The 115,343-nt window shown below is 54.2% G+C and carries 104 protein-coding genes and 1 pseudogene (2 of these 105 only partly in view); 76 read left to right on the plus strand and 29 right to left on the minus strand.

Annotated elements, in window-relative coordinates; translation table 11 throughout:
- Positions 1 to 89: the start of a zinc/cadmium/mercury/lead-transporting ATPase gene (locus K6958_RS01270; protein ID WP_249892995.1), read on the minus strand. It extends 2,155 nt beyond the left edge of the window; the window shows 89 of its 2,244 coding nt (coding positions 1–89); the start codon lies at positions 87 to 89; its stop codon lies off the left edge, out of view.
- A gap of 84 nt (positions 90 to 173) precedes the next feature.
- A complete protein-coding gene (locus K6958_RS01275) occupies positions 174 to 803 on the minus strand; it encodes a lysoplasmalogenase (RefSeq protein ID WP_249892996.1) in 630 nt (209 codons plus the stop codon).
- 188 nt (positions 804 to 991) lie between these two features.
- Here K6958_RS01275 and K6958_RS01280 point away from each other — a divergent pair, with 188 nt between their 5' ends.
- The gene (locus K6958_RS01280) at positions 992 to 1,351 is read left to right on the plus strand and encodes a DUF2500 domain-containing protein (RefSeq protein ID WP_249892997.1); all 360 of its coding nucleotides are present in this window, start codon (positions 992 to 994) and stop codon (positions 1,349 to 1,351) included.
- Positions 1,352 to 1,355: 4 nt separating this feature from the next.
- Here K6958_RS01280 and K6958_RS01285 read toward each other — a convergent pair whose 3' ends face one another.
- Positions 1,356 to 1,625, minus strand: coding sequence for a DUF1145 family protein (locus K6958_RS01285; protein ID WP_249892998.1), 270 nt, complete (start codon positions 1,623 to 1,625; stop codon positions 1,356 to 1,358).
- The gene (rsmD, locus tag K6958_RS01290) at positions 1,615 to 2,217 is read right to left on the minus strand and encodes a 16S rRNA (guanine(966)-N(2))-methyltransferase (protein ID WP_249892999.1); all 603 of its coding nucleotides are present in this window, start codon (positions 2,215 to 2,217) and stop codon (positions 1,615 to 1,617) included. Before rsmD ends, K6958_RS01285 begins: the two co-directional genes overlap by 11 nt.
- Before the next feature lie 186 nt (positions 2,218 to 2,403).
- Here rsmD and ftsY point away from each other — a divergent pair, with 186 nt between their 5' ends.
- The 4 genes from ftsY (at position 2,404) to rpoH (ending at position 6,808) form a co-directional block, all read left to right on the plus strand.
- Complete coding sequence (ftsY, locus tag K6958_RS01295; RefSeq protein ID WP_249893000.1) at positions 2,404 to 4,041, plus strand: signal recognition particle-docking protein FtsY; 1,638 nt, start codon at positions 2,404 to 2,406, stop codon at positions 4,039 to 4,041.
- 5 nt (positions 4,042 to 4,046) lie between these two features.
- Positions 4,047 to 4,712, plus strand: coding sequence for a cell division ATP-binding protein FtsE (gene ftsE, locus K6958_RS01300; RefSeq protein WP_249893001.1), 666 nt, complete (start codon positions 4,047 to 4,049; stop codon positions 4,710 to 4,712).
- Positions 4,705 to 5,688: a permease-like cell division protein FtsX gene (gene ftsX, locus K6958_RS01305; RefSeq protein ID WP_249893002.1), complete on the plus strand. Its 984-nt coding sequence runs from the start codon at positions 4,705 to 4,707 to the stop codon at positions 5,686 to 5,688. Before ftsE ends, ftsX begins: the two co-directional genes overlap by 8 nt.
- Positions 5,689 to 5,950: 262 nt before the next feature.
- A complete protein-coding gene (rpoH, locus tag K6958_RS01310) occupies positions 5,951 to 6,808 on the plus strand; it encodes an RNA polymerase sigma factor RpoH (protein WP_249893003.1) in 858 nt (285 codons plus the stop codon).
- Between the two features lie 94 nt (positions 6,809 to 6,902).
- On the opposite strand, the gene panM is transcribed toward rpoH, so the two are convergent.
- Positions 6,903 to 7,298, minus strand: coding sequence for an aspartate 1-decarboxylase autocleavage activator PanM (gene panM / locus K6958_RS01315; protein ID WP_249893004.1), 396 nt, complete (start codon positions 7,296 to 7,298; stop codon positions 6,903 to 6,905).
- 402 nt (positions 7,299 to 7,700) lie between these two features.
- Between panM and K6958_RS01320 the strand changes: the two genes are divergently transcribed.
- From K6958_RS01320 to ugpQ, 10 genes are all read left to right on the plus strand, one after another.
- Complete coding sequence (locus K6958_RS01320; protein WP_249893005.1) at positions 7,701 to 8,816, plus strand: branched-chain amino acid ABC transporter substrate-binding protein; 1,116 nt, start codon at positions 7,701 to 7,703, stop codon at positions 8,814 to 8,816.
- A 127-nt stretch (positions 8,817 to 8,943) separates the two neighbouring features.
- Positions 8,944 to 9,870, plus strand: coding sequence for a high-affinity branched-chain amino acid ABC transporter permease LivH (gene livH / locus K6958_RS01325; RefSeq protein WP_249893006.1), 927 nt, complete (start codon positions 8,944 to 8,946; stop codon positions 9,868 to 9,870).
- Positions 9,867 to 11,141, plus strand: coding sequence for a high-affinity branched-chain amino acid ABC transporter permease LivM (locus K6958_RS01330; protein ID WP_249893007.1), 1,275 nt, complete (start codon positions 9,867 to 9,869; stop codon positions 11,139 to 11,141). The genes livH and K6958_RS01330 overlap by 4 nt, the downstream gene beginning before the upstream one ends.
- Positions 11,138 to 11,905, plus strand: a complete 768-nt coding sequence (gene livG, locus K6958_RS01335; protein WP_249893008.1) for a high-affinity branched-chain amino acid ABC transporter ATP-binding protein LivG — start codon at positions 11,138 to 11,140, stop codon at positions 11,903 to 11,905. The genes K6958_RS01330 and livG overlap by 4 nt, the downstream gene beginning before the upstream one ends.
- Before the next feature lies 1 nt (position 11,906).
- Entirely contained in the window at positions 11,907 to 12,620 is a 714-nt protein-coding gene (livF, locus tag K6958_RS01340) for a high-affinity branched-chain amino acid ABC transporter ATP-binding protein LivF (protein ID WP_249893009.1), read from the plus strand.
- A 378-nt stretch (positions 12,621 to 12,998) separates the two neighbouring features.
- Positions 12,999 to 14,318 carry a sn-glycerol-3-phosphate ABC transporter substrate-binding protein UgpB gene (ugpB, locus tag K6958_RS01345; protein ID WP_249893010.1) on the plus strand — a complete coding sequence of 440 codons (1,320 nt, stop codon included), beginning with the start codon at positions 12,999 to 13,001 and terminating at the stop codon, positions 14,316 to 14,318.
- Between the two features lie 84 nt (positions 14,319 to 14,402).
- On the plus strand, positions 14,403 to 15,290 hold the full coding sequence (gene ugpA / locus K6958_RS01350) for a sn-glycerol-3-phosphate ABC transporter permease UgpA (protein WP_249893011.1): 888 nt from the start codon (positions 14,403 to 14,405) through the stop codon (positions 15,288 to 15,290).
- A complete protein-coding gene (gene ugpE / locus K6958_RS01355; RefSeq protein ID WP_249893012.1) occupies positions 15,287 to 16,132 on the plus strand; it encodes a sn-glycerol-3-phosphate ABC transporter permease UgpE in 846 nt (281 codons plus the stop codon). Before ugpA ends, ugpE begins: the two co-directional genes overlap by 4 nt.
- Before the next feature lie 3 nt (positions 16,133 to 16,135).
- The gene (locus K6958_RS01360) at positions 16,136 to 17,209 is read left to right on the plus strand and encodes a sn-glycerol-3-phosphate import ATP-binding protein UgpC (RefSeq protein ID WP_249893013.1); all 1,074 of its coding nucleotides are present in this window, start codon (positions 16,136 to 16,138) and stop codon (positions 17,207 to 17,209) included.
- Positions 17,206 to 17,943, plus strand: a complete 738-nt coding sequence (ugpQ, locus tag K6958_RS01365; RefSeq protein WP_249893014.1) for a glycerophosphodiester phosphodiesterase — start codon at positions 17,206 to 17,208, stop codon at positions 17,941 to 17,943. Before K6958_RS01360 ends, ugpQ begins: the two co-directional genes overlap by 4 nt.
- A 3-nt stretch (positions 17,944 to 17,946) precedes the next feature.
- On the opposite strand, the gene K6958_RS01370 is transcribed toward ugpQ, so the two are convergent.
- On the minus strand, positions 17,947 to 18,252 hold the full coding sequence (locus K6958_RS01370; protein ID WP_249893015.1) for a DUF2756 domain-containing protein: 306 nt from the start codon (positions 18,250 to 18,252) through the stop codon (positions 17,947 to 17,949).
- 203 nt (positions 18,253 to 18,455) lie between these two features.
- Here K6958_RS01370 and ggt point away from each other — a divergent pair, with 203 nt between their 5' ends.
- The 7 genes from ggt to gntU all read left to right on the plus strand — a co-directional run bounded on the left by ggt (position 18,456) and on the right by gntU (position 25,892).
- Positions 18,456 to 20,204, plus strand: coding sequence for a gamma-glutamyltransferase (gene ggt / locus K6958_RS01375; protein ID WP_249893016.1), 1,749 nt, complete (start codon positions 18,456 to 18,458; stop codon positions 20,202 to 20,204).
- A gap of 518 nt (positions 20,205 to 20,722) precedes the next feature.
- Positions 20,723 to 21,259 (plus strand): type IV secretion protein Rhs, encoded by a 537-nt coding sequence (locus K6958_RS01380; protein ID WP_249893017.1) that lies wholly within the window; start codon positions 20,723 to 20,725, stop codon positions 21,257 to 21,259.
- A gap of 1 nt (position 21,260) precedes the next feature.
- Positions 21,261 to 21,740, plus strand: coding sequence for a putative T6SS immunity periplasmic lipoprotein (locus tag K6958_RS01385; protein ID WP_249893018.1), 480 nt, complete (start codon positions 21,261 to 21,263; stop codon positions 21,738 to 21,740).
- Between the two features lie 276 nt (positions 21,741 to 22,016).
- Positions 22,017 to 22,712 (plus strand): pirin family protein, encoded by a 696-nt coding sequence (locus K6958_RS01390; RefSeq protein ID WP_249893019.1) that lies wholly within the window; start codon positions 22,017 to 22,019, stop codon positions 22,710 to 22,712.
- 158 nt (positions 22,713 to 22,870) lie between these two features.
- The gene (gntR, locus tag K6958_RS01395; RefSeq protein ID WP_249893020.1) at positions 22,871 to 23,866 is read left to right on the plus strand and encodes a gluconate operon transcriptional repressor GntR; all 996 of its coding nucleotides are present in this window, start codon (positions 22,871 to 22,873) and stop codon (positions 23,864 to 23,866) included.
- A gap of 139 nt (positions 23,867 to 24,005) precedes the next feature.
- Positions 24,006 to 24,542, plus strand: a complete 537-nt coding sequence (gntK, locus tag K6958_RS01400; protein ID WP_249893021.1) for a gluconokinase — start codon at positions 24,006 to 24,008, stop codon at positions 24,540 to 24,542.
- A 9-nt stretch (positions 24,543 to 24,551) separates the two neighbouring features.
- A complete protein-coding gene (gntU, locus tag K6958_RS01405) occupies positions 24,552 to 25,892 on the plus strand; it encodes a gluconate transporter (protein WP_249893022.1) in 1,341 nt (446 codons plus the stop codon).
- Between the two features lie 57 nt (positions 25,893 to 25,949).
- Here the strand turns inward: gntU and K6958_RS01410 are convergent, their stop codons facing one another.
- Positions 25,950 to 26,543 carry a YhgN family NAAT transporter gene (locus K6958_RS01410; protein ID WP_249893023.1) on the minus strand — a complete coding sequence of 198 codons (594 nt, stop codon included), beginning with the start codon at positions 26,541 to 26,543 and terminating at the stop codon, positions 25,950 to 25,952.
- A gap of 241 nt (positions 26,544 to 26,784) precedes the next feature.
- Between K6958_RS01410 and asd the strand changes: the two genes are divergently transcribed.
- From asd to K6958_RS01555, 29 genes and pseudogenes are all read left to right on the plus strand, one after another.
- The gene (gene asd, locus K6958_RS01415) at positions 26,785 to 27,891 is read left to right on the plus strand and encodes an aspartate-semialdehyde dehydrogenase (protein WP_249893024.1); all 1,107 of its coding nucleotides are present in this window, start codon (positions 26,785 to 26,787) and stop codon (positions 27,889 to 27,891) included.
- Positions 27,892 to 28,288: 397 nt separating this feature from the next.
- Entirely contained in the window at positions 28,289 to 28,444 is a 156-nt protein-coding gene (locus K6958_RS01420) for a hypothetical protein (protein WP_249893025.1), read from the plus strand.
- A 136-nt stretch (positions 28,445 to 28,580) separates the two neighbouring features.
- Positions 28,581 to 28,766, plus strand: a complete 186-nt coding sequence (locus tag K6958_RS01425; RefSeq protein WP_249893026.1) for a hypothetical protein — start codon at positions 28,581 to 28,583, stop codon at positions 28,764 to 28,766.
- Positions 28,767 to 28,809: 43 nt separating this feature from the next.
- Positions 28,810 to 30,915, plus strand: coding sequence for a prolyl oligopeptidase family serine peptidase (locus tag K6958_RS01430; protein ID WP_249894757.1), 2,106 nt, complete (start codon positions 28,810 to 28,812; stop codon positions 30,913 to 30,915).
- 493 nt (positions 30,916 to 31,408) lie between these two features.
- Positions 31,409 to 33,601 (plus strand): 1,4-alpha-glucan branching enzyme, encoded by a 2,193-nt coding sequence (gene glgB, locus K6958_RS01435; protein ID WP_249893027.1) that lies wholly within the window; start codon positions 31,409 to 31,411, stop codon positions 33,599 to 33,601.
- On the plus strand, positions 33,598 to 35,583 hold the full coding sequence (glgX, locus tag K6958_RS01440) for a glycogen debranching protein GlgX (protein WP_249893028.1): 1,986 nt from the start codon (positions 33,598 to 33,600) through the stop codon (positions 35,581 to 35,583). The genes glgB and glgX overlap by 4 nt, the downstream gene beginning before the upstream one ends.
- 10 nt (positions 35,584 to 35,593) lie before the next feature.
- Positions 35,594 to 36,886 (plus strand): glucose-1-phosphate adenylyltransferase, encoded by a 1,293-nt coding sequence (gene glgC / locus K6958_RS01445; protein ID WP_249893029.1) that lies wholly within the window; start codon positions 35,594 to 35,596, stop codon positions 36,884 to 36,886.
- A 67-nt stretch (positions 36,887 to 36,953) separates the two neighbouring features.
- Positions 36,954 to 38,387: a glycogen synthase GlgA gene (gene glgA / locus K6958_RS01450; RefSeq protein ID WP_249893030.1), complete on the plus strand. Its 1,434-nt coding sequence runs from the start codon at positions 36,954 to 36,956 to the stop codon at positions 38,385 to 38,387.
- A 20-nt stretch (positions 38,388 to 38,407) separates the two neighbouring features.
- Positions 38,408 to 40,855, plus strand: a complete 2,448-nt coding sequence (gene glgP, locus K6958_RS01455; RefSeq protein WP_249893031.1) for a glycogen phosphorylase — start codon at positions 38,408 to 38,410, stop codon at positions 40,853 to 40,855.
- 445 nt (positions 40,856 to 41,300) lie between these two features.
- Positions 41,301 to 41,915 (plus strand): winged helix-turn-helix domain-containing protein, encoded by a 615-nt coding sequence (locus K6958_RS01460; protein ID WP_249893032.1) that lies wholly within the window; start codon positions 41,301 to 41,303, stop codon positions 41,913 to 41,915.
- Between the two features lie 144 nt (positions 41,916 to 42,059).
- Entirely contained in the window at positions 42,060 to 42,299 is a 240-nt protein-coding gene (locus K6958_RS01465; protein ID WP_249893033.1) for a Flp family type IVb pilin, read from the plus strand.
- A gap of 169 nt (positions 42,300 to 42,468) precedes the next feature.
- Positions 42,469 to 42,783 (plus strand): prepilin peptidase, encoded by a 315-nt coding sequence (locus tag K6958_RS01470; RefSeq protein WP_249893034.1) that lies wholly within the window; start codon positions 42,469 to 42,471, stop codon positions 42,781 to 42,783.
- A gap of 59 nt (positions 42,784 to 42,842) precedes the next feature.
- Positions 42,843 to 43,673 carry a DUF11 domain-containing protein gene (locus K6958_RS01475; RefSeq protein WP_249893035.1) on the plus strand — a complete coding sequence of 277 codons (831 nt, stop codon included), beginning with the start codon at positions 42,843 to 42,845 and terminating at the stop codon, positions 43,671 to 43,673.
- The gene (locus K6958_RS01480; protein WP_249893036.1) at positions 43,670 to 45,049 is read left to right on the plus strand and encodes a type II and III secretion system protein family protein; all 1,380 of its coding nucleotides are present in this window, start codon (positions 43,670 to 43,672) and stop codon (positions 45,047 to 45,049) included. Before K6958_RS01475 ends, K6958_RS01480 begins: the two co-directional genes overlap by 4 nt.
- Before the next feature lie 86 nt (positions 45,050 to 45,135).
- Complete coding sequence (locus K6958_RS01485) at positions 45,136 to 45,573, plus strand: hypothetical protein (RefSeq protein ID WP_249893037.1); 438 nt, start codon at positions 45,136 to 45,138, stop codon at positions 45,571 to 45,573.
- A 12-nt stretch (positions 45,574 to 45,585) separates the two neighbouring features.
- Positions 45,586 to 46,692: a CpaE/TadZ family protein gene (locus K6958_RS01490; protein WP_249893038.1), complete on the plus strand. Its 1,107-nt coding sequence runs from the start codon at positions 45,586 to 45,588 to the stop codon at positions 46,690 to 46,692.
- Positions 46,693 to 47,388 (plus strand): annotated as a pseudogene (locus tag K6958_RS01495) (TadA family conjugal transfer-associated ATPase); the annotation flags it as partial.
- A 54-nt stretch (positions 47,389 to 47,442) separates the two neighbouring features.
- Positions 47,443 to 48,140 (plus strand): IS1-like element IS1A family transposase gene (locus tag K6958_RS01500; protein WP_103215986.1). Its coding sequence is split into 2 segments (ribosomal slippage): positions 47,443 to 47,692 and positions 47,692 to 48,140, totalling 699 coding nucleotides; the frame shifts between segments, so codons are not numbered across the junction.
- 24 nt (positions 48,141 to 48,164) lie between these two features.
- Positions 48,165 to 48,395 (plus strand): type II secretion system F family protein, encoded by a 231-nt coding sequence (locus K6958_RS01505; RefSeq protein ID WP_249893040.1) that lies wholly within the window; start codon positions 48,165 to 48,167, stop codon positions 48,393 to 48,395.
- 58 nt (positions 48,396 to 48,453) lie between these two features.
- Positions 48,454 to 49,119, plus strand: coding sequence for a tetratricopeptide repeat protein (locus K6958_RS01510; RefSeq protein ID WP_249893041.1), 666 nt, complete (start codon positions 48,454 to 48,456; stop codon positions 49,117 to 49,119).
- Complete coding sequence (locus K6958_RS01515; protein ID WP_249893042.1) at positions 49,119 to 49,625, plus strand: TadE/TadG family type IV pilus assembly protein; 507 nt, start codon at positions 49,119 to 49,121, stop codon at positions 49,623 to 49,625. Before K6958_RS01510 ends, K6958_RS01515 begins: the two co-directional genes overlap by 1 nt.
- 13 nt (positions 49,626 to 49,638) lie before the next feature.
- On the plus strand, positions 49,639 to 50,175 hold the full coding sequence (gene tadF / locus K6958_RS01520) for a tight adherence pilus pseudopilin TadF (protein WP_249893043.1): 537 nt from the start codon (positions 49,639 to 49,641) through the stop codon (positions 50,173 to 50,175).
- Between the two features lie 37 nt (positions 50,176 to 50,212).
- Positions 50,213 to 51,502 carry a TadE/TadG family type IV pilus assembly protein gene (locus K6958_RS01525; protein WP_249893044.1) on the plus strand — a complete coding sequence of 430 codons (1,290 nt, stop codon included), beginning with the start codon at positions 50,213 to 50,215 and terminating at the stop codon, positions 51,500 to 51,502.
- 212 nt (positions 51,503 to 51,714) lie between these two features.
- Positions 51,715 to 52,257, plus strand: a complete 543-nt coding sequence (locus K6958_RS01530; protein ID WP_249893045.1) for a hypothetical protein — start codon at positions 51,715 to 51,717, stop codon at positions 52,255 to 52,257.
- Between the two features lie 48 nt (positions 52,258 to 52,305).
- Positions 52,306 to 52,821: a hypothetical protein gene (locus K6958_RS01535; protein WP_249893046.1), complete on the plus strand. Its 516-nt coding sequence runs from the start codon at positions 52,306 to 52,308 to the stop codon at positions 52,819 to 52,821.
- Positions 52,822 to 52,833: 12 nt separating this feature from the next.
- Positions 52,834 to 55,371: a TcfC E-set like domain-containing protein gene (locus K6958_RS01540; RefSeq protein ID WP_249893047.1), complete on the plus strand. Its 2,538-nt coding sequence runs from the start codon at positions 52,834 to 52,836 to the stop codon at positions 55,369 to 55,371.
- Entirely contained in the window at positions 55,358 to 56,071 is a 714-nt protein-coding gene (locus K6958_RS01545) for a hypothetical protein (RefSeq protein WP_249893048.1), read from the plus strand. The genes K6958_RS01540 and K6958_RS01545 overlap by 14 nt, the downstream gene beginning before the upstream one ends.
- A 9-nt stretch (positions 56,072 to 56,080) precedes the next feature.
- The gene (locus K6958_RS01550) at positions 56,081 to 56,965 is read left to right on the plus strand and encodes a hypothetical protein (RefSeq protein WP_249893049.1); all 885 of its coding nucleotides are present in this window, start codon (positions 56,081 to 56,083) and stop codon (positions 56,963 to 56,965) included.
- Between the two features lie 12 nt (positions 56,966 to 56,977).
- A complete protein-coding gene (locus tag K6958_RS01555; protein WP_249893050.1) occupies positions 56,978 to 57,484 on the plus strand; it encodes a hypothetical protein in 507 nt (168 codons plus the stop codon).
- Between the two features lie 82 nt (positions 57,485 to 57,566).
- Here K6958_RS01555 and glpD read toward each other — a convergent pair whose 3' ends face one another.
- A complete protein-coding gene (gene glpD, locus K6958_RS01560; RefSeq protein WP_249893051.1) occupies positions 57,567 to 59,075 on the minus strand; it encodes a glycerol-3-phosphate dehydrogenase in 1,509 nt (502 codons plus the stop codon).
- A gap of 279 nt (positions 59,076 to 59,354) precedes the next feature.
- Here glpD and glpE point away from each other — a divergent pair, with 279 nt between their 5' ends.
- From glpE to K6958_RS01575, 3 genes are all read left to right on the plus strand, one after another.
- Complete coding sequence (glpE, locus tag K6958_RS01565) at positions 59,355 to 59,684, plus strand: thiosulfate sulfurtransferase GlpE (protein ID WP_249893052.1); 330 nt, start codon at positions 59,355 to 59,357, stop codon at positions 59,682 to 59,684.
- A gap of 37 nt (positions 59,685 to 59,721) precedes the next feature.
- Complete coding sequence (gene glpG, locus K6958_RS01570) at positions 59,722 to 60,546, plus strand: rhomboid family intramembrane serine protease GlpG (RefSeq protein WP_249894758.1); 825 nt, start codon at positions 59,722 to 59,724, stop codon at positions 60,544 to 60,546.
- A gap of 77 nt (positions 60,547 to 60,623) precedes the next feature.
- Entirely contained in the window at positions 60,624 to 61,382 is a 759-nt protein-coding gene (locus tag K6958_RS01575) for a DeoR/GlpR family transcriptional regulator (protein WP_249893053.1), read from the plus strand.
- A gap of 29 nt (positions 61,383 to 61,411) precedes the next feature.
- Here K6958_RS01575 and malT read toward each other — a convergent pair whose 3' ends face one another.
- Positions 61,412 to 64,129, minus strand: coding sequence for an HTH-type transcriptional regulator MalT (gene malT, locus K6958_RS01580; protein WP_249893054.1), 2,718 nt, complete (start codon positions 64,127 to 64,129; stop codon positions 61,412 to 61,414).
- 371 nt (positions 64,130 to 64,500) lie between these two features.
- Here malT and malP point away from each other — a divergent pair, with 371 nt between their 5' ends.
- Together malP and malQ are read left to right on the plus strand one after the other, a co-directional pair.
- Complete coding sequence (gene malP, locus K6958_RS01585) at positions 64,501 to 66,906, plus strand: maltodextrin phosphorylase (protein WP_249893055.1); 2,406 nt, start codon at positions 64,501 to 64,503, stop codon at positions 66,904 to 66,906.
- Positions 66,907 to 66,956: 50 nt separating this feature from the next.
- Positions 66,957 to 69,035, plus strand: a complete 2,079-nt coding sequence (gene malQ, locus K6958_RS01590) for a 4-alpha-glucanotransferase (protein WP_249893056.1) — start codon at positions 66,957 to 66,959, stop codon at positions 69,033 to 69,035.
- 121 nt (positions 69,036 to 69,156) lie between these two features.
- Here malQ and K6958_RS01595 read toward each other — a convergent pair whose 3' ends face one another.
- The 4 genes from K6958_RS01595 to gntX all read right to left on the minus strand — a co-directional run bounded on the left by K6958_RS01595 (position 69,157) and on the right by gntX (position 72,431).
- Complete coding sequence (locus tag K6958_RS01595; protein ID WP_249893057.1) at positions 69,157 to 69,624, minus strand: DUF943 family protein; 468 nt, start codon at positions 69,622 to 69,624, stop codon at positions 69,157 to 69,159.
- Positions 69,621 to 70,469: a DUF3289 family protein gene (locus tag K6958_RS01600; RefSeq protein ID WP_249893058.1), complete on the minus strand. Its 849-nt coding sequence runs from the start codon at positions 70,467 to 70,469 to the stop codon at positions 69,621 to 69,623. Before K6958_RS01600 ends, K6958_RS01595 begins: the two co-directional genes overlap by 4 nt.
- A gap of 644 nt (positions 70,470 to 71,113) precedes the next feature.
- The gene (gene nfuA / locus K6958_RS01605) at positions 71,114 to 71,689 is read right to left on the minus strand and encodes a Fe-S biogenesis protein NfuA (RefSeq protein ID WP_249893059.1); all 576 of its coding nucleotides are present in this window, start codon (positions 71,687 to 71,689) and stop codon (positions 71,114 to 71,116) included.
- Positions 71,690 to 71,747: 58 nt separating this feature from the next.
- Positions 71,748 to 72,431: a DNA utilization protein GntX gene (gene gntX, locus K6958_RS01610; RefSeq protein ID WP_249893060.1), complete on the minus strand. Its 684-nt coding sequence runs from the start codon at positions 72,429 to 72,431 to the stop codon at positions 71,748 to 71,750.
- A gap of 39 nt (positions 72,432 to 72,470) precedes the next feature.
- Between gntX and bioH the strand changes: the two genes are divergently transcribed.
- Together bioH and K6958_RS01620 are read left to right on the plus strand one after the other, a co-directional pair.
- A complete protein-coding gene (gene bioH, locus K6958_RS01615; RefSeq protein ID WP_249893061.1) occupies positions 72,471 to 73,244 on the plus strand; it encodes a pimeloyl-ACP methyl ester esterase BioH in 774 nt (257 codons plus the stop codon).
- Between the two features lie 174 nt (positions 73,245 to 73,418).
- On the plus strand, positions 73,419 to 73,688 hold the full coding sequence (locus K6958_RS01620) for a YdgH/BhsA/McbA family protein (protein ID WP_249893062.1): 270 nt from the start codon (positions 73,419 to 73,421) through the stop codon (positions 73,686 to 73,688).
- Between the two features lie 30 nt (positions 73,689 to 73,718).
- Here the strand turns inward: K6958_RS01620 and K6958_RS01625 are convergent, their stop codons facing one another.
- The 4 genes from K6958_RS01625 to K6958_RS01640 all read right to left on the minus strand — a co-directional run bounded on the left by K6958_RS01625 (position 73,719) and on the right by K6958_RS01640 (position 80,549).
- Positions 73,719 to 75,407: an alpha-amylase family glycosyl hydrolase gene (locus K6958_RS01625; RefSeq protein ID WP_249893063.1), complete on the minus strand. Its 1,689-nt coding sequence runs from the start codon at positions 75,405 to 75,407 to the stop codon at positions 73,719 to 73,721.
- Positions 75,408 to 75,548: 141 nt separating this feature from the next.
- On the minus strand, positions 75,549 to 77,861 hold the full coding sequence (gene feoB, locus K6958_RS01630) for a Fe(2+) transporter permease subunit FeoB (RefSeq protein WP_249893064.1): 2,313 nt from the start codon (positions 77,859 to 77,861) through the stop codon (positions 75,549 to 75,551).
- Positions 77,858 to 78,091 (minus strand): ferrous iron transporter A, encoded by a 234-nt coding sequence (gene feoA / locus K6958_RS01635; RefSeq protein WP_249893065.1) that lies wholly within the window; start codon positions 78,089 to 78,091, stop codon positions 77,858 to 77,860. The genes feoB and feoA overlap by 4 nt, the downstream gene beginning before the upstream one ends.
- 133 nt (positions 78,092 to 78,224) lie before the next feature.
- A complete protein-coding gene (locus K6958_RS01640; protein WP_249893066.1) occupies positions 78,225 to 80,549 on the minus strand; it encodes a Tex family protein in 2,325 nt (774 codons plus the stop codon).
- Between the two features lie 201 nt (positions 80,550 to 80,750).
- On the opposite strand from K6958_RS01640, the gene greB reads away from it, so the two are divergent.
- Positions 80,751 to 81,251 carry a transcription elongation factor GreB gene (gene greB, locus K6958_RS01645; protein WP_249893067.1) on the plus strand — a complete coding sequence of 167 codons (501 nt, stop codon included), beginning with the start codon at positions 80,751 to 80,753 and terminating at the stop codon, positions 81,249 to 81,251.
- 138 nt (positions 81,252 to 81,389) lie between these two features.
- Here the strand turns inward: greB and yjbE are convergent, their stop codons facing one another.
- Positions 81,390 to 81,629, minus strand: a complete 240-nt coding sequence (yjbE, locus tag K6958_RS01650; protein WP_249893068.1) for an exopolysaccharide production protein YjbE — start codon at positions 81,627 to 81,629, stop codon at positions 81,390 to 81,392.
- A gap of 539 nt (positions 81,630 to 82,168) precedes the next feature.
- Between yjbE and ompR the strand changes: the two genes are divergently transcribed.
- Together ompR and envZ are read left to right on the plus strand one after the other, a co-directional pair.
- The gene (gene ompR / locus K6958_RS01655) at positions 82,169 to 82,888 is read left to right on the plus strand and encodes an osmolarity response regulator transcription factor OmpR (RefSeq protein WP_038629697.1); all 720 of its coding nucleotides are present in this window, start codon (positions 82,169 to 82,171) and stop codon (positions 82,886 to 82,888) included.
- Entirely contained in the window at positions 82,885 to 84,261 is a 1,377-nt protein-coding gene (envZ, locus tag K6958_RS01660) for a two-component system sensor histidine kinase EnvZ (RefSeq protein ID WP_249893069.1), read from the plus strand. The genes ompR and envZ overlap by 4 nt, the downstream gene beginning before the upstream one ends.
- A 68-nt stretch (positions 84,262 to 84,329) precedes the next feature.
- Here the strand turns inward: envZ and pckA are convergent, their stop codons facing one another.
- The 5 genes from pckA to K6958_RS01685 form a co-directional block, all read right to left on the minus strand.
- Positions 84,330 to 85,949 (minus strand): phosphoenolpyruvate carboxykinase (ATP), encoded by a 1,620-nt coding sequence (gene pckA / locus K6958_RS01665; protein ID WP_249893070.1) that lies wholly within the window; start codon positions 85,947 to 85,949, stop codon positions 84,330 to 84,332.
- Between the two features lie 503 nt (positions 85,950 to 86,452).
- Positions 86,453 to 87,331 carry an Hsp33 family molecular chaperone HslO gene (gene hslO, locus K6958_RS01670; protein ID WP_249893071.1) on the minus strand — a complete coding sequence of 293 codons (879 nt, stop codon included), beginning with the start codon at positions 87,329 to 87,331 and terminating at the stop codon, positions 86,453 to 86,455.
- Positions 87,332 to 87,357: 26 nt separating this feature from the next.
- Positions 87,358 to 87,759, minus strand: coding sequence for a ribosome-associated heat shock protein Hsp15 (gene hslR, locus K6958_RS01675; protein ID WP_249893072.1), 402 nt, complete (start codon positions 87,757 to 87,759; stop codon positions 87,358 to 87,360).
- Positions 87,760 to 87,784: 25 nt separating this feature from the next.
- Positions 87,785 to 88,456 (minus strand): GMP/IMP nucleotidase, encoded by a 672-nt coding sequence (yrfG, locus tag K6958_RS01680; protein ID WP_249893073.1) that lies wholly within the window; start codon positions 88,454 to 88,456, stop codon positions 87,785 to 87,787.
- Between the two features lie 49 nt (positions 88,457 to 88,505).
- Complete coding sequence (locus tag K6958_RS01685; RefSeq protein WP_249893074.1) at positions 88,506 to 90,644, minus strand: intracellular growth attenuator family protein; 2,139 nt, start codon at positions 90,642 to 90,644, stop codon at positions 88,506 to 88,508.
- A 407-nt stretch (positions 90,645 to 91,051) separates the two neighbouring features.
- Between K6958_RS01685 and nudE the strand changes: the two genes are divergently transcribed.
- Positions 91,052 to 91,618: an ADP compounds hydrolase NudE gene (gene nudE, locus K6958_RS01690; protein ID WP_249893075.1), complete on the plus strand. Its 567-nt coding sequence runs from the start codon at positions 91,052 to 91,054 to the stop codon at positions 91,616 to 91,618.
- 75 nt (positions 91,619 to 91,693) lie between these two features.
- On the opposite strand, the gene mrcA is transcribed toward nudE, so the two are convergent.
- On the minus strand, positions 91,694 to 94,243 hold the full coding sequence (mrcA, locus tag K6958_RS01695; RefSeq protein WP_249893076.1) for a peptidoglycan glycosyltransferase/peptidoglycan DD-transpeptidase MrcA: 2,550 nt from the start codon (positions 94,241 to 94,243) through the stop codon (positions 91,694 to 91,696).
- Between the two features lie 121 nt (positions 94,244 to 94,364).
- Between mrcA and pilM the strand changes: the two genes are divergently transcribed.
- The 12 genes from pilM (at position 94,365) to trpS (ending at position 104,244) form a co-directional block, all read left to right on the plus strand.
- Positions 94,365 to 95,192: a pilus assembly protein PilM gene (gene pilM / locus K6958_RS01700; protein WP_249893077.1), complete on the plus strand. Its 828-nt coding sequence runs from the start codon at positions 94,365 to 94,367 to the stop codon at positions 95,190 to 95,192.
- Positions 95,189 to 95,734: a PilN domain-containing protein gene (locus tag K6958_RS01705; RefSeq protein WP_249893078.1), complete on the plus strand. Its 546-nt coding sequence runs from the start codon at positions 95,189 to 95,191 to the stop codon at positions 95,732 to 95,734. The genes pilM and K6958_RS01705 overlap by 4 nt, the downstream gene beginning before the upstream one ends.
- Positions 95,724 to 96,233 carry a HofO family protein gene (locus K6958_RS01710; RefSeq protein ID WP_249893079.1) on the plus strand — a complete coding sequence of 170 codons (510 nt, stop codon included), beginning with the start codon at positions 95,724 to 95,726 and terminating at the stop codon, positions 96,231 to 96,233. The genes K6958_RS01705 and K6958_RS01710 overlap by 11 nt, the downstream gene beginning before the upstream one ends.
- On the plus strand, positions 96,214 to 96,594 hold the full coding sequence (locus K6958_RS01715; protein WP_249893080.1) for a HofP DNA utilization family protein: 381 nt from the start codon (positions 96,214 to 96,216) through the stop codon (positions 96,592 to 96,594). Before K6958_RS01710 ends, K6958_RS01715 begins: the two co-directional genes overlap by 20 nt.
- Positions 96,539 to 97,762 carry a DNA uptake porin HofQ gene (gene hofQ, locus K6958_RS01720; RefSeq protein ID WP_249893081.1) on the plus strand — a complete coding sequence of 408 codons (1,224 nt, stop codon included), beginning with the start codon at positions 96,539 to 96,541 and terminating at the stop codon, positions 97,760 to 97,762. The genes K6958_RS01715 and hofQ overlap by 56 nt, the downstream gene beginning before the upstream one ends.
- Positions 97,763 to 98,121: 359 nt before the next feature.
- Entirely contained in the window at positions 98,122 to 98,643 is a 522-nt protein-coding gene (gene aroK / locus K6958_RS01725) for a shikimate kinase AroK (RefSeq protein ID WP_085068555.1), read from the plus strand.
- Positions 98,644 to 98,684: 41 nt separating this feature from the next.
- Positions 98,685 to 99,773, plus strand: a complete 1,089-nt coding sequence (gene aroB, locus K6958_RS01730) for a 3-dehydroquinate synthase (RefSeq protein ID WP_249893082.1) — start codon at positions 98,685 to 98,687, stop codon at positions 99,771 to 99,773.
- Positions 99,774 to 99,831: 58 nt separating this feature from the next.
- Positions 99,832 to 100,821 (plus strand): SPOR domain-containing protein, encoded by a 990-nt coding sequence (locus K6958_RS01735; RefSeq protein ID WP_249893083.1) that lies wholly within the window; start codon positions 99,832 to 99,834, stop codon positions 100,819 to 100,821.
- A 173-nt stretch (positions 100,822 to 100,994) separates the two neighbouring features.
- A complete protein-coding gene (gene dam / locus K6958_RS01740; protein WP_249893084.1) occupies positions 100,995 to 101,807 on the plus strand; it encodes an adenine-specific DNA-methyltransferase in 813 nt (270 codons plus the stop codon).
- A gap of 66 nt (positions 101,808 to 101,873) precedes the next feature.
- Positions 101,874 to 102,560: a ribulose-phosphate 3-epimerase gene (gene rpe / locus K6958_RS01745; protein ID WP_249893085.1), complete on the plus strand. Its 687-nt coding sequence runs from the start codon at positions 101,874 to 101,876 to the stop codon at positions 102,558 to 102,560.
- Complete coding sequence (locus K6958_RS01750; protein ID WP_249894759.1) at positions 102,544 to 103,221, plus strand: phosphoglycolate phosphatase; 678 nt, start codon at positions 102,544 to 102,546, stop codon at positions 103,219 to 103,221. Before rpe ends, K6958_RS01750 begins: the two co-directional genes overlap by 17 nt.
- Before the next feature lie 18 nt (positions 103,222 to 103,239).
- Positions 103,240 to 104,244, plus strand: a complete 1,005-nt coding sequence (trpS, locus tag K6958_RS01755; RefSeq protein WP_249893086.1) for a tryptophan--tRNA ligase — start codon at positions 103,240 to 103,242, stop codon at positions 104,242 to 104,244.
- Between the two features lie 65 nt (positions 104,245 to 104,309).
- Here the strand turns inward: trpS and K6958_RS01760 are convergent, their stop codons facing one another.
- From K6958_RS01760 to nirB, 4 genes are all read right to left on the minus strand, one after another.
- Entirely contained in the window at positions 104,310 to 107,039 is a 2,730-nt protein-coding gene (locus K6958_RS01760; RefSeq protein ID WP_249893087.1) for an autotransporter outer membrane beta-barrel domain-containing protein, read from the minus strand.
- Positions 107,040 to 107,576: 537 nt separating this feature from the next.
- Positions 107,577 to 108,947: a siroheme synthase CysG gene (gene cysG, locus K6958_RS01765; RefSeq protein ID WP_249893088.1), complete on the minus strand. Its 1,371-nt coding sequence runs from the start codon at positions 108,945 to 108,947 to the stop codon at positions 107,577 to 107,579.
- 117 nt (positions 108,948 to 109,064) lie between these two features.
- A complete protein-coding gene (nirD, locus tag K6958_RS01770; RefSeq protein WP_249893089.1) occupies positions 109,065 to 109,394 on the minus strand; it encodes a nitrite reductase small subunit NirD in 330 nt (109 codons plus the stop codon).
- A complete protein-coding gene (gene nirB, locus K6958_RS01775) occupies positions 109,391 to 111,934 on the minus strand; it encodes a nitrite reductase large subunit NirB (protein WP_249893090.1) in 2,544 nt (847 codons plus the stop codon). Before nirB ends, nirD begins: the two co-directional genes overlap by 4 nt.
- Positions 111,935 to 112,161: 227 nt before the next feature.
- Here nirB and K6958_RS01780 point away from each other — a divergent pair, with 227 nt between their 5' ends.
- A complete protein-coding gene (locus tag K6958_RS01780) occupies positions 112,162 to 113,448 on the plus strand; it encodes a cytosine deaminase (RefSeq protein ID WP_249893091.1) in 1,287 nt (428 codons plus the stop codon).
- Positions 113,449 to 113,664: 216 nt separating this feature from the next.
- Here the strand turns inward: K6958_RS01780 and tsgA are convergent, their stop codons facing one another.
- Entirely contained in the window at positions 113,665 to 114,846 is a 1,182-nt protein-coding gene (tsgA, locus tag K6958_RS01785) for an MFS transporter TsgA (RefSeq protein WP_249893092.1), read from the minus strand.
- A 274-nt stretch (positions 114,847 to 115,120) separates the two neighbouring features.
- Between tsgA and ppiA the strand changes: the two genes are divergently transcribed.
- A protein-coding gene (gene ppiA, locus K6958_RS01790) for a peptidylprolyl isomerase A (RefSeq protein WP_249893093.1) crosses the window boundary here: on the plus strand, positions 115,121 to 115,343 show its beginning. 350 nt of this gene lie beyond the right edge of the window; only the first 223 of its 573 coding nucleotides appear in the window; the start codon lies at positions 115,121 to 115,123; its stop codon lies off the right edge, out of view.

Here is a 115,343-nt window from a genome sequence, read left to right on the forward strand (position 1 = left end):
CCCGCCTGCAACGGGGCTTTCCCCTGAACGCCGTTAAGGCGGAGCGCGGCCCGGGAAGGGCCGGAACCGCAGGGTAAAGGTTTGCTCATTGCGCCTCCTGAACTTTGCAGCAACTGAAGTTAGCTGCATCCTACATTCTGGAGCTAACTCCAGAGTCAAGAGGCAATATTTCGTCAGAACAACCAGAGCGAGCGGGCAATCATAAAGTGACCAGCAAAGTAGCAGGCGGCGACAATGGCGTTATCCGCCGTGAAGCGCTGGCGATAATGGCTGATAAACCAGACCAGATTAGCCAACGTCAGTAGCGTGGCGCCCGCCATCAGAGAGAAGCTGTAATCGGTGGGGCGGAAATAATAGAGCTCCGCCGCCAGCCAGTTCATCACCAGCGTCATGCCGATAAAAGTACAAACCGGCCAACGTAAATCCTCCAGCCGCGACCAGATGATCGCAATCCAGACGATGCCAACGATCAGCAACGTCAGCGGAATCGGCCAGAAGAAACTCATCGTCATATGGCTGGCGAAATTGATGGTATAGAGCAGATGCGCCAGGAAGAACGCGCCCAGCGCATACATCATGCGTTGACGCGGCAGCAACGTTAACGCATCGCCCGCCATAGTAGCCAGCAGGCCAAGCAGGATCAGATAGTCAGTAGGGTTACGCGTAGGAGCCTGCCAGGCCCAGGCCAGCAGCAGCAGCAGGGTGACAGGTTTAAATAACCAGCGTTGCCATTGCGGCCCGCGATAGGAAGCATCGACATACAGCCAGCCGGAAAAAAGTACCGCAAGAAACGACCAAATCATTACGTTGTCCTTTTTTAAATGGGGTGACAGTAACAACCACCGTTAATACGTAGCGCTGAGGGTCTGGCCACCGTTTTATGTGCAACATCCTGCATTGAGTTTAGGTTAGCGGCGCGCAATGTGACAATCGGCGCGCTCTGGTTGTATCCTTCCTGGGCGACAGCCTGCTGAAAGGGAGCCAAAAAAAGATGAGCAAACCGCCGTTAATTTTTATTATCGTGCTGGCGATTATTGCCGTGCTGGCCTCGCGTCAGTTCATTAAGCAACGACGCGAAAATGCGGCAAACGCAGCTGCGCCGGTGCGCCTGCTGTCGGCAGAGGTTAAAAGTAAACGTGAGTTTCCGGCGCCGAACCGACATTCACGGCAACGTGAAGTGATTGCCGGGGAAGAGATGCGCTATGAGGCGTGGTTTCATCCTTTAAACGGCGGCGGTGATATGAAACTGACGCTAAGCGAGCACGCTTATCAACAGCTGGACAAAGGCGCAAAAGGCGAGCTTAAAGTGCAGGGCACCCGCTTTATCGCTTTTACGCCAGAGAAGCCCTGAGACGTTATTGCTTAGGGTAATGCTTTTTCTGCCAGGCAAGCAGTTCAAACACGCCGAAAAAGAATATTTTAACTTGTGTAATGCGGCTTAGTTTGACGCCATCTTTCGGCTGCGTGGCTTTCAGCAATACCAGCTGCAGACCATGCATCAGCACCATAAAAATCAGCGCAACGTTAACAAAATATGTCAGCGGTTTAGGGAAAGGATGCACAATATTCAGCAGCAAAAACGCCCATACGAACACCATTAATAGACGACCAAGATTAAGCCACATCTTCCTGCTCCTGTAAGACGCCTGCGCGGCGATATAAGCGGTAGGCGACCTGTCCCGCGATTTTTTCCCGGTGCAGCTGCCAGTTAATCGGTACCGGCGGCGCGCCGTTTTCCACTTCGCTTTCCACGTAAATCAACGCATCGTCAGCCAGCCAGCGGTTGTTTTCCAACAGCTGCAGCGTCTGCTCTAGTAGTCCCTTGCGAAAGGGTGGATCGATAAACACGATGTGATAAGGCTCGCCCTGCTGCGCCAGCCAGCTTAGCGTGTTGGTATTAATAACCTGGGCATTAGCGGCTTTCAGCGTGTGCAGATTCTGCGTCAGCTGCTGGGCTACCGGCTTTTCCAGCTCCAGCAGCGTCGCCGAACCGGCATAGCGCGACAACGCCTCCAGCCCCAGCGCGCCGCTGCCGGCAAAGCAGTCCAGACAGCGCGCCTGCTGAATAGCGGGCGCCAGCCAGTTAAACAGCGTTTCGCGTACCCGATCGGTGGTCGGGCGTAATCCGGCGCTGTCCGGAACCGGCAGTTTTCGTCCGCGCCACTGACCGCCAATGATGCGGATTTGTCCGGCGCCGCCGCGGGGTTTTTTATTCATAATGCTCACAACTCGTCATAATTTGTTGCGTAGTTTAACGGGCGAAAGCGGTTGAGGAAACGTTAAAAGGGTGCTGGTGTTGCGCTCGCTGGAAAGTGTTAGACTAATGAATTCTTTATCAGGTTATTTTTTCAGCCCGGCGCAACAGACGACCGGATGAAAGCCATCGAGGAGTGTAGTCACACAATGGCAAAAGAGAAAAAGCGTGGCTTTTTTTCCTGGCTGGGTTTTGGTCGTGAAGAAACGCCTGCGCAGCCAGAAGAACAAAAAGAGACGTTAACGGAGCACCCGGAAAACGCTGCCGAAAACGCAGAGTCCACGACAGACAAGCCGGACGCCGGGAAGCTGGCTGATGAGATCGTCACGACAACCGAAACCGTGGCGCGCGCAGCGCAGCCGGAAACGGTAAAAACCGAGGCGGCAACGCCGTCAGACGCGAGCCAGCCGCAAGAAGAGATGCAGCCGGTTAGCGCCGTTGCGTCGGTAGAGGAAGAGATCCTGCCGGAAGAAGCGCAGCCGGTTGACGCCGTAGCGCCGGTAGAAGAAGAGCTCCTGCCGGAAGATGCGCAGCCGGTTGACGCCGCAGCGCCGGTAGAAGAAGAGATCCTGCCGGAAGAAGCGCAGCCGGTTGGCGCCGCAGCGCCGATAGAAGAAGAAATCCTGCCGGAAGAGCCGCAGGCTGAGGCGGTTGAAGAGATTCTGGCGCAAGAAACGGCGCCTGCCGAAGAGAAAGATGCAGTCGTCGCAGCGGAAGTCGCGGCAGCGGTTGAGCTGGCTCCGACGGAAGAAGAGCGCGACGAAGCGCCGCTTTCCGATGAAGAATTGGCTGCGCTGGCGCTGGCTGAGGCGCCGGAAGAAGAGGCGGAGATCGTCGCCGCGCCCGTTGAGCAGGAGCGCCCAACCAAAGAGGGCTTTTTTGCGCGTCTAAAGCGCAGCCTGGTCAAAACCCGTCAGAACCTCGGCTCCGGGTTTATCAGCCTGTTCCGTGGCAAGAAAATCGATGACGAACTGTTTGAAGAGCTGGAAGAGCAGCTGCTGATTGCTGATGTCGGCGTGGATACCACGCAGCGCATTATCAACAGCCTGACGCAGCAGGCGAACCGCAAACAGCTGCGTGACGCCGAAGCGCTCTACGGTCTGTTAAAAACGGAAATGGCCGAGATTCTGCATAAGGTCGAAGCGCCGCTGGATATGGCGGGCAAAACGCCGTTTGTGATTTTGATGGTCGGCGTCAACGGCGTAGGTAAAACCACCACCATCGGCAAGCTGGCGCGTCAGTACCAGGCTGAAGGCAAATCGGTGATGCTGGCGGCGGGCGATACCTTCCGTGCGGCGGCCGTCGAGCAACTGCAGGTATGGGGCGAGCGCAACCATATTCCCGTAGTGGCGCAGCATACCGGCGCGGATTCCGCCTCGGTGATTTTCGATGCGATTCAGGCCGCCAAAGCACGCGGCGTGGACGTTTTGATCGCCGATACCGCAGGGCGCCTGCAAAATAAAGCGCACCTGATGGAAGAGCTGAAAAAAATCACGCGCGTGATGAAAAAGCTGGATGAAAACGCCCCGCATGAGGTGATGCTGACGATTGATGCCAGCACCGGCCAGAATGCGGTCAGTCAGACTAAGCTGTTCCATGAAGCGGTGGGCCTGACCGGGATTACGTTGACTAAACTGGATGGTACGGCAAAAGGTGGCGTTATCTTCTCGGTAGCGGACCAGTTTAGCATCCCGATTCGTTTTATCGGTGTCGGAGAAGGCATCGATGATTTGCGGCCGTTTAAGGCCGAAGATTTTATTGAGGCACTGTTTGCCCGAGAGGATTAACCAGGATGATTCGCTTTGAAGAGGTCAGTAAGGCTTATCTCGGCGGTCGGCAAGCGCTGCAAGGGGTAGATTTTCATCTGCATCCGGGCGAAATGGCGTTTCTGACCGGTCATTCCGGCGCAGGGAAAAGCACCCTGTTGAAGCTGATTTGCGGCATTGAACGTCCCAGCGCGGGCCATATCTGGTTCAGCGGACACGATATTAGCCGTCTGAAAAATAGCGAGGTGCCTTTTCTGCGCCGTCAGATCGGTATGATCTTTCAGGATCACCATTTGCTGATGGATCGCACGGTCTATGACAATGTGGCTATCCCGCTGATCATTGCCGGCGCCAGCGGCGAAGATATTCGCCGTCGCGTTTCGGCGGCACTGGATAAGGTCGGCCTTCTCGACAAAGCGAAAAACTTTCCTATCCAACTTTCGGGCGGCGAACAGCAGCGCGTGGGCATAGCACGCGCGGTGGTCAACAAGCCTGCGGTGCTGCTGGCCGATGAACCGACCGGTAACCTCGATGATGCGCTGTCGAATGATATTTTACGTCTGTTTGAAGAGTTCAACCGCGTTGGCGTCACGGTGCTGATGGCGACGCACGATATGGGGCTGATCGGCCGTCGCAACTATCGGGTGATGACGCTCAGCAATGGCCGACTGCATGGAGGCGATCGTGGCTAATAAACGCAACAGGCGCGTGCCGGCGCCGAAAACCAAACAGCCGTCGAAAAGCAAAGCGCTGAAGGGCGGCTGGCAGGAACAGTGGCGTTACGCCTGGCGCGGCACCCTGTCGGATATGTGGCGTCAGCCGCTGGCTACGCTGTTAACGGTGATGGTTATCGCTATCTCGCTAACGCTGCCCAGCGTCTGCTATATGGTATGGAAAAACGTTAGCCAGGCGGCGGAACAGTGGTACCCGGCGCCGCAGCTCACGCTTTATCTGTCGAAAACGCTGGATGACAGCGCGGCGGAGAATGTGGTGGCGACGCTGAAGAAAGAGCCGGGCGTGGCCAAAGTGAATTACCTGTCGCGTGAAGAGGCGCTGGGTGAATTCCGTAACTGGTCAGGCTTTGGCGGCGCGCTGGATATGCTGGAGCAGAATCCGCTGCCGGCAGTGGTAATCATCACGCCGGAAATGAATTTCCAGAATGAGAAAACCCTGCAAACGCTGCGCGACCGCGTGCAGCATGTTGAAGGCGTAGACGATGTGCGCATGGATGATAGCTGGTTTGCACGGCTGGCTGCGCTGACCGGGCTGGTAGGCCAGGTCGCAACCATGATCGGCATCCTGATGGTAGTTGCGGTGTTCCTGGTGATTGGCAACAGTGTACGCCTTAGCATCTTCGCCCGTCGCGATACGATTAACGTGCAGAAACTGATCGGCGCAACTGACGGCTTTATTCTGCGGCCTTTTCTGTATGGCGGCGCGCTGCTGGGATTTGGCGGAGCGTTGTTGTCATTAGTTTTGTCTGAAATTTTGGTTTTCCGGCTGGAATCGGTAGTAGCGCAGGTGGCGGCGGTATTTGGCACTACATTCCGCCTGAGCGGACTATCCTGGGATGAAAGCCTGCTGCTGCTGCTGCTGTCGGCGATGATTGGCTGGATAGCCGCCTGGCTGGCGACGGTACAACATTTACGTCGTTTTACGCCACAATAGCGATTTTTTGGTATACTCTTCCTCTGCTGCATGACACTTGTGCGGCAGAGGAAATCCGCCCGGATTTCTCCCTGCCTGTCACAATCATATCGTCCGTATCTTGTGTATAAAATATTCACGATATAAATTGAACTTGTGGATAACTTCATTATCTAATGAAGCAGCACAGATTGCTTTGGGGTTTCGTTGCCGATTCCTGTACCCTGGTGAATCGCGCAAAAGGAAATCGTGCGGCAATGTTAATAATTATGTGAGGGTTTGAATGACCAAAGAAATGCACACTTTAGCTATTGCTCCTCTTGGTAACCTGGAATCTTATATTCGGGCCGCCAATACCTGGCCGATGCTAACGGCAGAAGAGGAAAAAGCGCTGGCTGAACGGCTGCATTACCAGGGCGATCTGGATGCGGCTAAAACGCTGATCCTGTCTCACCTCCGCTTTGTTGTTCATATCGCTCGTAACTATGCGGGCTATGGCCTGCCGCAGGCGGATCTGATTCAGGAAGGGAACATCGGCCTGATGAAAGCGGTTCGTCGCTTTAACCCGGAAGTAGGGGTTCGCCTGGTTTCATTTGCCGTTCACTGGATTAAAGCGGAAATCCATGAATACGTGCTGCGTAACTGGCGTATCGTGAAGGTTGCGACCACTAAAGCGCAGCGCAAACTGTTCTTTAATCTGCGTAAAACCAAGCAGCGTCTGGGCTGGTTTAATCAGGATGAAGTAGAAATGGTGGCGCGTGAGCTGGGCGTGAGCAGCAAAGACGTACGTGAAATGGAATCGCGTATGGCTGCGCAGGATATGACTTTCGATCTGACCTCTGAAGATGAATCAGGCGAAGGCAAAAGCATGGCGCCAGTGCTTTATCTGCAGGATAAAACCTCTGACTTTGCCGACGGCATCGAAGAAGACAACTGGGAAAACCATGCGGCAGATAAACTGAGCGATGCGCTGCAGGGGCTGGATGAGCGCAGCCAGCATATCATTCGTGCCCGTTGGCTGGATGATGACAATAAAACCACGCTGCAGGAGCTGGCCGATAAATACGGTGTTTCAGCGGAGCGCGTGCGTCAGCTTGAGAAAAACGCAATGAAAAAATTGCGGATGGCCATTGAAGCCTGATGCTTCATTAGGGTCAGGGGCGGCTTAACAGGCCGCCCTTTTTTATGGGCCTTTATTGATAATATTAAGCTGTTTTCAGCAGTAAATGCGCTGATTATTCGACGTTATAGACCCAGCCGTCAGCCTGGGTGCGAAAGCCGCAGGATTGCATAAACGCGGCAATCACCTGCTGATCGGCCTCGCCGTCATCGGCCATCCACCAGTGCGTCACCGACGAATTTTGCGCGATAACCTCTTCCAGTAAATATTGACCGACGCCACGACGGCGGGTCACCTCCCTGACTTCCAGCTTTGACAGTTCACCCTGCGTGCCGCGTATATTCAGCTCCACCGCCGCCAGCAGGCGCTCATTAAAACGTGCAGCGTACAGCCGATGATTTTCGTTCAGCTTTTTTTCTAGCGCATCACAGTCAACGCCAGGCCAGATTTTGCCGAGATCGATACGATCCTGCGCACCCAACTGTAGCAGTCGGATAATAGTAAGTTTCATGAAATAACCAGCCCCGGGGTAAAAGGCATATTGTAGCGAAAATGTTCAAAAAATGACGTGTAACTTTTTCTGTACGAAAACGAAGCAATCTGTTTTTTGCTGCGCCGTTATTCCGGGTAAACACTTAAGTCAGGCCATAGTGCCAGCATAACGCGCTGGCTAAATGGCTAAAATGCCATCATAACTGCCAGATGATTGTCCTGTAGCAAAGGCGTAATTTTGATTATCTCAGTTGATTTACAGAATAAAATTCCTGTTTAATGGACTGAAAATAAAGCCTTATTTATAAAAATGGCGGGCTTATATTCCTAACTCGTTAACATTAAACAAGTTTTGTTCTATGACCTGCTCAAAATAATCACAACGCACATCACAACAGACACAACAGATGGGGAAGTCAGGATGAAGATAAGTAAAGGTCGCGTAATGCTGGCAGGGTGTATGGCGCTGGCAATGAGCCAGGCTGCGCTGGCGGAGGATATCAAAGTCGCCATTGTGGGGGCGATGTCAGGACCGGTGGCGCAATATGGTGATATGCAATTTACCGGCGCCACACAGGCGATTGCTGACCTTAACGCCAAAGGCGGCGTGAACGGCAATAAGCTGGTGGCGGTGAAATATGATGACGCCTGCGACCCCAAGCAGGCGGTCGCGGTGGCTAACAAAGTGATTAACGAAGGCATTCGTTACGTTATCGGCCACCTTTGTTCTTCTTCCACCCAGCCTGCCTCTGATATTTATGAAGATGAAGGCGTGTTGATGATTACCCCGGCCGCCACCGCCGCCGATCTGACTTCCCGCGGCTATCAACTGATTATGCGCACCACCGGTCTGGATTCCGATCAGGGTCCGACCGCCGCGAAATATATCCTCGACACCATCAAACCCCAACGCATCGCGATCGTGCATGACAAGCAGCAGTACGGCGAAGGTCTGGCGCGCTCGGTGCAGGAAAGCCTGAAAAAAGCCAACGCGCCGATCGCGATGTTCGAAGGTATTACCGCAGGCGATAAAGACTTCTCTACGCTGATTGCGCGTCTGAAAAAAGAGAACATCGATTTCGTCTACTTTGGCGGCTACTACCCGGAAATGGGCCAGATTGTGCGGCAGGCTCGTGCTGCCGGTCTGAAAACTCAGTTTATGGGCCCGGAAGGGGTAGGCAACGCATCGCTCTCTAATATTGCCGGCGCGGCGTCTGAAGGCATGCTGGTGACCCTGCCGAAACGCTATGACCAGGTAGAGGCAAACCAACCGATCGTTAACGCCATCAAAGCGAAAAAGCTGGATGCCACGGGTCCGTTCGTCTGGACTACCTATGCGGCGCTGCAGTCGCTGGCGGCTGGCATCGAGCGTAGCAAAAGCGAAGAGCCGGCGGATATCGCTAAAAACCTGAAAGAAGGCCAGCCGGTACCCACGGTAATGGGCAACCTGAACTGGGATCAAAAAGGCGATCTGAAAGGGTTTGAATTTGGCGTGTTCAAATGGCACGCCGATGGCACCTCAACCGCAGTGAAGTAAAGCGCGCATTTAGATAGTGGCCGTTCGGGGTCAGGCGCGCCTGGCCCCTGTTCTATCCTGCACTTCGTGAAGACGGACGTTTTTTTGCTGCTGGCGGTGCCTGCGCAGCTTTGTTGGGGTTTATCTTATGTCCGAGCAGTTTCTCTATTTTGTTCAGCAGTTGCTTAATGGCGTGACCTTAGGCAGCACCTACGCGCTGATCGCCATCGGCTACACCATGGTGTACGGCATCATCGGCATGATCAACTTCGCGCATGGCGAAGTGTATATGATTGGCAGCTATGTCTCCTTTATCGTGATTGCCGCCCTGATGATGGTCGGTATTGATGTCGGCTGGGTGTTAATCGGCGCCGGTTTCCTGGCGGCGATTGTGATTGCCAGCGCTTATGGCTGGAGCATTGAACGCGTCGCCTATAAGCCGGTGCGCTCTTCCAAACGCCTGATTGCGCTGATCTCTGCCATCGGCATGTCTATTTTCCTGCAAAACTACGTCAGCCTGACCCAGGGATCACGCGATCTCGCCTTGCCGGGCCTGGTCAGCGGCCAGCTGACGCTGGGCGAAAGCAACGGGTTCGCCGCCACCATCAGCACCATGCAGGTGGTGATCTGGCTGGTGACCTTCCTCGCCATGTTGGCGCTGACGCTGTTTATCCGCTATTCCCGCATGGGGCGCGCCTGCCGCGCCTGCGCCGAGGATTTAAAAATGGCCAGCCTGCTGGGCATCAATACTGACCGGGTCATCTCCCTGACTTTCGTGATCGGCGCGGCGATGGCGGCGGTGGCGGGCGTGCTGCTGGGTCAGTTTTACGGTGTCATTAACCCCTATATCGGTTTTATGGCGGGCATGAAAGCCTTTACCGCCGCGGTCCTGGGTGGCATCGGCAGTATTCCCGGCGCGATGCTGGGCGGCCTGGTGTTAGGCATCGCCGAAGCGCTAACCTCCGCCTATCTCAGTACGGAATATAAAGATGTGGTCTCTTTTGCGCTGCTGATTGTGGTACTGCTGGTTATGCCGACGGGTATCCTCGGTCGTCCGGAGGTAGAAAAAGTATGAAGCCCGCTCACTTTTTTAATGCCGTTATTTCGGCATTAATGCTGTTAATCCTTGCTGCCTTCTTTATGGGCATGCGCCTTAATCTCGACGGCACGCGGCTGGTGGTGAATAACGCCGGCAGCGTGCGCTGGAACTGGATCGCCATCGGCTGCGCCGTGGTGTTTGTCTTCCAACTGCTGCGCCCGCTGGTGGGGCGCAGCCTGAAGCGCGGCGGTCGTGGCGGCTTTGTGCTGCCGAGCTTTGACGGCAGCACGCCGAAGCAGAAGCTGCTGGCGCTGCTGTTTATCGTGGCGGCGGTGATCTGGCCATTTATCGTCTCGCGCGGGACAGTGGATATTGCCACGCTGACGCTGATTTACGTGATGCTAGGGCTGGGGCTGAACGTGGTGGTGGGGCTTTCCGGCCTGCTGGTGCTGGGCTATGGCGGTTTTTACGCCATCGGCGCCTACACTTTCGCGCTGCTTAACCACTACTACGGGCTGGGATTCTGGCAGTGCCTGCCGCTGGCGGGGCTGGTTTCCGCGCTGTTTGGCCTGCTGCTGGGCTTTCCAGTGCTGCGCCTGCGCGGCGACTATCTGGCGATCGTCACGCTCGGCTTTGGCGAAATCGTGCGTATTCTGTTGCTAAACAACACCGCCATTACCGGCGGTCCGAACGGCATCAGCCAGATCCCGAAACCAACCTTTTTCGGCCTGGAGTTTAACCGCAGCGCGCGCGATGGCGGCTGGGATACCTTCCACCATTTCTTTAACCTGAAATACGATCCCAGCGACCGTATTATTTTTCTTTATCTGGTGGCGCTGCTGCTGGTGGTGTTAACGCTGTTTGTGATCAATCGCCTGCTGCGCATGCCGCTGGGTCGCGCCTGGGAAGCGCTGCGTGAAGATGAGATCGCCTGCCGTTCGCTGGGCCTTAGCCCCACGCGCATCAAGCTGACCGCCTTCACGATCAGCGCCGCGTTTGCTGGTTTCGCCGGCAGTCTGTTTGCCGCACGTCAGGGCTTTATCAGCCCGGAATCCTTTACCTTTGCCGAATCGGCTTTTGTGCTGGCGATTGTGGTGCTGGGCGGCATGGGTTCGCAGTTTGCGGTGATTTTGGCGGCGATTCTGCTGGTGGTCTCGCGCGAGCTGATGCGCGATTTGAATGAATACAGCATGCTGGTGCTGGGTGCGCTGATGGTGCTGATGATGATCTGGCGTCCGCAGGGATTATTGCCGATGCAGCGTCCGCATCTGAAGCTGAAGGGCGAGCAACAAGGAGAGCAGGCATGAGTCAGCCTTTATTAACGGTGGAAGGCCTGATGATGCGCTTTGGCGGCCTGCTGGCGGTAAATAACGTGGCGCTGGAGCTTTATCCGCAAGAGATCGTGTCGTTGATTGGTCCGAACGGTGCGGGAAAAACCACGGTGTTTAACTGCCTGACCGGTTTTTATAAGCCGACCGGCGGATCGATTCGTTTAGGCGATCGTCAATTGGCCGGACTGCCGGGCCAACAGATCGCGCGCATGGGTATTGTGCGCACCTTCCAGCATGTCCGCCTGTTCCGTGAGATGACGGTGATTGAAAACCTGCTGGTGGCGCAGCATCAGCATCTGAAAAGCGGGCTCTTTGCCGGCCTGCTGAAAACGCCCGCTTTCCGACGCAGTGAAAGCGAGGCGCTGGATCAGGCCGCTAACTGGCTGCGGCGCGTCGGACTGTTAGAGATGGCTAACCGGCAGGCGGGTAATCTGGCCTATGGTCAGCAACGGCGGCTGGAAATCGCCCGCTGCATGGTGACGCGCCCGGAAATTCTGATGCTGGATGAGCCGGCGGCGGGCCTGAATCCGAAAGAAACGCATGAACTGGATGAGCTGATTGCCGAACTGCGCGGCGAGCATAAGGTTACGGTGCTGCTGATTGAGCATGATATGAAGTTGGTGATGGGCATTTCCGATCGCATCTATGTCGTTAACCAGGGAACGCCGCTGGCAAACGGCACGCCGGAAGAGGTACGTAACAACCCGGACGTGATCCGTGCATATTTAGGTGAGGCATAAAATGGCGAATCCGATGTTAACGCTTAACAAGGTTAGCGCGCATTACGGCAAGATTCAGGCGCTGCATCAGGTAAGCCTGGAGATAAATCAGGGCGAAATCGTCACGCTGATCGGTGCCAACGGCGCGGGAAAAACCACGCTGTTGGGTACCCTGTGCGGCGAGCCGCGCGCCTCTGAAGGCACCATCTCCTTTGATGGTAAAAATATTACCGACTGGCAAACGGCGCGCATTATGCGCGAAGCGATTGCTATCGTGCCGGAAGGGCGCCGGGTCTTTTCGCGGATGACGGTGGAAGAGAACCTGGCGATGGGCGGTTTTTTCGCCAGCCGTCAGGAGTATCAGCAGCGAATTGCTCAGGTCTATGAGCTGTTTCCGCGCCTGCATGAACGGCGTATTCAACGCGCAGGCACCATGTCGGGCGGCGAGCAGCAAATGCTGGCGATTGGGCGCGCGCTAATGAGCCAGCCGCGGTTGCTGCTGCTGGATGAGCCTTCGCTGGGGCTGGCGCCGATTATCATTCAACAGATTTTCGATACCATTGAGCAATTGCGCCAGGAGGGGATGACCATCTTCCTGGTAGAGCAAAACGCTAATCAGGCATTAAAGCTGGCTGACCGCGGCTACGTGCTGGAAAACGGTCACGTCGTGTTGGAGGACAGCGGCGATGCGCTGCTGGCTAACGAGGCTGTGCGCAGCGCTTACCTTGGCGCCTGATATCACACGGCAGGCGACACCCAAAGCCCGAAGATGCTTTAAGCAGGCGACACCGAAGCTCAGGGCAGGCGGGGTTCCGGCCAGAAGTAAAGCGTCCCGCGCCATGGAAGGCGCGGGCCGAGCCTGTCATGGATGACGGCAGTTGCTTTACGGAAGGCCGGAACCTCGCTTGCGTCTCCGCTCGTCCGGCAAAACCTTTACTCCTGGCATCCTCAACGCGTTCATCGTTCAGCGCCCGTTTCCGCCCGCCCAGTGCAACCTCGCTGTCATCTTTCCGTCACCTGCTGGTTATCTCACCGTCATTTTTCCGTGTCATGTTACGTTGCGAACAAAAAAAGTGTGTTTTTACGCATACCTACAATGTCACAGGAAAATGCTATGTCCTCCTTTACGTTTCGTCATACCGCTCTCAGCATGGTGCTGGGGTTGGCACTGAGCGGCAACGCCCTGGCCGCGACGGAAATTCCGTTCTGGCACTCCATGGAAGGCGAATTAGGCAAAGAAGTTGACTCACTGGCTCAACGTTTTAACCAGGCACATCCCGATTATAAAATCGTACCGGTTTATAAAGGCAACTATGAGCAGAGCCTGGCCGCCGGTATCGCCGCGGTACGTACCGGCAAAGCGCCAGCGATTTTGCAGGTTTACGAAGTCGGCACCGCTACTATGATGGCTTCTAAAGCGATCAAGCCGGTGTATGAAGTGTTTAACGATGCGGGCATCACCTTCGATGAATCGCAGTTTGTTCCCACGGTCTCGGGTTACTATACCGACGCGAAAAGCGGTCATCTGCTGTCGCAGCCGTTTAACAGCTCTACGCCGGTACTCTATTACAACAAAGACGCCTTTAAAAAAGCGGGATTAGATCCGGAGCAGCCGCCGAAAACCTGGCAGCAGCTGGCAAAAGATACCGCCGCGCTGCGTCAGGCGGGCATGAAATGCGGCTACGCCAGCGGCTGGCAGGGCTGGATCCAAATTGAAAACTTCAGCGCATGGCACGGGCTGCCGGTGGCTACCGAAAATAACGGTTTTGGCGGCACCAGCGCTGAGCTGATTTTCAATAAGCCGGAACAGGTGCGCCATATCGCCATGCTGCAAGAGATGAACAAAAAAGGTGACTTCACCTATTTTGGCCGTAAGGATGAATCTACCGAGAAGTTCTATAACGGCGACTGCGCCATCACCACCGCTTCATCCGGCTCGTTGGCGGATATACGTCAACATGCCAAATTCAATTATGGCGTCGGCATGATGCCGTATGACGAAAGCGTGCCTTCCGCGCCGCAAAACGCCATTATCGGCGGGGCCAGCCTGTGGGTGATGCAGGGCAAAGACAACGCCACTTACAAAGGCGTCGCGGAATTCTTACAGTATCTCGCTCAGCCGGAAAACGCCGCCGAATGGCATCAGAAAACCGGTTATCTGCCGATCACCAAGGCCGCTTACGAACTGACGCGTCAGCAGGGCTTCTATGAGAAGAACCCGGGCGCAGATATCGCTACGCGCCAGATGCTGAACAAGCCTCCGTTGGCTTTCACCAAAGGTTTACGCCTCGGCAATATGCCGCAGATCCGCACCATTGTTGATGAAGAACTGGAAGGCGTCTGGAGCGGCAGCAAAACCCCGCAGGCCGCGCTTGATTCCGCCGTCCAGCGCGGCAACCTGCTGCTGCGTCGCTTCGAACAACAGGTGAAGTAAGCAGACGCCGGGCCGCTGCGGCGGCCCGGCTAGCGCTGCGCTATGTTACGCACCGCCCGTGCCGATCTGTTATGGAATTACTGCATGTCGAGTTCTCGTCCCGTTTTCCAGTCACGCTGGCTGCCCTGGGTACTGGTTTTCCCTCAGTTGCTCATCACGCTGATCTTCTTTATCTGGCCTGCCGGCGAGGCGCTTTGGTACTCAGTACAAAGCGTCGATCCCTTTGGTTTTTCCAGCACCTTTGTCGGGCTGGAGAACTTCAGCCGCCTGCTGGATGACGCTTATTACCTTGAATCTTTCTGGACCACGCTGCTTTTCAGCGCGTTGGTCACCGGCTTTGGGCTGATGATTTCGCTGCTGTTCGCCGCGCTGGCCGATTATGTGCTGCGCCTGAAGCGCTTTTATCAGACGCTGCTGTTGTTGCCCTACGCGGTTGCGCCCGCAATCGCCGCGGTGCTGTGGATGTTTTTATTTAATCCCGGCATCGGGCTAATAACGCACTTCTTGCAGAGCCTCGGCTACAACTGGAACCACGCCCAGAATAGCGGTCAGGCGATGTTTCTGGTGGTGCTGGCCTCGGTATGGCAGCAGATCAGCTACAACTTTCTGTTTTTCTTCGCTGCGCTGCAGTCAATTCCGCGTTCTCTGGTAGAGGCGGCCGCTATTGACGGCGCCGGGCCGGTGCGCCGTTTCTTTCATCTTTCCCTGCCGCTGATCGCGCCGGTGAGTTTCTTTCTGCTGGTGGTGAATCTGGTTTACGCCTTTTTCGATACCTTCCCGGTGATTGACGCCGCCACCCAGGGCGGCCCGGTGCAGGCCACCACTACCCTGATTTATAAGATTTACCGTGAAGGCTTTGCTGGTCTCGATCTCTCTTCATCGGCGGCGCAGTCGGTGGTGCTGATGTTGCTGGTGATTGTCTTAACCATTATTCAGTTCCGCTACGTCGAGCGTAAGGTGCGTTATCAATGATTGAGAACCGTCGCGGGCTGGATATTTTCAGCCACGTTATGCTGATTTTAGGCATTCTCACCATTCTGTTCCCGCTCTGGGTAGCCTTCGTGGCCGCTACGCTGGATAACCAGCAGATTTTTCAGGTGCCGATGACGCTGGTGCCCGGTACACAGCTATGGCACAACCTGCGCGAGATCTGGCTGCACGGCGTCAGCAGCAACAGCGCGCCGATGAGCCTGTTGCTGTTGAACAGTACGCTAATGGCGCTGGGCATCACCCTTGGCAAAATCACCGTTTCGATGCTTTCCGCCTTTGCGCTGGTCTGGTTTCGCTTTCCGCTGCGCAACCTGGTGTTCTGGATGATTTTTATCACTCTGATGCTGCCGGTTGAGGTGCGTATTTTCCCCACGGTGGAGGTAGTGGCTAACCTGCAACTGCTCGACAGCTACAGCGGCCTGACGCTGCCGCTGATGGCCTCCGCTACCGCTACTTTCCTGTTTCGACAGTTTTTTATGTCGCTGCCCGATGAACTGCTGGAGGCGGCGCGTATTGATGGCGCCGGCCCGATGCGCTTTTTCCGCGATATCGTGTTACCGCTGTCGCGCACTAACCTGGCGGCGCTGTTCGTCATCACCTTTATCTACGGCTGGAACCAGTATCTGTGGCCGATTCTGATTACCAGCGAAACAAAAATGGGCACGGCGGTGGCGGGCATTCGCAGCATGATCTCCTCCGGCGAAGGCACCACCCAATGGAATCTGGTGATGGCAGCGATGCTGCTGACGCTGATCCCGCCGGTGCTGGTGGTGATGGTAATGCAGCGGGCGTTTGTCCGTGGTTTGGTTGAGAGCGAGAAATAAACTATGGCAGCAGTAACCCTTCAGGCCGTCACCAAATCCTATGACGGCAGGCAGCAAATTATTCAGCCGCTGGATGTGGTCATTGGCGACGGCGAATTTATGGTGATGGTAGGGCCGTCCGGCTGCGGCAAATCAACGCTATTGCGTATGGTTGCCGGACTGGAGCGCGTCACCAGCGGTGATATTTATATTGATACGCAGCGGGTCACCGAACTGGAGCCGAAAGATCGCGGCATCGCGATGGTTTTCCAGAACTATGCGCTCTATCCGCATATGACGGTGGAAGAGAACATGGCGTACGGCCTGAAAATCCGCGGCATGGGGCGCGAACTGATCCGCCAGCGCGTGCTGGAAGCGGCTCGCAGTCTGGAGCTGGATGCGCTGTTGAAAAGGCGTCCGCGCGAACTCTCCGGCGGGCAGCGTCAGCGTGTGGCGATGGGGCGCGCCATTGTGCGTGAGCCGGCGGTTTTTCTGTTTGATGAACCGCTCTCTAACCTGGATGCGCGACTGCGCGTGCAGATGCGCCTGGAGCTACAGTTGCTGCATCGCCGCCTGCGTACCACCAGCCTCTATGTTACCCACGATCAGGTGGAAGCGATGACGTTGGCGGAACGGGTGATGGTGATGAATAAAGGCGTCGTCGAGCAGGTCGGCACGCCGGTTGAAGTATATGAGCGCCCGGCGACGCGCTTCGTCGCCAGCTTTATCGGCTCGCCGGCGATGAATCTGCTGGAAGGCAGCTTCAGCCACGACGGCAATGCCTTTGTGCTGGGCGAAAATCTGGCGCTGCCGCTGACCGTTGCCAAAATGCAGTGGGCGAACCAGGCGGCAACACTGGGCATTCGCCCGGAACATATAGCGCTTAGCAGCCGGGAAGCGGGCGGTATTCCGTTGGTGGTCGACACGCTGGAAATCCTCGGCGCGGATAATCTGGCGCACGGGAAATGGGGCGATCAACGCCTTGTGGTACGCTTACCGCATCTTGAGCGTCCCACGCCGGGCAGCACGCTTTGGCTGCATCTGCCCGCTGAGGCGCTACACTTTTTCTCGGCTAAACATGGAGCGCGTCTGGAATGAATAAACAGTGGCCTTATCCACACATCGTCGCCCACCGGGGCGGCGGCAAGCTGGCGCCGGAAAACACGCTGGCGGCAATTGATACCGGCGCGCGTTATGGCCATACCATGATTGAATTCGATGCCAAGCTGTCGCGCGATGAGCATATTTTCCTGCTGCACGACGATACGCTCGATCGTACCAGCAACGGCTGGGGTATTGCAGGTGAGCTGCCCTGGCATCAGCTGGCTCAGCTGGATGCCGGCGGCTGGTTTGGTAACGCCTTTAGCAACGAGCGGCTGCCGCTGCTGGAAGCCGTTGCGGCGCGCTGTCGTCAGCATCATTTGATGGCAAATATCGAAATTAAGCCGACCACTGGCTATGAAGCGCAAACAGGAAAAGCGATAGCGCTGGCGGCGCGTGAGCTATGGCAGGACCAAACCGCGCCGCTGCTCTCATCATTTTCCGTGGTCGCGCTGGAGGCGGCGATGCAGGCTGCGCCGGAACTGCCGCGCGGCCTGCTGCTGGATGAATGGCATGAAGAGTGGCAAACAATGACACAGGCGCTGGATTGCGTCTCAATTCATTTGAATCATCGTCTGCTGGATGCGGAGCGCACCGCCGCGATCAAACGGGCAGGGCTGAAAATCCTGGTGTATACCGTTAATCAGCCTGAACGTGCGCGCGCACTGCTGGCATGGGGCGTGGATGCGATCTGTACCGATCGCATCGATATTATCGGCCCCGATTTTTAAGGATTATTGGGTATTGTTCTGATACACCGGCGGCGGCGTATTGCTGCCGGGCTGCGACTGTAAAACGCGCTGCTGCGTGCTGTTGCGCTGTTCCTGCATGCGACGCTGCATTTGCTGTGTCTGCTGCTGTTGATCCATGCGCAGTTTGTTTTGCTGTTGCATCTGACGCGTTTGCATCTGGCTTTGCAGACGCTGCTGGCTGGGATTATAACCCGGCTGGTTAGGATTATTGTTATTATTATTATTCAACATATTCGCCATGCCGCTCAGCGGCAGCAGAGCGACAAAAACCATCAGTAGTTTTTTCACTTTATTTTCTCCTTCATTGGCAACGCGACGGAGACGACGCCGGAGCGGCATCGCTATGTGTTGCCACCCTTAAGTTTAACTCACCTTCAGCAATCGGCCCGCCGCCTGACGTTAATTTGCGTTAGGGCTCGCTTTTTGTGCTTATTTTGTGCAAGTTTAGGAAAAGTAAACACAATGTAAACAACAAGAAGACGGGTGATGATATGCAAAAGAAAGTGAAGGGATGGCGGTTTACCGCTGCGTTACTGACGCTGCTTTGGGGTGGGTCGGCGCTGGCGCTGGTACAAAACGCCCCGCCGGTTTCCTATGGTATTGAGGCGGATACCTTCCATCCGGTGCGGGCGACGCAGGGGATGGTGGCGTCAGTAGATGCGACCGCCACGCAGATTGGGGTGGATATTTTGCGTCAGGGCGGGAATGCGGTGGATGCCGCCGTGGCAGTGGGCTTTGCGCTGGCGGTAACCCATCCGCAGGCGGGCAATCTGGGCGGCGGGGGCTTTATGCTGCTGCGCACCGCGTCCGGCCGCGCTACGGCTATCGATTTCCGTGAAATCGCGCCTGCCCGCGCTAGCCGGGATATGTTTTTGGATAAGCAGGGCAATGCGGACAGTAAACTCTCTCTGACCTCACCGCTGGCTTCCGGCACGCCGGGTACGGTAGCGGGCTTTGCGCTGGCGGCGAAGAAGTACGGTACGCTGCCGCTGAGCCAGCTGGTGCAGCCTGCTGTTGAGCTGGCGCGTAAGGGCATTATCGTGAACGACGCGCTGGCCGACGACCTGAATAGCTATGGCAAAGAGGTCCTGCTCGCTCATGACAACAGCAAAGCGATTTTCTTTAAGCCGGACGGGACGCCTTATCAAAAGGGCGAGCGCCTGGTGCAGAAGAATCTGGCGCACAGCCTGTCGTTGATCGCCAGGCAGGGTGCTGATGCCTTTTATAAAGGGGAAATAGCCGATCAGATCGCAGCGGAAATGGCGCAGCACGGTGGCCTGATTAGCAAAGCGGATTTAGCCAATTATCGCGCTGTTGAACGCCAGCCGATTAGCGGCAGCTATCGCGGATATGAAATCTATTCTATGCCACCGCCCTCTTCCGGCGGCATTCATATTGTGCAGATCCTGAATATCCTGGAAAACTTCGATCTGGCGAAAATGGGCTTTGGCAGCGCCGACGCGATGCAAGTTATCGCCGAGGCGGAGAAATATGCTTACGCCGACCGTTCGGAATATCTTGGCGATCCCGATTTTGTGAGGGTGCCGTGGCAGGCATTGACCAGCAAAGCGTATGCGAAATCGCTGGCGCAGCAGATTGATATCGCCAAAGCGCGCCCTTCGGAACAGATCAAACCGGGCAAACTGGAACCCTATGAGAGCAACCAGACCACGCACTTTTCGGTAGTGGATAAGCAGGGCAATGCGGTCGCGGTGACCTATACGCTGAATACCAACTTTGGCAGCGGTATTGTGGCGGGCAACAGCGGTATTCTGTTGAATAATGAGATGGATGATTTTTCCGCACGCCCCGGTACGCCAAACGTTTATGGTCTGGTCGGTGGAGAAGCTAATGCCGTTCAGCCGGGCAAACGCCCGCTTTCATCCATGTCGCCGACTATTGTGGCGAAGGATGGCAAAACCTGGTTGGTCACCGGCAGCCCGGGCGGCAGCCGGATTATCACCACCGTGCTGCAAATGGTGGTTAACAGTATCGATTTTGGCATGAACGTAGCCGAAGCGACCAACGCGCCGCGTTTCCATCATCAGTGGCTACCGGACCAGCTGCGCGTTGAGAAGGGTTTCAGTCCGGATACGCTCAAGCTGCTAAGCGCGAAAGGACAGAACGTCAAACTGTTACCGGCGATGGGCAGCACGCAAAGCATTATGATCGGGCCTGACGGTACGCTGTATGGCGCGTCCGATCCGCGTACGGTCGATGATTTAACGGCAGGGTATTAATGGTTAGCCGTGTCGAAAGCTGAATTTCGGCACGGCGTAACGTACAACAATATTGCTCATATTATCCCTCCGTTATCTGGCTGTTTTATCTATTACATTCACGTGGTTGCGTTAAAGAATAAATAAAATTAGTCGACTTTTTAGTGGAACCTTTGATTGTAAAAAAATGAGGCAGGCGTCGAATAACAGAAAATATATATTGATCTTGTGTGTTAAAATCGTTATTGGTTTTTCTGGATGCATGAAATAAATTTTAAAAGTCAAATTTCAGATTAATTAAGGCAACGAGTAATAGTTTATGCCAATTAACCGCAGTTCGATATTTTTTGTGTTATAATCTATTGAAATTAAATGAATAAAATAAAATTCACCTGAGTATTTATTTGCTATTAACTAATCGGGGCGCTAAAGGATGCTATTAACACTTTAAGAAAATAACATTCCCATTAGATTGAATTATTTAAATCATAATCATTCACCTTATATATTTCATTAACTGCAAAGTATGGAAACCGCTAATGAAAAAAGGAAAGCAAGGAAGCTTACGCCTGATGACACCGGGCGAAATAAATATGGCTAAAACAATATTTGGTAATGCGATTATTTACTCTCGAGTTTGGATCCACTATGACAGCTACTTTCCTTTTGGCCTGCAGAGCCAAAATGTAGCGATGGCGCCCAACGGGGAGATATACATGCGTGACTATTTCTATGCGCATGACTTCTCAGCGATTTCCAACATTGATAAACAGCATGCGTTTATCCATGAACTGACCCATGTCTGGCAATATCAGAAAGGGATGTGGGTCAGAACCCGCGGGCTTTTTAGCTGGGCAGCTAATTATGATTATGATTTTTCAGGGAATAAGTATCTTCATGATTACACTATGGAACAGCAGGCGCAGATAGTAGCTGACTATTTTTTACTCTATCGGTATGGCTATAGCGTATGGAATGACGAGAAAGGTAAACTCGTTTCTTTTATTGGCACTAAACAAGACGGGATAAAAGCAGATTATGAACGTGTGTTAACTCATTTCCTCAGGCAACGATAAAATGTATAAATTACTTCTAATAGCATGTGCTTTTCTGATTAGCGGTTGCCCAGGGCCAAGGGATTATTTTCCACGGATCTGGCCCGCTCAGATAAGTATCAAAGATGGTAAACCATGCGTGACTGTGCAGCCGGAGGGTGACGAGAAAGTTCGCTCTGTAATGATTTATGAAATGACAGAAATGAATAACCAAAGGCGTTTTGAATCAGAGCCTTATGCTGTCCGAGACGATGAATGTCTGGATATGAATGCTTATCCGTTTCGACTGAATACCGCTTACGTTATCTCTGTGACGCTCATATCAGAGAAAAAACGTCAGCGGGCATATTATAAATCGGCGAGAGGTTTTGTTACCCGCTTCCGTCTGTCTGAGGGCGCACACGGATTGCAGGTCGAAGAAGTGGAACCGGAGCCGCCGAACTGGGGCCTGCCAGCGAGATCGTCAGATGAGTTCGAACTCATCTCACCAGAGCAGCAATAAAAAAGCTTTACAAATACGAATGATAATTATTACTATTGCCATGCACTCCAGCGAGGCCGGCATCGGACTCCCTGTGAAGGCACGACATTGCTCACATTGCTTCCAGTATTTTTTAGCCAGCCAAGCGCTGGCTTTTTTTTGCTCTAAATTTACCAAAGAGTTTGGGTTTGCTCGCATCCCACATTCATTTTTTTTGAACAGAGGCGTGAAGTTTTTCAGCTATCATTCAATCCGCTCCGGCCCCAGACTAGAAAAAAACGTTGAGGAGCATTGAACATGATTTACTTACGCAAAGCTGAAGAACGCGGTCATGCTAACCATGGTTGGCTGGACAGCTGGCACACCTTTTCATTCGCTAACTATTACGATGCCAACTTTATGGGCTTCTCGGCGCTGCGGGTGATTAACGAAGATGTGATCGCGGGCGGGCAGGGGTTCGGTACCCATCCTCATAAAGATATGGAAATTCTGACCTACGTGCTTTCCGGCACCGTAGAGCATCAGGACAGCATGGGTAATAAAGAGCAGATCCCGGCAGGCGAATTCCAGATTATGAGCGCTGGCACTGGCGTGCGTCATTCTGAATACAACGCCAGCAGCAGCGAGCCGCTGCATCTGTATCAGATCTGGATTATCCCGGAAAAAACCGGCATTGAGCCGCGTTACGATCAGCGCCGCTTTGTTGATGTACAGGGTCGACAGCTTATTCTGTCGCCGGATGCTCGTGAGGGGTCGCTGAAGGTTTATCAGGATATGACGCTGTCGCGCTGGGTACTGAAAGCGGGCGAGAGTGACAGCATTGCGCTCGATCCGTCACGTCGCATCTGGATTCAGGTGGTTAAAGGCGAGGTGCAGGTTAATGACCAGACCATTGCTGCCAGCGATGCGTTGGCCATCTGGGAAGAAAGCGCGCTGGCGTTAAAAGCCAGCAGCGATGCAGAGATCCTGCTGTTCGATCTGCCGCCGGTTTAAGCGTGTTTCAGGCCGCCATCGCATCCCGCCGGCGGCCTTTTTTTATCTACGATTGATCAATGCGTCTGCTGCCTTTATCCGGGCGCGTTTTCCCTGCTCGTTACTGCTGCGGTTTTTTTGTAAACTCACTGTCATCTCCCTCTGGCCTGCGAATGATAATGAAGAAAAAAAGACCCGTGCTTCAGGATGTTGCCGATCGCGTCGGCGTGACCAAAATGACCGTCAGCCGCTACCTCCGTAATCCGCAGCAGGTCTCCGCCGCGCTGGGCGCGCAAATCGCCGTGGTGCTGGATGAACTGGGCTACATTCCTAACCGTGCTCCCGATATGCTGTCTAACGCCACCAGCCGCGCCATCGGCGTGCTGCTGCCTTCATTAACCAACCAGGTTTTCGCCGATGTGCTGCGCGGCATTGAAAGCGTAACCGATGCCGCAGGCTATCAGACACTGGTCGGCCATTTTGGCTATAACCCGGAAAAGGAACAGCTACAGCTGCGTTCGCTGCTGGGCTGGAATATCGACGGGCTGATCCTTACCGAACGCACCCACACGGCCGCCAGCCTGCGGATGATTGAAACCGCCGGCATTCCGGTGATTGAAATGATGGACAGCGTTTCGCCCTGCCTGGATATGGCGGTGGGCTTTGATAACGTTGAGGCGGCACGGCAAATGACGCAGGCGATTCTGGCGAAAGGGCATCGTCACACCGTTTATCTGGGCGCCAGGCTTGATGAACGCACATTGCAAAAACAGCGGGGCTACGAACTGGCGATGCGTGAAGCGGGGCTGGAGCCACACAGCGTGATGATGGAAGAAGCCTCTTCTTTCAGTGCCGGCGCAATGTTGCTGTGTGAGGCGCGGCGGCGCCATCCGCAGACCGACAGCCTGTTCTGCACCAATGACGATTTGGCGATAGGTGCTATGTTTGAATGTCAGCGCCAGGGATTGCGCGTGCCGCAGCAAATGGCGATTGCAGGCTTTCACGGGCACGATATTGCGCATGTGGTGACGCCGCGCCTGGCCACGGTGCTGACGCCGCGCGATCGTATGGGACGTGAAGCCGCCGCGCTGCTGCTGGCGCGCATCGGTGGCGAAAGCCGTAAGCATCAGCCCGTGGATGTGGGATTTGAGATTCAGGAAGGGGAGAGCATCTGAATCTGGCGTTTTTTTGAACCCGCTCACAATTCCAGGCTTTTCCTGCCAGACAGGTTGCGCTGATGAACGCACGTACTGAGAATGGGTGTGGCAATGTTATCGGTAACATTTGCCTCTTCATCTGCCGGAGCTAACAACAATGCAAAATCAGTCGCCGTCACATCACGTATTCATTTTGATGGGCGTATCAGGCAGCGGTAAATCTGCCGTTGCCTATGAAGTCTCGCACCAGCTGAAAACCGCGTTTCTCGATGGCGATTTTCTGCATCCACGCGCCAATATTGAAAAAATGGCCGAAGGTCATCCGCTGAATGATGACGACCGTCGCCCCTGGCTGCAGGCGGTGAACGATGCCGCCTTCGCCATGCAGCGTACCCAGGCCGTTTCGATCATCGTCTGCTCCGCCCTGAAAAAAAGCTATCGCGATATTCTGCGTCAGGGCAGTAACAACCTCTCCTTTATCTATCTGAAAGGTGAGTTCGCTACGATTGAAAGCCGCCTGAAGGCGCGTAAAGGCCATTTCTTTAAGCCGCAAATGCTGGTCTCTCAGTTCGATACGCTGGAAGAACCGGGCGCCGAGGAAAGCGATGTGCTGGTGGTGGATATTAATCACACCCTGCCGGATGTCGTTGCCGCCACCATCGCGACCATTGAGGGTGCGATCAAAAAGGATTAGTTGTTTCTGATGAGTACCGCAACCCTGGTTTTAACCGCGGCAGGTTCGGTTGTTCTGCTGCTTTTCCTGGTGATGAAGGCGCGTATGCACGCTTTTGTCGCTCTGATATTAGTCTCGTTTGGCGCCGGCCTGTTTTCCGGGATGCCGCTGGATAAAATTGCCGAAACCATGCAGAAAGGCATGGGCGGCACGCTCGGCTTTCTTGCCGTGGTGGTAGCGTTGGGCGCCATGTTCGGCAAGATCCTGCATGAAACGGGCGCGGTCGATCAAATCGCGATTCGCATGCTGAAATCGTTCGGTGAAAGTCGGGCGCATTATGCAATGGGCATCGCGGGATTGATCTGTGCGCTGCCGCTGTTTTTTGAAGTGGCGGTGGTGCTGCTGATCAGCATCGCTTTCGCCGTGGCCAGGCGCACCGGCGATAACCTGGTCAAGCTGGTGATCCCGTTGTTTGCCGGCGTGGCGGCAGCGGCGGCGTTTTTGCTGCCCGGTCCGGCGCCGATGCTGTTGGCCTCGCAGATGCACGTTGATTTTGGCTGGATGATCCTGCTGGGACTGTGCGCAGCGTTGCCGGGAATGCTGATTGCGGGTCCGCTGTTCGGCAACTTTATCAGCCGTCACGTTAGCTTTAACGTGCCGGAAGAGGTGGCGCAGCCGGAAGTGGATGCTAACAAGCTGCCCTCTTTTGGCTTTAGCATGGCACTGATTCTGTTCCCACTGGTGCTGGTGGGGTTGAAAACCATCGGCGCGCGCTTTACCCCGGAGGGATCGCGCCTGTATGAATGGCTGGAATTTATTGGCCATCCTTTTACCGCCATTCTACTGGCGCTACTGCTGGCGATTTATGGCCTGGCCTGGCGTCAGGGAATGGATAAAGAGAAGGTCATGCAGGTTTGCGGCAGTGCGCTGCAGCCGGCGGGCATTATCCTGTTGGTGATTGGCGCGGGCGGCGTGTTTAAGCAGGTGCTGGTAGACTCCGGCGTCGGCCCGGCGCTGGGCAATGCATTAACCGGCGCCGGGCTGCCGATTGCGCTGGCCTGCTTTATTCTCTCGGCGGCGGTGCGTATCATTCAGGGATCGGCGACGGTGGCCTGTTTGACAGCGGTAGGGCTGGTCATGCCGGTGATTGAGCCGCTGCACTACAACGGCGCGCAGATGGCGGCGCTGTCGCTGTGCATCGCTGGCGGATCGATCGTAGTCAGCCATGTGAACGATGCGGGCTTCTGGCTGTTTGGCCGTTTTACCGGCGCAACCGAAGCGCAAACGCTAAAAACCTGGACGCTGATGGAAACCATTTTGGGCACCACGGGCGCCATCATCGGCATGATCGCCTTCGAACTGCTCTCCTGATGATAACGGGCGGATACCGGTATTCGCCCGTTTCTGCCGCCTTATATCCCCGATACGCTAAATCTTCAGATAGGCGCGGATGCCATCCAGGAACATCTGCGTCGCCAGCATAATCAGAATCAACCCCATCAGACGTTCCAGCGCGTTGACGCCTTTGTCGCCCAGCAGCCGCAGGAACAGGCCGGAAAGCAGCAAAATCACCACCGTAACGCCCCAGGCGCACAGCAGCGCGCCGACCAGATAGCCCATCTGATGCGGATACTGATGTGAAAGCAGCATCAGCGTAGCCAGCAGGGAAGGTCCGGCCACCAGCGGGATCGCCAGCGGCACCAGAAATGGCTCCTCACCGACCGGCAGGCCGGTACTGCTGCTTTCCGGCGATGGGAAAATCATTTTAATGGCGATCAGGAACAAAATAATGCCACCGGAGATCGATACCGTTTCGGTGCGCAGGTTAAGAAACGCCAGAATTTTTTCGCCAGCAAACAAAAAAAGCAGCATCAGCGCCAGCGCAATCAGCATTTCGCGGATCAGCACGATGCGTCGCCGTTTCGGCTCCAGATGCTTTAAAACCGACATAAAAATCGGCAAATTGCCGAGTGGGTCCATAATCAACAACAATAATATGGTCGCAGAGATCATTTCAGTCATTTATTTTGCTCTTTGCTTTTGTGTCAGCAATACCATTATTAGTAATGCTGTTGAAAAGATTAACGCAATCGAATTAATTCACTTGCCAGCAGAGCTGCATTTTGTAGAGTTGAGGGTTACAGGTAAACCCATTTTCTCTGGCGGGCTTCGCTTTCTGGCGAACCGATATTTTCACTCTTCAGACAGTCAGGCGCTACCCTGGTGGACAGTTCTCGCACCGGTAGCCTGTAGCAGGTGTTCAATGAAAAACGTAGGTCTTATTGGTTGGCGCGGTATGGTCGGCTCAGTGCTGATGCAGCGCATGAGCGAAGAGCGTGATTTTGACGTGATTCGCCCAGTTTTTTTCTCTACCTCGCAGCATGGCCAGGCCGCGCCGTCGGTCGGCGGTCACGGCGGTACGCTGCAGGATGCGTATGATATCGAGGCGCTGCGCGCGCTGGATATTATTATCACCTGCCAGGGCGGCGACTATACCAGTGAGATCTATCCGAAGCTGCGTGCCAGCGGCTGGCAGGGTTACTGGATCGATGCGGCCTCAACGCTGCGTATGCAGGATGACGCGATTATCATCCTCGACCCGGTTAACCATCAGGTGATTCGCGAAGGGCTGGATAAAGGCATTAAAACGTTTGTAGGCGGCAACTGCACCGTGAGTCTGATGTTGATGTCTCTGGGCGGCCTGTTTGCGCAAAACCTGGTGGAATGGGCTTCCGTAGCCACCTACCAGGCGGCTTCCGGCGGTGGCGCGCGTCATATGCGTGAGCTGCTGACCCAGATGGGGATGCTGCACGATCATGTGGCGCCAGAGCTGCAAAATCCGGCGTCGGCGATTCTGGATATTGAACGCAAAGTGACCGAATTTACCCGTTCCGGCACGCTGCCAGTGGATAATTTCGGCGTGCCGCTGGCGGGCAGCCTGATTCCATGGATTGATAAGCAGCTGGAAAACGGCCAGAGCCGCGAAGAGTGGAAAGGCCAGGCGGAAACCAACAAGATTCTTGGGACGCAACAGATTATCCCGGTGGACGGCCTGTGTGTACGCGTTGGCGCGCTGCGTTGCCACAGCCAGGCTTTTACGCTGAAGCTGAAAAAAGATGTGCCGCTGGCAGAAATCGAACAGCTGCTGGGGTCACATAATGAGTGGGTCAAAGTGGTACCCAACGATCGCGAGCTGACGATGCGCGAGCTGACGCCTGCGGCGGTAACCGGTACGCTGACCACGCCGGTAGGACGTCTGCGCAAGCTAAATATGGGGCCGGAATATCTTTCCGCCTTTACAGTTGGCGACCAGTTGCTGTGGGGCGCGGCTGAACCGCTGCGTCGTATGCTACGTTTACTGGTTGATTAATTGACCTCTGCCCCATTCGGTCTACGGATGGGGCAAGGCGCCCGTCTATAGTTCAGTAGTACTATAATCATCGAACGACTACCTCAACAGTCTCTCTTCGTTGGCAAAGTAATTTACATATTATATTCTCTGAAAACATTCCATTGCCATATTATATTAAGGCAAATAATAATTCTAAGTTATTATAATAAGTTGGCGCTGGTGTGGGTCAGTGAATATAAATTTAAAATAAGGTTAATGACGTATTAACCGAAATATATTTTTCCTTTATCAAAATAATGGAGCATATTGTAAAAACTCCATAAGGGGTGTTTAACTAAAAAGGAAACTTTAATGCGTGAAATTAAAACGTATGAAATGATAAGTGTGGCCGGTGGGGTTGGCTCCGGAAATAACAATGGAAACAATAGCGGAAATGGCAACGGCAATAGCGGTGGCGGCGGTGGTTCCTGCAATGGAGGCAGCGGGGGCAACGGAGGTAGAGGTGGCAATGGAGGAAATGGCGGAAATGGCGGTAGTTGCGGGGGCGGTAATGGTCATCGCTAAGCGTTAATTACATTAATAAAGGCAACGGTTGACCTATCCAAAAGATAAATTAGCCGTTGCGAAAATCTAAATTAAAACTATGGGAGAAGAAATGCGTCAACTAATCCGTTCAGAAGAATTGCTTATTGCCGGGAGTGGCCAATGTGATGGCGGCCGGGGGGGAGATGGTGGAACAGGAGGCAATGGAGGAAGAGGCGGTGATGGCGGAAGTTGCGGTAGTGGCAATGGAGGAAATGGCGGAAATGGCGGGCCCGGCGGTAAAGGAGGAAAAGGTGGTAAAGGCGGACCAGGAGGCCACGATGGACGCGACGGGCGTGATGGATAAGTAGCCCAATGCCGAAAAAAGAAAAGGAAGGCTGTTAATTACAAGTGATGAAAAAAATAAATTTGATAATCCAGTTAATTACCCTGGTAAATGTCTCATTATGTTATGCCAAAGATGATATTTTATTTGGCTCGCAATATACGTTGGATCGCTACCGCTGGATGGAAGTAGATCAGCGTCGGAATAATCAATGGCTTGAGCTGAAAACGAAGCAATCGCAAAAAATGATAGACGCTTTTCCATGGCGGAAAAAGTTACAAAAGCAACTGGGTGCGCTTAGTAATCCTGAAGGTTCTCTTTCAGATATCTTTTATGCAGGTGAAAATAGGTTTTATCTAAGATCGACCCCTGCATTTCCTTATTCGCGTCTTTTTATAAAGCGAAAAGGCTACAACGAGAAACTATTAGTTGATCCCCCTGTTGGTAAAGGCATTCACTTTTTTTCACCCTCATATGATGGTCGCTATATTGCTTATGGTTTATCAGATAATGGGTCAGAATTTGCTTCAATAAAAATTATTGATACCAGAAGTGGCAAAGATCTTACGGATATCATTCCACAAGTTCGCTATCCTCATATAATCTGGCAGAGCGATAATCATTCATTTTTTTACCGGCGGATGCCATCCGTAAAACTGAACGCCCTCCCTTCCGATCGCCTTGCTGGAGAAAAAATGTTTCTTCACCAGGTAGGAAGCAATACTAGCCTGGATACACCCGTTTTTGACAGTTTTATGGTGGCTAAAAAGGGGGCTAGTAAATATGATAATGTCGCTATACATGCTTCTCCTGATTCAGACTGGCTTCTTTCCTCTGTCTCTGCAGCAACCAGTGGGTATAGTAGTGCAATATTTAAAGTGCGTGCTGATGCATTAAGTGGACCCAAAACGCCTTGGGTTAAAGTTATTGATAGCAAAGATAATGTTTCCCATTTTGTCTTTTCTGGGAAATGGTTATATTTGGCAAGGTATAATAATTATTCTGGTTATCTTGTTACTCGGCTTAATCTTGATAAGCCCAGTCACCCGGAAGAAAAAAACATCGAATGGTCAAATGGTGAATTAACGGGATTTATAACCAGCTGCGAGGCGCTTTATATTACATATCATGATTCAGGAATAAGACGATTTGTACGTATCCCGTTCAGCAACATCTATCATGTGCAAAATATTACTCTGCCGTTTAACGGGGAGATCACAGCGTTATTTTCCAGTTTTGACCAAAAGGAGATACTCTTCACTCTACAGGGATGGACGATACCGCCAGCAATTTTTCGCTACGATCCTGATATTAATAAGATTGAAAATACGAAACTGATCGCTCCGCAATCCTATGATTATGCTGATTATGAAGCGGAAGAAAAATGGGTTATATCAAAAAATAAAGTGCGCGTGCCTCTCACCATCATTCACCGGCGAGGCATGAAGTTAGATGGAACCGCGCCCACCTGGCTAACTGCCTATGGGGCTTATGGGGTGAGCACGTTTCCTGATTTTGATCCATCACGGCTTATCTGGCTTAGAGGAGGCGGCATTATCGCCATTGCCCATGTGCGTGGCGGAGGAGAGTTAGGTCCCCTTTGGCATGAAGCAGGGCGCGCGTCGAGTAAAGAAAATTCAATTACAGATTTTATTAACTGTGCAGAGTATCTGATAGCTCAGGGTTACACTAACCCATCACGGCTGGCTATTAGCGGTGGAAGTGCGGGCGGAATTGTTATTGGAATGGCTTTAGCGCAGCGTCCCGGTTTGTTTGCCGCAGTAGCCATTGATGCAGGCATCCTCAATACTACCCGGCTTGATCAGATCCCAATCGGCGCAATGAATTTTAAAGAGTTTGGCTCCCCTTCCACTGAACAAGGGATGCGTAATCTCCAAAAAATTGATGCCTATCATAATTTGAAAGACGGTATCCGTTATCCGGCAGCCCTGTTAACGGTGGGTTTAAATGACGCCCGCGTTTCTCCCTGGCAGACGGCTAAGTTTGCAGCCCGTCTGGAAGAGATTGCCGCGAGAGAGAAAAATTCCAATCCAGTGCTTGTTTTCGCTGAACGAGACGCTGGCCACAGCCCGGCAACTTATGACCAGGCTGATAAAAAATTTTTGGATATACTAACTTTTTTTATCTGGAGAACCGGACTCGCTAAGGAATAAAATTTACCGTTCCTGCGTCCCACACTCTTGCTAACCTCCTTCAGGAGGGCGCGCTAGTCAGGCAGAACCGTACTCTCACGCCATGCTCGGCGCGGACAGCAGCAGCGGCGCATTGCGTTATCAGTCTCTTTAAGCTCGGAATGGGCTTTCTTCTCAGTCATGAAGGACATACCTGAAATTCCCCCCGTTTCTTCCTTTCCCAATCTTTTCATCAGGCTGGCGTAAAATTAACCGCCAGGTGATCCGTATCCTCTTTTTAAGCTTTGTGCTAATTATTTTATGCAAAGTTCGCAGGCTTATGGTTGGCCTTGTCTATGCTTAGCAAGACTGTTTTTGTTTTTCTGCTTTGAATATTAAAAGTTGATGCGCGCGGCAACGCTTTTTCCATGGAAAGGTGCGGCTCTGTCGGCGTGCGCATGGCTCATTGAAGAGTAGTCAGGCTAACGTCCTTATACGTCACGTTTCGGCTACCATACATCACAGGAAGAAAGTCATGTCAGAGCTCCCGGATCGCCAGGCGATCAATGCGATTATTGAAGGTCACTACGCTGACCCGTTTTCACTGTTGGGAATGCATCAGACCAGTAACGGACTTGAGGTGCGGGCGCTACTGCCTGATGCCTCTGAAGTCTGGGTGATCGAAACCAGCACCGGGCGTAAATGCGCTCAGCTGAAGTGTCTCGATTCACGCGGCTTTTTTAACGGGGTCATTCCACGTCGTAAAAATCCGTTCCGCTATCAGCTTGCCGTGACCTGGCATGGCGAGCAGAACCTGATTGACGATGCCTATCGTTTCGGCCCGCTGCTACAGGAGCTGGATAGCTGGCTGCTGGCCGAAGGCACCCACCTGCGCCCATATGAAACGCTGGGCGCGCATGCTGATGTGATTGACGGCATCAGCGGTACCCGCTTCTCCGTTTGGGCGCCTAACGCGCGCCGCGTCTCGGTGGTGGGCGATTTTAACTATTGGGATGGACGTCGCCATCCGATGCGCTTTCGTCGTGAAATCGGTGTCTGGGAACTGTTTGTGCCCGCGGCACGTACCGGACAGCTCTACAAATACGAAATAATTGATAATAAAGGGCAACTGCGTCTGAAATCAGACCCGTTTGCCTTTGAATCACAAATGCGGCCTGACAGCGCGTCGGTGATCTGCGGGCTGCCGGAAAAGGTCGCCATGCGTGAAAACCGCAAGGCGGCGAACGCGTTTGACGCGCCGATTTCTATCTATGAGGTTCATCTCGGCTCATGGCGTCGGCATACCGACAATAACTTCTGGCTGAGCTACAAAGAGCTGGAAGAGCAGCTGATCCCCTATGTGAAAGAGATGGGCTTTACCCATATCGAACTGATGCCGATTAACGAGCATCCGTTTGATGGCAGCTGGGGTTATCAGCCGGTGGGAATGTATGCGCCGACCCGGCGTTTCGGCACGCGCGATGAGTTCCGCCATTTTGTCGCCGCCGCGCACGCCGCCGGGCTGAACGTGATCCTGGACTGGGTGCCCGGCCATTTCCCTTCCGATGATTTCGGCCTCGCACAGTTTGACGGTACCGCGTTGTATGAGCATGAAGACCCGCGCGAAGGGTTTCATCAGGACTGGAACACGCTGATCTATAACTACGGTCGCCGTGAAGTCAGTAACTATCTGGCCGGTAACGCGCTTTACTGGGTAGAGCGCTTTGGCATTGATAGCCTGCGCGTGGATGCGGTGGCTTCGATGATCTACCGTGACTACAGCCGTCCGCAGGGCGAATGGGTACCGAACCACTTTGGCGGACGTGAAAATCTGGAAGCCATTGATTTCATCCGTTACACCAACCGTATGCTGGGCAATACTGCTCCCGGCGCGGTCACTATTGCTGAAGAATCAACCGATTTTCATGGCGTATCGCGGCCGCCGGAAACCGGCGGACTGGGTTTCTGGTATAAGTGGAACCTCGGCTGGATGCACGACACGCTGGATTACATGAAGCTCGATCCGATCTATCGCAGTCACCATCACCATCTGATGACCTTCGGCATGCTGTACAACTACACCGAAAACTTCGTGCTGCCGCTTTCGCACGATGAAGTGGTGCACGGTAAGCGTTCGATCCTCGATCGTATGCCGGGCGACGCCTGGCAGAAATTCGCCAATCTGCGCGCCTACTACGGCTGGATGTGGGCCTTCCCCGGTAAAAAACTGCTGTTTATGGGCGGCGAGTTCGCGCAGGGCCGCGAGTGGAATCATGATAGCAGCCTCGACTGGCACCTGTTGGAAGGCGAGGACAACTGGCACAACGGCGTACAGCGCCTGGTGCGCGACCTTAACCTGACTTACCGGCACCATGCGCCGATGCACCAGTGTGATTTCGACGGCAGCGGCTTTGAATGGCTGGTAGTGGATGACTACGAGAATTCGGTCTTTATCTTTGCGCGCCGCGATCGTGACGGTAATGAAATTATTGTCGCCAGCAACTTTACGCCGGTTCCACGCTACAACTATCGCTTCGGCATCAATCAGCCGGGCGGCTGGCGCGAAATCATCAATACCGACTCCGTGCATTACCACGGTAGCAATACCGGCAACGGTGACGTGGTGTGGAGCGATCCGTTACCCAGCCATAACCGTGAACATTCGCTGATGCTGACCTTGCCGCCGCTGGCCACGATTTGGTTGATTCGGGAGCGGGAGGCGGAATGAGTCATTTGCGTACGGGTAATCCTGCTCCTCCTGGCGCAACCTGGGATGGTAACGGGGTTAACTTCACGCTGTTTTCTCAACATGCCCAGCGCGTGGAGCTCTGCCTGTTCGATGAGAAAGGGCAGGAAGTACGCTATGACCTGCCGTCTCGCACCGACAACATCTGGTACGGCTACGTACCGGATCTTAAACCGGGCCAGCGCTACGGCTATCGGGTGCATGGTCCCTGGGCGCCGGAACAGGGGCATCGCTTTAATCCGGCTAAGCTGTTAGTCGATCCCTGCGCGCGCGCCGTCGAAGGCGAGGTGGCGGATAGCTCGCTGTTTAACGGCGGCGAATGGCAGCGCGATGAGCAGGATAATGCGGCGACTGCGCCGAAAAGCGTGGTGGTTGCGGAAAACTTTAACTGGGGCGATGACGCCGCGCCGCGCGTACCCTGGGGCAATACGGTGATCTATGAAGCGCACGTGCGTGGATTAACCCGGCGGCATCCGGAAATTCCGGAAACGCAGCGCGGTACTTACGCTGCGCTGGGGCATCCTGTTATTGTCAATTATCTCAAACAGCTGGGCGTGACTACGCTGGAACTGCAGCCGGTGGCGCAGTTTGCCGATGAACCGCGTCTGCAACAGCTGGGGCTGCGTAACTATTGGGGCTATAACCCTTATGCGCTCTGGTCGGTTGAACCGCGCTACGCTTCCGGCGAGGGCGGTCGCAGCGCGCTGCAGGAGTTCCAGCAGGCGGTAAAAGCGCTGCACGCGGCGGGTATCGAAGTGGTGCTGGATATGGTGCTTAACCATACCGCCGAGCTGGAAGAGATCGGTCCGACGCTGTCGATGCGCGGCATTGATAACGCCAGCTACTATTGGTTAACCGATGACGGGCATTATCACAACTGGACCGGCTGCGGTAACACGCTCAATCTTAGCCATCCTCAGGTGATGAATTGGGCGCTTGACTGTTTGCGTTACTGGGTGACGGTGTGCCATGTCGATGGTTTTCGTTTCGATTTGGCCGTGGTGCTGGGAAGAACGCCCGATTTTCGTGCCGATGCGCCTTTCCTTGCGGCGCTTAAAGCCTGCCCGATTCTTTCGCAAGTCAAGCTGATTGCCGAACCGTGGGATATCGGACCGCACGGCTATCAGGTGGGCCGCTTTCCGTCGCCGTTTGCGGACTGGAACGATCGCTTCCGTGACGATATGCGCCGCTACTGGCTGCTGGGCGAATTAACCAACGGCGACTTTGCACGCCGCTTCGCCGCTTCCAGCGACACCTTCCAGCATGACGACCGGCTGCCTTCCGCTACGGTGAATCTGATCGCCGCACACGACGGCTTTACCCTGCGCGATTTGCTGAGCTTCACGCGTAAACGCAATGAGGCCAACGGCGAAGATAACCGCGACGGGCACAACGGTAACTTTAGCCACAATCACGGCAGCGAAGGATTAACGGTCTCGCTTAACGTGCTGGAGCGCCGCCGCCGCAGCGCGCACGCGTTACTGACTTCACTACTGCTGGCGCAGGGCACGCCGATGCTGCTGGCCGGCGATGAACACGGACATACGCAGCACGGCAACAACAATGCGTATTGTCAGGATAACGAACTGACCTGGTTTGACTGGGAAAACCAGGATGAAGGGCTGTACGCCTTTACCGCCGCGCTGATCCATCTGCGTCAGCAGATCCCCGCGCTGACACAGGATCGCTGGTGGACGGAAGGTGACGGGAACGTTCAGTGGCTGAATAGCCAGGGCGAGCCGCTGAATGCGCAACAGTGGGAGCAGGGGGAGCATAAACTGCAAATCCTGCTTTCAGGACGCTGGTTGATCACGATTAATGCCACGCAAGACGTGAGCGAAATATCTCTACCAGACGGAGAATGGCGCGCGGTTCCTCCTTTTGCCGGGGAAGATAATCCTGTCCCGTCGACTGTCTGGCATGGGCCTGCGCACGGCGCGTGTGTGTTCCAAAAGCAAGTATAAGGAGTCAGACATGGTCAAGTTAGAACGTACCGAACACCTGATGCTGGCGAGACAACTGCCAACGCAAACTGTGGCCCTCATTCTTGCAGGCGGACGCGGCACGCGCCTAAGAGATCTGACCGCGACGCGCGCTAAACCTGCGGTGCATTTTGGCGGCAAATTTCGCATTATCGATTTTGCTCTGTCGAACTGTATTAACTCCGGCATTCGGCGCATCGGGGTGATCACGCAGTATCAGTCCCACTCGCTGGTGCAGCATATCCAACGCGGCTGGTCATTCTTCAATGAAGAGATGAATGAGTTTGTCGATCTGCTGCCGGCGCAGCAGCGCTTCAGCACTGAGCACTGGTATCGCGGCACCGCCGATGCGGTAACCCAGAATCTGGATATTATTCGTCGCTACGATGCGCAATATATCGTCATCCTGGCGGGCGACCATATCTATAAAATGGATTACTCGCGCATGCTGCTGGATCATGTCGATAACGATGCGCGCTGCACCATTGCCTGTTTGCCGGTGCCGCTGCATGAGGCGACGGCGTTCGGCGTGATGGCGGTCAATGATAAAAACCGCGTGGTGGATTTTGTAGAAAAACCGGCGCAGCCGCCCTCCATGCCGGGCGATGACACCAAAGCGCTGGCCAGCATGGGCATCTACGTGTTTAACGCTGATTACCTGTATCAGTTGCTGGAAGAAGACCTGGAGATCCCGGGATCCAGCCACGATTTTGGTAAAGATCTGCTGCCGAAAATCGTTGCCAGCGGCGAAGCACTGGCGCACTCCTTTAACATTTCCTGCGTGCAAAGCGATGACGACGCGGTGCCCTACTGGCGCGATGTCGGCACGCTGGAAGCATACTGGCGCGCCAACCTCGACCTGGCCTCGGTCACGCCGGAGCTGGATATGTATGATCATGAATGGCCAATTCACACCTACATGGAACCTCTGCCACCGGCTAAATTTGTGCAGGATCGCTCCGGCAGTCATGGTATGACCATGAACTCGCTGGTTTCCGGCGGCTGCATCATCTCCGGTTCGGTGGTGGTGCAGTCCGTGTTGTTCTCACGCGTACGCGTGAACTCGTTTTGCAATATTGATTCTGCAGTGCTGCTGCCTGACGTAGTGGTTGGACGCTCTTGTCGTCTGCGCCGCTGCGTTATCGACCGCGCCTGCGTTATTCCAGAAGGCATGGTAATCGGCGAAAACCCTGACGAAGACAGCCGCCGTTTTTACCGTTCCGAAGAGGGTATCGTGCTGGTAACGCGCGAAATGCTGGCCAGGCTGGCCGACACTTCCGCCTGACCGACAAAACAGTAACACACGCAATCTGCGCGAGGATCGCGCCAGATTTCCGTTAAAGGAGCCGAGAATGCAGGTTTTACATGTCTGTTCAGAACTTTTCCCGCTGTTAAAAACCGGCGGGTTAGCTGATGTGGTGGGGGCATTACCGGCAGCACAGATTGCAGATGGAACGGACACGCGCGTTTTACTCCCGGCGTTTCCGGATCTGCGTAAAGGAATAACCGACACGGAAGTCGTCGCTGAGCTGCAAACTTTCGCAGGCCCGGTCAGGCTGCACTTTGGACATTTTAATGGGGTTGGCATTTATCTGATTGAAGCTGAGGAACTGTACGATCGGCCCGGCAGCCCTTATCACGATGAAAACCAGTTCGCTTATCCAGACAACTATCTGCGCTTTGCGCTGCTCGGCTGGATGGGATGTGAAATGGCCTGTGGACTGGATACCAACTGGCGTCCGGATATTGTGCATGCCCATGACTGGCACGCCGGTTTAACCTGCGCCTATCTGGCGGCGCGCGGACGGCCGGCAAAATCGGTATTTACCGTGCATAACCTGGCGTATCAGGGGCTGTTTTACGCGCATCATATGGATGAAATTCAGCTGCCGCCGTCGTTTTTCGATATGCATGGCCTGGAGTTCTACGGGCAAATCTCTTATCTCAAGGCGGGGCTGTTCTTTGCCGATCATATTACGGCAGTTAGCCCGACCTATGCGCGTGAGATCACCCTGCCGGAATATGGTAACGGCATGGAGGCGCTACTGGCGGAGCGGATGCGCGAAGGGCGGCTGAGCGGCATCCTGAACGGCGTCGATCCGCTGATCTGGGATCCGGCGCATGACCTGCTGCTTAACGCACGTTACAACCGCGATACGCTGGATGCCAAGGCGGAAAACAAACGTCAGTTGCAGATTGCGATGGGCCTGAAGGTAGATGACAGCGTGCCGGTGTTTGCGGTGGTAAGTCGTCTGACTAAACAGAAAGGGCTGGATCTGGTGCTGGAGGCGTTGCCGAGCCTGCTGGAGCAGGGCGGTCAGCTGGTGTTGCTGGGCGCGGGCGATGCGGTATTGCAGCAGGGCTTCCTGGCGGCGGCGGCGGAAAATCCCGGCAGCGTCGGGGTACAGATTGGTTATCACGAAGCTTTCTCTCACCGCATCATGGGCGGAGCGGATGTGATTATGGTGCCGAGCCGCTTTGAGCCTTGCGGCCTGACGCAGCTTTACGGCCTGAAGTACGGCACGCTGCCGTTGGTTCGGCGTACCGGCGGGCTGGCGGATACGGTCAATGATAGCTCGCTGGAGAACCTGGCGGACGGTATCGCCAGCGGCTTCAGCTTTGAAGACAGCAACGCCTGGTCGCTGCTGCGCGCCATCCGGCGTTCGTTTGTGTTGTGGTCTCGTCCTTCTTTGTGGCGCTACGTTCAGCGTCAGGCGATGGCGATGGACTTTAGCTGGCAGGTGGCTGCACAGGCCTACCGGGATCTTTATCAACGGTTGTTGTAACCTGATTTGGGATACTTGCTATGAACGCACCTTTTACCTATGCCTCACCTACGCTAACGGTCGAAGCGTTAAAGCACTCTATTGCCTATAAGCTGATGTTCACGCTGGGTAAAGATCCATCCGCCGCCAACAAGCACGAATGGTTGAACGCCTCGCTGCTGGCGGTCCGCGATCGTATGGTGGAGCGCTGGTTGCGCTCCAGTCGCGCTCAGCTTTCGCAGGATGTACGTCAGGTTTATTACCTGTCGATGGAATTCCTGATGGGCCGTACCCTCTCCAATGCGCTGCTGGCGATGGGGATCTATGAAGATCTCAGCACCGCGCTGGAGGAGATGGGGCTGGATCTGGAAGAGCTGATCGAAGAAGAGAACGATCCGGGGCTGGGTAACGGGGGCTTAGGGCGTCTGGCCGCCTGTTTCCTTGATTCGCTGGCGACGCTGGGTTTGCCGGGACACGGCTATGGCATCCGTTACGATTACGGCATGTTTAAGCAGAACATCGTGGACGGACGTCAGGCTGAGTCGCCAGATTACTGGCTGGAGTATGGCAATCCGTGGGAATTTCAGCGTTATAACACCCGTTATAAAGTGCGTTTTGGCGGTCGTTTACAGCATGAAGGCGCGAAGGTGCGCTGGCTGGAAACCGAAGAAGTGCTGGCTATGGCCTATGACCAAATTATTCCCGGCTTTGATACCGACGCCACTAACACGCTACGGCTGTGGAGCGCGCAGGCCAGTAATGAAATCAACCTGGGGAAATTTAACCAGGGCGACTACTTTGCTGCGGTAGAAGATAAAAACCATTCAGAAAACGTATCGCGCGTGCTCTATCCGGATGACTCTACCTATTCCGGTCGCGAGCTGCGTCTGCGTCAGGAATATTTCCTCGTGTCGGCGACGGTGCAAGACATTCTTAACCGTCACTGGGAGATGCACCAAACTTTCGATAATCTCGCGGATAAGATCGCCATCCACCTGAACGATACCCATCCGGTGCTGGCGATCCCGGAGCTGATGCGCTTGCTGATTGACGAGCATAAGTTCAACTGGGACGACGCGTTTGAAGTAGTGTGTCAGGTTTTCTCTTATACCAACCACACTTTAATGAGCGAGGCGCTGGAAACCTGGTCGGTGGATATGATCGGCAAGATCCTGCCGCGCCATCTACAGATCATCTTTGAAATTAACGATTACTTCCTGCGTACTATCCAGGATCACTATCCGGACGAGTGGGAGCTGCTGTCGCGTATTTCGATCATTGATGAGAACAACGGGCGTCAGGTGCGTATGGCCTGGCTGGCGGTGGTGGTCAGTCACAAGGTGAATGGCGTATCAGAGCTGCACTCTAATCTGATGGTGCAGTCGCTGTTTGCCGACTTTGCCCGTCTGTTCCCGGGGCGCTTCTGTAACAAAACCAACGGCATCACCCCACGCCGCTGGCTGGCGCTGGCTAACCCGGCGCTTTCTGAGGTATTGGACGAGAGCATTGGACGCCACTGGCGCACCGATCTTAGCCAGCTGGAAGAGATCAAGCCGCAAATCGATTTCCCCGCCTTTATTGAAAAGATCGCCGATGCCAAGCTGCAGAATAAAAAGCGTTTGGCGGCCTGGGTGGCGAAAAACATGGATATCGTGCTCGATCCTAACGCGCTGTTCGATGTACAGATTAAGCGCATCCATGAATATAAGCGCCAGCTGATGAATGTGCTGCATGTGATTACGCGCTATAACCGCATCAAGGCCGATCCGAACGCGAACTGGGTGCCGCGTGTGAATATCTTCGCCGGTAAAGCGGCCTCCGCCTACTATATGGCGAAGCATATAATTCATCTGATTAACGATGTCGCGCAGGTAATAAATAACGATCCACAGGTGAAAAATAAGCTGAAGGTGGTCTTTATTCCCAACTACAGCGTGAGCCTGGCGCAGATCATTATTCCGGCCGCTGACCTCTCCGAGCAAATTTCGCTGGCCGGTACCGAAGCGTCGGGCACCAGCAATATGAAATTTGCCGTTAACGGCGCGTTAACTATCGGCACGCTGGACGGCGCCAATGTTGAAATGCTCGAACATGTGGGCAAAGAGAACATCTTTATCTTCGGCAACACCGCCGATCAGGTGGAGAAGCTGCGGCGCGCAGGGTATAACCCGCGCCAGTATTATGAAGAGGATGAAGAGCTGCGCCAGGCGTTAACCCAAATCGCTACCGGCGTGTTCAGCCCGCAAGAGCCGGGGCGCTATCACAATATCTACGATTCTCTGATTGGCCTGGGCGACCATTACCAGCTGCTGGCTGACTATCGTAGCTATGTGGATACGCAGGATAAAGTAGATGAACTGTATCGCCAGCCGGAAGAGTGGCAGCGGCGCGCGGCGCTGAATATTGCCAATATGGGCTATTTCTCTTCAGACCGTACCATTCAGGAATATGCTGACGAGATTTGGCACATTTCACCTATCCGACTGTAGCGTAACCTTAGGCCGCCTGGCGTTTTAGCGTCGGGCTGGCTTTTCCCCTTGCTAAAATCTTATCCGTTAGCGTTATCCCCACCGCATTCCCTACGTTCCGCGTCCTTCCCTTAAACAGCACCGTGATTGCCCAGGTTAATTTATTTTAGATTAGTTGAAAAGGTATTTAGCTTGCTGGCCTGAAAAGAAATAGTGATATCCAATAGGGCTTTTTAAGAGATAATCAGATCCAGAGCAACGTGCATTGACTATCTGCAACACCATTTATTTCTGTTAATTAATTAAAATGAGGATTAGTGTGATTTATTTACCAATGAGGGTTGAAGGTTGTACTGGACGGGAAATTATATAATCATATACAACGTGATGACAGCGGTGTCCTGATAGAGAGACATAACGTAATATTATAGCGTTAATAATAAAAGATTGCTGGAGCTTGAGACAAATGGATGGGTTCTGTAATAACGTCATGGACAGTGACGAACTCAGTTTTATTCTAAATGACGACATACAATTTTTGCCAGGGAAAAGATGTATTATCAATCCTTCAGGTACGGTTATTAGCCTTTCAGAGAATAGCTATCGCTTCTTATTACTGCTCCTGAATGGCGAGACGGATAAGCAGAAGATCATTAATCAGGTATGGTATGAACAACGTGGCTCAGTAAGCGACAGCAGCTATTATGGGCAAATTTACATGTTGCGCAAAGCTTTTGACCTGGTGGGTTTATCCGGTTCGCTAATCAAAACCATCCCACGCAAGGGCGTAAAATATATGGGTAAGGTGGTAAAAGTAAAAGTCGATCCTGACCTGAACATTGAAATGGGCAATGCGCAATCGGTAGAGGGAGATCATGACCTACCGCTACTGCCACTTAAGATACATAATGAATTAAAGTTGGATAGTGTCACGGCGCAAAAAAAGGATAACAGCATCACACAGAATGAATGGTTTCACAGCAGGCGCTGGAAACTGCTTATCACTATTTTAGCGGTACTGGCGGTATGCTGGCTTACAACTTTAGTTGTAGCCATTATTTACCTGTTTTTTTTAAAGTAACGATACCTGTTTCTGTTTGATAGTTTTTGAGAAATAACAGGGAGTCGTTGAGGACTTCAGCCAGATCTGACGCTTTAATTGCTGCGTCTCCCGCCGGCAGGCTGGTGAAAGACAATACCCTCTAAATTTTGTTATGGAAAACAGATGAACAATTTAATTATTAAATGCTACGTAATGACCCGTCTTCGTATAGCTGAGTTTGGTAAGGATCGACGTGGGGTGACCGCCATTGAATACGCGCTAATTGCCGTGGCGATGGCAACGCTGCTGGCCGTGGTGCTGGGTAACCAGAACTCCGGTTTCCTCGGGGCGCTGAAAGAGACGTTTAATAAAATTTCCCAGGCGATTAGCAGCGTCACCAGCAGCAAGACAACAGCCTCATAATTTTTCACAGTTAATCTCACTGCGAGAATATTTAACGGTATTCTCGCAGTTTTTATCTTTTCTGTCATCGGCTATAAGAGATACAAACATGCTTTGGCTGTTCGATGTTAATTTTATAATCATAACGCTTGTGCTGTTATATATATCCTGGCAGGACATCCTGTTAAGAGTGATCGCCCATCGCAGTCTGTTTTGCCTGTTTCTCTCCCTGCTTTCGTTATTATTTTCGGCTCACTGGCAGCTTAATTTTTTTGCAGCTGCAACCCTCTTTATTACCGGCTTCCTTCTTTTCGCGATTAACACTATTGGCGGCGGCGATGTCAAGCTGATGGCGCTGCTGGCTCTTTTTACACCTGAAAAGATGTTTACTGATTTTTTATTGCTTACCGCCTTTATTGGCGGTGCAATAGTGATATTTAGTCTGTTTTTTTTCGACGCCAGATCCGTGAACATGGAGTGCCCTACGGGGTGGCTATTTCTTTAGCCTTTATTTTTCTTCTTCCTTGTTATCATGATGCCTGATAATTTGATTAGGATGATTGAATGAATCACAAAATGCTTTTTTTCCTGTCATTGTTCGTTATTGCTGTCGGAATTACCGGCATCGTTATGCAAAAAAAAGAGCCCGTTACGGATGATAACGTGCCGGCCGTTTATCACGGAGGAACAAAAAAAGTGATAGCAATAGCCGAAACGCTAAGAGAGATTAAACCACACCAAATTTTAAATTCCGGAGATTATCAAATAAGAACCCTTGAAATTGATGAAGCAAGTCAGGATATTCGCGATATATCTTTATTAGGCACAAATAATCTTAACGGATATCTGGTTCTTAACCATTTGCCCGCCAACAGTGCGATCCTGCCGGATAGGGTGGAAGCGCCGGGCAGTCAAACATTTGTCTTACACAGTTTAAAAGAAAATGAGATGCCTTACAGCTATCGGGTCAGGGCGCAAGATGAAAGCCTGCTAACCAGCTTAGCCGTTGGCGATGAAGTCACGCTTTATATCCGCCTGATTGAAAATGAAAAAGGGCAGATTATTAACACGGGATCCCTGTCGGAAACGAGCGCCGCGCCGAATAGCGCTAACTTAAACTATGCTATTAGCCGTATTTGCGGTCCCTTAAGCATTATTGAGATCAAAAAAGATAAATATCAGGGTGAAAAGAGCGGTTATGAGCATGATGAAACGGTCGGCAGCATTGTTTTGCGCGCCAGCCGGGAGCAGCTTGCTGACCTACGCGTTGCGGAAAAGGCTGGAGAGATACTCTTATTCCCTACGGATAGCGAGAAAGAAGGCGATAAAAAACTCAGCATGAATGAGGTTCTAAAACAGTTCCGCGCTGTAAAACAATTAAGAGGTGACCAGTGAATTACTCTGCACACCTGCCCCGCTTTCTTTCAGGGAAACACACCGCTGTACGGTTATTGCTGGCGGCTGTCGGGCTATTGCTGGCCTTTTACTGCCGGGCGCAGGAGATCTACATGGAGCCGGGCGAAACCCACGTCGTCAAGATACAGGATGAGATCGGCACGGTATTTATTTCCTCAGCCAAGGTGGCGGATTACGAACTTATCGGTGAGCACAGCGTCATGGTGTACGCCAAAGCTGCGGGGCGCGCCGATCTGCTGGCGTTTGATAACAGCGGCAATCAACTGGTTAAGGTCACGCTGGTTATCGATCCGCTACTGAGCGCAGTGCATAAACAGGTTTCCCAACTGGTGCCGGACAGTCAGGTATCGATTGTGAAGCTGGGCAAAAGCTATGTGATTAGCGGCACCGTCGCTAACGAAGAAGATCGTGAAAGAATTTATCAGATAGTGGGCGAGGGACTTGGCGCCAGCCAGACGATGATCAATAAATCGGTAGCGGACCCAGGCAGCGTCGATGGCGGTGGTAGCCAGCAGAACGGCATCAGCTGGCTGAATGAGGTGAGCTATCAGAACGTAATCAATCAGCTGCAGCTGCCGGTCACTAATCAGGTCAACGTCAGGCTTTCCGTAGTAGAGGTGACAAAATCCTTTACCGATAATGTGGGAATTGACTGGGGTAACGCTGGCGGCCTGCCTGGCTCCTTTCACTTTGTGAAATTCAACGCTGATACGCTGAACAGTCTGGTTCACGCCATTAGCAATGATTCCGTGGCGCGCGTGTTAGCTGAGCCCAACCTGTCGGTTATTTCCGGCGAGACGGCGGAATTCCTGGTGGGCGGCGAGGTGCCGGTGATCTCCTCTTCTAACAACGGCACCAGTGTGCAGTACAAAGATTTCGGTATCAAGCTCAATATCGGCGCACGGGTAAACAGCAATAAACGCATTCGCCTTACGCTGGGTGAAGAGGTCAGCAGCATTAATAGCACCTATAACACCAGCGCCGGGCAAAGTTTTCCTACTTTTCAAACGCGCCGGGCGCGTACCACGGTAGAACTGGCCGATGGCGAAAGTTTTCTGCTGGGCGGCCTGATCAGCAACAACGAGCGTGAAGAGCTTTCCCGTCTGCCCTTTATTGGCGACGTGCCCATTTTAGGCGCGCTATTCCGTAATGCGAAAACCGAGCGTACGCGCGGCGAGCTGATGGTGGTGGCGACCGTTAACCTGGTGAAGCCGATCGGCAGCGATAAGATAGTCATGCCGGATTTTCAGCGCACCTCGACCTGGGCCCGCTTTCTTAACTTTGACGCTATCGATAATCAGCAATCGCGTCAGTTGGCACAGCAGTTTATTGAACAGGGAGGATTCATTAAATGAAGAGGCCGCGTTGTCTGTTAATAAGGCTTTGTTGTTTGGGGGCGCTGTTGCCGCTGGCTGCACAGGCGGCAAACAACCCGCCGGCAATGAAAGAGCAGCGGTTGGCGTTCAGCCTGCAGGAGCGCACAGAAATAGAGCGGGTTGCCGGAAAAATAGTGGCGCAGGCGGGGCCTGAATTTTCCGGCTATATCCAGCTGGCATGGTTTGACGAGGTCGGCTCTCCAGACGTGCGGCGGCTGCGACAGCAACTGATGCGCAGCGGCATTTCAGCGCAGCAAATCATGCTCATTCAGGAGAGCGGCGCGGTCCCTCAGCCAGATACTGGACTGCAGGTCCGGATTAAACAACCAGCCCATCAACCGGATACCGGGCCGCAGGTAGACCGCCAATCATCGGCGAGCGGCTCATCGCCTTGTCGTTACGCCACGCAAAACTATCGTTTCAACCTTTACGATGAGCAGGGATGCGCATTGTATAGCATGCTCAACTCCTCGCTTATCCATTTTCATAGAAACAGTGATTAAGGAACGGTGCAGATGCTGTTATTCCCGCACAAGGAAGAAAAAGCCTCTTTTAAAGAGATGACTTTTTACGTGCTCTCTGCCCGTGAAGCAGTTAATGAGCAGCTCAGTCAGCTATTGCGGCTGGCCGGATTTAATCAGATTGAAAAAGTGCAGCAGGCGCTGGGGCAGGTACGTAATTTAACGCTCTCGCCCGGGGCCTGGGGCCTGATTATTGATATTGGCGATCGGACGCAGGTTGAGGAAATGGTGCCGGCGATTCAGGCGCTGGTGCCCCGTAATCTCTGGTGCTGCGTAACCGGCGACAGTGATTCGATCACGTTGGCCCAAAGATTCGCCCGCCATGGAATCGCTTACTTTTATCTTAACGCGCAAAGCGACGAGATGATGCAGGCGGCTGCTAACGGGGCTACCGCTAAGGTTCGGCGCCGGGCGGTCAGCGTTAGCGTGCTGGGCTGTAAAGGCGGGATAGGTAATACCACGCTGGCCTGGAAACTGGCCAATCGGCTGGTGCAGCAGCGACAGATGCCGACCCTGTTTATTCAGGGACGAGCCGGCTCACGCGATCTCGATCTGGTGATTGGCAAAAAAGTAAGCCGTCATACCGTGGCGGTCAATAAACACCTGGACGCGATGAGTTGGGAAGAAATGCCGTTACCGTCGCTTGAGCATGAAAACTTCGAAAAATATAACTTCGTGGTGTTTGAGGAGTCGATCAACGCGGCGGATAAAGAACAGATGCGTCAAATAGTTGAACGCACCTCCTGCCTGATCTTGATAATGGATCGCTCTATGTCGTCAGTGCGCACAGTATGCAGCCTGACAGAGATCATCGACGCGATCAACCGTTCACATCCTACGCCCCGGCGCTTTCTGCTGTGCCTGAATGACAGCCGTCCGATCACCAGCGATATGCTCAACCTGGATGATCTACAGGCGTTGTTGGGCCGTCAGCTGGATGTGATTTTCCCTTACCACAACGCGCGGGCTTCCTCTTATTTCCCCTCGCTGCGGCGTCAGCGTTCGCCGATGGCCGTGCTGACGCAGAAAGTATTAGGCGAATCGACACCGGCTGAAAAATCCCTGCTGCAAAGGCTGACGGAAAAAAGAGAGGAGGGCTAAATGGAAATTAGCATTGAGCTACAGGAAGCGCTACGCGACGGCGTGCTGAAAAACATTGAAATAGCCAAAGTCGAACATCTGATCGCCGATCGAGCCGAGCTGCTGCGAGAGATGAATCGGCTACTGGAAAGCGTTATCGAGCAGCAGGATATCTATTTGGATAGCCGATCGCGGCACCTGATGGCGGAAATGATGACGGACGAGCTTATGGGGCTGGGGCCGCTGCGTCCGCTAATGGAGGATGCTACCGTAAGCGATATCCTGGTAAATGGACCGAACCAGATATATGTCGAACGCTTCGGCAAGCTGGAGCTGACCGGCTGCCGCTTTATTAATAACGCTCAGCTGACCGATATCGCCAAACGTCTTGTGCAGCGAGTGGGGCGGCGGCTGGATGAAGGGCAGCCGCTGGTTGATGCCCGCCTGTCGGACGGCAGCCGCCTTAATGTGGCGATACCGCCCATCACGCTGGATGGCACGTCGATCTCTATTCGTAAATTCGGCAAAAGCAATCTCGAACTGGCGGATTTAGTACGGCTGGGGGCGATCAGCAGTCAGATGGCTAACTTTATGATTATCGCCGCCCGCTGTCGGCTGAATATTATTATTTCCGGCGGCACCGGCTCCGGGAAAACCACGCTATTGAATGCATTATCGAAATATATCGATCCCAGCGAGCGCATTATTACCATGGAGGTGATGCTGCCAACTTACTGATTTAGTGTATGATGGTGTTTTTGAGGTGCTCCAGTGGCTTCTGTTTCTATCAGCTGTCCCTCCTGTTCAGCTACTGACGGGGTGGTGCGTAACGGCAAAAGCACCGCCGGACATCAGCGCTATCTCTGCTCTCACTGCCGTAAAACATGGCAACTGCAGTTCACTTACACCGCTTCTCAACCCGGTACGCACCAGAAAATCATTGATATGGCCATGAATGGCGTTGGATGCCGGGCAACTGCCCGCATTATGGGCGTTGGCCTCAACACGATTTTACGTCACTTAAAAAACTCAGGCCGCAGTCGGTAACCTCGCGCATACAGCCGGGCAGTGACGTCATCGTCTGCGCGGAAATGGACGAACAGTGGGGCTATGTCGGGGCTAAATCGCGCCAGCGCTGGCTGTTTTACGCGTATGACAGGCTCCGGAAGACGGTTGTTGCGCACGTATTCGGTGAACGCACTATGGCGACGCTGGGGCGTCTTATGAGCCTGCTGTCACCCTTTGACGTGGTGATATGGATGACGGATGGCTGGCCGCTGTATGAATCCCGCCTGAAGGGAAAGCTGCACGTAATCAGCAAGCGATATACGCAGCGAATTGAGCGGCATAACCTGAATCTGAGGCAGCACCTGGCACGGCTGGGACGGAAGTCGCTGTCGTTCTCAAAATCGGTGGAGCTGCATGACAAAGTCATCGGGCATTATCTGAACATAAAACACTATCAATAAGTTGGAGTCATTACCGAAATCCGCATGTTTTGCGCCACGCTGCAACAAAGCGTGCATTACGGCACCTCGCTGTATAACAGCCTGATGGAATTATCAAAGGATATTCGGGAATTACAGCTGCTGGAGGCAGAAGAAAGGATTGGCAAGCTTTCTGCCAAAATGAGCGTGCCGTTAATCATTTTTATTATGTTCCCCATTACGGTGTTAATTGCCGCGCCAGGCATTTTAAGGGTAATGAAAAATGCGCTTTTTTAATCGATATTTCCTGCCGATCGTCGGCGCGTTCTTGTTATCAGCATGCGCCGGTGGGCCGTTGAAAAATAATCAGGCGGAACATTATCAGGAAGATATTTTACTCAAGGCGAATAATCACAGCGGCCTGATTGCGCTGTATCGTAACCAGCTTAAGCATAAGGAAGATCCTCAGGTCAGATTAAAGCTGGCGCAATACTATTACCAGGTCGGGGATTATCAAACATCGCTTAATACTTTGCTGGCGCTCAATAACAAAACGGACCGGCAGATAGCTCTTTTACGGGCAAAAAACGCGATTGCGTTGGAGAATTATGCTCAGGCCCTGCAAGTCACGGACGCCATGATGCTGCGCGAACCGAACGATGCTGAGGCATGGAACCTGCGCGGTATCGCGCTGGCGCTTTCCGGCAAGCGGGAGGAAGGTCAGAGGGCCATCGAGTACGCGCGCGCGCTGTTTATCGCCGACGAGATCGCGCTGAATAATCTGGCGGCCATCGCTATGCTGGATCAACGCTACCAGCACGTGGTGGAACTGCTTCTGCCGCAGTATCTGTACGGCAAAAAGCAGACACGCTTGCTGCATAATCTGGTGCTGTCGCTGGTTAAGGTGGGCGATCGTCGTTCCGCGCGCAACATTATTGAAAGCGAGAATTTATCCGATCGGCCGGATGCATTGATCGATGCGCTGGCGCAGGTTGCGCCTGACGTAAAGGAGAAAGTCTGATGGCAAAGCAACAAGGAAAATGGCGTTCAGGATCGCTGTCCTGCCAGCGCGGCGCGGTGACGGTTGAATTTGCGTTTACGGTAATGATTTTTTTAATGTTGGTACTGTTTGTCGCAGAAATGTCGCGGCTGGCCTACGTTTCTTCGGTGATTGATCTGGCGGTATCCGAGGCGGCTAAAGAGGCGAAAAACAGCTCGGCAGGTCAAAATGGCGACTACTGCCGTCGCTTTGAAAAAAGGCTGTTTGAGCAGGGCGGCAGCCTGTGGGCTTTTCTTACCCGGAAGGATGCCGTCACCCTCCATATCGCCTATGCCGCGTCGCTTGACGACATGATCAAGCACGGCGGCAGTACGGGCGATTATCGTTCCCGACCTCTGGCGCGCTATCAGCTGCAATACCGCTACCATCCGATGTTTTTTCTGCTTCCTGATATCTGGGCCAATAACTTTTTGAACCGGGAGGTGATTTTTGTTCAGGAATTTGAACGTTCTAAATTTATACACTGATCGGCGTGCTGCCGTGTCGGTAGAATTTGTGCTGATCTCCCTGATGCTGATCCTTTTTATCGTTTTTCTATCTGATTTGATGCTGCGTCAGGCAACCATCGGCAAGCTGGACCGTGTTTCCTATTCCGTGGCGGGCGTATTGCGTGAACGTATTCAGTTGTTTGACGCCCGCGAAACGCTTAATCAGCAGGATGTAGATCTGGCGGCCCGGCTGGCGGCGCGGATGCTAAAAGATATGCATAGCGATATCGATCTCTCCCGGCTGCAATTAACGGTGGAAGAGCTGCATTTTGCCGATCCTTTACGCCTGAACGACACGCGTAAACAGGTGAAGCGCTATCGCAGCTGGCATAGCGGCAGCGCTGAGCAGTGTAAGCCGCCGCAGCCGTTAAATCAGCTGACGCAGCTGACGCCCAGAGGAAGCTATGGTCGCTGGGTGCCGTTGTATCAGGTTACGGTATGTCTGCCGAACATTAGCTGGTTCACCCGATTAACCTCACGCGAGCAGCAAACGGTACTCTCTTCCTTTGCCATCGTCATGCTGCGATGAAACCGACCAGGAACAGGATTAGCTGACAAGGAAAGTTATGTTTTGGCATCAAAAATTGTTTGCGGTGTTAAAGCGCTTTGGCGCCGATCGGCGCGGCGCTTTCGCCATTAGTTTTGTTATGTTGTCAGGCTTACTGATGTCGCTGGCCGCGCTGGGGCTGGAAGGCTCGCGCTATATTACCGTGCGCGCCCGGTTGTCGGATGCGATGGAGCAGGCAGCGCTGGCGTTGACCGCAGAAGATAATGGCGCGGGCGCAACGCGTAATAATACGCTGGCCAGCGACTATTTTCGCGCCTGGATGCGGCAGGAAAAGCGGGTATTTACGCCAAAGGTCACGGTAAAAAGCGGCGTGGTCGCCAGCAACTCGGCGCTGACCTATGTTGAATATCGGGTCAGCGGCCGCACCCTGTATGACTCGTGGTTTCCCGCTTCGTTTTTCCCGGGGTTCGCTAAAGAGGTCGTCGTAGGTGAAAACGGTGCGGCACGTAAGCTGCGCTCCAATATGGACGTGATGTTCGTGGTTGATTTTTCCGGCTCGATGAATTTTCGTTTGGGTTATCAAACCAAGCTGGTGGAGCTTAAGCGTATCGTCTTACAGCTTTCCGAAGAGCTGTTTTCCTACAATATCGGCAATAAAGTGGGGTTTGTTCCCTTCGGCTGGGGCAGTAAAAATGGTAACGTGTGTGACTTCCCGTTTGTCGCTAATCGTCCTGTTCCCCTGGATCTGCTCACTTTGCCCGCTAAGGTATTTGAGCAATATGTGGATATTTCTGCCACCGTTGCGGCAATTCCGCAAAAGGTTAATCAGTTTCCCTTACCGTTCAACTATGTCCATCCAAGTTACTGCCTGCGAAAAAGCCAGTCATGGGTCGTTCCTTTAACCAGCAGCGCGGCGCAAATCAGGCAAATTCAGGGGATGACCGCAGGCGGTGGAACGCTGGTAAGTTCCGGGGTATTACTGGGCGTGCCTTACCTGGCGGCCGGCACCGCGCCGCGTAAAGTCATGGTGATTATTTCTGATGGCACGGACGATCCAGCGGATATTAATATCACACCGCGTCTGATTAGGGCCGGGATGTGCGATAAAATCCGTAATGTCCTGACCACCAACGAGGCGTCGGGAAAATCTCATTTATTGGTATTAATTATGCGCCGACCTATAACTGGAAATCCTGCGTCGGCGAAAAGAATTTTTATTTACCGCGAACCGTTAAAGAGCTTGAGCGGGATTTACAACGCGCCATATTTGAAGAAGTGGGACACAATATTGTTAAGGATTAGCGGCCGCGATTCGGCAATCTCATTACGCGGCAACCAGAAAATCTAAGAGTAAAAAAGAATGCGATCAAGATTTTTTACGGCGAAGTGAGTAGTGTTTAACTATCGCTCAGTGACGTTTATTGTCCGTGCAGCCTTTTTTAACTTCACGCTGAATACATTATTAGAAAAGGCCGGAGCGTATTAAAGACGCTAACTTAACGAGTCGCTATGCTCTGCGGTTAGCCTGTCATACTTCTTATAAGTCAGGATTTAATTGTAATGAAAACTAAATTCATTTTATCTGCATTTGCCGGATTAGTTCTCTCCGCCTCTGCGCTGGCGGCGACGCCAGCCAGCTATGATACTAAATTCAACGTAAGCGCCAACGTACCGGACAGCGCGAAAATCACCGATCCCAGCGGCCGACCAATTACCGATATTGACGTTATGCTGCGTCCGGCCGCCTCTGGAAAAATGGAAGCGGAAACTCAGGCGTTAAAGCTGTGGAATAACGATGTGCAAAAGCTAACAGTTCTGCTGACGTTAGATGATAGTCAGGCGGCGACCGGCGCCCCTTTCAAGCTCTACAGCACGCAGAACGGCAAGCTGGATGAAATGACTTATCAGATCACAACCCTGACCAGCGCCGGTTCGCAGGTGTTCACCACCTCAGGCCAAAGCAGAGAATATACACTGGGTGCAAACGGCACGCATGGTGAACTGCCGGTAGTGTTTAAATTTGTCTCTAATCAAAACTATGATGCGCTGGGACAGGGCTTATATAGCGGTGTGGTTTATGCCAACGTCGTGGTTAAACCTTAATTACCCTTAATGCGGGTTGGGGGCAGCTGGAAGGCGGCCCCATTAATTATGATGATTGATAATTATTTTATTGGGCTGAGCGCGGCGCTGCTGCTCTGGAGTCAGAACGCACTCTGTATTAAACAGGCTCAGGTCGAGCTGGATATTTCTGCGCGGTCCGTCGCCCGCGTAGTGCTTTATTATGATGGGCTGCCGTTAAATGATAATAATATTAATTTCCCTCTGTTTGTTAACGACTACTCCCGGCGTTTCGAACAAACTTCGCCATTTTTTTATTTGGTCGGCAATGTCGGACAGGCGGATATTGTTTTCGCAGAAGATAACTTTTTCCTGTCGTCAGCGGATAACAGCAGCGCCTCTATTTTTCTTAAGGGCGATTTTATCTTTAGGGGGCAGCAAAAAACTGCCACGCAATATCTCCGCATGCCGGTATTAGACGATATAGCGCAGAAAAGTCCTCTTAATGGCGCGAAAGTGCGCTTCGTTTCCGAACATCTGGCCAGCCATTACGCGAAAGGGCGTTATAGCAATGTGTTTACGTTAATTATCACGCCGGTCATTTAAAAAAGTCAGGGAATGATGAATTGGAATATCACGATTATAACGGCCGTGCTGGGCGGTTTAATAATGCCGTTGCCCGCCGCCGCAATCCCGCTCCCGGCGGGATTTGAGGATATATTTTACGCCAGGCAAAGCAGCGTGGTGGAGATTATTTACGGCGAAAACGCTCTTGGCTCGGTGGCCGTAGAGTATGACCGGCAAGAGGTTGTGCTGCTTACTCCCGGCGTGCTGGTGGATCAGATTATCGCAGCGGATATGCCGCCGCTGACGTTATCCGCGCAGGCACTGCGGCAAAAGCTCTCCGTACCGCTCAAACGGGTAGGGCAGCAGGGGTTTGCCGACAGGGACATTGTGGTCAGCCTGAATGAATCGGATGCTTCGTTGCGCCTGATTTTCCCGGCATCGCTGTTTTTGAACGGCGAGGCGGGCTACGCGCGTAAATATATTACTTATCGCAACCAAACCGGGCTGGTACACAGCCATAACCTGAACTACCTGACGGACAACTACAGCAATAGCCTGAGCCTGGCGGCTAACGAAACGCTGAATTTCACCGGCAACAGTTATCTGAAAGGCGCATGGAGCTACGCCGCCGATATCGATTTTGCGCTTGATGAACTGGCATTTTATCTGGAGAGCCGCCATACCCGGTTTAAAGCAGGGCGGCAGCGGCTGGGCGATAACCTGATCGACAGTACGCCCTCAATGAGTTACAGCTTTTTTAATCCGATGAGCTTTGATGGCGTTTCGCTGGGCTATATGACCGATAACTATCTCACTCCCGGCTCGGGCGCCGCCTCGCCGGTAACCGTCTATTTACCGCAGGCCGGGAGCGTTGAAATTTACCGTAATGGTCGATTAATTGACCTGCAGCAATTCGCGGCCGGTTTGCAACATCTGGATACGCGTAGCTGGCCGAGCGGCGGCTATGATGTGCTGCTGATTTCCCGCCTGGCCAACGGCAGCCGGGAAGAGAAAGTTCAGCCATTTTTTAAACGCAATGGCATTTTCCGTTCCGGGGAGCTGGAGTATCTGCTGCAACTGGGCCGCTACGATCAGCGTCAGGGGCAGTTTGCTTCGCGTAGGCAGCACGGCAAGGCGCAGCGCTGGCACGCCGTCAGTAATCATCCTTTCGCCGGCGCTTCGTTGGGTTATACCACAGCTTCTGCCTTCTCGCTGGGCGGCGGATTGATGATGGACAATACCGATTTCTATAGCCACGCCAGCATAGATGTTCCGGTTAACAGCTGGTTCGTCGAGCGTTTGTATATTGATGGGCTGTATGGTAACGACGGCAGTAACGGCTACCAGGTCGGCATGATGAAAAACCTCTACCGGCTTGGCCTGAATCTGAGCTACCGCGATCATCATTTTCGCGGTGACCGGCAGGATTTCCGTCGCTTCGGCGTAATACCTGCCTATGATTTTGAATATTTGCAGTTTGGCGTGAACAGTTTTCTACCGTGGAATGTCGGCTTTGGCCTGAGTTATGGGCTTAACAGTTTCTGGCAGGAGTATGGCCGTCAGCAGCGAAGCCGGTTTGAAAGCTGGGACATTAACCTGAACCGTGATTTTTCTTTGCCGGGCGATCTTAATCTGCGGGTAGATTTAGGTTTTCATCAGGGCATTAACGAATTTATTAGCCGTAACGCCTGGCACGGCACAACCGAAAGTCGGGTCTTTGCACAGTTCACGTTAGGCATGCGCGAACGCAGCTATAACCATTATCAGAGCCTCTATTTACGCGCGCGCCTTAACGGCGACAACAGCGATAAAAATAGCTATGGCGCTGATTACGCGCTCAATCTGGACAATCCGAATTTCGATCGCGGCGGGAAATACACGCTTACCGCCAGCCTCAGCCAGGGTCCAAACCAGGAGAAACATGGCGGCGCGGGCATAGTTGTTGATAACCGCCTTGGCTATCACGCCATCGGCGTCTCGCGCGCCTTCGGCAATCGTTCTTACCAGCAACTTTACTTCTCTCAACGCAGCGGCTTCGCCCTGGGCGAGGGAGATGTAGCCTGGGGGCGGATGGATAACAATGCGGCGCTAATTGTTGATGCCAGCGAACTGCCGACGGATCACTATTTCGACGTACGGAACCGCAATACCGAGCCGGTAGTGATCCGCGGCGGCGAAATCACTACGCTGTCAACCATGCCCTATCAAAAAATAGCCCCTCAGGCGGAGCAGGTATTTACCGGCAAAACGGACGCGTTTTATCACCTCTCGACGCAGGCGCCGTCCGTGTGGGTAATGCCGGGTCAGGTATATCGCCTGAAGCTGGCGGCGACGAAAAACCAGACCGTAACCGGACGCCTGCTGTATGCCGGTCAGCCATTGGCGCATGCCAGAGTAGTCGGCGGCAACAGCATCACGGATGAGGAAGGGCTGTTTGTCGGCGACTTTACGCTGAAAACCAGCGAGCGATTAACGTCATTGACCGTGAAAAAAGAAGGGCAGCGCTACCTCTGCCTGCTGTCAGAAAACAACGTCAGGATGACTCAGGGCATCATGCAAATCAGGGAGACTCAGTGTGAAATTCAATAAGCGGGCAGGCGTATGGTTCGGGATAATCGGCATGCTGACGTGCGGTACGGCGCAGGCGATTGAGGTATTTCCGGTGGTGAAAACCATTAGTGAGGAAACGCCGCGGGAGAATTACATCACAGTAAAATCGATGTTTCGTGCTGTTGAGAATGGAGAAGAGAAAGCGACGGATACTCAACAATATGAGTTTGTCACGCTGGAACTGTTTCATGTACCTAACCCCGGCGATAACAAGGAAAAACGCATTAAAGAGTTGGGATCGGCAGATCCAACGCTGGTTTTCTCCCCGACCCGGTTGGTCATTCCCTATGGTGAAATGCGCAAGGTGAGAATTATGCCGTTAAAGCCGGTCGAGCGGGAGCGCGTCTATCGCTTACGTATCCGGCCTGGCTATCCAGAACAGGCGCTCGACAAGGGCAAAGTGCGTTTTGCCATCGGCTATGACGTACTGCTGCGCTATCTGCCCTCCGGCAAGCAGACGCAGGGGATCGCTATCGCCTGCAAAAATAATCAGTGGGAGCTGAGCGCGACCGGTAATGTGCGTAGCGAACTGCGCGATCTGGTGGTGGATGGACGCAAGTGGAAAACGCAGTTTAACGTTTATCCTGAACACAGCCGCACTGTGACCGTAAATCAGCGCATGGCGTTTGAGCTGGAAGGCAAACTCCATGTCTATGAACAGTGCCAACGGAAGGGGTAAAACATGCGAATGCGGCATCCACTCATCGCGTTCATTTTGCTGCCGGCTGCGGCGCTGGCCGACGGCGCGCTGGTGATCCAGCCTCAGGCCAGCGGCGGGCTGCGCCTGCTCTCTGAGGGGGGCGCCGGCGGCGCAAATGCGTTGAGCGTTATGCAGCCGGCGGGAAAAACGCTGACGTTGCAACTCTTGCCCGTCGCGGCCGGACAGTGTGACGGCGGCAACCTGACTATAGCGTCGCTGCGCCTGTCGCTGCTGCAGGTGGATAATCAGCAGCGCCTGAACTGCGGTGAAACGCTACGGTTACGCGCTGAAGCGCAGAGCCGCCAGGTCGGCGTACAGATAAAAAGCGCATCGCTACAGCCCGATTTCTCTGGACTGATGCCGTCGGACTATGGCCTGCGTCCCCAGATCGGCAGTGTCAGATTTAACGTTGAAGGCGAGGATATCGCCCTTTGGCCGCTGTTTCTCGATCTCAGCGTGCTGCAGCAGGAGATGCCAGTACTGACCGCCGCCTTTGATCGTCCGGCGCTGCAGTTTGGATTGGTGGGCGAGCAGCACGATGCCGCCGCCGCGGTACGCTTGCGGATCAGTAAAACGCGCCTGGCGGGTGGAGAGATATTGCCCTACCGGCTCTCTTTTGAATCCGCACAGCTGCAAGATGGCCGTTATCGCCTGCGCTCATCGCGAGGCGAGCGGTTTATCCCTTACGCCATCAGCGTGGGCGGTCAGGAAATTGCGCCAGGCGGCGCATGGCATGGGCGAATTCCTGCAGGTATCGCCACCTCTGACATCGTCAATATCAACTTTACGCTTCCAGGCAGCGCCATCCGGGGAATGGAGGCGGGTTCACGTCTGCTGGATACCCTGACGGCCGTCATTACACCGGAAATTTAACAGGAGCACAGGATGAAGCATTTATCATTAGCGGGCCTGGTGTTTTTTATGCTGTTCGGTTCGGCGCAGGCGACGAGGCCGGTCAAAACCACTATTGAGGTTGTAGCGGAGGTCAACACCAGCGTACGGGTTTATGTGGAGGGCCGTGACGTGACCAACGGCGTGATTAGTCTGCAGCTTGAGGATAAGAACGGCTATATGTTCGGCGTAACGCCGGCATTTCAATTTGTGGGTAATGCCAGCGCAGTATCACTCACGCTAAACCAACCCTCTGGTGGCGGCCTACTGTCGGAAAATAATGATCTGATGGAGATCAATAACGCCTGGGTTCGTAGTGATGGCGCAGAAGTTTCCAGCGACTATCCACTGTACAACCAACCGGTTTATCCTACCCTGCAGGCGATACCGGACAGGGAGCGGGGGGTAAAGGTGCGCTTTTCTTCCGCTAAACGTAGCGAGGCTTATCCATTAGGCAGATACAGCGGTAGCTATGAGATCATCGTTACGCCGTCTGTGTAACCGGTATTCAGGCGGGGCTGGCATCAGGCCGGACAAACGGGTAAAAGGGCCGCTGCAAGTGTAAGGCAGCGGCCTTGATGTTTTATGAAGCCAGCGAGAGCGCCGGTTTTTTGCTATGCGCTTCCAGCCATTGCGCTACGCGTGCCTGCTGCGCTTCATTCAGCCACATGCCCAGCTTGGTACGCCGCCAGATGGCATCATCCAGCTCGCGCACCCATTCGTTTTCCATCAGGTAGCGCAGTTCAGCCTCATAGAAACCGTGGCCGAAATCTTCACCTAAATCGGTTAGGGAAGCGGCGTTTTGTAAAATCAGCTCGCTGTTGCTGCCGTAAGTGCGGGCATAATGACGCGCCATGCCTTCGCTAATAAACGGATAGCGACGACGCAGGCTGGCAGCATAATCTTCACGCGTGCCGGCGATATCGCCGCCGGGCAGTACTGCGGTTTTGGTCCAGGCCGGACCGATATTAGTGTAATACTTCGCCAGCTTTTCCATCGCATGTTCAGCCAGCTTGCGATAGGTGGTCAGTTTGCCGCCGAACACTGACAGTAGCGGCGCTTTGCCCGCATCGTCACGCACATCCAGCGTGTAATCGCGGGTAATTGCCTGCGGCGAATCAGATTCATCGTCACACAGCGGACGTACGCCAGAATAGGTCCAGACAATATCGCTACGATCCAGCTGCTTTTTAAAGTGTGCGTTATACACTTTCAGCAGATAGGCAATTTCGTTATCGTCGATTTTTACCTGTTTCGGATCGCCTTTATATTCCACATCGGTGGTGCCGATAATAGAGAACTCATCCATCCACGGAATAACGAAGACGATACGATGGTCTTCGTTTTGCAGAATATAGGCCTGTTTTTCCGTATGAACGCGCGGCACTACAATGTGGCTGCCTTTAATCAGGCGAATGCCGTAAGGTGATTTCAGCTTCAGACCGTCATCAAACAGCTGCTTAACCCACGGACCGGCGGCGTTCACCAGACCTTTAGCACGCCAGGTAAAGGTTTTACCGCTATCGACATCTTCCGCTTCCACCATCCACAGGCCGTTTTCACGCCAGGCGCGGGTAACGCGGGTGCGGGTACGCACTTCACCGCCGCGTTTCACCACTTCCTGCGCGTTCAATACCACCAGGCGCGCATCGTCAACCCAGCAGTCGGAATATTCGAAACCGCGCGTAATTTCCGGTTTCATCACGGAATCTGCGCCGAAACGCAATCCTTTACTGCCCGGCAGGCTGGTGCGTTTGCCCAAATGGTCATACATAAACAGGCCGGTACGGATCATCCATGCCGGACGCAAATGCGGGCGGTGCGGTAGACGGAAGCGCATCGGGAAGGCGATATGCGGAGCCATCTTCAGCAGCACTTCACGCTCGGCCAACGCTTCGCTGACCAGGCGGAATTCATAGTGTTCCAGGTAGCGCAGCCCGCCGTGAATAAGCTTTGAGCTGGCGGAAGAGGTCGCGCAAGCCAAATCCTGCGCCTCCAGCATCAGCACTGACAGCCCGCGTCCTGCGGCGTCGGCCGCAATACCGGCACCGTTGATGCCGCCGCCGATAACGATCAGATCTTTGGTTTCCACGTCATCTCCTCCGATGTTCGGAATAGTTCGTCAATGTTCGTTTTCGAGCATAATAATAATCGTAAACCAACATTGATGCCAGCTTTAACCCAATAAAAACATCTTAGCGTGATTTAGTTAACATAATTGGCTGCGTCGGACAGTGTTACCCCTGTGATTAGTTGGGTTATAGTTCAACGGCTTCGCGCTACAATAGCCAACTTACGGCTGAAGAGCGGCGCGGATAATACTCCGCGCGGGCCATCGGCTTATCGCACCCCCGTTGATTTGGAACCCGGTATGGAACAATTTGAATGCATCAGCGTCGATATGGCGCAACAACGTCTGGCTGAAGGCGAAGCGCTGCTGGTCGATATCCGCGATCCGCAGAGTTTTGCGGCGGGACATGCCAAAGGGGCTTTTCACCTGACGAACGGCACACTAAACGACTTTATGCAGCAGGCCGATTTTGATCGGCCGGTGCTGGTGATGTGCTACCACGGCAACAGCAGCAAGGGCGCGGCGCAGTATCTGATCCAGCAGGGGTTTGATCAGGTTTATAGCATTGACGGCGGTTTTGACGCCTGGCGAGCAAGCTTCCCGCAGCTGGTTGAGGCGCAAACGGAGTAGGCGCCCCTTACGATAACACCTCAGGAAACGGGCAATGATACAACTGACTCAGTTCAATAATCCGCGCATGGCGCAGGCGTTTGTTGACTATATGGCGACGCGTGGCGTGATGCTGCGTATCAAAAAGGAAGAACAATTTATCCTGCTGCTGGAGGATGAGACGAAACTGGAAATGGTCGAAAACGAACTTGAACAGTTTGTTCGCGATCCTTTTCATTCGCGCTATCAGGCCGCCAGCTGGCAGAGCGGCACTACGGACAGCGGATTACACTATCAGCGCGACAGCCTGCTGACTAATCTGCGTCAGCGCGCCGGGCCGCTTACCGTCCTGTTGGGCATCGCCTGTATCGCTGTTTATATTCTGATGCTGTTTGTCGGCGATCTCACCGTGCTGGCCTGGATGGCATGGCGCATGGATGGCTCACCGTTTTTTCAGCCCTGGCGCTGGTTTAGCCACATATTGCTGCATTTTTCACTGCTGCACCTGGTGTTTAATCTGCTCTGGTGGTGGTATATCGGCGGTGCGGTGGAAAAGCGGCTGGGCAGCGGCAAACTGTTTGTGATCACTCTAATCTCCGCCTTATTAAGCGGCTGGATGCAGGCCAAATTTAGCGGTCCCTGGTTTGGCGGGCTTTCCGGTGTGGTCTATGCGCTGATGGGTTATGCATGGCTGCGGGGCGAGCGCGATCCCGAAAGTGGAATTTTTCTGGAGCGCGGTTTGATGGCTTTCGCTATTCTGTGGCTGATTATTGGTTATTTTGGCGCATTTGGCCTGCCGATTGCTAACACTGCGCATCTCACGGGCCTGGCTGTGGGGCTGGCGATGGCGTTTGTTGATACGCGCCGGCTAAATAAAGGCTGAAGCATCAGCCTGGCGCAGGCCGCTGGCAAAGCATCATGTGCGGCGGCCTGATGCCGCGCGACTAACAGGAGAGTTATGTGAAGCAGACGCAACGTCATGACGCCATTATCGATCTGGTTCGGCGTCAGGGATATGTGAGTACGGAAGAGCTGGTGGAGCATTTTGACGTCAGTCCGCAGACTATTCGCCGCGATCTCAACGATCTGGCCGATCAGAACAAAATACAACGCCACCACGGCGGCGCGGCGCTGCCTTCCAGCTCGGAAAATACCGCCTGGCAGGATCGTAAAATGATGTGGTCGGCGGAAAAAGCGCGTATCGCGCAGCGGGTGGCCAGCCAAATCCCCGACGGGGCGACGCTGTTTATTGATATCGGCACCACGCCGGAAGCGGTAGCGCATGCGTTGATGAACCATAACGATCTGCGCATCGTGACCAATAACCTCAATGTTGCCACACTGCTGATGACCAAGCCCGATTTCCGCTTGATTATCGCCGGCGGCGAAGTGCGTACCCGTGACGGCGGCATTATGGGCGAAGCTACGCTCGATTTTATCTCTCAGTTCCGGCTGGATTACGGCATCCTTGGCATCAGCGGTATCGATATGGATGGTTCGCTGCTGGAGTTTGACTATCACGAGGTACGCACCAAGCGGGCGATTATCGAAAACTCACGCTGCGCGATGCTGGTTGCCGACCACTCTAAATTTGGCCGTAACGCGATGGTGAATTTAGGCAATATGAGCCTGGTAGACTATCTGTTCACCAATGAAATGCCGCCTGCCAGCGTGATGAAAGTGATTGAACAGCATGAAGTGCATCTGGAGCTGTGCTGAAGCCACGCCATCACGCCCTACAGTAAATCTTACGCCACGCTCATCCCCATCAGGTGCAGTAAATGCTGCGCCTGCTGCACCGCTTCCTGGCGATGCATGACGCCCAGTTTCTGGTACAGATTGCGGATATGGGTTTTGATGGTGGTTTGCGCCACTTCCAGCTCGCCGGCAATTTGATCGTTGCTGTAGCCAGAGTAGATCAGCCCCAGCACCTGCCATTCACGCTGCGTCAGCGGGCTGGTGCGGATCAGCTCCGGTACCTGCGGATGCGTCAGCAGGCGGCTGACAAAGCTTTCGTCGAAATGGGCGAACTTATGGCGGTGATGCTGGTTGATATCGCGCAGGATGCGCTGCGCCCGGTGCTGCTCCAGCTCCGGCAGCGTATGCAGTTGCAATAGCTGACGCAGCTGCTGTGCCATGGTTTCGCCTTCAATCACAAAGTGGCTGATAAAGCCGGTGCGGTTGGCCAGCGTTAGCGCCTCAATCAGCGCCTGTTGCGCTTCGCTTTTACGTCCGGTTTGCCAGTAAAGCGCGTTGAGCAGCAGCAGATTTCGGTTCAGATCGCTGGTCAGCCTTAGCCGCCGCGCGCTTTCGTTCAGCTCATCCAGCACCACTTCGGCTTCATCATACTGGCCCAGCAGAATCTGAACGCGCGCGATATTGCGCCACTGACCCTGTAAAAAATGGTTATCAGCGGTAGCGGGTTTCGGCGTCAGCCGTAACCAGTTAGCCGCTGCGACTTTATCGTTGGTCAACTGCCAGTAAATTACGCGCGGCTTATCGGCATTGGTGACCCAGTCGCTGTGATACTGACCGTTGCCCAGCAGGTTTTCGCAGCGGATTAAATGACGCCGCGCATTATCCAGATCGCCACGCGCCAGCGCGCATTTCGCCAGCATCGCCAGACACTGTAGCTGCTGTTGCGGCTGGAAATTAGCCAGCACCTCTAACCCTTTGCGGGCGGTAGCCTCAGCCTCATCGAGGCGCGCCCATGACCAAAGCAGCTGCGAGCGAATGCGCAGCAGAAACTCATGCATTGGCAGCTGCTCCAGCCCCTCTTCGTTAATCAGCGCAAACGCTTTTTCCTGAATATCGTAAGCGGTTTGCAAAAAGCCCTGCGCCAGCAGTATTTCGCTCTGCTGCAGCAGCGCCCAGAGTGCGTAATGGCAGCTGTTATAGTGGCGCGCCATCTCATCGGTCTGCTGCATAGTGGCCAGCGCGGCCTCCAGCTGGCCCTGACAGTGCAGAACTTCCCCTTTAACCGAGGTGGCGACAATGCGGCTGTAGTAGTTCGCCAGCGGCAAATTCGCCAGCGCCTGATTGGCTAGCTGCTCCGCCTCTTCCGGTTTTCCGGCGTTGATCGCCACCTGGGCGCGTAGCGCATCAAACTCGGCGCTCAGCACTGCATCGATAGCGATTTGCTGGTGTGTCATCTCTTCTTCAGCGCGCGCCAGCAGCAGGTTGACTTCGCCGTAGCGATGCTGGCTTTGCGCCAGCCAGGCCTGCAGCAGAATCAGCCGGGGGTTATCCACCAGTAGCTGCCAGGGGAGCGCCTTCAATCCCTCTTCCAGCAACGCCAGTTCGCTGTGGTTAAACAGCGACCAGGCATGGTGCAGCAAAATATCGCGCAGCAGCAGAGTATCTCCCGCCGCCAGCGCATGATGTATGGCTTCGCCGGCGTAGCCGAGCGCCATCCAACCCTCCGCCGCCGTTCGATGCAGCTGATGCAGTTCGCTGCTCAGCTCCCACTGGCAGCGCTGGCGTAAAAAGCTGGCAAACAGCGGATGAAAGTTAAACCATTTTCCGCTGTCGTCCATACGCTGCAGAAACAGACCCTGACGCTCGGTTTCTTCCAGACGCAGCTGCGCGTTTTCTTCGCCGGTCAGGTGGGCGATCAACATATCGTTCATGGAACGCAACACGGAACTGCGCAACAAAAAGTTGCGCGTCGCATCATCCACGCAGTCCAACACTTCATCCACCAAATAATCGGAAAGATGGCTGGCGTTGATGCCCGCCAGTCGCTGGGCGGAATGATGCGTCGGGGTATTAGACTGGCGTTCCGTCAGAGCGATCAGCTGTAAGGCGGTCGCCCAGCCAGCGACTTCATCGCACAGCCGTTGGGAGTCATCCGCGCCGATCGGGCGCTGCAGGCGCCGGTCAAAAAACTGCTTCGCCTCCTGCGGCGTAAAGGCCAGCGACTGGCTGTTGATCTCCAGCAGCTGCTCGCGTACACGCAGGTTAGCGATGCCCAGCGAGGGCAAGTTACGCGACAGAATTATCAACGTCAGGTTTTCTGGCTGATGGCGGATAAAGAAACGCATCGCCTGATGGATGGCGTCGTTAGTCAGCAGATGAAAATCATCAATCACCAGATAAAGTGGGCGGAGCCACTCGGAAAGCTCCACGAACAGCTGGGAAAAAAGCGCGCTGAGGCTGGCATACTGCCGTTTTTGCGCCAGCGCTTCGCTGCGCACGCAGTGCCCGTCGGTGGCCTGCTGCACCGCCGCCATAAAATAGTTAGCGAAGCGCTCCGGGTAGTTATCGCTTTCATCCAGCGAATACCAGCCGAGATCGCTTTTATCCGCCGCCCACTGCGCCACCAGCGTAGTTTTGCCATAGCCGGCCGGGCTGCTAATCAGAGCTAAACGGTAGTGCGCAATGTTCGCAAGCCTGGCTATCAAACGCTCCCGAACAATGGTGTTCTGAAGCCGCAGAGGACGGCTGAGTTTCGATGGTATCAGCATGGCGACACTTCACTGTGGTGAAATAGAAGGAAACAAAGGGAATTATTTTGCGCTGCGTAATTAAGTACTTTCTGTGTTCGCGGACGCTAATGCAAGGATGGCTTATGACCAGATTTCATTAAGTTGCACCTCATCACAATTCCTTATTGTTTTTTGACATTTTCCCGTACAAAAGCCAACGAATGGCGGCGGAAAACGCGCCTTTTTTCACCATAGCGTCTTTAATTAATCCGTCAGCGCTCACAGTTTTGCCTACGCCCTGCGGCTCCTCCCTGACGAATTCGGCTACGGGAGGATGCCGCCGCAGGGGGTTAACGTCAGCATGTGTACTAATTTTTTGCGAAACCCTTCACTTACCGAAAGAGAGTCGTATGTCGCAGCAAAAATTCAGTAAGGCACGTTTTGAGGCGGCGTTAACGCGCCAGTGGCAGTATCTGGGGCTGAACAGCGCCAGTGAAATGACCCATCATCAGTGGTGGCATGCGGTCAGCGCGGCGTTAGCCGAACTGCTGGCGGCACAGCCGATAGCAAAACCCGGCAAGCAACAACGCCACGTTAACTATCTTTCTATGGAGTTCCTGATTGGTCGTCTGACCGGTAATAACCTGATTAACCTTGGCTGGTATGACGAAGTCAACGCTCTGCTTGCGCAGCAGGGCATCGCGCTGAGCGATCTGTTGGAAGAGGAAGTCGATCCGGCGCTGGGCAACGGCGGCCTCGGCAGGCTGGCGGCCTGCTATCTTGATTCGATGGCGACGGTGGGTCAGGCCGCTCACGGTTATGGGCTTAACTATCAGTACGGTCTGTTCCGTCAGTCTTTCAACGACGGCCAGCAGCACGAGGCGCCGGATGACTGGCAGCGCGCCTGCTATCCCTGGTTCCGTCATAATACCGCGCTGGATGTCGACGTCGGTATCGGCGGTAAAGTCAGTAAAAACAACGACGGCTCCCTGCACTGGGAACCGGCGTTTACGCTGCGCGGCGAAGCCTGGGATTTGCCGGTGATCGGCTATCGCAACGGGGTAGCGCAGCCGCTGCGTTTATGGCAGGCGACGCACGCGCATCCGTTTGATTTAACGTTGTTTAATGACGGAAAATTCCTGCAGGCGGAGCAGCAGGGAATCGATGCGGCGAAGCTGACCAAGGTGCTCTATCCCAATGATAACCATCAGGAAGGCAAACGCCTGCGCCTGATGCAGCAATATTTCCAGTGCGCCTGCTCGGTGGCGGATATTCTGCGTCGCCATCATCAGGCGGGACGCCCGCTGGCGCAATTGCCCGACTATGAAGTTATTCAACTTAACGATACGCATCCTACCATTGCCATTCCGGAGATGTTGCGCGTACTGTTGGACGACCATCAGCTGAGCTGGGATGAAGCCTGGCATATCACCAGTAACGTCTTCGCCTATACCAACCATACGCTGATGCCAGAGGCGCTGGAGCGCTGGGATGAGCGGCTGGTGCGCGCGCTGCTGCCGCGTCATTTCGTGATTATCAAAGAGATCAACCAGCGCTTTAAAAAGCAGGTGGAAAAGCAGTGGCCGGGCGATGAAAAGGTCTGGGAAAAGGTGGCGGTGCTGTACGACAAGCAGGTACGCATGGCGAACCTGTGCGTGGTCAGCGGCTTTGCGGTGAACGGCGTCGCAGCGCTGCATTCTGATTTGGTGGTGAAGGATCTCTTCCCGGAATACTACCAGCTGTGGCCGCAGAAATTTCATAACGTCACCAACGGTATTACGCCGCGCCGCTGGCTGAAACAGTGCAACCCGGCGCTGGCTACGCTGATTGACGACACGCTGGGCAACAGCGACTGGGTCACGCAGTTGGATGCGCTAAAAGCGCTGGAACCCTATGCGGACGATAAAGCGTTCCGTCAGCGCTATCGTCAGATCAAACATGACAATAAACAGCGCCTGACCGACTACATTCTTCAGGTGACCGGCATTGAGGTGAATCCCGAGGCGCTGTTTGATGTGCAAATCAAACGCCTGCATGAATATAAGCGTCAGCACCTTGGCCTGCTGCATATTCTCCACTGCTATCGCCAGCTGCGCGATAACCCTCAGTTGGACAAAGTACCGCGCGTTTTCCTGTTTGGCGCGAAAGCCGCGCCCGGCTACTACCTGGCAAAAAACATTATCTATGCCATTAATAAAGTGGCGGAGGTGATCAATAACGATCCGCTTATCGGCGATCGGCTGAAGGTAGTGTTTATCCCGGATTACCGGATTACCGTTGCGGAGATGATGATCCCGGCGGCGGATCTTTCCGAACAAATCTCTACGGCAGGCTATGAAGCGTCCGGCACCGGCAATATGAAGCTGGCTCTTAACGGCGCGCTGACTATCGGCACGCTGGATGGCGCTAATGTGGAAATTGCCGAGCAGGTGGGCGAAGAGAATATCTTTATCTTCGGTAACACTGTTGATGAGGTGAAGGCGTTGAAGGCGAACGGCTACGATCCGAAAAAGCTGCGTAAGAAAGATAAGCACCTCAACGAATTACTGAAAGAGATGGAGAAAGGCCGTTTCAGCCACGGCGATAAACATGCTTTTGATCCGCTGCTGGAGAGCCTGACTAAAAATGGCGATCCGTGGTTGGTGCTGGCGGATTTTGCCGACTATATCGCAGCGCAGGAGCGCGTAGAAGCGCTGTGGCGTGATAAGGAGGCCTGGACGCGTACCGCGATTCTAAATACCGCGCGTACCGGTATGTTCAGTTCTGACCGCTCTATCCATGATTATCAACAGCGTATCTGGCAGAGCAAACGTTAAAGGCGAGCGGCGCAGGCCGCTCTGGACAGAAGACGGATTCAGGAAGCGTTATGGATTTAACTCAGCTTGAGAAGGACGCCAGCGCGGCCGGGATTGCTGCCAGCTATATCAATGCCAAAGGGGAGCCGGAAGCGATCGCGCCGGAAACCCGACAGCTGCTGCTGGAGGCGATGGGATTTCCACGCGCGCCCGGCAAAGCGCCGGTTCCGCCGGTAAAGGTATTTAGCGGACGGCAAAAGCGCATAATGACGTTTGGCGGCAGCGGTCAGTTCCGCTGGCAGCTACAGACTGAACAGGGCAAAAGTTATCAGGGCGAGGCGCAGGGCGGTGGCGCGTTTGCGCTGCCGTCGCGTCTGCCGCAGGGCTATCATCAGCTGGCGCTGACGCAGGGCAAGAAAGCGTGGGAATGTCGGGTGATTATCGCGCCGCAGCGCTGCTATGAGCCGCAGCCGCTGCTGGAAGGCGGCAAGCTTTGGGGCGCCTGCGTGCAGCTCTACACGCTGCGTTCCGCCCGCAACTGGGGTATCGGCGATTTTGGCGACTTAAGCGAGATGCTGATGCAGATTGCCGATCGCGGCGGTGATTTTATTGGCCTCAATCCGATTCATTCGCTTTATCCCGCCAGCCCGGAAAGCGCCAGCCCTTACAGCCCTTCGTCACGTCGCTGGATGAATATCATCTATATCGACGTGGAGCGCGTGCCCGATTTCCAACAGAGCAAGGCGGCGCAGCGCTGGTGGAAAAAGAAAGAGACGCAGCGTCGGATTGCGGCGGCACGCCAGGCTGACTGGGTGGACTACAGCGCGGTTAATCAGCTAAAAATCGAAGGGCTGAGACTGGCATGGGCGCAGTTCTCTACGCGCGATGAACAGGACGCGACGCGACGTCACTTTACTGACTTTGTCAGCGCCGGCGGTGAAAGTCTTTACAGCCAGGCGGCGTATGATGCGCTGCACGCCGCTATGCTACAGGAAGATGGGCAGCGCTGGGGCTGGCCGGCATGGCCGGAAGCCTGGCGTCAGGCGCAAAATGAGGCAGTACAGCAGTTCTGCCGCGAAAATGAGGATGAGGTCAATTTCTGGCTGTGGCTGCAATGGCTGGCTAACCGCCAGTTCGATGAGTGTTGGCAGGTTTGTCAGCAGCGCGGGATGTCGGTGGGCCTCTACCGCGACTTAGCGGTCGGCGTGGCGGAAGGCGGGGCGGAAACCTGGTGCGATCCTGAGCTTTACTGCCTGAAGGCCTCGGTCGGCGCGCCGCCGGATATTTTGGGCCCGTTGGGACAAAACTGGGGGCTGCCGCCGATGGATCCGCACGTTATGGCGGCGCGGGCCTATCAACCATTTATTGAGATGCTGCGGGCGAATATGGCCAGCTGCGGCGCGTTGCGCATCGATCATGTGATGTCGATGTTACGCCTGTGGTGGATACCATATGGAATGACGGCTAATCACGGCGCCTATATCTCTTACCCGGTTGATGACCTGTTAGCAATCCTGGCGCTGGAAAGCCAGCGTAACCGCTGTATGGTGATTGGCGAGGATCTGGGCACGGTGCCGCAGGAGATCATCGGCAAGCTGCGCCGTAGCGGGATCTACTCGTGGAAGGTGCTCTATTTCGAACAGGAGAGCGCCGATCGTTATCGTGCGCCGCAGCAGTGGCCGCGTCAGGCGATGGCCAGCGCCTCCACCCATGATTTGCCGACGCTGCGCGGTTTCTGGAGCGCGGGCGATCTGACGCTGGGCGAAGAGCTGGGTCTTTATCCAGATAAAGTGGTGCTAAAGGGGCTGTATGAGAACCGTGAACGCCAGAAGCAGGCGTTGCTGAACGCGCTGCATGAGCAGGGCTGCGTACCGAAGAAGTTGGGCAAGCGGGCGGAGAAGCTGGCGATGTCGCCGGAACTGAACCGCGGTATGCTGCGCTATATTGCCGACAGCGGCAGCGCATTGCTCGGCCTGCAGCCGGAAGACTGGCTGGATATGGAACAGCCGGTAAATGTGCCAGGCACGGTCGATCAATTTCCTAACTGGCGACGCAAATTGAGCCACACGCTGGAGGAGATGTTCAGCGATGAACGCGTTAATCAGCTGATTAAAGATTTGGATCGACGGCGCAAAGCTGAAGGTAGTTAACCATCAAGCCCGGCCGGTCAGATAAAGGCAGGTCGGGTATTTTTTACGGATACAGCCCGATTGCGGCATTAATATCATACCAGTAAAGCGTTATGCGTCCGGGGTGAAAGCCCCGCTGCCGTCAGTGGAAGGTTTCTTTTTTTAATTCAGTAATACGGCCATCGGCATAGCGAATATAGGCTGAATTACCAAAGGCGAACCGGGTATTGCCCTCACGGTTGCGGCCAACCGTTAACAGTATCTCTTTGACGATGCAGTTTTCAGGGGGTGGCACATCATCAAAACAGAGCATATCGTTCTGATCGTTTTTCTGGTAGCCGTCGCCAAAAGCAAAAATGGTAAAGTTGGTTGGCCCGCCGGCCTCTTCAGAAGGAATATGATATTTTTTCAGGATAGCGCTCTGGTTTTCCAGCCACCAGTTAATTGCCGATGAGGCGGTAATGGGTAAATGATCTACCAGGATTGCGGCAGAGTATTTGCCGTGATGAGCATCAATAATGTTAACGCGGCGGTTATCCAGATAGAGATAAAAGCCCACAGCCGCCATTACGATGCAAATGAGAAAGTTAAATGATTTTCTTCTGCTCATGGGCGCTTTTCCTCGAGAGTTATAGTCGCTTCCATATTGGTTAAGAAGGGGCGGAACCCGAATTGATCAAAGCGTTGTAAAATAAACCATATCCTGAAAAACTGAAATTGATTAAATTTAACCTTTTGAATGTCGTTAACATCCAGCCCAAAATGATCCTGCCCGCTATATTTTATTTGCGCGCGCCAGCCTTTCTCACCGATTTCCAGGCTTAATAAATCTATGTGTGTAGCGTAGACATCATGTACGGTGATACCTAAGCCGTTGATTTTGTCGAATATCATTGAATCAAATTTTGGCAGAGCCCTGTAACTGATCTCTTCCTTTATGGCAGAAAACGTGTCTGGGGGAATACTTTTTTTCTCGTAATCGATACGCTTATTTATCCCCTCCTTAATAGCGGATAAGCTACTATTTTTTGTATTATCATTAATAATTTGCGCCTGATAGGCCGCATTCAGATCCATATCATTAAAGGGCATACCGTTAGCACTCTGGAAATGCTGCAACATCCGATTGATAAGATACTTCCAGGGGCCTACGCATGCAAAAGGCAATGAGGTCACCTGCATCTCTTCAAATAATAGCCTGGCGCACTCTTGCGCACTGAGCCTGGTGCTGCGTTGGTTATTGCCATATGCGCCAAAAAATCGCGACTGGGGATTATCGAAAGCCGTTAGTCGGGTCATTGTCCAGGGATCGACCACATTAGAGATATTGGTAAGCCTGAACTCTTTTTTAAGACGCGTTGCGGTGATATCGCCATACCGCATATCATCTGTCCCATAGTCGTTAAATTGATGTTCTGTGGCATAAAGCCTTTGCGGGAAGGTGAGTTTAATCATGTCACTAATTCCTTTTCGACACTGAGGCTTGACTCTTCCATTTGAGCCTTTATTTAACCACGACTATGGTAGCCTGTAATAAATAAAAATTAAATACAAAAATTTTAAAAGGGGATTTTTTCTCTTGTTGATTAGCTTCAGAAGGGCATTGCAATGTAACGTTTCCCGTTAATTAATAAGGTGAGGTCAAGCACGGTTAATATTCTTTTGGGCTATTACATGTTCGTGTTAAGTGCGTCGATGGTTTGATTGCTATGAATGTTGCGCCAATAACGGCTGACATATCCCCGTAGTTTCGTGACAAAAGCTATATTGAAGCGTTGGACGGATATCTTAAAAGAGAAGGTTATCCCTGGGTCGTTGAGCAAGATACTTCCGAGGCTAATATTGACGAATTAAAAAAACATGCAGAAATAATTATTTGCGCACCTGGCTTGCAGTGGCAATTTTTCACTGATAATTTTGATAAAAAAAGAATAATTTATTTATCTACTATGGAGTATGCAACAAATAACATTGAAAGAATGTGCAAGCTAATTAATTCAATATCAGATAACTAAAAAGGCGACCCTAAGATCGCCTTTCATTACTTTACGCCTCTCTGCTTCAGGCAGAAAAACGCAGCTGAGCCGTCAGGCCCACGCTTAGTAGTAAGAGTGTTCGCCGCGCTGGTGTTCAGTCAGGTCGCGTACGCCTTTCAGCTCAGGGAAAGCGGCCAGCAGCTCTTTCTCAATCCCTTCTTTCAGCGTCACGTCGACCATCGAACAGCCGTTACAGCCGCCGCCGAACTGCAGAATGGCGTAGCCTTCATCGGTGATTTCCATCAGCGTTACGCGGCCGCCGTGTCCGGCCAGCTGCGGGTTAATCTGCGCCTGCAGCAGATATTCAACGCGTTCCAGCAACGGCGCGTCGTCAGCGACTTTACGCATTTTGGCATTCGGCGCTTTCAGCGTCAGCTGAGAACCAAGATTATCCGTAACAAAATCGATCTCGGCATCTTCCAGATAGGGCGCGCTCAGCTCATCCACGTAGGCGGAAAGCTTTTCAAACTTCAGTTCGGTATCGCTCGGCTCTACTGCATCCGGCGGGCAATATGACACGCCACATTCGGCCGTTGGGGTGCCCGGATTAATCACGAACACGCGGATTTGGGTGCCTTCTTCCTGATTTGAAAGCAGTTTTGCAAAATGGTCCTGGGCGGCATCGGTAATTCGGATCATGGCAGTTGCTCAATAGTTGACTAATTTAGTTGGTTATAATACGCCCATCGCCGACGCTCTACAAGGTACGGCACAGGCACCAAATCTGGACGCTGGCTGCGCCGGCGCGCATCAGCAGACGGCTGATTTCCGCAACGGTGCTGCCGGTTGTCACCACATCATCAATCAGGGCGATATGGCGATCCTGAACGTGGATTTCAAGCCGGAAAGCGCCGCGCAGGTTGCGCTTACGTGCGCCTGCGCCCAGCTGATGCTGAATCAGCGCGGCGCGGCGGCGCGTTAAGCCCTGGGGGAAATAAGCGCAGCGTAGCCAGCGTGCCAGCGGCTGTGCCAGCAGGTCAGCCTGATTAAAACCGCGTCGCCAGGCGCGCCGATGATGCAGCGGTACGGCCAGCAATAAATCGGGACGAGGCAGGCCGCGTTGACGTCTGGCCGATAACCAGCTTAACAAAATCAGCCGCGCCAGCATCACAGAGAGTGCGGTCTGGCCGGAGAATTTATAGCGTGCAATCAGCTGGCTTAGCGGCGGGCAGTAGTCGCTTACTGCGATCAGCTGCTGCCAGGGCGGCGGGCGGCGCAGGCAGCGCCCACAGGCGGTAAGCGCATCACCGGCAGGTAATCCGCAGCGCGGGCAGCAAAGCGGTAACGGCGGCAGGGCGCGCAGACAATAACTGCATAAGCCCTGCATCGGTAATGCCAGCGGCGTTTGGCATAGCCAACAACCTCCCTGCATTGGTAGCATAGCGACCTCCTTAATTTAGCAACGATGAGACCATAACTGATGGCGCAGCTTTATTGGCATACAACCGGCACCGGCGATCGCGATCTTGTGCTGCTACACGGATGGGGACTGAATGCGGAAGTCTGGCGTTGCATCGCGCCGCCGCTCAGCGCACATTTTCGGCTGCATTTAGTGGATTTGGCGGGCTTTGGCCGTAGCCAGGGGGTTGGCGCATTAACGCTGGATGAGATGGTCGAGGCTTTGTTGCCTCATCTGCCGGAAAAGGCGATCTATCTCGGCTGGTCGTTGGGCGGTTTGGTTGCCAGCCGTTTAGCGCTGCGCGATCCGCAGCAGGTTAGCGGCTTGATTACCGTCGCCTCTTCACCCTGTTTTACCGCTGATGACGAGGACTGGCCGGGGATTAAACCAGAAACGCTGACCGGCTTTCAGCAGCAGCTTAGCCAGGATTATCAACGCACCGTTGAGCGCTTTTTAGCGCTGCAAACGCTGGGCACGCCAAGCGCCAGGCAGGATGCGCGCACGTTAAAAGAGGTGGTGCTGTCGCAGCCGATACCGCCGGTTGAGGTGTTGTCAGGCGGACTGGAAATTTTACGCAGCGTCGATTTACGCGCTGAAATGGATGCGCTTCAGGTGCCGCTGCTGCGTATTTACGGCTATCTGGATGGACTGGTGCCGCGTAAGGTTGCCACGCTGTTAGATCAACGCTGGCCCGCCAGCGCTTCCCTTGTTATGGAGAAAGCCGCGCATGCGCCGTTTATTTCTCATCCGCAAATGTTTTGTGCAGCGGTCAGACAGTTCAGTGAATCTGTTTAAGAAACTTTATCTCTTTAGCTGGCAAAATATCACCGAGCGTTAATAATTGTAACTGAGCAAGGCCGCTGACCATGACTGTAAAAGTCTGCCAGGGAGCAGGGCGCTGTACCCCCTATCTCATTGTATTCATTCGGCGGTCTGAGTTTTCCAGTTAACTTATGACGAAGGTGTACTATGAATATCATTAAAACTGTTGCGGTAACCTGCCTGCTGGGTGGTCTCTCATTCTCTGCGCTGGCGGCACAGGAAGTGACGAAAGAAGATGTGCAGAAAATGAATCTGGAGAAAATCGGCACGGTGAATACTACAGCGGAAACCACCTCGCCGATGGACGCCAAGCGTGAGCTGTCAAAAATGGCGGATGAGAAGGGCGGTAAATATTTTCTGGTGGTCGCCGGACGCGAGCATGGCCGTTTTAGCGCCACGGCTGACGTTTATAAGTAATGCCTCAGCAGGCATATCTGTTATGCCTGCTTATCCTTTCAGCCACAGATAATGCCACGGCGGCAGCGTGACCGGCTGTGAGCCATCAACCAGCTTCTGTTCAATAATATCGCGGTATCGCTTTGCTTCCGGCAGCGTGGCATTCACGCTTTTCCCGCTCAGATTAAACACGCACAGCAGGCTATTATCTTCGGCCGGCGAATAGCGGCGCATCAGCAGCAGCGTATTTTCACTGTCGAGAATTTCCATGGGATTATCAGGATGAAAGGCGGGCTGACGCGTGCGCAGCTGAATCAGCGCGCTGAGTCGATTAAAAATTTGCTGACGCAGATAATCGCCGCCCGACAGCGCTTTTTCGATCGCCGAAAGCGCATATTTTTCACGGTTAATGGCGCGGTTATGGCCAGCGACTTTTACCCCTTCCTGGTCGTTGCGCGAACCAAGAATGCTCTGGATATAGATGGCGGGCACGCCGGGGAAAGCCAGCAGAATAGCGTGCGCCAGCATAAAGCGCCGAATGCGCGTGTCATCATCATCGTTCTGTTTGTTCAACGCATCCATATAGGTGACGTTGATTTCATACGGGCTGGTGGTGCCATCCGGATTGTTTTTATAGGAAATCAGCGCGCCTTCCAGCGCCAAATCGCGTACCAGCGAAACAATCTCGACTTCCGGCAGGATGCCACGCGCAGGGTTAAGGCCGATGCCATCGTGCGAAGCGAGAAAATTAAAAAAGGTCGTGCTTCCGCCGCTTAAATCAAGGCCGGCAGCCCACTGGCGTAGCGCACGCGCCGAGCCGTTATGGATAGCATGCAGTACCAACGGCGGCAGTGAGAACTGGTAAACCATCTGCGCTTCATCCTGGCCGTTGCCAAAATAGCTGATATTGTCCTGATGCGGCACATTGGTTTCGGTAATGATCACCGTGCCGGGCGCCACCACATCAGCAATGGCGCGAAACAGTTTCACCAGCAGGTGGGTGTTTTCCAGGTGGATGCAGCGCGTCCCGGGCGTTTTCCACATATAGCCCACCGCATCCAGCCGGACGTAGTCAGCCCCTTTTTTCAAATATTCCAGCAGCACGTCAACCATACGGATCAACACTTCCGGGCTGGCGAAGTTCAGGTCTATCTGGTCGGCGCTGAAGGTAGTCCAGATGTAGTGGGTGCTGCCATCGCCGCGTTCAAAGGGCGTCAGCAGCGGAGAAGTGCGCGGGCGGGTGACGCCGCTTAAGTCGGTGCCGGGCGGCATGCTGATAAAAAAATCATCCCAGCCGGGATCACAGGCCAGATAATGTTTAAACCAGGCGCTGCGCGAAGAGATATGGTTGCAGACAAAGTCGAACATCAGGCGCGTATGGGTATGCAGCTCGGCGACGTTACGCCATTCGCCGCATATCGGGTTAACCTGATGATAATCAATGACGGAAAAACCGTCGTCAGATGACCAGGGGAAAAAGGGCAGCAGGTGAACCAGATTAAAGGTGGACTGCAAATGCTGTTGATAAAAGCGTGAAAAGGTCGCCAGCGTGGGGGCTTCCGGCTCGCGGAACTGATCGGCATAAGTTATCAGCACCACATCTTTTTCATCCCAGTGCGGCTTACGCGGTTTTTTTATCGCATCACGGGCGGCGCGGACGTGTGACAGCAGGCGCTCCCGCGCGGCCATCGGAAAAGTGTTTTGGTAGATCTTATCGATTAAGCTATTGATAATATCCATGTTTATCCGGCGGGCTGCAGCGTTAGGTTGGTAAAGGCGTTAGTTTTTACTGTAGACCGCCGCGCTAAAATCGCAACCGCTACAGCGGCGGCCCCTGTCGGAATGGGCGCCGCCTGACTCAAATCGCGATCGCTGCGTGGCTTAATGGCATTCGCCGCTGGTTAATGGTTTTTCATAGCTTTCAACCGGCAGCACCCTGATGGGGATGCGCTGCGGCGGCAGTTTAACCCGTCGTAACAGCAGCAGCAGGGCGCTGTTAAACAGCAGCACCAGCAGGATCGTCAGGCTGCTGGCCAGCGGCTGCTCGTTGATGCGCGAGAACTGCCAGAACAGCGTAGAGAGAGAATAAGCGACGTTTAATCCCCAGAAGATGGAAAAACTCATCCAGCGACGGTTGCTTTCACGTGCAATCGCACCCATCACCGAAACGCAGGGAATATAGAGCAGTACGAACAGCAGATAGCTGAACGCGGCGGCATCGCTGCCAAACTGACGGCTCATGGTGCCCATTGCGCCGCCGGCCATGTCACCGTCGCCTTTGCTGGCCTCAATCGGGTTGGCCAGCACGCTCAGGGTTAGCGTATCTTTCAGTCCCTGCCAGGTTTCCGTTACCGCATCGGACAGCTCCGCCTTTAGGCTCCATTCGCTGGCGTTAAACGGCTCTTCGTGCAGTGCTTCGGCGGTATAGAGCGTATTCAGCGTACCGACCACCACCTCTTTCGCCATCGCGCCGGTCAGCAGGCCGACCGAAGCCTGCCAGTTATCAGGCTGGATACCGATAGGCATCAACAGCGGGGTAATGACGCGACTGACGCTGGCCAGCGCCGAATCGTTGATGCTGTTAACCGGCTGCCCGTTAAAGGAGAAACTGTTCAGCCCGCCAATCAGGATGCTGGCGACAACGATCACTTTCCCGGCGCGCAGCACAAAACCGCGCAACCGCTGCCAGGCCTGTAACAGCAGGCTTTTCAGGTGCGGGACATGCCAGCTTGGTAGCTCCATGACGAAAGGCGAAGCTTCGCCGCGCAGCAGCGTATGCTTTAACAGCAGCCCGGTTAGCACCGCCACCACAATGCCGGTCAGGTAGAGACTAAATACCGCCAGCGCGCCGTGGGTACCGAAAAAAGCGGCAGAGAACACGGCGAAAATCGCCAGCCTGGCCCCGCAAGAGATAAAAGGCGCCATCATTACCGTAATCAGCCGCTCACGCGGCGCATCCAGCGTACGGGCGCCCATTACCGAGGGAACGTTGCAGCCAAAGCCGACAATCAGCGGCACAAAGGATTTGCCCGGCAGGCCAAGCGACTGCATCAGTCGATCGACGACGAACGCGGCGCGTGCCATATAGCCGGAATCCTCCATAAAAGAGAGGAACAGATACATCAAACCAATCTGCGGCACCAGCGGCAGCACCGTATTGATGCCGCCCCCCACGCCCTGAGCGAGAAACAGCGTCAGCCAGACGGGGAAATGCAGCGTAGCGCCAAGCCACTGCATGCCATGGATAAACAGCGCTGCGGAGCCAATATCAAACAGCGGCTGGAGCGCGCCGCCGATATTGATCGCCAGCACGAACATCAAATACATCATCAGCAAAAAGATTGGCAAGCCCAGCCAGCGGTTCAGTACCAGGTTATCCAGCCGCTGCGACAGCCGATGCGGCGCCATCATATGCTGATTGCTGATGTCGGCGCACAGCGTCGCCAATGTCTTATAGCGCGCGGCGACGATGTTGACCGCCGTATCTGCTGACAGCTGATCTTCCAGCTCGTCTAAACGCTGTAGCGCCAGATCGCCCACCTGCTGGCGGCTATAGATATCGCCCTCCAGTAGCTGTAGCGCCAGCCAGCGCCGTTGCTGTGGGCTGTCGCTGACCGACATCGCCGCCGCCAGTCGATCGACGGCGCTGTTTAGCTCTGGCGGATAGCATACTTTCAGCGGCGCGCAGGCAGGAACGCCTTTATCAATCAGCTGCTTCAGGCGATCCAGCCCGCTGCCGCGCGTTGATACCACCGGCACCACCGGGCAGCCGAGACGTTGCGCCAGCGCGGGAATATCGATGGTAATGCGTTGGCTTTCGGCCATATCCAGCATATTGAGCGCCACGATGCAGGGCACGCCCAGCTCACGCAGCTGTAAGGTGAGGTAGAGGTTGCGCTCAAGGTTACAGGCGTCAACCACATTAATCAGCAGGTCCGCCTGCTGGCTTAAGACAAAGTGGCAGGCGATCTGCTCATCGAGCGAAGCCTGCTGAGAAATGGTGGTGAGCGAATAGGTGCCGGGAAGATCGATTAAATTCACCCGCGTGTCGCCGGCGATAAAAAAGCCCTCTTTGCGCTCTACGGTTACGCCGGCCCAGTTGCCAACGCGCTGACGCGCGCCGGTAAGCTGATTAAACAGGGTGGTTTTCCCGGCATTCGGGTTGCCTAACAGGCCGATAGTGCAGTTTTTCATGCCACCTCCGCTATCGGCTGAAGCTGCAGCAGCGCCAAATCCTTTTTGCGCAGCATCAGGCTGACGCGCCCCGTCTGGATCTGTAGCGGATCGCCCAGCGGCGCAATACGCAGTACTTGAAAACAGGCGCCGGGCAGCAGGCCCAGGGAAAGCAACTTTTGCCGGTAAGCAGGGCTAACGGCAGAAGAAAAACCCAGGATTTGATAGTGTTGGCGGGCAACTAGTGGCATAGGGTGCACCTCATTGACTGTCGCTTAAGGCGGCAAGAACAAAACGGCACCATATTAATGAGAACGATTATCGTTAATGTTGATTTAGAACAAACATACGATAAAGGGCGGCGCCAGGCCGCCCATAAAATTGTTAGCGTTTTTTACCCAACGCCGCGGCCAGCGCATCGCCCATGGCGCTATTGCCAGCGACGGGGCTATTGCCGCGCGCGCGCTGCTTCGCCGCCGGACGCTGATGGCTGCGCTCCTGGCTACGCGGCGCGGCGCGCGACGGCGTTTCGCCCGGCTGCTCATCCAGACGCATGGTCAACGCAATACGCTTACGCTGCAAGTCCACCTCCAGCACCTTGACCTTAACGATATCGCCCGCTTTCACCACGGTATGCGGATCTTCGACAAACTTGTCGGAGAGCGAAGAGATATGCACCAGACCATCCTGATGGACGCCGATATCGACAAAGGCGCCAAAATTGGTGACGTTAGTTACCGCGCCTTCCAGTACCATGCCCGGCAGCAGATCGTTCATCGTCTCTACGCCTTCGGCAAACTGCGCCGTCTTGAATTCCGGACGCGGATCGCGGCCTGGCTTTTCCAGCTCTTTCAGGATGTCGCTGACCGTCGGCACGCCGAAACGCTCATCGGTAAAGTCAACCGCCTTAAGATTACGCAGCTCATTCGGGTTGCCCATCAGTTCACGCAGCGACTGACGGGTAGCCTCCAGAATGCGTTCAACCACCGGATAAGCTTCCGGATGCACCGTTGAGGCGTCCAGCGGGTTATCACCCTGGTTAATACGCAGGAAGCCGGCGCACTGTTCAAAGGCTTTCGGTCCGAGACGGCTGACTTTCAGCAGCTGCTGACGGCTGCGGAAGCGGCCGTTCTCGTCGCGCCAGTTCACGATGTTTTGCGCCATCATGCGCGTCAGGCCGGCCACGCGGGTCAGCAACGCCACCGAGGCGGTATTCAGATCGACGCCGACGGCGTTTACGCAGTCTTCCACCACCGCATCCAGCTTTTTCGCCAGCTGGCTTTGGCTGACGTCATGCTGATACTGGCCCACGCCGATCGATTTCGGATCGATTTTTACCAGCTCCGCCAGCGGATCCTGCAGGCGACGCGCAATAGATACCGCGCCGCGCAGGGAAACATCCAGATCGGGGAATTCCAGCGCCGCCAGTTCAGAGGCCGAATAGACCGATGCGCCCGCTTCGCTGACGATCACTTTTTGCGCCGTCACCTGCGGGAACTGCTTCTGGACTTCCAGGAAGAAACGCTCGGTTTCGCGGGATGCGGTGCCGTTGCCGATCGCCACCAGCTCTACCTGATGACGCGTGCAGAGCGCCGCGACGGCCGCCGCAGCTTTCGCCGCCTGACCGGTATGCGGATAGATGGTATCGGTGGCGACCAGCTTGCCGGTGGCATCCACTACGGCAACTTTTACCCCGGTACGCAGGCCCGGATCGAGGCCCATAGTGGCGCGCATGCCTGCCGGCGCCGCCATCAGCAGATCGTGTAGGTTACGGGCGAAGACGTTAATCGCCTCTTCTTCCGCACGCTCGCGCACGCTGCCCATCAGTTCGGTTTCCAGATGTAGCAGCACTTTAATGCGCCAGGTCCAGCTCACTACCGCTTTACGCCAGCTATCCGCCGGCGCATTGTTCAGACGCAGGTTCAGATGCTCGCTGATAAGCTGTTCGCCATAGCTTTCACGCGGCGGCTCATCGAACTGCGGATCGGGGTTGAGCGACAGCTGCAGTACGCCTTCGTTGCGGCCACGGAACATCGCCAGCGCACGATGCGAAGGCACCGTCGACAGCGCTTCGTGATGATCGAAATAGTCGCGGAATTTCGCGCCTTCTTCCTCTTTTCCGACAACCACGCGTGACACCAGATGCGCATTTTTCCACAGATAATCGCGCACTTTCGCCAGCAGCGCGGCATCCTCCGCGAAACGTTCCATCAGGATATAGCGCGCGCCATCCAGCGCGGCTTTAACGTCGGCGACGCCTTTATCGGCATCGACAAAACGGGCGGCCAACTGTTCCGGCTCCTGCGACGGATCCTGCCACAGCGCATCTGCCAGCGGCTCCAGACCAGCTTCGATAGCGATCTGTCCACGCGTGCGGCGTTTCGGTTTATAGGGAAGGTAAAGGTCTTCGAGTTCGGTTTTGCTCAGCGTGCCGTTAATCGCGGCGGCGAGCTCATCGCTGAGTTTGCCCTGTTCCGCAACGGATTTCAGGATGGCCTGGCGGCGATCTTCCAGCTCTCGCAGGTAACCGAGCCGGGTTTCCAGCTGTCGCAGCTGGGTATCATCAAGCCCGCCGGTAACTTCCTTACGGTAACGTGCGATAAACGGCACGGTGTTCCCTTCGTCCAGCAGGCGGATTGCGGCATCAACTTGTTCAGCCCGCGCCTGAAGTTCACCCGCAATAATGCGGTTCAGTGAATCATTCATCATCGGTTCAACTATCTTGCTAACAGAGTTTGAGAAATAGCGGACAGTTATACGGATTGACGGGCGAAATTGCCAGCGATGCGGCGCGCTTTAGGCCATATTCCGAGAGCGATGTACCACTGGGCGTTTTTGATGTTGTACCATAAGCGCCAGAGGGCGGCGCGAGGCTGTCGGACCGTTAGTTTTAGCAGACAGGATGGGTGTGTGAAGACACAACTGATTACCCGTGAAGGTTATAACAAGCTCAGGGCGGAACACGATTATCTGTGGAAAGAGAAGCGCCCGGAGATCACTAAAATCGTCTCATGGGCGGCCAGCCTGGGCGATCGCTCTGAAAACGCGGATTATACCTACAACAAGCGCCTGCTGCGCCAGATTGACCGGCGGGTGCGCTATTTACGTAAATGTCTGGCCGAACTGAAAATCGTCGATTATTCGCCACAGCAGGAAGGCAAAGTCTTTTTCGGCGCGTGGGTCGAGGTGGAAAACGAGCAGGGCGAGGTAAAATGCTTTCGGATTGTCGGGCCAGATGAGATCTATGGCGAGGTGAAAAACTATATCTCGGTGGATTCACCGATGGCGCGTGCGCTGATTAAAAAAGAGGTGGATGACGAAGTCAGCGTCAATACGCCGGAAGGGGAAAAAATCTGGTTTATTAACCGTATCGAATATCGTCAGAACCCGGATGATAACGCTGCGGTGTAAGCCATGCCGCAGGATAAAAAAGAAACGGAGAATAATGACTTTTTCAAGAAAGCCCGGGCAACGCTTATTCTCCGGTGGCGAAAGACAACAGCAACAAAGTTTTTATAATTTTGATCTGCGGTGGTGCCTTAATACAGCTTAATGTGGGATGGTGCTGGTGGTCGTGGTGGTGGCCGTAGTGGAACCGTCGCCGCCGCCTGCGGTGGCAAGGGCCAGGCCCAGCAGCGCGCCGACAACCGCTACGCCTTCCGCATCGGAGGCGCCTTTCGCTTCGGTGGTGGCCTGAGCGCCAGCGGCTGCGCCGCCTGCCGGCTCGTTAGCCATTACATATCCACTGGCAAACAGAGCCAGCGAGCAAATCAACATTATCTTGTTCATATTTATTCCCGGCTGATAAATAAACAACGTTTGTCGGGGGAGAATATAGGTTTGTCAGGGCGGCGCTGAAAAGCGTTGTTTTCTAACGAATAAGGTTAACTTGAGTTATTGCTGGATCGGTCTTGCCTCCGCTGCGAATATTCCTGGCTGAGCGTAATGGTAAAAAAATAAACACCAGTTTTTTCTGCTAATAGTTGGACTCAGGGCGCAGTAATCTGACACTTAATAACCGGGTAACGAGCCAGTACCCTAAGAGCGGCAGGGCGGAATAAGCTAACCTGCTGTTTTGGCATGACAAAAGTTTACATTTAGCATTCTGAGCCAGCGATGAGCAGAGTTTTCCGGCGTATTTCAGAAAAGACGGATCGAACGGTGGCATACTATTCGGCAGGATAAAAGCGAAATAAACGCAATATAAGCTGCTGTTTAATATGCTTTGTAACAATTTCGGCTAGAATACAAACCATTAATGGCTGTCACAGTTACGCTTCTTTTTTAACAATACCAGCTCGGGCAATAGCGCCTTTGGGAGTATCGAAATGCAAGAAAACTACAAAATTCTGGTCGTCGATGATGATATGCGCCTGCGTGCGTTGCTGGAGCGTTATCTGACTGAACAGGGTTTTCAGGTGCGCAGCGTCGCTAACGCCGAGCAAATGGATCGCCTGTTAACCCGCGAATCCTTCCACCTGATGGTGCTTGACCTGATGTTGCCGGGCGAAGATGGCCTGTCGATTTGTCGTCGCTTGCGTAGCCAAAGTAATCCGATGCCGATCATTATGGTGACGGCAAAAGGCGAAGAGGTTGATCGTATCGTTGGGCTGGAAATTGGCGCGGATGACTATATTCCGAAGCCGTTCAACCCGCGCGAACTGTTAGCGCGTATTCGCGCCGTGCTGCGTCGCCAGGCGAATGAACTGCCGGGCGCGCCTTCGCAGGAAGAGGCGGTTATCGCTTTCGGCAAGTTCAAGCTGAACCTGGGCACCCGTGAAATGTTCCGTGAAGATGAGCCGATGCCGTTAACCAGCGGCGAGTTTGCGGTGTTAAAGGCGCTGGTAAGCCATCCGCGTGAGCCGCTGTCGCGCGATAAGCTGATGAACCTTGCCCGCGGCCGTGAATACAGCGCTATGGAGCGTTCTATCGACGTGCAAATTTCCCGCCTGCGCCGCATGGTGGAAGAAGATCCGGCGCATCCGCGCTATATCCAGACCGTTTGGGGCCTGGGCTACGTTTTTGTACCGGACGGCACTAAAGCATGAGGCGGCTCCGCTTTTCTCCCCGCAGTTCCTTTGCTCGCACGTTGCTGCTGATCGTCACGTTGCTGTTTGTCAGCCTGGTCACCACCTATCTGGTGGTGCTTAACTTCGCCATTCTTCCCAGCCTGCAGCAGTTCAACAAGGTGCTGGCGTATGAAGTGCGTATGTTAATGACCGACCGGCTGCAGCTGGAAGACGGCACGCAGCTGGAAGTGCCGCCTGCTTTTCGGCGTGAAATTTACCGCGAGCTGGGGATTTCGCTGTATACCAATGCGGCGGCGGAGGAGAGCGGATTACGCTGGGCGCAGCACTATCAGTTTTTAAGCGACCAGATGGCGCGCCAGCTTGGCGGCCCGACCGATGTGCGGGTCGAGGTGAATAAAAACTCGCCCGTGGTCTGGCTAAAAACCTGGTTGTCGCCGGATATCTGGGTACGCGTGCCGTTGACCGAAATTCACCAGGGCGACTTCTCGCCGCTGTTCCGCTACACGCTGGCGATTATGCTGTTGGCGATTGGCGGCGCCTGGCTGTTTATCCGTATTCAGAACCGCCCGCTGGTGGATCTGGAGCATGCGGCATTGCAGGTGGGGAAAGGCATTATTCCGCCGCCGCTGCGTGAATATGGCGCCTCGGAGGTGCGCTCGGTGACGCGTGCCTTTAACCAGATGGCGTCAGGCGTGAAACAGCTGGCGGACGATCGAACGCTGCTGATGGCGGGCGTTAGCCATGACCTGCGTACGCCGCTGACCCGCATTCGTCTGGCGACGGAGATGATGAGCGAAGAGGACGGCTATCTGGCGGAATCGATTAATAAGGATATTGAAGAGTGCAACGCGATCATCGAACAGTTTATCGATTATCTGCGTACCGGCCAGGAGATGCAGACCGAACGCGCTGATTTGAACGTCGTGCTGAATGAGGTGGTAGCGGCAGAGAGCGGTTATGAGCGGGAAATCGAAGATGCCGTGATGGCAGATGAGCTGATGCTGGATATCAACCCGCTTTCGATTAAGCGTGCGGCAGCGAATATGGTGGTGAATGCGGCGCGTTACGGCAACGGCTGGATCAAGGTGAGCAGCGGCTATGAGCTACAGCGCGCCTGGTTCCAGGTGGAAGATGACGGACCGGGGATTAAACCGGAGCAGTTAAAGCATCTGCTTCAGCCGTTTGTGCGCGGCGACAGCGCCCGTAGTACCAGCGGTACCGGGCTGGGTTTGGCGATTGTGCAGCGTATTATCGATGCGCATCAGGGCTCGCTGGATATTGGCGTCAGCGAACGCGGCGGGTTGCGTATTCGCGCCTGGCTGCCGTTATCGGAGGCGTCGCCTGTAACTGGCGGCCCGGTGAGTCAGCCCGCGTTGCCTAAGGGCGAGTAGCCTGTAAGCTAACGTCTGAAAATAAAACCCCCCGCCGTTTGGCGGGGGTTTTGTTTCGTGCGGCAGGGTTAAATCTGCGGCCCGGCGGCAACCAGCGCGGCGCCGGCAGGCGTATCGGTATACTTCTCAAAGTTATTGATAAAGCGCTGCGCCAGATCCAGCGCCCGGCTTTCCCACTGCGCCGGATCTTGCCAGGTGTTGCGCGGATCGAGAATATGCGGCTCGATCCCCGCGACCGTGGTAGGCATATTCAGGTTGAAAATCGGCAGCGTTTGGGTTTCCGCTTCGGCCAGTTCGCCGCTCAGAATCGCATTGATGATCGCACGCGTATCTTTCAGCGAAATGCGTTTGCCGGTGCCGTTCCAACCGGTATTGACCAGCCAGGCTTCCGCACCTGCATCCTGCATACGCTTCACCAGCACCTCGGCATATTTTGTTGGATGCAGGGTTAAGAAGGCTGCACCGAAGCAGGCAGAGAAGGTCGGAGTAGGCTCGGTGACGCCACGCTCGGTACCGGCCAGCTTGGCGGTGAAGCCTGAAAGAAAGTGGTATTGGGTTTGATCGGAAGAGAGGCGTGAAACCGGCGGCAGCACGCCAAACGCATCGGCGGTAAGGAAAATAACCTTTTTCGCGTGACCCGCTTTCGATACCGGCTTAACGATATTATCGATATGGTAGATAGGGTAGGAGACGCGCGTGTTCTCCGTTTTGCTGGCGTCATCAAAATCGATGGAGCCATCGCTGCGTACTACCACGTTTTCCAGCAGCGCATCGCGGCGGATGGCGTGATAAATTTCCGGCTCAGCCTGCTCTGAAAGCTTAATGGTTTTCGCGTAGCAGCCGCCTTCAAAATTGAACACGCCGTCATCGTCCCAGCCATGCTCATCATCGCCAATCAGCTGTCGTTTCGGATCGGTAGAGAGCGTGGTTTTCCCAGTGCCGGAGAGGCCAAAGAACACCGCCACGTCGCCTTGTTCACCCACGTTAGCCGAGCAGTGCATCGACGCGATACCTTTCAGCGGCAGCAGATAGTTCATCACCGCAAACAGGCCTTTCTTCATTTCGCCGCCGTACCAGGTGCCGCCGATGAGCTGCATCTTTTCGGTAAGGTTAAAGGCGACGAAGTTTTCCGAATGTAATCCCTGCTGCTGCCAGTTAGGGTTGGTACATTTCGCGCCGTTCATTACCACAAAGTCGGGCGTGAAATTGGCCAGGCTGGCTTCGTCGGGGCGGATAAACATGTTTTTGACAAAGTGCGCCTGCCAGGCGACTTCGGTAATAAAGCGTACGCTTAGGCGGCTATCGGGATTGGCGCCGCACCAGGCGTCGACCACAAACAGCCGCTTGCCGGAAAGCTGTTGGGTGACGCAGCCCTTCAGGGCTTCCCAGGTTTCCTGCGACAAAGGCTGATTATCATTTTTGCCTTTGCCCTGATCATTCCACCACAAGGTATCGCGCGTGGTATCGTCACGCACAATATATTTATCTTTCGGCGAGCGGCCGGTAAAAATACCGGTATCCACGGCAATCGCCCCGGACTGCGTTAGCGTGCCGCGCTCGTAACCGGAGAGGCCGGGCAGGGTTTCTTCCTTAAATAAAGTTTCATAATCGGGATTATGGATAACTTTAACCGTATCAGTGATGCCATAAGCGACGAGGTCCTGTGGCGTCAGGCCATTAGGGCGCATATTACTGTTCCTTTATCGGTTTGTACTGCAACAAATGTTGGGTGACTTGCTGCCACTTGCCGTAAAGCAGCGAGAAGCGATTCACGTTGCTTTACAATTGCGGCAGTCTACTACTGTGAATAAGCAGCGGAAGGAGAGAGTGACAGAAATGAGAGACGAAACGTTTTTTTATAGAAATTCGTCAAAATCTGATGAAAAGTTATAGTTAGCGCAGCGAAATTTATAAAACGTTGTTTTAATTATGGCATTTTTTAGGGCTGCCCAGTGGTGTTGAGAAGGAGGGTTATTATACGGCCTACCGGTGCCTGGCGAGCGTGAGGGGCGAGCGTTCAATTACAAAATCGTCGGGATAAGCGTCGCCCATTGTATGCCCCGCCTGCAGTTTGAAACGGTTCTTAAGGAACTGATCAGGTAATTATGAATTAATTTATAACAAAATAATTAATATATGCCGTTAAATATAAAGGCGACCTGCGTCGCCTTTAATCATTTAACCGATGCCGTTAATGAATCTGATCGCTACTACTGCCGGAATCATTACGGATCGCCGCGATATCTACCGCATCGTAAATATAGTTGCTGCCACAATAGTCACAGTGCATATCGATTTGGCCGTCTTCCTGCAGGATTTGATCCACTTCTTCCTGCGGCAGCGTTCTCAGTACTTCGCCGCAGCGCTCGCGCGAGCAGGTACATTTAAAGCTGACGTTCTGCGGCTCATAGATCGTTACCTCTTCCTGGTTATAGAGACGCCACAGCACCTCGTTCGCCGGCAGGCCAATCAACTCTTCGGTTTTGATGGTTTCCGTCAGCGTCGCCAGATGGTTGAAATCTTCTTTATCGGTATCCTGCGCCGGCAACACCTGCAGCAGGATACCGCCCGCGCCTGCCTGACCTTCATGCTCGCCGGTACGGATAAACAGACGCGTCGGCAGCTGCTCAGAGCGCATAAAGTAATCTTCCAGGCAGGCCGCCAGCGTATCGCCCTCCAGACCTACCACTCCCTGATAACGTTCGCCTTTTTCCGGCGAAATGGTGATCACCAGATAACCGTTGCCCACCATCTCTTTCAGCGTGCTGCCGGGCGCGATTTCGCCCTGCACGCGCGCCACGCCGCGCATTTCCTGACGGTTGTTGCCGTTAATGACCGCCAGCGTCAAGGCGCCGTCGCCCTGCAGCTGCACGGTGATATCGCCCTCAAACTTCAGCGTAGCGGTCAGCAGGCTGGTTGCCACCAGCAGTTCGCCCAGCAGCTGTTGCACCGGCTGTGGGTAATCGTGCCCGGAGACGATCTCGCGCCATGTCTCGGATAAATTCACCAGTTCGCCACGAACCGCGTAGTTTTCGAACAGGTAACGATGCATTTGGTCTTGATGAGCCATAGTTTTTCTCTCGTGTTGGCGGCGCGTTATTCGTCGCCAGAAAATTTGAATTTCATCAGGTCACGGCGCTCTTTTTTATCAGGCCGACGATCCGGATGCGGCATAGTGAGCGCGTTCAGCTTGCGCGCCTGCGCCATTTTTTCGCGTTTTTCAACGCTCTCGGCCGTTTCGCTGTACAGCAGCTGGGCTTCAGCCGCGGGACGACGCTGATCGGTTACGGCGCAGATGATCACCGTGCGCTCATCGTTGCCCTGACGTAGTTTTACTTCGGCATTCAGCTCTACCAGTTTGCTGGGTTTGCTGCGTTGGCCGTTATAGTGAACCTTTCCGCCTTCGATCATTTCACGCGCCAGCGCGCGGGTTTTATAAAAACGCGCGGCCCACAGCCATTTGTCGAGTCGAACGCCTTCTGCGGTTTTCTCTTTCATCAATGCTCCCGTCGGTTTACCGCGCTTACAGCGCCAGCGCGCCGAGAAGCGTTCGGTAATCGCTCACGCTCTGATGGTGGGCGAAGGTTTTGGTCGGCATACCAGAGTCGGGATTGCTGACGCCAAGGCACCAGGCAATACCCCAGCGCTTTGCCGCATCCAGCACCGGTTCGCTGTCATCAATAAACAGCGTTCGCTGGTTGTCAAAACCGGTATGCTGCTGCACGGCCTGCCACAGGCGCTGATCTTCTTTCGGAAAGCCAAATGTATGGGTCGAAAGTAATAAATCAAGGTGCTGCTCAAGGCCGGTTTGCTTTAGCTTTACATCCAGATTCCAGGGGTGCGCGTTGGTAAGCAGAATGGTGCGCTTGCCGCTGGCGCGTAACGCCTGCAGAAAGGGAAGGGTGTCATCGCGCAAACGTGCCCGGCTGCGCATTTCCCAGGTCATGGCACGGATATCCAGCTCCAGTTCACGGCTCCAGTAATCCAGACAATACCAGTTTAGCGTATGCTGAACCGCCTGATACTTCGCCATGATTAACTGACTGGCTTCCTCCAGCGAGATGCCGCGCCGTTGACTGACGCTCTCTGGCACCAGCGCCAGCCAGAAATAGCTATCAAACGCCAGATCGAGCAGTGTGCCGTCCATATCCAGCAGCACGGTATCGATAGCGCGCCAGTTAACGTTAATATCCATGCCGCCTCCCGAAAAAGAAAGGCGACAGGGTAGCACAGTTGAAAGGGGCTCAGAACAGCGGACGCATACCCGGTACCGGCGACAGCGTATGGTTAAAACACTTATCGTAATATTCCTGAATTTCTACGATGCGTTTGCGGTTGCGATGGATGCGTTTCAGCGCCAGCAGACCGTTAGCTACGACACTCAGGCTCAGGATCGCCAGCAGCAGTGAAGTGCACAGATAGCGCCACAGCGTCAGCATATCCGGCTCGCTGTGCAGGGCGATATGCTGCGTGCCGTTGGCATCGGTATGGATGCTGGTAATAATCCCGGCCGCGCTGAAAGGCGTATGTAGCAGCATACCCGCCAGCCGCTGTAGCTCATCCCACTGATCCGGCGCATTGAAATCAAACAGCGAAACGGTAGGTTGAGGATGGTTAACCAACTGGCGGCCTTCATCGCTGAGAATCAAAAATCCGCCCGGCGGCGGGCTGTTTAGCGCTTCAGCGGCGCGATGGGTTTCCCGATAGAAAAACGTTGAGGTGGCGGTATTCACCAGGTTTTCCAGCGCCTCGGCGCTGACCGGGCGCAGCAGCACGTTCATGCCGTTTAACGATCCTGACGATGCGCGGCTCACCAGCGTTTCCCAGTCTTTAGCATTGCCCAGGTTAACCAGGGCATTTTTTAACCGTACGCAATCCTGCTGCTGGCTACAGAGCTCCTGAGTTTTCAGCACCAGGTCGGAAAAGTCGTCCAGTAAGATCATGCCTGATTTTTGAATCGCCGTGGCGAGCTGCGGGTTAAGCTTGCTGTCGATATCATTTTGCGGATGCAGTTGCTGGTTGGTCAGATTCAGCAACGCCGAGGCTTTATCAATGATTTCCGACTGCGGCAGCGGAAGGGGAGAAGCCATATTCCAGTAAATGGCCGAGCAGTCGAACGGCATAAAAGCATAGCTACGGTTGCTCTGATAGCTGGCAGGCACGGAACACATGCCGGTGCCGCTGACTTTCAGGCTATCGCCGACGTGCAGTGTCGCCTGTTCCAGCGCGGCCACCGAGTTAACCTCAATGCGTTCCGAACCGGTCAGCCACGCCATACTGAGCTTGAGCGGCATCGCTAACGGCACCCAGCTAATTAATAGCGCCAGCACCAACAGGGAACCACTGGCCAGCACCATATTCTTTTTCCAGCGTTGGATAGGGAAGTTGCGTACTTCATCCTGTAACGACAGAAAACGGCCCTGGCGCACCACCTGACGGTTCAGATAAATATCGACGTCGGTGGTTTGGCCAAGATCGTGAGTGACATAAGGCTGCCAGTGCGGCGGATAGACCAGATCGATAATCCCCAGCGAGATGTTGTTGACCTGACCCTGATTGGACTCGCTAAACAGCCCCCAGCGTTTCGGCGCGCCGCGCAGACAATGAATTTCACGCAGATCATTTTCGCTGGGACGACGATACATAAACCACAGGCTGATGATAATCATCGCCACGCTGGCGCTGACCAGCCATGGCATAAAGAGCAGCGGGGTTAACAGACTAATAAAAAACAGCAGCAGCCCGCAGCAAATCACCGCGGCCTCACGCGTGCCGTCACTGCGTGACAGGCAGTGCTCTTCCGGCGTCTCTTTACGTACCTGAAGCAGCTCAACGTTTTCGCTCTGCTCTTGCCGAATAGAAGCGTTAGTGGCGCTGGCATTCACTACCGTCGGCAGCATGGTCTGTTCACCGGCGTAGTTGACCAGCGAATGACCGTTAAGCGAGATCACCAGCGGAATAGAATGGGTTTTAATCAGCTCAACGAAATTTTCCTCAGCGATATGCTGTTCCCACAGCGGAGGAAGATGCACCTCAAGCGCGTCGAGATAGTAACGCCATTTCTGCGGATCGTCGGTAGAAAGCCCATAGCGGGTGATCGCCCGGGTAACGGGATAAACTTTGTTGCTCTGCGAGCTGAGCGTCAACAGCTCCGGCGCGGCGCTGGCGCCGCCGGGCTGAATGGTGCGCTGCTTTTTTGCCAGCATATCCAGATAGCGTTCAACCGCCTCGCGCTCCTCACTCGTCAACAGACGATGAGGCGGATTGATAAACGGCAACGGTTTCGCCAACGGCGGGCGATGCCGCATAGCGTACCAAAAACAGATACCTGCAATAATTGAGCAGGTAAGCATTACACCCAGAATAATGATAATTGTGCTCATGCTATGCTCATTCCAGCCAAACTGCTGCCGTCACTGTGATTGCTCGCTCCGGGCTAAGTTATAGGGAGTTCACTAATTTTGGCGGGATTGGGCAGTGGTGGCAACCAACCTGATAACTAAAATAGCGCACAAAATCATAAAATTAGAACTACTATACAGAAATCCTTATTGGGATATTAGCTGGCGCATGTCGAGGTGAATATCGGCATTATCCTATTTCCTTGTAACTTATTGACTTTGTCATAAAGTTTTTTCCCAATCATTGCAATCAATTGTTATAAAAAAGTAAATTAAAACATATGATGATTGGATTCCTGTGAGGCCTGTCGCACAATGTCTTTTTGCCGCTTTTTGTCCAGGACAACGACTGGCTGGCGATGATCAACCGTGCTTTATCTGGGGCCCCCATGCCAAGAGAATTAGAGAAACCGAAGATTTTAAACGTTGAGCCTGTGGCCCACTCCCGCCTGTTTACCATTGAATCGGTAGATCTGGCGTTTAGTAACGGCGCGCGGCGCGTATATGAACGTATGCGTCCATCAGAGCGCGAAGCGGTGATGATCGTGCCGATTATCGATAATCATCTGTTGCTGATTCAGGAGTATGTAGTCGGGCTGGAAACCTATGAGCTGGGCTTCCCTAAAGGATTGATCGATCCAGGCGAAACGGTTTTTGAGGCGGCTAACCGGGAACTGAAAGAGGAGGCAGGCTTTGGCGCGCAGCAGATGGAAGCGCTTAGCAAACTCACTATGGCACCTTCCTACTTTTCCAGCAAAATGAACATTGTGGTTGCGGAAGGATTATATCCCGAAAAGCTGGAAGGCGATGAGCCGGAACCGCTACCGGTAATCCGATGGCCGCTGGACAACCTGATGGCGCTGCTGCAGGAGTCCGATTTTAACGAGGCGCGCAACGTCAGCGCATTATTCCTGGCGCGCGAGTGGCTGGTGAAGCAGCAACGTATCCGTTATTGATAGCTATACGGGTAGCTAAAAGCAAAAGGGGCGATAATCGCCCCTTTGTTGTTTTCAGAACTGTTCGGCTGGTTATCAGAACAGTTCGTGCGTTTCGCCGTTATCCATTAGCGTGGTTCCCACGTCATGCACCGAATACTCCGTAGGCTGCGTGCCTTCGATAAAGTATTCCTGACGGGTATTGCCGCCGCCGTTAGCCAGCTTGCCGGTGCTGCGATCGATCGTCACGGTCACTACGCCTGGCGGCGGTGTAAGCGGCTGCTCCGGTACCCCTTCCAGCGCCGCTTTCATAAAGCTATCCCACGCTGGCTGGGCACTTTTGGCGCCGCCTTCATAGCCTGAAATCTGATCGTCAATCGCGCCGGAAGCGGTGGAACGCCCCAAATCGCGGCGATGATCGTCAAAGCCAATCCACACCGTCGTCACCACGCCCGGGCCGTAACCAGAGAACCAGGCATCTTTCGAACTGTTGGTAGTACCGGTTTTGCCGCCGATATCTTTCCGCTTCAGATCGCGGCCGGCGCGCCAGCCGGTGCCCATCCAGCCCGGTTCGCCGAAGATATTCGAGTTCAGCGCGCTCTTAATTAAGAAGGAGAGCGGCGTATTGATCACGTGCGGCGCATACTGCTGCGCGGCGTCAGGCTGCTCGGCGCCTACCTGCTGCAGCACCGGCTGCGGCACGCCAGGATTGGGGTTTTCCTGCGAAACCGCCACGTTTTCTACGCTCTCTTCACCCAGCGCCACCGATTTTTTCGTTTCGCCGTAAATTACCGGCAGATTGCATTCCGGGCAGGCGATGCGCGGACGGTTTTCAAACAGCGTTTCACCGTTTTCATTTTCAATCTTCTTAATGAAGTAAGGATCAACCAGGAAGCCGCCGTTGGCCATTACCGCATAGCCGCGCGCCATTTGCAGCGGCGTAAAGGAGGCCGCGCCCAGCGCCAGCGATTCGGTATGCACGATATTCTGCGCCGGGAAGCCGAAACGTTGCAGATACTCTGCAGCGTAATCGACGCCCATCGCACGCATCGCGCGCACCATAACCACGTTCTTCGATTGCCCTAAGCCCTGGCGCAGGCGGATCGGACCATCATAGGTCGCCGGGGAGTTTTTCGGCCGCCAGTCAGAGCCTGCGCCCGCGTCCCAGCGCGAGATCGGCACATCGTTCAAAATCGAGGCCAGCGTCAGGCCGCGGTCCATCGCTGCGGTATAGAGAAAAGGCTTGATATTCGAGCCAACCTGACGCAGCGCCTGGGTAACGCGGTTAAATTTACTCTGATTAAAGTCAAAACCGCCAACCAGCGCGCGGACTGCGCCATCATGCGGATCAAGAGAAATCAGAGAAGAGTTAACGACCGGCACCTGCGCCAGCCACCAGCTGTTTTCTGCTTTACGTACCCAAATCTGCTGACCCGGCTGCAACACCTGCGTCACGCTACGCGGCGTGGCGCCCTGTTGCGTATCGGACCGGTACGGACGCGCCCAGCGTACGCCTTCCATCGTCAGCGAGACGCTACTGCCGTCACGCATCAGCGCCGTGGCTTCGTTGCTGTTCGCGCTGGTCACGACGGCGGGCCACAGTGGGCCGTAAACCGGTAGCGCCTTGAGGGTTTGCAGAATGCGCGTACGATCCCAGGCTGGCTCACCCACACGCCACAAAATATTGGCCGGGCCGCGATAGCCGTGACGCATATCATAATCCAGCACATTGTTACGTACCGCTTCCTGCGCTGCCAGCTGCAGCTTGCGGGTGACGGTGGTGTAAACCTTAAAACCGTCGTTATAGGCGTTATCGCCGTAGCGCTTCAGCATCTCCTGACGCACCATTTCCGTCAGATAAGGGGCGGAGAAAGCGATTTCAGGGCCGTGGTAGCTGGCTTCCAGTGGCTCACTGCGCGCCGCGATATATTGCTGCTGCGTAATGTAGTTCTGATCCAACATACGCGACAGCACTACGTTACGCCGCGCCAGAGCGCGCGTAGGGGAGTAGAGCGGGTTAAAGGTAGACGGCGCTTTAGGCAGACCGGCAATCATCGCCATCTCACTCAGCGTGAGCTGATCGATATTTTTGCCGAAATAGACCTGAGCGGCAGCGCCGACGCCATAGGCGCGATAGCCAAGATAAATTTTATTCAGATAAAGCTCGAGAATTTCATCTTTGCTGAGCAGCTGCTCGATACGAATAGCCAGAAACGCTTCCTTGATTTTACGCATCAGGGTGCGCTCAGGGCTAAGGAAGAAATTACGCGCCAGCTGCTGCGTAATGGTACTCGCCCCCTGCGAAGCATGGCCCGACATCAGCGCCACGCTGGCCGCACGGAAGATGCCGATAGGATCGACGCCGTGATGCTCATAGAAGCGGCTATCCTCGGTGGCGATAAAGGCTTTAACCAGCTCAGGCGGCATTTGCGCTAGCGTCAGAGGGATACGACGCTTTTCGCCATACTGCGCGATCAGTTCACCATCAGCGCTGTAGACCTGCATTGGCGTTTGCAGACGTACATCCTTCAGCGTGTTCACATCCGGTAGCTGCGGCTCAATGTATTTGTACAACCCGTAAACCGAGCCGACGCCCAGCAAAATGCAACACACTGCAAGAATCAATAAATACTTTACGAACTTCACCTGAGATTTCCCATTTAATGTCGTTTGGGCAGTTTATAAACAATCGCGCGGTAGTATAAATGCAAGCCAGACGCTTTGATACGTCCTTTTATTTTTACGTCGATATGGAGATCGCGCGAATATGGCTTTTCAGAAATGGCAAGTAGGGCTGGATATTCAGAATGGTCAGCTCTGTGCTTTAGCTATCCAGCGTCGCCGTAACGGTTGGCAGCTGCGTCACTGGTGGCAGCATGCGCTGCCGCACGATACGTTATCTCACGGCGCGCTGCAATGTTCCCAGCCGCTGCTTGCCGTTTTGCGCCATTGGCGTAAACAGCTGCCCCGCGCCCTCTCGCTGCGCGTCGGCTTCCCGCCGCAGGCGGTGATGCAGCGCGCTTTGCCCACACCTTCTTTGCAGCTGCGCGAGCCTGAACTGGGGCGCTATGCCACGGCCGCAGCCGCGCGGCTCTTCCCGCTGGCCGCCAGCGAACTGGTGCTGGATTATCGCGCCGCCGCCCAGCCGCAGCCGTGTCTCTACCTGACCGCCGCGCGTCAGAGCGTGCTGCAGCGTTGGTTATCGACTCTGGCGCAGGCCGGGTTGATGCCTGACGTTATTGAGCTAACCAGCGGAGCGCTGGCGTTGGTCGGTGAGACCCTTCGTCTCTCTGAGGAGGCGGCGCTGATTCATCAGCTTAGCGACCACTGGTTATGGTATCTGCCCGGTGAGCCTGAAACCGCATCCGGCTGGGCACCCGGCGAGCTGACCGCTGACAGTGAGCCGTTCAGGCTGCTGCTGTCCAAAGCGCGTCAGCTGTGGTTCAGCGCCAACGTTTCCGCTGGGCTGCCAGCAGGCATGCAGCCGTTGCAGCCGCTAAGCCTGCTGCAGTTTATGCAGCCGCCGCTGCCTGCCAATAGCGGCATGTTTACGCTGGCGCTGGGGTTAGCGCTGCGTCCGGAGGAGGGGCAATGATTGCGGTTAACCTGCTGAACTGGCGTCGGGAGGCGCGAAAGCGCCAGTTAAAGCGATGGCTGGGATTAAGCGGAACGCTGCTGGCGCTGCTCGCTGTTGCGTTGCTGCTCTGGTGGCGCATGCTGGCGGAAACGACGCAGCGGCGGCAAAGCCAGTTAACGCTGTGGCAGCAGGCAACACAGCAGGCGCAGCAGCTACACCAGCGCTATGAAGAGGCGCAAAAACAACATCAGGCGTTGCGTAAGCAGGCAGCATTGCATCAGCAGGCGCATCAGCGGCTGGCGCAGTGGCAGGCGTTTATTCTGCAGCTGGAGAGCAATGTGCCGGATGACGCATGGCTCTCTTCATTAATGCACCAGCAGGGAAACGTCAGGCTGGAGGGATTAAGTCTGCAGCCGGAAGCCGCTCGGTTGCTGCGTCGTCGGCTCAGCGCATCCGCGCTTTTTCAGCCGTGGCGGCCGGGCGCGTTAAAAAAGAGCGCTAACGGTCCGTATCGCTTCACCCTGGCCTCGGGAAAAGCGGAGGACGGCGATGGACAATGAAAATCTGCTGCGCTGGCTGCTGTGGCCGGCGAAATGGCGTTGGCTGAGTCTGTTTGGACTGCTGGCTGGCGTAGGGCTGTTAGCCGGTTACGGCTGGATAACGCCAGCGCATGGCGAGCAGCAACGGCTGGAGGAAAAGATGCAACAGCAGCGGTTGCGCTATCACCGGTTGCTAACACCGCTGTGGCGGCAGCCCGCGCTGCATGCAGTAGAGGCGCGCAACCAGCAACTGCTGGACGATATTGTGCACGAGGGGCAGCCGTTTTCCCTGTATACCCTGCTGCAGCGCAGCGGCGGCGAGTTAGCGCAATGGCATCCCGATCGGCGAGATAGCCAGCTTGAACTATGGCTGGACTGGACGCAGCTCAAACAGCTGTTTGCTTATCTGGCTATGTGTGAGCCCGCACCGATCCTGACCTCTTTTATTGTGCAGCGTAAGGCGGAGCGCCTGTACGCCGCCTTTCATCTGGCGTTTGACGATGAAATGCCTGTTGATTAGCGGACTGTTTTTTCTCTGCCTGCCGCCCGCGATGGCCCGCGATCCCTTTGCGCCACTGCGGGCTTCCTGTCTCACATCGGTAACCTCCTTAGCGCACTGGCAGCTGCAGGGAATGATAGGGAGAGGGGACCGTTATCTGGGATGGCTACGCTCAACGCAGGGCGAGCGGGTAGCTATTGCCAGCGATCGGCCGTTGCCATTCGCTGGCTGGCGGATTGAGGCGTTTACGCCATTTCGTTTATCGCTCAGCGCGCCGCAAAGCTGTGTGCCGCAGCGTGTCACGCTGCCCATTAAAGGAAAATATTATGCTAAGGATCGCAGTCGTGTGGCTGTTGACGATCGCGACAGTTCAAGCCCATAACGCGCCGCTGTCGCTGGCGTTCGAGGAGGCGCCGGTAGAGCAGGTTTTACAGGCGCTGGCTGAATATCAGCAGCTTAATCTGTTGGTGGCGCCCGGCGTGGAAGGCACCATTACGCTGCGCCTGCAGGATGTGCCCTGGCGACAGGCGCTGTCGCTGGTGGCGCGCATGGCCAGGTTGAAAATCACGCAGGAAGATGCCGTGCTGCTGGTTTTCCCGCGGGGCTGGGAACAGAAAGAGCAGCAGGAAGAGGCGCAGCAGCAGCCGTTGCAGGATTTAGCGTTAGCGTTACAGTATGCGGATGCCGCCGCCGTTAGCGCCAGCCTGCAGGTCGAGCGCGCCAAACTGATGACGTCGCGCGGCAGCGTTACCCTTGACGCGCGCGCGAATACGCTGCTGTTGCGTGATACGCCAGCGGCGTTAAACAATGTGCGGGCCTGGGCCAGGGCGCTGGATGTCGCACGGGCTCAGGTAGAGCTGACGGCCCATATCGTCAGCATTAGCGCCGAGCATCTGCATGAGCTGGGCGTAAGCTGGCAGCTATCGGGAGAAGAGGTTATCGCGCAGGCGCTGCGCAATCCCGGACTGAATATCGGCCTTGGCGCCGCTGCGCCGTCGCTGGCGGCCGGCTTAACGCTGGCGCGCATTGATGGTCGCCTGCTTGATTTGGAACTGAGCGCGCTGGAGCAGGAAAACCACATCGATATTATCGCCAGTCCGCATCTTATCGCCTCGCATCAGCAGCCGGCCAGCATCAAACAGGGCGCGGAGATCCCTTATGAAGTTGCCAGCGGCAGTGACGGTGCAACCAGCATTGAATTTAAAGAGGCGGTATTGGGGATGGAAGTCACGCCGACGGTACAGCCCAACGGGCGTATTCATCTGGCGCTGCATATCAGTCAAAACGTGCCCGGACGCAACATTAACAACGGCGACAGAGAAATTCTTACTATTAATAAGCAGGAAATCACGACTCAGGTTACGCTGAAAGATGGTCAGACGTTAACGCTGGGCGGCATATTTCAACAGGAATCGGCGCGTAATCGTGATAAAGTCCCTTTCCTGGGCGATATACCGTTGCTGGGTGCGCTTTTTCGCCATGATGTTCACAATGACAGACGCCGGGAACTGGTGATTTTTATCACCCCGCGCCTGGTGCATGAAGAGTAACCAGCAGCGTTTTTTTTCCCGACTGGGTATCATATGCGTTTGACGCAGGAGCGGAATTAGCTTACAAGGTTTAGCGATTTTGACTTATGGCAGCACAGACTTATGGTTTGTCGCCACGATACCGTGACAGGACGCTGCCTGAATGGCAGTGGTTTTGACTCTTAGCGAACTGTGTGACGCGCAGGCTGCGCGTTCTGAGCCGGGCAATTTATTCGGTTGCCAAACGACCTTGAGTGTTGAGATAATTTTTCATCTGACTCTCGCACTATCGCTCATGAGGTTTCAGTTCATGTCCCGCCAACGGCTCGGCCGTTGCAGACGGGGTATCATCAACGCATTGTCTTAGTAATACCGAAAAAATGGCAGAGAAACGCAATATCTTTCTGGTTGGGCCTATGGGTGCCGGCAAAAGCACTATTGGTCGTCAGTTAGCTCAGCAACTCAATATGGAATTTTATGATTCCGATCAGGAAATTGAGCGACGTACCGGAGCGGATGTGGGCTGGGTTTTTGACGTTGAAGGCGAAGCAGGTTTTCGCGAACGTGAAGAGAAAATCATTAATGAACTCACAGAAAAACAGGGCATCGTGCTGGCTACCGGCGGCGGCTCTGTAAAATCCCGCGAAACCCGTAATCGTCTCTCCGCCCGTGGCGTTGTGGTCTATCTTGAAACCACTATTGAGAAGCAACTGGCGCGTACGCAGCGCGATAAAAAGCGTCCTTTATTACAGGTCGATGCACCGCCACGTGAAGTGCTGGAAGCGCTGGCGGATGAACGCAATCCCCTGTATGAAGAGATCGCTGATGTTACTATCCGCACTGACGATCAAAGTGCGAAAGTCGTCGCTAATCAAATCATTAATTTACTGGAAAAGAATTAATCCATCGCCTGAGGGCATAGCGAAAAAGGTTATACAGCGTCATGGAGAGGATCACCGTTACCCTTGGGGAGCGAAGCTACCCGATCACCATCGCCGCCGGTCTGTTTAACGATGCGGCTGCCTTTTGGCCGCTGAAAGCAGGCGACCCGGCTATGTTGGTAACCAATGAGACGCTGGCTCCGCTTTATCTCACGCCGCTGCGACAGCGGCTGGAAGAGGCGGGCGTTAAGGTGGATCAGGTTATCCTCCCCGACGGCGAACAGTATAAAACCCTGGCGGTAATGGATCAGGTCTTTACCGCGCTGCTGCAAAAGCCCCACGGACGTGATACTACGCTGGTGGCGCTGGGCGGCGGCGTGATTGGCGATTTGACCGGTTTCGCCGCCGCCAGCTATCAGCGCGGCGTACGCTTTATTCAGGTACCGACCACGCTGTTATCGCAGGTGGACTCTTCCGTTGGCGGTAAAACCGCCGTCAATCATCCGCTGGGCAAGAATATGATAGGCGCGTTCTATCAGCCGGCTTCAGTGGTTATCGATCTCGACTGCCTGCGTAGCCTGCCGCCGCGCGAGCTGGCCTCCGGCATGGCTGAAGTGATCAAATATGGCATTATCCTCGACGCTGACTTTTTCAACTGGCTGGAGCAGAACCTGGATGCGCTTATGGCGCTGGATGGGGAGGCGCTGGCTTATTGCATTCGTCGCTGCTGCGAGCTGAAAGCCGATGTCGTCGCCGCTGATGAACGAGAAACCGGCCTGCGCGCGCTGTTGAATCTGGGTCATACCTATGGTCATGCGATTGAAGCGCAGATGGGATATGGCAACTGGCTGCACGGCGAAGCGGTAGCGGCCGGAATGGTGATGGCTGCGCGTACCGCGGAAAGGCTGGGGCAGTTTAGCGCTGCCGAAACCGATCGCATCATCGCTCTGCTGGTTCGCACCGGCTTGCCGGTCACGGGGCCGCAGGAAATGGCCGCGCAGGACTATTTGCCGCATATGATGCGCGATAAAAAAGTGCTGGCGGGCGAGCTGCGTCTGGTGTTGCCGCTGGCGATCGGCAAAGCCGAGGTGCGTAGCGGCGTGGCGCATGATATTGTGCTTGCCGCAATTAATGACTGCCGTAAGGCCTGATAGTGATGTCTGCCGCGAACGGGATGTGAGCGGCGCTTGCCGTAGACGGGGAGGTTGAATGGATGAGTTTAAACCGGAAGACGAGTTAAAACCTGATACCAGCGATCGCCGTCCGACGCGGCCTCGCAAAACGTCTTCTGCGCCTAAAACGCCGGCGTCCCGCCAGCGTATGATGATGGGCATTGGCGTGCTGGTTCTTTTGCTGTTGGTTATCGGCATTGGTTCCGCATTAAACGGGCCTGATTCTAAAAAGCCAGCCGCTCAGACGGATAACGGCGCAGCCACTTCCGGCGGCAATGAAAGAAACATCGATCTTTCCGGATCATCAAACATGAGCGGGCAGAGCGGTAGCGCGGCAGGCAATAACGAAGCCGCAGCGACCGAGGGTGCGGTAAACGACGCGCCGCAGTCCGTCTCCGTTCCGCCGGTCTCCCCGACGCCGACGCAGGCCGCTCCGATTGAGACGCCGCAAAACCAGCAGCGCATAGAGCTGCCGGGCGATCTTAACAGCGCGTTGACCAATCAGCAGGGGCAGATTGATTCCGCCTCTCAGGGGGCAATGGGCGGTAGCTCGCTGCCGACAGCGCCAGCTACGGTAAGCGGCGCCGATACCCGAAGCGCCAATGTCGCGCCATCCAGGCAGAATAGCAGCAAGCCAGCGCCGGCGCATAAGCCGACCGCCAGCCAGCCGACAGCGAAACAGCAGGCGCATCAGCCAGCGGCGAAGCAGAGCAGTAAGCCAACCGCCAGCGCCAGCCATGCCGCTCCTGCCGCACAGCAAAGCGCGCCGGGCGGCAGCTATACGCTACAGCTGAGCAGCGCCTCGCGTTCAGATACGCTGAATGCCTGGGCGAAGAAACAAAACCTGAGCAACTATCATGTCTACCAAACCACACGTAACGGGCAGCCATGGTATGTTCTGGTGAGCGGTTCTTATGCTACGCCAGCTGAAGCCAAACGTGCCGTAACCTCGCTGCCAGCAGAAGTCCAGGCGAAGAATCCCTGGGTTAAGCCGGTTAGCCAGGTGAAAAAAGAGGCGGGGCACTAAAACCCCGCGCTATTACTGTGATAGTACGCTCTGGCAGCGAATTATCTCAGCCGTTGCAACGGCATTGAAAATGGCAACTCTGTTGCCATTTTTGTCGTAAGTCAGATTCGTAAGCGCAGATATGCTGTCGCTATAGCCACAGCCAGATGAATAGAAGTAACCAAAACGACGGCATGAAAAAAAATCGCGCTTTCCTGAAATGGGCTGGCGGTAAGTATCCTCTTCTGGAAGATATACGCCGCCATTTGCCGCAAGGCGACTGCTTAGTCGAGCCTTTTGTCGGCGCCGGCTCCGTGTTCCTTAACACCGACTATCCACGCTATGTGCTGGCCGATATCAATAACGATCTGATTGGCCTGTATAACATAGTAAAAGGACGCACCGTCGAGTTTGTCAGCGATGCGCGCCAGCTCTTTACGCCGCGCAGCAATGAGGCGGATGCTTACTACGCGTTCCGCAGCGAATTTAATGCCAGCGACGATGCTTATCGCCGGGCGCTGCTGTTCCTTTATCTGAACCGTCATGGTTACAACGGCCTGTGCCGCTACAACCTGCGCGGTGAATTTAACGTGCCTTTTGGCCGCTACCGTAAGCCCTATTTTCCGGAAGAAGAGCTATATGGGTTTGCCGAACGCGCGCAAAAAGCCGTTTTTGTTTGTGAATCGTACGATGTTACCCTGAGTAAGGCGCAAGCGGGATCGGTGGTTTACTGCGATCCGCCTTATGCGCCGCTTTCGACAACGGCGAATTTTACCGCCTATCATACCAACAGCTTTAGCCTGCGCGAGCAACAGCATCTGGCGGAGCTGGCGGTGAAGCTGGCGCAGGAAAGCGCCATTCCAGTGCTGATTTCTAACCATGATACCGAGCTGACCCGGCTGTGGTATCAGGATGCGGTGCTGCATGTGGTTAAAGCGCGCCGCTCGATCAGCAGAAGTATTAGCGGTCGTACTAAAGTGGACGAGCTACTGGCCCTTTTTCGCTAGCCGGTTTCGTCCGCGACCAGCGCAATCTGTCAGTATTTTTACTGGCGCATACAGTGGGAGATACGGATGAAACAATTTTTGCTGGCCCCTTCGATCCTCGCCGCAGACTTTGCCCGCCTGGGCGAAGATACGGCGAAAGCTCTGGCCGCAGGCGGAGACGTGGTGCATTTCGACGTTATGGATAACCATTACGTTCCCAACCTGACTATGGGGCCGATGGTATTAAAAGCGCTACGCGATTACGGTATTACCGCACCGATTGACGTTCATTTGATGGTGAAGCCGGTCGACAGCCTGATCCCACAGTTTGCCGAAGCGGGCGCCAGCTTTATTACCTTCCACCCTGAAGCCAGCGAACATATCGACCGCAGCCTGCAGCTGATCAAAGAACATGGCTGTAAAGCCGGTTTAGTCTTTAACCCCGCCACGCCGCTGAGCTATCTCGATTATGTGATGGATAAGCTGGATATCATTTTGCTGATGTCAGTCAACCCGGGCTTCGGCGGTCAATCTTTTATTCCGGGCACGCTCGATAAGCTGCGTGAAGCGCGCAAGCGTATTGACGAGAGCGGTTACGATATCCGCCTGGAAGTGGATGGCGGCGTGAAAGTCGATAATATCGCCGAAATCGCCGCCGCCGGCGCAGATATGTTTGTCGCCGGGTCGGCCATATTTGGCCAGCCTGACTACAAAAAAGTGATTGATGATATGCGTAATGAACTGGAGAAGAGCCGCCATGGCGCATTTCACTAATATCCGCGCATTGGCTTTCGATCTTGACGGCACGCTGGTTGACAGCGTGCCGGGGCTGGCGGCGGCAGTGGATCGGGCGTTGGTCGCCTTGAATCTGCCAGCTGCCGGCGTGCCGCGCGTCACGACCTGGATAGGAAACGGCGCCGACGTCATGGTGCAGCGCGCCCTGAGTTGGGCATTGCAGCGTCAGCCGGAAGCCAATGAACTGCGCGACGGCAGAGCGTTGTTCGACCGCTTTTATGCTGAAACGGCCGAGGCGGGCACCACGCTATTCCCCCAGGTTGCGCAGACGCTGGCGAAGCTGAGCGCCGTCGGGCTGCCGCTGGCGCTGGTGACCAACAAGCCGACGCCGTTTATTGCGCCGCTGCTGCGTGCGCTCGGTATCGACGGCTATTTTTCGCTGGTTATCGGCGGTGATGACGTGGCGGCGAAAAAGCCGCATCCGGCGCCGCTGTTTTTAGTGTTGGGCAAGTTTGGTCTGCTGCCGCAGGAGTTGCTGTTTGTCGGCGATTCACGCAATGATATTCAGGCGGCGCAGGCGGCGGGCTGCCCCTGTGTGGGGATGTCGTACGGCTATAACTATGGCGAGCCGATCGCCATCAGTGAACCCAACCTAGTTTTGGACGATTTCAACGACCTTTTGCCCGCTTTGGGGCGGTAATTATCAGGATTTAAAAGCATGAGCAAACCCATCGTATTTAGCGGCGCACAGCCCTCCGGCGAACTGACCATTGGTAACTACATGGGTGCGATGCGTCAGTGGGTACAGATGCAGGACGATTATCACTGCATTTACTGTATTGTCGATTTGCACGCCATCACCGTACGTCAGGACCCGGCCGCGCTACGTAAAGCGACGCTGGATACGCTGGCGCTTTATCTTGCCTGTGGTATCGATCCCGCAAAAAGCACCATTTTCGTCCAGTCCCATGTGCCGGAACATACTCAGCTAAGCTGGGTGCTGAACTGTTACACCTATTTCGGCGAGCTGAGCCGCATGACTCAGTTCAAAGATAAATCGACCCGCTATGCGGAAAACATCAACGCTGGCCTGTTTGATTATCCGGTGCTGATGGCGGCGGATATACTGCTGTATCAGACCAATCAGGTACCGGTTGGCGAAGATCAGAAACAGCATCTGGAACTGAGTCGCGATATCGCCCAGCGTTTTAACGCGCTGTATGGCGACGTATTTAAGGTGCCGGAGCCATTTATTCCGAAATCGGGCGCGCGCGTGATGTCGCTGCTGGAGCCGACGAAAAAGATGTCCAAATCGGACGATAACCGCAATAACGTTATCGGCCTGCTGGAAGATCCGAAAGCGGTGGTGAAGAAGATCAAACGCGCGGTAACCGACTCCGACGAACCCCCGGTAGTGCGCTATGACGTGCAGAACAAGGCGGGTGTTTCTAACCTGCTGGATATTCTCTCCGCCATTTCTGGTAAAAGCATCAGCCAGCTGGAGCAGGAGTTCGCAGGCAAGATGTATGGTCATCTGAAGGGCGAGGTGGCGGAAGCGGTTTCCGGTATGCTGAGCGAGCTGCAGGTGCGCTATCAGAGTTACCGTGAAGATGAAGCTTTCCTTGAGCAGGTGATGCGTGATGGGGCGGCAAAAGCGCGCGCCCATGCCCAGGAAACGCTGAAAAAGGTTTATGAAGCGGTAGGCTTCGTGGCGCAGCCGTAAGCCGGCGCTAAAAACAGGGTCTTGCAAAGCGTATCTTGCAAGACCCTGTTTACTCTATCTTTGTACTAGAAAGCGTAACTGACCTGTAGAATGCCAAACATCTCAATATAATTGGCGGACCCTCTCTGCTGGCTGATTTCTCCGCTCAGCTGCAAATTCGGGACAGGCTGTCCTGTTACTCCCACCTTGATTTCTACACTCTCTTTAGCGCCGGACTGCTGATTACCGCCGTTATTCATGTTTACCCCAAAAGCGCGGCTGTTATGAAGCCAGTTCGCTTCCAGCCAGGGGCGGAAAGCCGTTGCCTGCGCAGTAGCTGTTGTGCTGGCCATCCAACTGCGCAGGCCGATACGTGCAAGAATATTTCCGTCGCCCGTTCCCTTGACCCGGGTGCCGTAAATTTCATTCATGGCTTTGTCTTTTACATCCATGAAAACAGCCTGAGCATGCGGCTCCAGCCAGAATCTGAAGTTCTGATACTGTCCTGCCGGCTGAATATAGCCCGCCTCCAGTGCTGCGCTAAAGCCTTTTAACCGATACTTCTCGCTGGGCAAGCCTTCACCGGTTACATAACTATCGAACCAGTTATATTGTAGCCAACTATCCAGCCATGCGCCCTGCTGACGGTTTTGGTCATTAAACCAGCTACCATAAACGCCCATACTGTATCCATTGATCTCAGCTTTTGAGCGGTAGCCTGTAAGCGTGGAACGTGTTTTATTATGGTTATTGCCATAGCCTGCCATCATGCCTACATTTGAGCTGCCCTGGCTGTTTTCCCATTGCGCGATATCACCACCCATCTGCAAAACATAGCTGTTACTTTTTGTTTTTAGCTGTCCGCTGATATCGGTAAAACGAGCATGGCCTCCACCCTGGCGCAGCCAAAAAGATGACATGCGCGCTTTATCTGATGGGGTCCGCTGCCCTGACTGACGACCGTACATGCTGGTGATAAATAATTTATTCGCTGCGGCCAGGTTGGCGATATAGCTGGCACTTTCCGGTCGATAGGCACGGATGCGCGACTCGTCAGTATTGCCGTTGTTGCCGCCGCCGTTGTCGCCGTTGTCGCCGTTGTCGCCGTTGTCGCCGTTGCCATTATCGGGCGGGGGGGGTTCTTCTTCCAGATAAGAAACCAGATACCAGTTTTTATCTTTCTGCCTTAAGAAATAATCATACAGACCCGCTGTCGTTCTTCCCTGTTGCGTAAAGATACCATTGGAGGTGCCATTAACTTCGATCAGCAAAATGCCGTTATCGGTTTCAGCGCCGTTTCCGGCGATTTTCTTAATAGTTAACTGCGTATTGCCTGAAGTATTGCCTTTAACGATAATGCGATCTGATGCGGAACCGTCCCCAGCAAGCTGTGTATTCATTACAATTTTGCCATTGTCCCCGTGATAGTCACCATCAATGGTCAAGGTTTTAAATGTGTCGGGCAAAAATTCCATTGAAGATGAACTGAGCGTCAGCGTATTTAAGTGGCTATCGCCGTTAATCTGCCACCGACTGTTATTTCCGCTTAGGGAAAGTTCTATTTCTCCCATGTCTGCCTTATTAATAGCGCTCAAAAGGTATGAATTGTCGGTAAGCTCCAGATTAATTTCCCCCTTCTCGGTGGCGTAAATATCACCATAAGCAACAAGCTGGTGATTTTTTAAAGTTGTTTCACCTAAAGAATGGATTGCAAAAATATTCGCTGGCTTACTGGCCTGCGCTGTGCCCAGCGTTGTGTTGCCATTCAGCTCTGTTTTGGCATTTTCTCCAGTATAGATAAAATAAAGCGGGCTGGAATGATAAGAGTCGTCAGTAAATTTAATATCAAGATCGCCATTCACTTTAAGACTGCTTCCGCTGGCATTTGAAATACCACGACCTGTTACGCCATCTGCAACTTTAATTAAAATAGAGGTATTTCCCGTTTCGCCGATGGCATCAGCCTGCTGGCTGATGCCATTAGCAAACTCATGCGCCGCCTCTACATAGAGAATAATGTCGTCTACTTTGAAAGTAGAACCCTGTTCATTAAGTATGCCGATCACGCCCGGTGAATTTTCATCCTGAACGCGCAGATTAACATTATTCATCGTCAGCTGAGCGCTTTCGCTAGTCGTTGAGCTCTCCAGCCGGTGAGTGTTAACAATCCCAGCCGTAAAATATTTCCTTGAGGCTGACGAGGTCACCGTTATATCACTATTGCCGGTAATATTCATTACGGAGCCTGCTGCATTAGTGATGCCGCTGGCTAAATAGCGGTGTCCTGTAGTTTCATCTTCCCCAGCGTTGACAACGATATAGACATTCTCCGCTGTTAGCGTAGAGGCATTATTGGCCAACAGTCCGGCATTAAAATGTTTTCCCTCCTGTAGATTAATGCTGGTTAAACCTTTCAGATTAACTGAACTGCCGCTATCAGCATCAACGCCGTGTTGATTGTTAATACCGTTAACCGTCAGGTTATTGGCGGTGAAACGTCCCTGAGATTTGATGCCGATAACGCTGTTTTTTTTTGTTTCCGGTACCGTTTTGGATGACGTTACCTTTGAGCCATTGCCCAAATCAAGCGATGAATTGCTACCGCTAACAAATATGGTACTGTAGCCGTTATTGTATTCGCCGCGATCGTCAACCGTAATCGCTCCCTGAACGATCGCCGTCTGCCCCAGGCTGACGTCCAGCTTATCTTTTACCGAGCCATCTTCAAGGATAACTGTGTTAGCCAGCGCAGAACCAGACGCTAATGCCAGCGTTATATGGATGGCGATTAGTTTTCTCTTTTTCCGTATGTGCATTTTATCTTCCTTAATTATTTGCTTCCACTATTCAAAATAATCGGCGCGGAGAAGGGTGATCAATAAGGGTGTAGGCGTATTAGCATGCAATATAATGCTCCGCGCAAGGGGAGTTATAGTCATTCTCTCATGAGTTAATAGGTTGAATTAATTTATGCTTTATCCACATACGCGAAAGCATGATGGTTGCCATATAATGACCGCTGTACAATCTCGTTAATAATAAATACCTACCTGTATTTAAATGGAGATCGTACAGCAATTTAAAGGAAACTAAAGGATTTATCAAAACATCTATGGGCTGATTAAAAAGCATTTTTGTTTCAATTAATACAAACTAAATATTCTTAATAACCATTTAACTGATAGAGAAATGTCTGAAAATAAAAATTATTGAAGGAGGGGGGTTATTTTATGATTACGCTGACCGGATTTTTCCTGATTGGCACCAGCTGCACGCATTAATATAAAAGATGTTTTCAGAAAATGGGGTTAACCGGGACGCTTTAATTGTATTTTTCCGGTTAACCCTTTTTATTAAGAAGAGAACCAGTTCAATTTTTCACGCAGCGCAACCACTTGCCCAACGATAATCAGGCTGGGGCTGACCACCTGCGTCGCCAGGCTCTCCAACTGGGCCAGTTCACCGCTAACTACGCGTTGACGTGTGCTGGTGCCATTCTCAACCAGTGCGACCGGCATCGACGCCGGCATGCCGTGCGCCTGCAACTGCCGCTGAATTTCACCCGCCTGCGCTAGCCCCATATAAAACACCAGCGTTTGCTGTTCCGTCGCCAGGTTGGCCCAGTCCAGCTGGTAATCCTGTTTACGATGCCCGGTAACAAAGCGCACGCTGTGTGAATAATCGCGATGGGTTAACGGGATGCCGCTATAGGCGGAGCAGCCGGAAGCGGCGGTAATACCGGGCACCACGGAAAAGGGGATATTGCTACCCTGCAGTGCCTCCAGTTCTTCGCCGCCGCGCCCAAAGATAAAGGGATCGCCGCCTTTCAGACGCACCACGCGTTTTCCACGCTGCGCCTGCTCCAGCAGAATCTGATTGATCTCCTCCTGTGGGACGCAATGATGACCGGCGCGCTTGCCGACAAAAATTTTTTCCGCATCACGACGCGCCAGCTGCAACACTTCATCAGAGACCAGCCGATCGTAAACCACGATATCCGCCTGCTGAATTTGCTGTAACCCTTTCAGAGTTAATAGCCCGGCATCGCCCGGTCCGGCGCCGACCAGTACCAGCTCACCGCGTTTATCCAGCGGCTGGTTAAACAGCTCATCGGTTAAGGCGGTTGCCCGTTGGGTATCATTATTCGCCAGCGACTGCGCCAGACGATCGCTGACAAACAGCTTTTCCCAGAAGCGACGGCGCTCAGCGCCGGTAGCGTACTGCGCTTTCACCCGCTGGCGCAGCGTGCCGGCCAGCGCGGCCAGTTTGCCTAAATGCTGCGGCAGCAACGCCTCCAGTTTTTCCCGCAGCAGACGGGCCAACACGGGCGCGCGTCCGCCGGAGGAAACGGCAATCATCAACGGAGAGCGATCGATAACTGAAGGCATAATCGCGCTGGCCTGCGCGGGCGCATCCACCACGTTACAAAACAGACGCCGCGCCTCCGCTGCCTGGCTAACATGCTGATTAACCTGTTCATCGCTGGTGGCGGCGATCACCAGCCAGCACTCATCTAGCAGCTCGGGAGAAAAAGGCCGATGCAGCAGGGTCGCCTCGCCAGCCTGCTGCCACTCATAAAACGGCGTGCTGAAATCGAGCGCGCATACGCGTAGCTGTGCGCCGGCATCCAGTAATAATCGGGCTTTACGCGCAGCGACTTCGCCGGCGCCCACCAGCAGACAGGCTCTGCCACGTAGCTGACAAAAAAGCGGTAGGTAATCCATGGTGTTCCCCCGGTTTGCCGGTTTTTATCGTAATGATTCGCAGGTGATGCGGCGCACAGGGTGCGCCGCGGGTAGGAAAATAACTGCTTTTTAACGGAGCTGCGCTGAATATCGGCCTTAATCGCAGGCGACTTCGACCTGACCTTCACGCACCCGCACCGGCCAGCTGCGTACAGAACGACTGGCGTCTTCCATGCAGAGGCCATCGCGCAAACGGAAGCGCTGTTTTTTAAGCGGGCTGGCGACCCACAGATCTTGTTGATGCTCAGCAATAATCCCACGTGACAGCACGCTGGCCTCGGCAAAGGGATCGATATTGCTGATGGCATACAGCTCTTCATCCGCACGCGGGCGGAAAATCGCCACCTGTTCGCCATCAACCAGAGCACAAACGCCGGTAGCAGGCAGGATCGCTTCTAATTTACAGACGGTTTGCCAGCGGCTCATGCCTGTTCCTCCTCTTCAACCAGTTTGATCGCGATACGCTCGTGCGGACGCGCCGGACGATGCTGACCACGCTCTTCAACTATTTGCACCAGCGGATCGCGCTGGGTGCTATTGATGAAGTGAGTGAAGCGGGTCTGTGCTTCAGGGCGCTCAAGAGTGGCTTTCCATTCACAGATAACACGGCTGCGTAGCTGGGCCATATCATTTTCCAGCTGCTCGTTCAGGCCTAGCTTGTCGTCAATAACAATGTTGCGTACGTAATTGATGCCGCCTTCCAGACTTTCCAGCCAGGTCGATGTGCGCTGCAGCTTATCCGCGGTGCGGATATAGAGCATCATAAAGCGGTCGAGATAGCGTAACAGCGTCTCTTTATCAAGATCGGCCGCCAGCAGATCGGCATGGCGCGGTTTCATCCCGCCGTTACCGCAGACGTAAAGGTTCCAGCCTTTATCGGTAGCGATGATACCGACATCTTTGCCCTGTGCTTCAGCACATTCACGCGTACAGCCAGAGACGCCGAATTTCATTTTGTGCGGGGTACGGATGCCTTTATAGCGGTTTTCCAGCTCGATGCCGAAGCCGAGGCTGTCGCCAACGCCATAGCGGCACCAGGTACTGCCGATACAGGTTTTCGCCATGCGTAACGCTTTCGCGTAGGCGTGACCGGTTTCAAACCCGGCGTCAATCAGTTGACGCCAGATAGCCGGTAAATCATCTTTCTGCGCGCCGAACAGACCGATACGCTGCGAGCCGGTGATTTTGGTATACAGATTATACTGGCGTGCAACCTGCCCAATCACCATCAGCCCTTCAGGGCTGATCTCGCCGCCCGGCGAACGCGGGATCACTGAATAGGTGCCATCTTTCTGGATGTTGCCGAGGAAATTATCGTTGCTGTCCTGCAACGGCGCATGCTCGGGTTGCAGGACATAGTCGTTCCAGCAGGAAGCGAGCAGCGAGCCGACGGTGGGCTTACAGACTTCACAGCCGTAGCCTTTACCATATTTTTTCAGCAGCTCATCGAAGCTCTTAATTCCTTCCACGCGGATCAGGTGGTAAAGCTCCTGACGCGACCAGGCGAAGTGTTCACACAGATGGTTGTTCACTTCGATGCCCTGGCGGCTCAGTTCGGCGTTCAGCACCTGAGTAACCAGCGGGATACAGCCGCCGCAACCGGTACCGGCGCGGGTTTCCGCTTTGATGGCGGCAACGGTATGGCAACCTTTCGCCACGGCCTGGATGATATCGCCTTTCGAAACATCGAAGCAGGAACAGATCTGCGCGCTGTCCGGGAGCGACTCCACGCCCAGCGCAGGTTTTTCGCCGCCGGCATGTGCGGGCAGGATTAAGCTGTCCGGATGCTCCGGCAGTTTGATTTGGTTAAGCACCAGCTGCTGCAACTGGCCATAGTCGCTGGTATCGCCTACCAGCACTGCGCCCAGCAGGTATTGATTATCCGGGCTGACCACCAGGCGTTTATAAACGCCGCTTTGCTCGTTCAGATAAACGTAGCTGCGCGCCCCTGGGGTACGGCCATGCGCGTCGCCGATACCGCCAACGTCAACGCCCAGCAGTTTCAGCTTGGCGCTCATATCCGCGCCGCAGAACTGATTCTCACGGCCCAGTAAATGATCGCTGGCGACCTGCGCCATTTTATAGCCTGGCGCAACCAGCCCGAAAATTTTCTCATTCCAGGCCGCACACTCGCCGATGGCGTAAATATCCGGATCGGCCGTCTGGCAAACATCGTTAATCTGGATGCCGCCGCGCGGACCGACCGGCAGTTCGCACTGACGAGCCAGCTTATCCTGCGCGCGGATACCGGTAGAGAACACGATAAAATCGACATCCAGACTGGTGCCGTCAGCAAACTCCAGCGTTTTACCCGGCGTATGGTGAACAATATTTTTAGTATTTTTGCTGGTATGAACGCGCACGCCCATCTGTTCTATTTTCTGGCGCAGCTGACCGCCGCCTTGCACATCAAGCTGCTCAGCCATTAGCACCGGAGCGAATTCGATAACGTGCGTTTCAATGCCGAGGTTTTTCAGCGCGCCGGCCGCTTCCAGACCCAACAGACCGCCGCCGATGACCGCGCCGCTTTTACTGCGACGCGCGCATTCTTCAATAGCGTTCAGATCTTCAATGGTGCGATAGACGAAGCAGTCCGGGCCGTCAGATCCCTGAATCGGCGGGATCCACGGCCAGGAGCCGGTCGCCAGAATCAGCTTGTCATACTGAACGGCGCGACCGCTGCTGGAGTGAATCACTTTTTCCTGACGGTTCAGGGTGATTGCACGTTCGCCAAGCAGTACGCGGACGCCATGTTTTTCGTAATAGCCTTCACGGACCAGCGAAAGTTCGTCAGCGGTATGATGGGAAAAGTATGCGGAGAGATGGACGCGGTCGTAAGCCACGCGGGGTTCTTCACAGAAGACGGTAATTTCGAACTGGCCCGGTTCGGCTTTATCGATCAGTTCTTCAATGAAGCGGTGGCCAACCATGCCATTACCAATGATGGCGAGTTTGACAGTGCTCATTTTTGCCTCAAAATTGATCTAATTGGCGCCACAATAGCGCGATTATTAGCAAGCTTATTGATGTGCATCAATTGTGAAGCAAAATACTCCTTTGGGAGTATGTAGCTGAATTGTGGGGAATTTTTAGGAAATTAAGTAATATCTGTAACTTAGCCTGTTCGGGTTTGTCCTGGCCACTTTAATCCGTGGTAGCCTGAATCCTCCCCATTTATCCTCTGGAGCCCGGCATGCTTTCTACTGAACTGCAATGGATTAATCATCTGCGTTTGCCCCAGCGCGAAGGCTTGTGGCAGATTGAAATCGCTGGCGGGAAAATCGCCGCTATCAGGCCGCAGCCACAGCTAGCCGATCATCACCCTAACGTGTTGGATGCGGAAGGCGGCCTGGCGCTGCCTCCTTTTGTCGAGCCTCATATCCATCTTGATACCACGCAAACCGCCGGCGAACCCGCCTGGAACCAGTCCGGTACGCTGTTTGAAGGCATTGAGCGCTGGGCCGAGCGCAAAGCGCTGCTGTCTCCGCAGGATGTGAAGCAGCGGGCCGCCCAAACGCTAAAATGGCAAATCGCCAACGGTATTCAGCATGTGCGTACCCATGTAGACGTTTCCGATCCCAGCCTGACCGCGCTGAAAGCGATGCTGGCGCTGAAGCAGGAGATGGCCGCGTGGATCGATATACAGATTGTCGCTTTCCCGCAGGAGGGTATTCTTTCTTATCCTGACGGCCAGGCCTTGCTGGAAGAGGCGCTTCGGCTGGGTGCCGATGTGGTGGGCGCCATTCCGCATTTTGAATTTACCCGTGAATATGGCGTGGAATCTTTGCATATCGCCTTTGCGCTGGCGCAGAAGTATCAGCGTCAGGTGGACGTTCACTGTGATGAAATTGATGATGAACAGTCACGCTTTATTGAGACCGTAGCGGCGTTGGCGCACCGGGAAAAGATGGGGGCGCGCGTGACGGCCAGCCATACGACGGCTATGCACTCTTATAATGGCGCTTATACCTCGCGTTTGTTTCGACTATTGGCGCTCTCAGGCATTAATTTTGTTGCAAATCCGCTGGTGAATATTCACCTGCAGGGGCGCTTTGATGATTATCCCAAACGACGCGGCGTTACCCGGGTAAAAGAGCTGCTGGAGGCGGGCATCAATGTCTGCTTCGGTCATGATGATGTATTTGATCCCTGGTATCCGCTCGGCACCGCCAGCATGTTACAGGTGTTGCATATGGGCCTGCATGTTTGTCAGCTGATGGGCTATAAGCAAATAGATCAGGGCCTCAATCTCATTACCCATAACAGTGCAAAAACGCTACAGCTGGCCGACTACGGCATTCAGGTTGGCAACAGCGCCAGTCTGATTATCCTGCCAGCGGAAAACGGCTTTGATGCAGTTCGGCGTCAGGTGCCCGTACGCTATTCAATACGTCAGGGAAGGGTGATTGCCGCCACCGAACCGGCGCGTACGCAGGTCTGGCTGGATGAGGCGGAAGAGGTGAATTTTAAACGTGATTAAGAAGGCCAGCGCCAACGCAACTAAGGTTCCGTCGGGAGAAGGGTAACGGAGCCTGCGCGGGGAGCCCGGGTCGATCGTAAAGACGCAAAAAACGTCATGCCTGACTGCTCGGTCCGCGCCGTCCATGGCGCGGGACGCTTTACTCTTCTGCCTGGGCTCCCCGCGCCTTAAGTTTATTTGCCGTCTGCGAGCGGAACATCGTTCCGCCGGTAAAAATTAATGGTCGGCGTGACCATACTGACGATGTTTGGTCACAAAGCCCAGCAGCAGACACATCACAAACACCACCGCATACAGACCGTTCGCGGTAAACAGCGCGGCATGCGCGCCGCCTTTCGCCACAATCGGGCCGGTAACGACAAAGGTCAGCATGGTGCCAACGGTGCCGCAGGTCAGAATGAAGTTGACCAGTTTCGGCGAGGAAACGCGAGTTTGCTGCGAACCGAGCGTAATGATGGTGGTGTAAATCGCGCTGGAGAAGAAACCAAGCCCGATAATAATCCACTTCAGCATTCCCGCATCGCTGCTGCTGACAAACCAGTACATCAGCAGCGTCGCCAGCGCAGCCAGCACCATCAGGATGCGTTGCAAATCAAAGAAGCGCAGCACGAAGCTAAATACCCACATGCCGATCATATAGGAGGTCCAGAAATTCCCTACCAGCTGGCCGGCAGCGCTAATGTCCATGCCCATGGTTTTCGTCGCGTATTCCGGCACCCATGAGATAAAGCCCAGCTGGCCCAGGATATAGCAGAGCGCAGCAATGGAGAGCAGCAGCACGCCAACGCCCCATTTTTCTTTGGCCACCGGCTGAGCATTAGGTTGCTTCTTGCCTAAAATCGGGAAATCGACCGTCAGCGTCAGAACAAAGATCGCCAGATAGATAACCCCGATACAGACATAAACCCAGTACCAGGGCAGGTGACGCGCCAGCAGCATACCCGCGATAACCGGGAAGATGGTCCCCGCCATGCTAAAGAAGGAGTCGGTAAACAGCAGACGTGATCCGCGCTGACGTCCTTCATAAAGATGGGTAATCAGGAAGGTACCGATCGACATCGTAATACCGCTGACTACGCCCAGGACGAACATGCATAGCGAGAAAACGCTCAGGCTGTGGCTGGTCATCAGGCCCAGGACCGCCAACACCATCAACACAAAGCCGAAAATCAACTGACGCTTCAGCGGCACGATTTCCATCAGCCAGGCGTTCAAAAATACTGCCGCCAGAATACCGGTGTTGAGGAAAGTGAAGGTATTGCTCATCTCAGAAACCGGAAGCTGGAAATAGTTAGCGATATCGCCTAAAACCATCCCGGTAACAATTACCAGTGCGCCGGTGAGCGCATAGGAAAAGAAACTGATCCACGTCAGTCCAATGCGGTTACGATTAGTCATAGTTGGGGAAACCTTGAGCCAAAGGGCCTGGCTGAAGCAGCGCAGGAGTCGTCGACGGGAGTGTAAAGAAATTTCAGTCACGATCAAACTAACGATGAAATCACTTTCATTCATTTCACCAATAATGTGATTTAAATCACCCTTTACTGCTCTGACGTTAACGTTTGCCTACGACGTGAGTTTACGTAAATAAAGGTAAAACGCTGGCTCTTGTATGGCAGGCTATTTACAATCAATTTCGTTTAGATTTTGTGGCCTCAGTAAGGAACTATTCATGGTGAAACGTACTTTGACAGCGGTCGCGGCACTTTTGGCGCTGTCCACTTTTTCTGCCTCTACATTCGCTGCGCAGGGCGATACGCACGTCCTCCTGACCACTTCAGCCGGTAATATCGAGCTTGAACTGAACAACCAGAAAGCGCCGGTCTCAGTTAAGAACTTTGTCGATTATGTTAACAACGGTTTCTATAACAATACGACTTTTCATCGTGTGATCC

The sequence above is a fragment of the Mixta hanseatica genome (genome assembly GCF_023517775.1).
In the GTDB taxonomy this organism is placed as follows: Bacteria; Pseudomonadota; Gammaproteobacteria; order Enterobacterales; family Enterobacteriaceae; genus Mixta; species Mixta hanseatica.

Bases quoted from the DNA above. Each gene is read 5' to 3' on its own strand.
- K6958_RS01275 (WP_249892996.1), bottom strand. From the start codon at position 803: ATGATTTGGTCGTTTCTTGCGGTACTTTTTTCCGGCTGGCTGTATGTC.
- K6958_RS01280 (WP_249892997.1), top strand. From the start codon at position 992: ATGAGCAAACCGCCGTTAATTTTTATTATCGTGCTGGCGATTATTGCC.
- K6958_RS01285 (WP_249892998.1), bottom strand. From the start codon at position 1,625: ATGTGGCTTAATCTTGGTCGTCTATTAATGGTGTTCGTATGGGCGTTT.
- rsmD (WP_249892999.1), bottom strand. From the start codon at position 2,217: ATGAATAAAAAACCCCGCGGCGGCGCCGGACAAATCCGCATCATTGGC.
- ftsY (WP_249893000.1), top strand. From the start codon at position 2,404: ATGGCAAAAGAGAAAAAGCGTGGCTTTTTTTCCTGGCTGGGTTTTGGT.
- ftsE (WP_249893001.1), top strand. From the start codon at position 4,047: ATGATTCGCTTTGAAGAGGTCAGTAAGGCTTATCTCGGCGGTCGGCAA.
- rpoH (WP_249893003.1), top strand. From the start codon at position 5,951: ATGACCAAAGAAATGCACACTTTAGCTATTGCTCCTCTTGGTAACCTG.
- panM (WP_249893004.1), bottom strand. From the start codon at position 7,298: ATGAAACTTACTATTATCCGACTGCTACAGTTGGGTGCGCAGGATCGT.
- K6958_RS01320 (WP_249893005.1), top strand. From the start codon at position 7,701: ATGAAGATAAGTAAAGGTCGCGTAATGCTGGCAGGGTGTATGGCGCTG.
- livH (WP_249893006.1), top strand. From the start codon at position 8,944: ATGTCCGAGCAGTTTCTCTATTTTGTTCAGCAGTTGCTTAATGGCGTG.
- K6958_RS01330 (WP_249893007.1), top strand. From the start codon at position 9,867: ATGAAGCCCGCTCACTTTTTTAATGCCGTTATTTCGGCATTAATGCTG.
- livG (WP_249893008.1), top strand. From the start codon at position 11,138: ATGAGTCAGCCTTTATTAACGGTGGAAGGCCTGATGATGCGCTTTGGC.
- livF (WP_249893009.1), top strand. From the start codon at position 11,907: ATGGCGAATCCGATGTTAACGCTTAACAAGGTTAGCGCGCATTACGGC.
- ugpB (WP_249893010.1), top strand. From the start codon at position 12,999: ATGTCCTCCTTTACGTTTCGTCATACCGCTCTCAGCATGGTGCTGGGG.
- ugpA (WP_249893011.1), top strand. From the start codon at position 14,403: ATGTCGAGTTCTCGTCCCGTTTTCCAGTCACGCTGGCTGCCCTGGGTA.
- ugpE (WP_249893012.1), top strand. From the start codon at position 15,287: ATGATTGAGAACCGTCGCGGGCTGGATATTTTCAGCCACGTTATGCTG.
- K6958_RS01360 (WP_249893013.1), top strand. From the start codon at position 16,136: ATGGCAGCAGTAACCCTTCAGGCCGTCACCAAATCCTATGACGGCAGG.
- ugpQ (WP_249893014.1), top strand. From the start codon at position 17,206: ATGAATAAACAGTGGCCTTATCCACACATCGTCGCCCACCGGGGCGGC.
- ggt (WP_249893016.1), top strand. From the start codon at position 18,456: ATGCAAAAGAAAGTGAAGGGATGGCGGTTTACCGCTGCGTTACTGACG.
- K6958_RS01380 (WP_249893017.1), top strand. From the start codon at position 20,723: ATGAAAAAAGGAAAGCAAGGAAGCTTACGCCTGATGACACCGGGCGAA.
- K6958_RS01385 (WP_249893018.1), top strand. From the start codon at position 21,261: ATGTATAAATTACTTCTAATAGCATGTGCTTTTCTGATTAGCGGTTGC.
- K6958_RS01390 (WP_249893019.1), top strand. From the start codon at position 22,017: ATGATTTACTTACGCAAAGCTGAAGAACGCGGTCATGCTAACCATGGT.
- gntR (WP_249893020.1), top strand. From the start codon at position 22,871: ATGAAGAAAAAAAGACCCGTGCTTCAGGATGTTGCCGATCGCGTCGGC.
- gntK (WP_249893021.1), top strand. From the start codon at position 24,006: ATGCAAAATCAGTCGCCGTCACATCACGTATTCATTTTGATGGGCGTA.
- gntU (WP_249893022.1), top strand. From the start codon at position 24,552: ATGAGTACCGCAACCCTGGTTTTAACCGCGGCAGGTTCGGTTGTTCTG.
- K6958_RS01410 (WP_249893023.1), bottom strand. From the start codon at position 26,543: ATGACTGAAATGATCTCTGCGACCATATTATTGTTGTTGATTATGGAC.
- asd (WP_249893024.1), top strand. From the start codon at position 26,785: ATGAAAAACGTAGGTCTTATTGGTTGGCGCGGTATGGTCGGCTCAGTG.
- K6958_RS01420 (WP_249893025.1), top strand. From the start codon at position 28,289: ATGGAAACAATAGCGGAAATGGCAACGGCAATAGCGGTGGCGGCGGTG.
- K6958_RS01430 (WP_249894757.1), top strand. From the start codon at position 28,810: ATGAAAAAAATAAATTTGATAATCCAGTTAATTACCCTGGTAAATGTC.
- glgB (WP_249893027.1), top strand. From the start codon at position 31,409: ATGTCAGAGCTCCCGGATCGCCAGGCGATCAATGCGATTATTGAAGGT.
- glgX (WP_249893028.1), top strand. From the start codon at position 33,598: ATGAGTCATTTGCGTACGGGTAATCCTGCTCCTCCTGGCGCAACCTGG.
- glgC (WP_249893029.1), top strand. From the start codon at position 35,594: ATGGTCAAGTTAGAACGTACCGAACACCTGATGCTGGCGAGACAACTG.
- glgA (WP_249893030.1), top strand. From the start codon at position 36,954: ATGCAGGTTTTACATGTCTGTTCAGAACTTTTCCCGCTGTTAAAAACC.
- glgP (WP_249893031.1), top strand. From the start codon at position 38,408: ATGAACGCACCTTTTACCTATGCCTCACCTACGCTAACGGTCGAAGCG.
- K6958_RS01460 (WP_249893032.1), top strand. From the start codon at position 41,301: ATGGATGGGTTCTGTAATAACGTCATGGACAGTGACGAACTCAGTTTT.
- K6958_RS01465 (WP_249893033.1), top strand. From the start codon at position 42,060: ATGAACAATTTAATTATTAAATGCTACGTAATGACCCGTCTTCGTATA.
- K6958_RS01475 (WP_249893035.1), top strand. From the start codon at position 42,843: ATGAATCACAAAATGCTTTTTTTCCTGTCATTGTTCGTTATTGCTGTC.
- K6958_RS01485 (WP_249893037.1), top strand. From the start codon at position 45,136: ATGAAAGAGCAGCGGTTGGCGTTCAGCCTGCAGGAGCGCACAGAAATA.
- K6958_RS01490 (WP_249893038.1), top strand. From the start codon at position 45,586: ATGCTGTTATTCCCGCACAAGGAAGAAAAAGCCTCTTTTAAAGAGATG.
- K6958_RS01505 (WP_249893040.1), top strand. From the start codon at position 48,165: ATGTTTTGCGCCACGCTGCAACAAAGCGTGCATTACGGCACCTCGCTG.
- K6958_RS01515 (WP_249893042.1), top strand. From the start codon at position 49,119: ATGGCAAAGCAACAAGGAAAATGGCGTTCAGGATCGCTGTCCTGCCAG.
- K6958_RS01525 (WP_249893044.1), top strand. From the start codon at position 50,213: ATGTTTTGGCATCAAAAATTGTTTGCGGTGTTAAAGCGCTTTGGCGCC.
- K6958_RS01530 (WP_249893045.1), top strand. From the start codon at position 51,715: ATGAAAACTAAATTCATTTTATCTGCATTTGCCGGATTAGTTCTCTCC.
- K6958_RS01535 (WP_249893046.1), top strand. From the start codon at position 52,306: ATGATGATTGATAATTATTTTATTGGGCTGAGCGCGGCGCTGCTGCTC.
- K6958_RS01540 (WP_249893047.1), top strand. From the start codon at position 52,834: ATGATGAATTGGAATATCACGATTATAACGGCCGTGCTGGGCGGTTTA.
- K6958_RS01550 (WP_249893049.1), top strand. From the start codon at position 56,081: ATGCGGCATCCACTCATCGCGTTCATTTTGCTGCCGGCTGCGGCGCTG.
- K6958_RS01555 (WP_249893050.1), top strand. From the start codon at position 56,978: ATGAAGCATTTATCATTAGCGGGCCTGGTGTTTTTTATGCTGTTCGGT.
- glpE (WP_249893052.1), top strand. From the start codon at position 59,355: ATGGAACAATTTGAATGCATCAGCGTCGATATGGCGCAACAACGTCTG.
- malT (WP_249893054.1), bottom strand. From the start codon at position 64,129: ATGCTGATACCATCGAAACTCAGCCGTCCTCTGCGGCTTCAGAACACC.
- malP (WP_249893055.1), top strand. From the start codon at position 64,501: ATGTCGCAGCAAAAATTCAGTAAGGCACGTTTTGAGGCGGCGTTAACG.
- malQ (WP_249893056.1), top strand. From the start codon at position 66,957: ATGGATTTAACTCAGCTTGAGAAGGACGCCAGCGCGGCCGGGATTGCT.
- K6958_RS01595 (WP_249893057.1), bottom strand. From the start codon at position 69,624: ATGAGCAGAAGAAAATCATTTAACTTTCTCATTTGCATCGTAATGGCG.
- K6958_RS01600 (WP_249893058.1), bottom strand. From the start codon at position 70,469: ATGATTAAACTCACCTTCCCGCAAAGGCTTTATGCCACAGAACATCAA.
- nfuA (WP_249893059.1), bottom strand. From the start codon at position 71,689: ATGATCCGAATTACCGATGCCGCCCAGGACCATTTTGCAAAACTGCTT.
- gntX (WP_249893060.1), bottom strand. From the start codon at position 72,431: ATGCTACCAATGCAGGGAGGTTGTTGGCTATGCCAAACGCCGCTGGCA.
- bioH (WP_249893061.1), top strand. From the start codon at position 72,471: ATGGCGCAGCTTTATTGGCATACAACCGGCACCGGCGATCGCGATCTT.
- K6958_RS01620 (WP_249893062.1), top strand. From the start codon at position 73,419: ATGAATATCATTAAAACTGTTGCGGTAACCTGCCTGCTGGGTGGTCTC.
- K6958_RS01625 (WP_249893063.1), bottom strand. From the start codon at position 75,407: ATGGATATTATCAATAGCTTAATCGATAAGATCTACCAAAACACTTTT.
- feoB (WP_249893064.1), bottom strand. From the start codon at position 77,861: ATGAAAAACTGCACTATCGGCCTGTTAGGCAACCCGAATGCCGGGAAA.
- feoA (WP_249893065.1), bottom strand. From the start codon at position 78,091: ATGCCACTAGTTGCCCGCCAACACTATCAAATCCTGGGTTTTTCTTCT.
- K6958_RS01640 (WP_249893066.1), bottom strand. From the start codon at position 80,549: ATGATGAATGATTCACTGAACCGCATTATTGCGGGTGAACTTCAGGCG.
- yjbE (WP_249893068.1), bottom strand. From the start codon at position 81,629: ATGAACAAGATAATGTTGATTTGCTCGCTGGCTCTGTTTGCCAGTGGA.
- ompR (WP_038629697.1), top strand. From the start codon at position 82,169: ATGCAAGAAAACTACAAAATTCTGGTCGTCGATGATGATATGCGCCTG.
- envZ (WP_249893069.1), top strand. From the start codon at position 82,885: ATGAGGCGGCTCCGCTTTTCTCCCCGCAGTTCCTTTGCTCGCACGTTG.
- pckA (WP_249893070.1), bottom strand. From the start codon at position 85,949: ATGCGCCCTAATGGCCTGACGCCACAGGACCTCGTCGCTTATGGCATC.
- hslO (WP_249893071.1), bottom strand. From the start codon at position 87,331: ATGGCTCATCAAGACCAAATGCATCGTTACCTGTTCGAAAACTACGCG.
- hslR (WP_249893072.1), bottom strand. From the start codon at position 87,759: ATGAAAGAGAAAACCGCAGAAGGCGTTCGACTCGACAAATGGCTGTGG.
- yrfG (WP_249893073.1), bottom strand. From the start codon at position 88,456: ATGGATATTAACGTTAACTGGCGCGCTATCGATACCGTGCTGCTGGAT.
- K6958_RS01685 (WP_249893074.1), bottom strand. From the start codon at position 90,644: ATGAGCACAATTATCATTATTCTGGGTGTAATGCTTACCTGCTCAATT.
- nudE (WP_249893075.1), top strand. From the start codon at position 91,052: ATGCCAAGAGAATTAGAGAAACCGAAGATTTTAAACGTTGAGCCTGTG.
- pilM (WP_249893077.1), top strand. From the start codon at position 94,365: ATGGCTTTTCAGAAATGGCAAGTAGGGCTGGATATTCAGAATGGTCAG.
- K6958_RS01705 (WP_249893078.1), top strand. From the start codon at position 95,189: ATGATTGCGGTTAACCTGCTGAACTGGCGTCGGGAGGCGCGAAAGCGC.
- K6958_RS01710 (WP_249893079.1), top strand. From the start codon at position 95,724: ATGGACAATGAAAATCTGCTGCGCTGGCTGCTGTGGCCGGCGAAATGG.
- K6958_RS01715 (WP_249893080.1), top strand. From the start codon at position 96,214: ATGAAATGCCTGTTGATTAGCGGACTGTTTTTTCTCTGCCTGCCGCCC.
- hofQ (WP_249893081.1), top strand. From the start codon at position 96,539: ATGCTAAGGATCGCAGTCGTGTGGCTGTTGACGATCGCGACAGTTCAA.
- aroK (WP_085068555.1), top strand. From the start codon at position 98,122: ATGGCAGAGAAACGCAATATCTTTCTGGTTGGGCCTATGGGTGCCGGC.
- aroB (WP_249893082.1), top strand. From the start codon at position 98,685: ATGGAGAGGATCACCGTTACCCTTGGGGAGCGAAGCTACCCGATCACC.
- K6958_RS01735 (WP_249893083.1), top strand. From the start codon at position 99,832: ATGGATGAGTTTAAACCGGAAGACGAGTTAAAACCTGATACCAGCGAT.
- dam (WP_249893084.1), top strand. From the start codon at position 100,995: ATGAAAAAAAATCGCGCTTTCCTGAAATGGGCTGGCGGTAAGTATCCT.
- rpe (WP_249893085.1), top strand. From the start codon at position 101,874: ATGAAACAATTTTTGCTGGCCCCTTCGATCCTCGCCGCAGACTTTGCC.
- K6958_RS01750 (WP_249894759.1), top strand. From the start codon at position 102,544: ATGGCGCATTTCACTAATATCCGCGCATTGGCTTTCGATCTTGACGGC.
- trpS (WP_249893086.1), top strand. From the start codon at position 103,240: ATGAGCAAACCCATCGTATTTAGCGGCGCACAGCCCTCCGGCGAACTG.
- K6958_RS01760 (WP_249893087.1), bottom strand. From the start codon at position 107,039: ATGCACATACGGAAAAAGAGAAAACTAATCGCCATCCATATAACGCTG.
- cysG (WP_249893088.1), bottom strand. From the start codon at position 108,947: ATGGATTACCTACCGCTTTTTTGTCAGCTACGTGGCAGAGCCTGTCTG.
- nirD (WP_249893089.1), bottom strand. From the start codon at position 109,394: ATGAGCCGCTGGCAAACCGTCTGTAAATTAGAAGCGATCCTGCCTGCT.
- nirB (WP_249893090.1), bottom strand. From the start codon at position 111,934: ATGAGCACTGTCAAACTCGCCATCATTGGTAATGGCATGGTTGGCCAC.
- K6958_RS01780 (WP_249893091.1), top strand. From the start codon at position 112,162: ATGCTTTCTACTGAACTGCAATGGATTAATCATCTGCGTTTGCCCCAG.
- tsgA (WP_249893092.1), bottom strand. From the start codon at position 114,846: ATGACTAATCGTAACCGCATTGGACTGACGTGGATCAGTTTCTTTTCC.